109 protein-coding genes, 1 tRNA gene and 1 pseudogene (2 of these 111 running past the window's edge) are annotated in these 112,334 nt (G+C 64.4%); 40 read left to right on the top strand and 71 right to left on the bottom strand.

Annotated features, from left to right (window positions below):
• The 7 genes and pseudogenes from FJW07_RS04130 to FJW07_RS04095 all read left to right on the top strand — a co-directional run.
• Positions 1-802: the 3' portion of a replicative DNA helicase gene (locus tag FJW07_RS04130; protein WP_140644469.1), read on the top strand. 689 nt of this gene lie to the left of the window's left edge; only the last 802 of its 1,491 coding nucleotides appear in the window; the start codon falls outside the window, past its left edge; the stop codon is at positions 800-802.
• 224 nt (positions 803-1,026) lie between these two features.
• Positions 1,027-2,430 (top strand): DNA repair protein RadA, encoded by a 1,404-nt coding sequence (radA, locus tag FJW07_RS04120; protein WP_140644468.1) that lies wholly within the window; start codon positions 1,027-1,029, stop codon positions 2,428-2,430.
• A gap of 42 nt (positions 2,431-2,472) precedes the next feature.
• Complete coding sequence (locus FJW07_RS04115) at positions 2,473-3,153, top strand: CvpA family protein (protein ID WP_140644467.1); 681 nt, start codon at positions 2,473-2,475, stop codon at positions 3,151-3,153.
• A 100-nt stretch (positions 3,154-3,253) separates the two neighbouring features.
• On the top strand, positions 3,254-4,735 hold the full coding sequence (gene purF / locus FJW07_RS04110) for an amidophosphoribosyltransferase (RefSeq protein ID WP_140644466.1): 1,482 nt from the start codon (positions 3,254-3,256) through the stop codon (positions 4,733-4,735).
• Positions 4,736-4,762: 27 nt separating this feature from the next.
• Positions 4,763-5,506, top strand: coding sequence for an SDR family NAD(P)-dependent oxidoreductase (locus FJW07_RS04105; protein ID WP_140703142.1), 744 nt, complete (start codon positions 4,763-4,765; stop codon positions 5,504-5,506).
• A 110-nt stretch (positions 5,507-5,616) separates the two neighbouring features.
• Positions 5,617-5,930 (top strand): annotated as a pseudogene (locus FJW07_RS04100) (hypothetical protein); the annotation flags it as partial.
• A gap of 135 nt (positions 5,931-6,065) precedes the next feature.
• Positions 6,066-6,290: a hypothetical protein gene (locus FJW07_RS04095; RefSeq protein WP_027165524.1), complete on the top strand. Its 225-nt coding sequence runs from the start codon at positions 6,066-6,068 to the stop codon at positions 6,288-6,290.
• Positions 6,291-6,339: 49 nt separating this feature from the next.
• On the opposite strand, the gene FJW07_RS04090 is transcribed toward FJW07_RS04095, so the two are convergent.
• The gene (locus tag FJW07_RS04090) at positions 6,340-6,846 is read right to left on the bottom strand and encodes an OsmC family protein (protein WP_140854659.1); all 507 of its coding nucleotides are present in this window, start codon (positions 6,844-6,846) and stop codon (positions 6,340-6,342) included.
• Positions 6,847-7,144: 298 nt separating this feature from the next.
• Here FJW07_RS04090 and aguA point away from each other — a divergent pair, with 298 nt between their 5' ends.
• On the top strand, positions 7,145-8,251 hold the full coding sequence (aguA, locus tag FJW07_RS04085; protein WP_140854658.1) for an agmatine deiminase: 1,107 nt from the start codon (positions 7,145-7,147) through the stop codon (positions 8,249-8,251).
• A 90-nt stretch (positions 8,252-8,341) separates the two neighbouring features.
• Positions 8,342-9,442, top strand: coding sequence for a polyamine ABC transporter substrate-binding protein (locus FJW07_RS04080; protein ID WP_140854656.1), 1,101 nt, complete (start codon positions 8,342-8,344; stop codon positions 9,440-9,442).
• A gap of 15 nt (positions 9,443-9,457) precedes the next feature.
• On the opposite strand, the gene FJW07_RS04075 is transcribed toward FJW07_RS04080, so the two are convergent.
• Positions 9,458-10,213: a LuxR family transcriptional regulator gene (locus FJW07_RS04075; RefSeq protein WP_140854654.1), complete on the bottom strand. Its 756-nt coding sequence runs from the start codon at positions 10,211-10,213 to the stop codon at positions 9,458-9,460.
• A gap of 166 nt (positions 10,214-10,379) precedes the next feature.
• On the opposite strand from FJW07_RS04075, the gene FJW07_RS04070 reads away from it, so the two are divergent.
• The 3 genes from FJW07_RS04070 to FJW07_RS04060 all read left to right on the top strand — a co-directional run bounded on the left by FJW07_RS04070 (position 10,380) and on the right by FJW07_RS04060 (position 13,877).
• Complete coding sequence (locus FJW07_RS04070; RefSeq protein WP_140854652.1) at positions 10,380-11,885, top strand: peptidase S10; 1,506 nt, start codon at positions 10,380-10,382, stop codon at positions 11,883-11,885.
• 143 nt (positions 11,886-12,028) lie between these two features.
• Positions 12,029-12,922 (top strand): DMT family transporter, encoded by an 894-nt coding sequence (locus FJW07_RS04065; RefSeq protein ID WP_140854650.1) that lies wholly within the window; start codon positions 12,029-12,031, stop codon positions 12,920-12,922.
• 40 nt (positions 12,923-12,962) lie between these two features.
• On the top strand, positions 12,963-13,877 hold the full coding sequence (locus tag FJW07_RS04060) for a DMT family transporter (protein ID WP_246680649.1): 915 nt from the start codon (positions 12,963-12,965) through the stop codon (positions 13,875-13,877).
• 178 nt (positions 13,878-14,055) lie between these two features.
• On the opposite strand, the gene FJW07_RS04055 is transcribed toward FJW07_RS04060, so the two are convergent.
• Positions 14,056-14,907 (bottom strand): LysR substrate-binding domain-containing protein, encoded by an 852-nt coding sequence (locus tag FJW07_RS04055; RefSeq protein ID WP_140854648.1) that lies wholly within the window; start codon positions 14,905-14,907, stop codon positions 14,056-14,058.
• A 112-nt stretch (positions 14,908-15,019) separates the two neighbouring features.
• On the opposite strand from FJW07_RS04055, the gene FJW07_RS04050 reads away from it, so the two are divergent.
• Complete coding sequence (locus tag FJW07_RS04050; RefSeq protein WP_140854646.1) at positions 15,020-15,427, top strand: 4-oxalocrotonate tautomerase family protein; 408 nt, start codon at positions 15,020-15,022, stop codon at positions 15,425-15,427.
• Between the two features lie 34 nt (positions 15,428-15,461).
• Here FJW07_RS04050 and FJW07_RS04045 read toward each other — a convergent pair whose 3' ends face one another.
• Positions 15,462-15,968, bottom strand: coding sequence for an RES domain-containing protein (locus FJW07_RS04045; protein ID WP_140854644.1), 507 nt, complete (start codon positions 15,966-15,968; stop codon positions 15,462-15,464).
• Positions 15,965-16,450, bottom strand: a complete 486-nt coding sequence (locus FJW07_RS04040; RefSeq protein WP_140854642.1) for an antitoxin Xre/MbcA/ParS toxin-binding domain-containing protein — start codon at positions 16,448-16,450, stop codon at positions 15,965-15,967. The genes FJW07_RS04045 and FJW07_RS04040 overlap by 4 nt, the downstream gene beginning before the upstream one ends.
• Positions 16,451-16,620: 170 nt before the next feature.
• On the opposite strand from FJW07_RS04040, the gene FJW07_RS04035 reads away from it, so the two are divergent.
• Positions 16,621-18,843: an AMP-binding protein gene (locus FJW07_RS04035; protein ID WP_140854640.1), complete on the top strand. Its 2,223-nt coding sequence runs from the start codon at positions 16,621-16,623 to the stop codon at positions 18,841-18,843.
• Between the two features lie 28 nt (positions 18,844-18,871).
• Here FJW07_RS04035 and FJW07_RS04030 read toward each other — a convergent pair whose 3' ends face one another.
• Both FJW07_RS04030 and FJW07_RS04025 read right to left on the bottom strand, forming a co-directional pair.
• Positions 18,872-19,615: a phosphatidylcholine/phosphatidylserine synthase gene (locus tag FJW07_RS04030; protein WP_246672372.1), complete on the bottom strand. Its 744-nt coding sequence runs from the start codon at positions 19,613-19,615 to the stop codon at positions 18,872-18,874.
• 75 nt (positions 19,616-19,690) lie between these two features.
• Entirely contained in the window at positions 19,691-20,620 is a 930-nt protein-coding gene (locus tag FJW07_RS04025) for a phosphatidylserine decarboxylase (RefSeq protein ID WP_281405323.1), read from the bottom strand.
• Between FJW07_RS04025 and FJW07_RS04020 the strand changes: the two genes are divergently transcribed.
• Complete coding sequence (locus FJW07_RS04020) at positions 20,601-21,470, top strand: SMP-30/gluconolactonase/LRE family protein (protein WP_181182571.1); 870 nt, start codon at positions 20,601-20,603, stop codon at positions 21,468-21,470. The genes FJW07_RS04025 and FJW07_RS04020 overlap by 20 nt on opposite strands.
• Here FJW07_RS04020 and FJW07_RS04015 read toward each other — a convergent pair.
• The 4 genes from FJW07_RS04015 to FJW07_RS04000 form a co-directional block, all read right to left on the bottom strand.
• A complete protein-coding gene (locus tag FJW07_RS04015; RefSeq protein WP_140644452.1) occupies positions 21,446-21,787 on the bottom strand; it encodes an antibiotic biosynthesis monooxygenase in 342 nt (113 codons plus the stop codon). The two genes, FJW07_RS04020 and FJW07_RS04015, sit on opposite strands and share 25 nt — an antisense overlap.
• Positions 21,788-21,914: 127 nt before the next feature.
• Positions 21,915-23,798: an ABC transporter ATP-binding protein/permease gene (locus tag FJW07_RS04010; protein ID WP_140854636.1), complete on the bottom strand. Its 1,884-nt coding sequence runs from the start codon at positions 23,796-23,798 to the stop codon at positions 21,915-21,917.
• Positions 23,798-24,133 carry a metalloregulator ArsR/SmtB family transcription factor gene (locus FJW07_RS04005; protein ID WP_140854634.1) on the bottom strand — a complete coding sequence of 112 codons (336 nt, stop codon included), beginning with the start codon at positions 24,131-24,133 and terminating at the stop codon, positions 23,798-23,800. The genes FJW07_RS04010 and FJW07_RS04005 overlap by 1 nt, the downstream gene beginning before the upstream one ends.
• Before the next feature lie 132 nt (positions 24,134-24,265).
• A complete protein-coding gene (locus tag FJW07_RS04000) occupies positions 24,266-25,759 on the bottom strand; it encodes a LysM peptidoglycan-binding domain-containing protein (RefSeq protein WP_140854632.1) in 1,494 nt (497 codons plus the stop codon).
• 120 nt (positions 25,760-25,879) lie between these two features.
• On the opposite strand from FJW07_RS04000, the gene FJW07_RS03995 reads away from it, so the two are divergent.
• Entirely contained in the window at positions 25,880-26,491 is a 612-nt protein-coding gene (locus FJW07_RS03995; protein ID WP_140644448.1) for a TIGR00730 family Rossman fold protein, read from the top strand.
• A gap of 31 nt (positions 26,492-26,522) precedes the next feature.
• Here the strand turns inward: FJW07_RS03995 and FJW07_RS03990 are convergent, their stop codons facing one another.
• Positions 26,523-27,413 (bottom strand): LysR family transcriptional regulator, encoded by an 891-nt coding sequence (locus FJW07_RS03990; RefSeq protein ID WP_140854630.1) that lies wholly within the window; start codon positions 27,411-27,413, stop codon positions 26,523-26,525.
• A 117-nt stretch (positions 27,414-27,530) separates the two neighbouring features.
• Here FJW07_RS03990 and FJW07_RS03985 point away from each other — a divergent pair, with 117 nt between their 5' ends.
• Complete coding sequence (locus FJW07_RS03985; protein WP_140703091.1) at positions 27,531-27,821, top strand: muconolactone Delta-isomerase family protein; 291 nt, start codon at positions 27,531-27,533, stop codon at positions 27,819-27,821.
• 39 nt (positions 27,822-27,860) lie between these two features.
• On the opposite strand, the gene FJW07_RS03980 is transcribed toward FJW07_RS03985, so the two are convergent.
• Positions 27,861-28,235, bottom strand: a complete 375-nt coding sequence (locus FJW07_RS03980) for a hypothetical protein (RefSeq protein ID WP_140854628.1) — start codon at positions 28,233-28,235, stop codon at positions 27,861-27,863.
• Positions 28,236-28,416: 181 nt separating this feature from the next.
• Between FJW07_RS03980 and FJW07_RS03975 the strand changes: the two genes are divergently transcribed.
• Positions 28,417-29,187 (top strand): pyrroline-5-carboxylate reductase, encoded by a 771-nt coding sequence (locus FJW07_RS03975; protein WP_140854626.1) that lies wholly within the window; start codon positions 28,417-28,419, stop codon positions 29,185-29,187.
• A 6-nt stretch (positions 29,188-29,193) separates the two neighbouring features.
• On the opposite strand, the gene FJW07_RS03970 is transcribed toward FJW07_RS03975, so the two are convergent.
• The 5 genes from FJW07_RS03970 to FJW07_RS03950 form a co-directional block, all read right to left on the bottom strand.
• Complete coding sequence (locus tag FJW07_RS03970; protein WP_140854624.1) at positions 29,194-32,412, bottom strand: efflux RND transporter permease subunit; 3,219 nt, start codon at positions 32,410-32,412, stop codon at positions 29,194-29,196.
• Positions 32,409-35,510, bottom strand: a complete 3,102-nt coding sequence (locus FJW07_RS03965; RefSeq protein ID WP_140855143.1) for a multidrug efflux RND transporter permease subunit — start codon at positions 35,508-35,510, stop codon at positions 32,409-32,411. The genes FJW07_RS03970 and FJW07_RS03965 overlap by 4 nt, the downstream gene beginning before the upstream one ends.
• A gap of 29 nt (positions 35,511-35,539) precedes the next feature.
• Positions 35,540-37,057: an efflux RND transporter periplasmic adaptor subunit gene (locus FJW07_RS03960; protein ID WP_246680648.1), complete on the bottom strand. Its 1,518-nt coding sequence runs from the start codon at positions 37,055-37,057 to the stop codon at positions 35,540-35,542.
• Between the two features lie 615 nt (positions 37,058-37,672).
• Positions 37,673-39,091 (bottom strand): FAD-binding oxidoreductase, encoded by a 1,419-nt coding sequence (locus FJW07_RS03955; RefSeq protein WP_140854620.1) that lies wholly within the window; start codon positions 39,089-39,091, stop codon positions 37,673-37,675.
• Positions 39,092-39,103: 12 nt separating this feature from the next.
• The gene (locus FJW07_RS03950; RefSeq protein ID WP_140854618.1) at positions 39,104-39,457 is read right to left on the bottom strand and encodes a hypothetical protein; all 354 of its coding nucleotides are present in this window, start codon (positions 39,455-39,457) and stop codon (positions 39,104-39,106) included.
• A gap of 83 nt (positions 39,458-39,540) precedes the next feature.
• On the opposite strand from FJW07_RS03950, the gene FJW07_RS03945 reads away from it, so the two are divergent.
• The 3 genes from FJW07_RS03945 (at position 39,541) to FJW07_RS03935 (ending at position 43,133) form a co-directional block, all read left to right on the top strand.
• Positions 39,541-40,581, top strand: coding sequence for a 2OG-Fe(II) oxygenase family protein (locus FJW07_RS03945; protein ID WP_140854616.1), 1,041 nt, complete (start codon positions 39,541-39,543; stop codon positions 40,579-40,581).
• A 27-nt stretch (positions 40,582-40,608) separates the two neighbouring features.
• Positions 40,609-42,249 carry an ABC transporter substrate-binding protein gene (locus tag FJW07_RS03940; protein ID WP_140854614.1) on the top strand — a complete coding sequence of 547 codons (1,641 nt, stop codon included), beginning with the start codon at positions 40,609-40,611 and terminating at the stop codon, positions 42,247-42,249.
• A gap of 101 nt (positions 42,250-42,350) precedes the next feature.
• Positions 42,351-43,133, top strand: a complete 783-nt coding sequence (locus FJW07_RS03935; protein ID WP_140854612.1) for a glucose 1-dehydrogenase — start codon at positions 42,351-42,353, stop codon at positions 43,131-43,133.
• Between the two features lie 314 nt (positions 43,134-43,447).
• Here FJW07_RS03935 and FJW07_RS03930 read toward each other — a convergent pair whose 3' ends face one another.
• From FJW07_RS03930 to FJW07_RS03880, 11 genes are all read right to left on the bottom strand, one after another.
• A complete protein-coding gene (locus FJW07_RS03930) occupies positions 43,448-44,455 on the bottom strand; it encodes a sugar-binding protein (RefSeq protein WP_140854610.1) in 1,008 nt (335 codons plus the stop codon).
• Between the two features lie 74 nt (positions 44,456-44,529).
• Positions 44,530-45,534 carry an ABC transporter permease gene (locus FJW07_RS03925; RefSeq protein WP_140644435.1) on the bottom strand — a complete coding sequence of 335 codons (1,005 nt, stop codon included), beginning with the start codon at positions 45,532-45,534 and terminating at the stop codon, positions 44,530-44,532.
• Positions 45,535-45,554: 20 nt separating this feature from the next.
• Complete coding sequence (locus tag FJW07_RS03920; protein WP_140783733.1) at positions 45,555-46,295, bottom strand: ATP-binding cassette domain-containing protein; 741 nt, start codon at positions 46,293-46,295, stop codon at positions 45,555-45,557.
• Positions 46,292-47,251, bottom strand: coding sequence for an ROK family protein (locus tag FJW07_RS03915; RefSeq protein WP_140854608.1), 960 nt, complete (start codon positions 47,249-47,251; stop codon positions 46,292-46,294). Before FJW07_RS03915 ends, FJW07_RS03920 begins: the two co-directional genes overlap by 4 nt.
• Positions 47,248-48,066: an alpha/beta hydrolase gene (locus FJW07_RS03910; protein WP_140854606.1), complete on the bottom strand. Its 819-nt coding sequence runs from the start codon at positions 48,064-48,066 to the stop codon at positions 47,248-47,250. Before FJW07_RS03910 ends, FJW07_RS03915 begins: the two co-directional genes overlap by 4 nt.
• Positions 48,063-48,890 carry a sugar phosphate isomerase/epimerase gene (locus tag FJW07_RS03905; protein ID WP_140854604.1) on the bottom strand — a complete coding sequence of 276 codons (828 nt, stop codon included), beginning with the start codon at positions 48,888-48,890 and terminating at the stop codon, positions 48,063-48,065. Before FJW07_RS03905 ends, FJW07_RS03910 begins: the two co-directional genes overlap by 4 nt.
• Positions 48,890-49,969: a Gfo/Idh/MocA family oxidoreductase gene (locus tag FJW07_RS03900; protein ID WP_140854602.1), complete on the bottom strand. Its 1,080-nt coding sequence runs from the start codon at positions 49,967-49,969 to the stop codon at positions 48,890-48,892. The genes FJW07_RS03905 and FJW07_RS03900 overlap by 1 nt, the downstream gene beginning before the upstream one ends.
• 571 nt (positions 49,970-50,540) lie before the next feature.
• Positions 50,541-51,698, bottom strand: a complete 1,158-nt coding sequence (locus FJW07_RS03895; protein ID WP_140854600.1) for an ROK family transcriptional regulator — start codon at positions 51,696-51,698, stop codon at positions 50,541-50,543.
• Between the two features lie 73 nt (positions 51,699-51,771).
• Positions 51,772-52,254, bottom strand: coding sequence for a DoxX family protein (locus FJW07_RS03890; protein ID WP_140854598.1), 483 nt, complete (start codon positions 52,252-52,254; stop codon positions 51,772-51,774).
• 177 nt (positions 52,255-52,431) lie between these two features.
• Positions 52,432-52,893, bottom strand: a complete 462-nt coding sequence (locus tag FJW07_RS03885) for a tetratricopeptide repeat protein (RefSeq protein WP_140854596.1) — start codon at positions 52,891-52,893, stop codon at positions 52,432-52,434.
• 36 nt (positions 52,894-52,929) lie between these two features.
• Positions 52,930-53,901, bottom strand: coding sequence for an MBL fold metallo-hydrolase (locus FJW07_RS03880; protein WP_140854594.1), 972 nt, complete (start codon positions 53,899-53,901; stop codon positions 52,930-52,932).
• A gap of 839 nt (positions 53,902-54,740) precedes the next feature.
• On the opposite strand from FJW07_RS03880, the gene FJW07_RS03870 reads away from it, so the two are divergent.
• Together FJW07_RS03870 and FJW07_RS03865 are read left to right on the top strand one after the other, a co-directional pair.
• The gene (locus FJW07_RS03870; protein ID WP_246680647.1) at positions 54,741-57,368 is read left to right on the top strand and encodes an EAL domain-containing protein; all 2,628 of its coding nucleotides are present in this window, start codon (positions 54,741-54,743) and stop codon (positions 57,366-57,368) included.
• A gap of 200 nt (positions 57,369-57,568) precedes the next feature.
• Complete coding sequence (locus FJW07_RS03865) at positions 57,569-58,564, top strand: transporter (RefSeq protein ID WP_140783742.1); 996 nt, start codon at positions 57,569-57,571, stop codon at positions 58,562-58,564.
• 11 nt (positions 58,565-58,575) lie between these two features.
• Here the strand turns inward: FJW07_RS03865 and FJW07_RS03860 are convergent, their stop codons facing one another.
• The 10 genes from FJW07_RS03860 to cysS form a co-directional block, all read right to left on the bottom strand.
• Positions 58,576-59,262 carry a glutathione S-transferase gene (locus FJW07_RS03860; protein WP_140854590.1) on the bottom strand — a complete coding sequence of 229 codons (687 nt, stop codon included), beginning with the start codon at positions 59,260-59,262 and terminating at the stop codon, positions 58,576-58,578.
• A 60-nt stretch (positions 59,263-59,322) separates the two neighbouring features.
• Entirely contained in the window at positions 59,323-60,252 is a 930-nt protein-coding gene (gene rarD / locus FJW07_RS03855) for an EamA family transporter RarD (protein WP_140854588.1), read from the bottom strand.
• 123 nt (positions 60,253-60,375) lie between these two features.
• Positions 60,376-60,903 carry a hypothetical protein gene (locus tag FJW07_RS03850; RefSeq protein ID WP_140854586.1) on the bottom strand — a complete coding sequence of 176 codons (528 nt, stop codon included), beginning with the start codon at positions 60,901-60,903 and terminating at the stop codon, positions 60,376-60,378.
• A 4-nt stretch (positions 60,904-60,907) separates the two neighbouring features.
• The gene (gene cimA, locus FJW07_RS03845) at positions 60,908-62,524 is read right to left on the bottom strand and encodes a citramalate synthase (RefSeq protein ID WP_140854584.1); all 1,617 of its coding nucleotides are present in this window, start codon (positions 62,522-62,524) and stop codon (positions 60,908-60,910) included.
• Positions 62,525-62,573: 49 nt separating this feature from the next.
• The gene (gene pip / locus FJW07_RS03840; protein ID WP_140854582.1) at positions 62,574-63,542 is read right to left on the bottom strand and encodes a prolyl aminopeptidase; all 969 of its coding nucleotides are present in this window, start codon (positions 63,540-63,542) and stop codon (positions 62,574-62,576) included.
• On the bottom strand, positions 63,539-64,015 hold the full coding sequence (locus FJW07_RS03835) for a GFA family protein (protein ID WP_140651939.1): 477 nt from the start codon (positions 64,013-64,015) through the stop codon (positions 63,539-63,541). Before FJW07_RS03835 ends, pip begins: the two co-directional genes overlap by 4 nt.
• Entirely contained in the window at positions 64,015-64,503 is a 489-nt protein-coding gene (locus FJW07_RS03830; protein ID WP_140644419.1) for a GFA family protein, read from the bottom strand. Before FJW07_RS03830 ends, FJW07_RS03835 begins: the two co-directional genes overlap by 1 nt.
• Before the next feature lie 33 nt (positions 64,504-64,536).
• Positions 64,537-64,923: a VOC family protein gene (locus tag FJW07_RS03825; RefSeq protein WP_140644418.1), complete on the bottom strand. Its 387-nt coding sequence runs from the start codon at positions 64,921-64,923 to the stop codon at positions 64,537-64,539.
• Complete coding sequence (locus FJW07_RS03820) at positions 64,920-65,270, bottom strand: endonuclease domain-containing protein (protein ID WP_246680646.1); 351 nt, start codon at positions 65,268-65,270, stop codon at positions 64,920-64,922. Before FJW07_RS03820 ends, FJW07_RS03825 begins: the two co-directional genes overlap by 4 nt.
• Positions 65,271-65,520: 250 nt before the next feature.
• Positions 65,521-66,963: a cysteine--tRNA ligase gene (gene cysS / locus FJW07_RS03810; RefSeq protein WP_140854578.1), complete on the bottom strand. Its 1,443-nt coding sequence runs from the start codon at positions 66,961-66,963 to the stop codon at positions 65,521-65,523.
• A gap of 391 nt (positions 66,964-67,354) precedes the next feature.
• Between cysS and FJW07_RS03805 the strand changes: the two genes are divergently transcribed.
• Positions 67,355-67,510 carry a hypothetical protein gene (locus FJW07_RS03805; protein WP_140644414.1) on the top strand — a complete coding sequence of 52 codons (156 nt, stop codon included), beginning with the start codon at positions 67,355-67,357 and terminating at the stop codon, positions 67,508-67,510.
• Positions 67,511-67,623: 113 nt separating this feature from the next.
• Here FJW07_RS03805 and FJW07_RS03800 read toward each other — a convergent pair whose 3' ends face one another.
• Positions 67,624-68,385: an SOS response-associated peptidase gene (locus FJW07_RS03800; protein WP_140854576.1), complete on the bottom strand. Its 762-nt coding sequence runs from the start codon at positions 68,383-68,385 to the stop codon at positions 67,624-67,626.
• A 116-nt stretch (positions 68,386-68,501) separates the two neighbouring features.
• Here FJW07_RS03800 and FJW07_RS03795 point away from each other — a divergent pair, with 116 nt between their 5' ends.
• The 4 genes from FJW07_RS03795 to FJW07_RS03780 all read left to right on the top strand — a co-directional run bounded on the left by FJW07_RS03795 (position 68,502) and on the right by FJW07_RS03780 (position 70,902).
• Complete coding sequence (locus FJW07_RS03795; protein WP_140854574.1) at positions 68,502-68,921, top strand: NUDIX domain-containing protein; 420 nt, start codon at positions 68,502-68,504, stop codon at positions 68,919-68,921.
• Between the two features lie 75 nt (positions 68,922-68,996).
• Entirely contained in the window at positions 68,997-69,374 is a 378-nt protein-coding gene (locus tag FJW07_RS03790; RefSeq protein WP_140854572.1) for a TIGR02301 family protein, read from the top strand.
• A 353-nt stretch (positions 69,375-69,727) separates the two neighbouring features.
• The gene (locus FJW07_RS03785; RefSeq protein ID WP_040984202.1) at positions 69,728-69,985 is read left to right on the top strand and encodes a hypothetical protein; all 258 of its coding nucleotides are present in this window, start codon (positions 69,728-69,730) and stop codon (positions 69,983-69,985) included.
• A 131-nt stretch (positions 69,986-70,116) separates the two neighbouring features.
• Positions 70,117-70,902 (top strand): hypothetical protein, encoded by a 786-nt coding sequence (locus tag FJW07_RS03780; RefSeq protein WP_140854570.1) that lies wholly within the window; start codon positions 70,117-70,119, stop codon positions 70,900-70,902.
• 66 nt (positions 70,903-70,968) lie between these two features.
• Here FJW07_RS03780 and FJW07_RS03775 read toward each other — a convergent pair whose 3' ends face one another.
• Together FJW07_RS03775 and FJW07_RS03770 are read right to left on the bottom strand one after the other, a co-directional pair.
• Complete coding sequence (locus tag FJW07_RS03775; RefSeq protein ID WP_140854568.1) at positions 70,969-71,193, bottom strand: hypothetical protein; 225 nt, start codon at positions 71,191-71,193, stop codon at positions 70,969-70,971.
• A 53-nt stretch (positions 71,194-71,246) separates the two neighbouring features.
• Positions 71,247-72,578, bottom strand: coding sequence for a dihydroorotase (locus FJW07_RS03770; protein ID WP_140854566.1), 1,332 nt, complete (start codon positions 72,576-72,578; stop codon positions 71,247-71,249).
• Positions 72,579-72,662: 84 nt separating this feature from the next.
• Between FJW07_RS03770 and FJW07_RS03765 the strand changes: the two genes are divergently transcribed.
• The 3 genes from FJW07_RS03765 (at position 72,663) to FJW07_RS03755 (ending at position 76,365) form a co-directional block, all read left to right on the top strand.
• Positions 72,663-73,526 (top strand): folate-binding protein YgfZ, encoded by an 864-nt coding sequence (locus tag FJW07_RS03765; RefSeq protein ID WP_140854564.1) that lies wholly within the window; start codon positions 72,663-72,665, stop codon positions 73,524-73,526.
• The gene (locus FJW07_RS03760) at positions 73,526-74,164 is read left to right on the top strand and encodes an HD family hydrolase (protein WP_140703018.1); all 639 of its coding nucleotides are present in this window, start codon (positions 73,526-73,528) and stop codon (positions 74,162-74,164) included. The genes FJW07_RS03765 and FJW07_RS03760 overlap by 1 nt, the downstream gene beginning before the upstream one ends.
• 65 nt (positions 74,165-74,229) lie before the next feature.
• Positions 74,230-76,365, top strand: coding sequence for an EAL domain-containing protein (locus FJW07_RS03755; RefSeq protein WP_140854562.1), 2,136 nt, complete (start codon positions 74,230-74,232; stop codon positions 76,363-76,365).
• Positions 76,366-76,514: 149 nt separating this feature from the next.
• On the opposite strand, the gene FJW07_RS03750 is transcribed toward FJW07_RS03755, so the two are convergent.
• Positions 76,515-77,405 (bottom strand): fatty acid desaturase family protein, encoded by an 891-nt coding sequence (locus tag FJW07_RS03750; protein ID WP_140855138.1) that lies wholly within the window; start codon positions 77,403-77,405, stop codon positions 76,515-76,517.
• Positions 77,406-77,516: 111 nt separating this feature from the next.
• Here FJW07_RS03750 and FJW07_RS03745 point away from each other — a divergent pair, with 111 nt between their 5' ends.
• Complete coding sequence (locus FJW07_RS03745) at positions 77,517-78,440, top strand: LysR substrate-binding domain-containing protein (protein WP_140854560.1); 924 nt, start codon at positions 77,517-77,519, stop codon at positions 78,438-78,440.
• 19 nt (positions 78,441-78,459) lie between these two features.
• Here FJW07_RS03745 and FJW07_RS03740 read toward each other — a convergent pair whose 3' ends face one another.
• The 8 genes from FJW07_RS03740 to FJW07_RS03705 form a co-directional block, all read right to left on the bottom strand.
• On the bottom strand, positions 78,460-78,732 hold the full coding sequence (locus FJW07_RS03740; RefSeq protein ID WP_140854558.1) for a DUF3303 family protein: 273 nt from the start codon (positions 78,730-78,732) through the stop codon (positions 78,460-78,462).
• Positions 78,733-78,784: 52 nt separating this feature from the next.
• Positions 78,785-80,248, bottom strand: coding sequence for a RimK family protein (locus FJW07_RS03735; protein WP_140644402.1), 1,464 nt, complete (start codon positions 80,246-80,248; stop codon positions 78,785-78,787).
• A gap of 4 nt (positions 80,249-80,252) precedes the next feature.
• Entirely contained in the window at positions 80,253-81,350 is a 1,098-nt protein-coding gene (locus tag FJW07_RS03730) for a GNAT family N-acetyltransferase/peptidase C39 family protein (RefSeq protein WP_140651665.1), read from the bottom strand.
• Between the two features lie 208 nt (positions 81,351-81,558).
• On the bottom strand, positions 81,559-82,353 hold the full coding sequence (locus tag FJW07_RS03725) for an anti-sigma factor (protein ID WP_140854556.1): 795 nt from the start codon (positions 82,351-82,353) through the stop codon (positions 81,559-81,561).
• Positions 82,350-82,868 carry an RNA polymerase sigma factor gene (locus FJW07_RS03720; protein WP_140651661.1) on the bottom strand — a complete coding sequence of 173 codons (519 nt, stop codon included), beginning with the start codon at positions 82,866-82,868 and terminating at the stop codon, positions 82,350-82,352. Before FJW07_RS03720 ends, FJW07_RS03725 begins: the two co-directional genes overlap by 4 nt.
• A 157-nt stretch (positions 82,869-83,025) precedes the next feature.
• Positions 83,026-83,439, bottom strand: coding sequence for a type II toxin-antitoxin system VapC family toxin (locus FJW07_RS03715; RefSeq protein ID WP_140854554.1), 414 nt, complete (start codon positions 83,437-83,439; stop codon positions 83,026-83,028).
• Positions 83,439-83,681, bottom strand: a complete 243-nt coding sequence (locus FJW07_RS03710) for a type II toxin-antitoxin system VapB family antitoxin (protein ID WP_140854552.1) — start codon at positions 83,679-83,681, stop codon at positions 83,439-83,441. Before FJW07_RS03710 ends, FJW07_RS03715 begins: the two co-directional genes overlap by 1 nt.
• Positions 83,682-83,730: 49 nt before the next feature.
• Positions 83,731-86,514: a DUF2339 domain-containing protein gene (locus tag FJW07_RS03705; protein ID WP_140854550.1), complete on the bottom strand. Its 2,784-nt coding sequence runs from the start codon at positions 86,512-86,514 to the stop codon at positions 83,731-83,733.
• 299 nt (positions 86,515-86,813) lie between these two features.
• Here FJW07_RS03705 and FJW07_RS03700 point away from each other — a divergent pair, with 299 nt between their 5' ends.
• Complete coding sequence (locus tag FJW07_RS03700) at positions 86,814-87,278, top strand: NUDIX domain-containing protein (RefSeq protein WP_140854549.1); 465 nt, start codon at positions 86,814-86,816, stop codon at positions 87,276-87,278.
• Positions 87,279-87,291: 13 nt separating this feature from the next.
• Here FJW07_RS03700 and recO read toward each other — a convergent pair whose 3' ends face one another.
• From recO to FJW07_RS03670, 6 genes are all read right to left on the bottom strand, one after another.
• Complete coding sequence (recO, locus tag FJW07_RS03695) at positions 87,292-88,050, bottom strand: DNA repair protein RecO (protein ID WP_140644388.1); 759 nt, start codon at positions 88,048-88,050, stop codon at positions 87,292-87,294.
• 57 nt (positions 88,051-88,107) lie between these two features.
• Positions 88,108-89,040, bottom strand: a complete 933-nt coding sequence (gene era, locus FJW07_RS03690) for a GTPase Era (RefSeq protein WP_181182559.1) — start codon at positions 89,038-89,040, stop codon at positions 88,108-88,110.
• A complete protein-coding gene (rnc, locus tag FJW07_RS03685; RefSeq protein WP_140854545.1) occupies positions 89,025-89,741 on the bottom strand; it encodes a ribonuclease III in 717 nt (238 codons plus the stop codon). The genes era and rnc overlap by 16 nt, the downstream gene beginning before the upstream one ends.
• Before the next feature lie 4 nt (positions 89,742-89,745).
• Complete coding sequence (lepB, locus tag FJW07_RS03680; protein WP_140644382.1) at positions 89,746-90,495, bottom strand: signal peptidase I; 750 nt, start codon at positions 90,493-90,495, stop codon at positions 89,746-89,748.
• Positions 90,496-90,574: 79 nt separating this feature from the next.
• Complete coding sequence (gene acpS / locus FJW07_RS03675) at positions 90,575-90,988, bottom strand: holo-ACP synthase (protein WP_140644380.1); 414 nt, start codon at positions 90,986-90,988, stop codon at positions 90,575-90,577.
• Positions 90,985-91,572 (bottom strand): DUF2062 domain-containing protein, encoded by a 588-nt coding sequence (locus FJW07_RS03670; RefSeq protein WP_140644378.1) that lies wholly within the window; start codon positions 91,570-91,572, stop codon positions 90,985-90,987. Before FJW07_RS03670 ends, acpS begins: the two co-directional genes overlap by 4 nt.
• 216 nt (positions 91,573-91,788) lie before the next feature.
• On the opposite strand from FJW07_RS03670, the gene FJW07_RS03665 reads away from it, so the two are divergent.
• Positions 91,789-92,319: a GNAT family N-acetyltransferase gene (locus tag FJW07_RS03665; RefSeq protein WP_140854543.1), complete on the top strand. Its 531-nt coding sequence runs from the start codon at positions 91,789-91,791 to the stop codon at positions 92,317-92,319.
• On the opposite strand, the gene FJW07_RS03660 is transcribed toward FJW07_RS03665, so the two are convergent.
• The 4 genes from FJW07_RS03660 to rpoZ all read right to left on the bottom strand — a co-directional run bounded on the left by FJW07_RS03660 (position 92,297) and on the right by rpoZ (position 96,151).
• Entirely contained in the window at positions 92,297-92,680 is a 384-nt protein-coding gene (locus FJW07_RS03660; protein ID WP_140854541.1) for a VOC family protein, read from the bottom strand. The two genes, FJW07_RS03665 and FJW07_RS03660, sit on opposite strands and share 23 nt — an antisense overlap.
• Positions 92,681-92,755: 75 nt before the next feature.
• Positions 92,756-93,334, bottom strand: coding sequence for an orotate phosphoribosyltransferase (gene pyrE / locus FJW07_RS03655; RefSeq protein ID WP_140644371.1), 579 nt, complete (start codon positions 93,332-93,334; stop codon positions 92,756-92,758).
• A 59-nt stretch (positions 93,335-93,393) separates the two neighbouring features.
• Positions 93,394-95,625, bottom strand: coding sequence for a bifunctional (p)ppGpp synthetase/guanosine-3',5'-bis(diphosphate) 3'-pyrophosphohydrolase (locus tag FJW07_RS03650; RefSeq protein ID WP_140854539.1), 2,232 nt, complete (start codon positions 95,623-95,625; stop codon positions 93,394-93,396).
• A gap of 124 nt (positions 95,626-95,749) precedes the next feature.
• Complete coding sequence (gene rpoZ, locus FJW07_RS03645) at positions 95,750-96,151, bottom strand: DNA-directed RNA polymerase subunit omega (RefSeq protein ID WP_140644367.1); 402 nt, start codon at positions 96,149-96,151, stop codon at positions 95,750-95,752.
• Positions 96,152-96,454: 303 nt separating this feature from the next.
• Here rpoZ and FJW07_RS03640 point away from each other — a divergent pair, with 303 nt between their 5' ends.
• Both FJW07_RS03640 and FJW07_RS03635 read left to right on the top strand, forming a co-directional pair.
• Positions 96,455-97,036: an NYN domain-containing protein gene (locus FJW07_RS03640; protein WP_140644365.1), complete on the top strand. Its 582-nt coding sequence runs from the start codon at positions 96,455-96,457 to the stop codon at positions 97,034-97,036.
• Between the two features lie 12 nt (positions 97,037-97,048).
• On the top strand, positions 97,049-97,705 hold the full coding sequence (locus tag FJW07_RS03635; RefSeq protein WP_140854537.1) for a uracil-DNA glycosylase: 657 nt from the start codon (positions 97,049-97,051) through the stop codon (positions 97,703-97,705).
• Positions 97,706-97,737: 32 nt separating this feature from the next.
• Here FJW07_RS03635 and FJW07_RS03630 read toward each other — a convergent pair whose 3' ends face one another.
• Positions 97,738-98,211: an Lrp/AsnC ligand binding domain-containing protein gene (locus FJW07_RS03630; protein ID WP_140783772.1), complete on the bottom strand. Its 474-nt coding sequence runs from the start codon at positions 98,209-98,211 to the stop codon at positions 97,738-97,740.
• Between the two features lie 143 nt (positions 98,212-98,354).
• Here FJW07_RS03630 and FJW07_RS03625 point away from each other — a divergent pair, with 143 nt between their 5' ends.
• Positions 98,355-99,284: a DMT family transporter gene (locus FJW07_RS03625; RefSeq protein ID WP_140854535.1), complete on the top strand. Its 930-nt coding sequence runs from the start codon at positions 98,355-98,357 to the stop codon at positions 99,282-99,284.
• Positions 99,285-99,344: 60 nt separating this feature from the next.
• Here FJW07_RS03625 and FJW07_RS03620 read toward each other — a convergent pair whose 3' ends face one another.
• From FJW07_RS03620 to dapA, 3 genes are all read right to left on the bottom strand, one after another.
• Complete coding sequence (locus tag FJW07_RS03620) at positions 99,345-100,055, bottom strand: GH25 family lysozyme (RefSeq protein ID WP_140854533.1); 711 nt, start codon at positions 100,053-100,055, stop codon at positions 99,345-99,347.
• 152 nt (positions 100,056-100,207) lie between these two features.
• On the bottom strand, positions 100,208-100,687 hold the full coding sequence (gene smpB, locus FJW07_RS03615; RefSeq protein ID WP_041002108.1) for an SsrA-binding protein SmpB: 480 nt from the start codon (positions 100,685-100,687) through the stop codon (positions 100,208-100,210).
• A gap of 25 nt (positions 100,688-100,712) precedes the next feature.
• Positions 100,713-101,594, bottom strand: a complete 882-nt coding sequence (gene dapA / locus FJW07_RS03610; protein WP_140854531.1) for a 4-hydroxy-tetrahydrodipicolinate synthase — start codon at positions 101,592-101,594, stop codon at positions 100,713-100,715.
• Positions 101,595-102,060: 466 nt separating this feature from the next.
• Between dapA and FJW07_RS03605 the strand changes: the two genes are divergently transcribed.
• Positions 102,061-104,094 carry a lytic transglycosylase domain-containing protein gene (locus tag FJW07_RS03605; RefSeq protein WP_140854529.1) on the top strand — a complete coding sequence of 678 codons (2,034 nt, stop codon included), beginning with the start codon at positions 102,061-102,063 and terminating at the stop codon, positions 104,092-104,094.
• Between the two features lie 199 nt (positions 104,095-104,293).
• Positions 104,294-105,193 carry an alpha/beta hydrolase gene (locus tag FJW07_RS03600; RefSeq protein ID WP_140854527.1) on the top strand — a complete coding sequence of 300 codons (900 nt, stop codon included), beginning with the start codon at positions 104,294-104,296 and terminating at the stop codon, positions 105,191-105,193.
• A gap of 77 nt (positions 105,194-105,270) precedes the next feature.
• Here FJW07_RS03600 and FJW07_RS03595 read toward each other — a convergent pair whose 3' ends face one another.
• The 4 genes from FJW07_RS03595 to FJW07_RS03580 form a co-directional block, all read right to left on the bottom strand.
• Positions 105,271-106,347 (bottom strand): site-specific integrase, encoded by a 1,077-nt coding sequence (locus tag FJW07_RS03595; RefSeq protein WP_140855135.1) that lies wholly within the window; start codon positions 106,345-106,347, stop codon positions 105,271-105,273.
• Positions 106,348-106,589: 242 nt separating this feature from the next.
• Positions 106,590-107,732 carry a porin gene (locus FJW07_RS03590; RefSeq protein WP_140786348.1) on the bottom strand — a complete coding sequence of 381 codons (1,143 nt, stop codon included), beginning with the start codon at positions 107,730-107,732 and terminating at the stop codon, positions 106,590-106,592.
• A gap of 390 nt (positions 107,733-108,122) precedes the next feature.
• Positions 108,123-108,213, bottom strand: a tRNA-Ser gene (locus FJW07_RS03585).
• A complete protein-coding gene (locus tag FJW07_RS03580) occupies positions 108,175-108,387 on the bottom strand; it encodes a hypothetical protein (RefSeq protein ID WP_140854525.1) in 213 nt (70 codons plus the stop codon). Before FJW07_RS03580 ends, FJW07_RS03585 begins: the two co-directional genes overlap by 39 nt.
• Positions 108,388-108,549: 162 nt before the next feature.
• Between FJW07_RS03580 and FJW07_RS03575 the strand changes: the two genes are divergently transcribed.
• Positions 108,550-109,731 (top strand): porin, encoded by a 1,182-nt coding sequence (locus FJW07_RS03575; RefSeq protein WP_140854523.1) that lies wholly within the window; start codon positions 108,550-108,552, stop codon positions 109,729-109,731.
• A gap of 222 nt (positions 109,732-109,953) precedes the next feature.
• Here the strand turns inward: FJW07_RS03575 and FJW07_RS03570 are convergent, their stop codons facing one another.
• Together FJW07_RS03570 and FJW07_RS03565 are read right to left on the bottom strand one after the other, a co-directional pair.
• Positions 109,954-111,633, bottom strand: a complete 1,680-nt coding sequence (locus FJW07_RS03570; RefSeq protein WP_140854521.1) for a sulfotransferase — start codon at positions 111,631-111,633, stop codon at positions 109,954-109,956.
• Positions 111,634-111,698: 65 nt separating this feature from the next.
• A protein-coding gene (locus FJW07_RS03565; protein ID WP_140854519.1) for a sulfotransferase crosses the window boundary here: on the bottom strand, positions 111,699-112,334 show its 3' portion. The gene runs 1,047 nt beyond the window's last position; 636 of the gene's 1,683 nt are visible here — the last part of the coding sequence; its start codon lies off the right edge, out of view; its stop codon occupies positions 111,699-111,701.

Here is a 112,334-nt window from a genome sequence, read left to right as displayed (position 1 = left end):
CCTGGCCACCAACATCGCCTTCAACATCGCCGAGGCTTACGTTCCGGCGCAGCAGGCCGATGGCAGCTTCAAGGCCGCCAATGGCGGCGTCGTCGGCTTCTTCTCGCTCGAAATGTCGTCGGAGCAGCTCGCCACCCGCATCATCTCCGAGCAGACCGAGATCTCGTCGTCAAAAATCCGCCGCGGCGAGATCACCGAGATGGATTTCGAGAAGCTCGTCGCCTGCTCGCAGACGATGCAGAAGATCCCGCTGTTCATCGACCAGACCGGCGGTATCTCGATCGCGCAGCTTTCCGCCCGCGCACGGCGCCTGAAGCGCCAGCGCGGCCTCGACCTCATCGTCATCGATTATATCCAGCTGATGCAGGGTTCCTCCGCCCGCGCCTCGCAGAACCGCGTGCAGGAAATCACCGAGATCACCACGGGCCTGAAGGCTTTGGCCAAAGAGCTCGGCGTGCCGATCATCGCGCTGTCGCAGCTGTCGCGCCAGGTCGAAAGCCGCGACGACAAGCGCCCGCAGCTGTCGGACCTGCGCGAATCCGGCTCCATCGAGCAGGACGCCGACGTGGTGCTGTTCGTCTATCGCGAGGAATATTACCTCAAGAACCGCGAACCGAAGATCGGCACCGAGGAATACGTCAAGTGGGAAAACGAGATGAACGAGGCGCGCGGCAAGGCCGAATGCATCGTTGCCAAGCAGCGCCACGGACCGACCGGCACCGTCAGCCTCGCCTTCCACGGCGAGTTCACGCGGTTCTCGGATTTGGCCGAGGAGCACCATCTGCCGGAGAGGTTTGAGTAGCTCTTGAGAAAGGCCTCATTCCTTCACCCCCCTCTCTGTCCTGCCGGACATCTCCCCCTCAAGGGGGGAGATTGGATGTCGCGTCGCCTTTCGCCAATCGCCGACGCTGCAAGATGGGCGCCCTCGACCAAACTGCTGATCTCCCCCCTGGAGGGGGAGATGTCCGGCAGGACAGAGGGGGGCGCTGTCCCGCCGGCCTATCCAATTGTCGCGGGCCGCCCCTAATGGCCAAATCGCGCGTCCAGTTCATCTGCCAGAATTGCGGATCGGTGCATCAGCGCTGGGCGGGTAAATGCGATGCCTGCGGCGAGTGGAACACGCTCGTCGAGGAAGGCACGTCCGGCGGCATCGGCTCGGGGCCGGCCAACGCGCGCAACGCCCGCAAGGGCCGCGCCGTGGTGCTGACCAGCCTGTCGGGCGACATCGAGGACGCGCCGCGCATTGTTTCCGGCATCGGCGAGCTCGACCGCGCGACCGGCGGCGGCTTCGTGCGCGGCTCGGCGCTTCTGGTCGGCGGCGATCCCGGCATCGGCAAGTCGACGCTCTTGACGCAGGCGGCCGCGGCACTTGCCTCGAAGGGCCATCGCATCGTCTATGTCTCGGGCGAGGAAGCGGTGGCGCAGATCCGGCTGAGAGCGCAACGCCTCGGCGTCGCCTCGACACCGGTCGAGCTTGCCGCCGAAACCAATGTCGAGGACATCCTGGCGACCATCGCCGACGGCAAGCGGCCGGACCTCGTCATCCTCGATTCGATCCAGACGCTGTGGACGGACCTTGCCGATTCGGCACCGGGCACCGTCACCCAGGTGCGCGCCGCCGCCCAGGCGATGATCCGCTACGCGAAATCCACAGGCGCGGCGATCGTGCTCGTCGGCCATGTCACCAAGGAAGGCCAGATCGCGGGCCCTCGCGTCGTCGAGCACATGGTCGACGGCGTGCTCTATTTCGAGGGCGAGGGCAATCATCACTTCCGCATCCTGCGCACGGTGAAGAACCGCTTTGGGCCGACCGACGAGATCGGCGTGTTCGAAATGTCGGACAAGGGCCTGCGCGAGGTCTCCAATCCATCCGAGCTGTTTCTAGGCGAACGCCACTCGAAATCGCCGGGCGCCGCGGTTTTCGCCGGCATGGAGGGCACCAGGCCGGTGCTGGTCGAGATTCAGGCGCTGGTCGCGCCCTCCTCGCTCGGCACGCCGCGCCGCGCCGTTGTCGGCTGGGACGGCGCGCGGCTGTCGATGGTGCTCGCCGTGCTCGAGGCGCATTGCGGCGTCCGCTTCGGCCAGCACGACGTCTATCTCAACGTCGCCGGCGGCTACCGGATCTCGGAACCGGCGGCCGATCTCGCGGTCGCCGCCGCACTGGTTTCATCGCTCACCGGTCTTGCCCTTCCCGCCGATTGCGTCTATTTCGGCGAAATCAGCCTATCGGGCGCGGTGAGGCCGGTTGCGCATGCGCAGCAGCGCCTCAAGGAAGCCGAAAAGCTGGGTTTTGGAAGCGCGGTGCTGCCGCTCGGCAGCGAGGAACTTGCCGGGGGGATCGGGGCCGGCGCGTTTCAGCCCACCGAGCTTGCCGACCTTGTGGCGCGCATAGCCGGCTCACGGCGCGGCCGTGCCGACGACGCGGAGTGATGCGGCTCGTCGGGCCGTAAGACAGGAAGTGGGGCGAGAACCATGCCGATTACGCTGCTTGACGGAATCCTCGTCGGCTTCACCCTGGTCTCAGCAATGCTCGCCATGGTGCGCGGCTTCTCCCGCGAAGTGCTCTCCGTGGTTTCCTGGGCGGCGGCGGCGGCCGCGGCGTTCTTCTTCTACAAGCCTGTCCTGCCCTATGTTCAGCCCTATGTCGACAACGACAAGATCGCGATGGCGGCTTCGGCGGGCGTCGTCTTCCTCATCGCGCTGATCGTCGTCTCCGTCATCACCATGAAGCTCGCCGACTGGATCATCGATTCGCGCATCGGCGCGCTCGACCGCACCCTCGGCTTCCTCTACGGCGCGGCGCGCGGCATCCTGGTGGTCGCGGTGGCGCTGCTGTTCTTCAACTGGCTGGCCGGCGCCAAGGCGCCCGCCTGGATCGCCAACGCCAAGTCGCGGCCGCTGCTCGAGACGATCGGCGCCAAGCTCGAAAGCGTGCTGCCGGAAAACACCGAGGAACTGGTCAACAAATACACGCATAAGGGCACGCCGCAGGCCGGCGCGCCGGCCACTGGCGACCAGCCCGCCGCAGAACCGCCGGCGGCCGGTGACGACAACGCGCCGGCGCCCGACGACAGCGAAGGGGATGCCCCGGCCGACAACGAGCCGGCCAGCCCCGCGCCAGCCCCTGCCCCGGCTCCGGCGCCGGCAAACTGATCGCGAGCCGGCCTGTGCCGGTTGTGAATGCGAGAAAGCGTGCGTTGCGTTCGGCGAGCGATCGCCTTATATGGCGGCTTTAGCGGAGCTTGAGCACCAGATGGCAGACTCAACGGCAGATAGAGGCAAAGTCCTTTCCGCCGAGGCCGACGACCATTTCCACGACGAATGCGGCGTGTTCGGCATCTTCGGCCGGCAGGACGCGGCAGCCATCGTCACACTCGGGCTGCACGCCCTGCAGCACCGCGGCCAGGAAGCCGCCGGCATCGTCTCCTATGACGGCACGCAGTTCCATGTCGAACGCCATGTCGGCCTGATCGGCGATACCTTCACCAAACAGCGCGTCATCGACAGCCTGCAAGGCAACCGCGCCATCGGCCACACGCGCTACGCCACCACGGGCGGCGCCGGCCTGCGCAACATCCAGCCCTTCTTCGCCGAGCTTGCCGATGGCGGCTTTGCCGTCGCCCATAACGGCAATCTGACCAACGCCATGACCGTGCAGCGCGCGCTGCAGAAGCAAGGCGCTATCTTCTCCTCGACCTCCGACACCGAGACGCTGCTGCATCTGGTCGCCACCAGCAAGGAGCGCGACCTCAACTCGCGCTTCATCGATGCGGTGCGGCAGGTCGAAGGCGCCTTCTCGCTGGTGGCGATGACCGCCAAGAAGATGATCGGCTGCCGCGATCCGCTCGGCATCCGGCCGCTGGTGCTGGGCGACCTCGACGGCGCCTGGATCCTCGCCTCCGAAACCTGCGCGCTCGACATCATCGGCGCCCGCTTCGTGCGCGACATCAAGCCGGGCGAAATGGTGGTCATCACCGCCAAGGGCATCGAGAGCCTGTTCCCGTTCGAGCCGCAGAAGACCCGCTTCTGCATCTTCGAATATGTCTATTTCGCGCGGCCTGACTCCTCGGTCGAAGGCCGCAATGTCTACGAAGTGCGCAAGCGCATCGGGGCGGAACTGGCGCAGGAAAACCCGGTCGAGGCCGACATCGTCGTGCCGGTGCCGGATTCCGGCACGCCGGCCGCGATCGGCTTTTCCCAGGCCGCGGGCATTCCCTTCGAGCTCGGCATCATCCGCAACCATTATGTCGGGCGCACTTTCATCCAGCCGGGCGATTCCATCCGCCACATGGGCGTGAAGCTGAAGCACAACGCCAACCGCCGCATGATCGAGGGCAAGCGGGTGGTGCTCGTCGACGATTCCATCGTGCGCGGCACCACCAGCCAGAAGATCGTGCAGATGGTGCGCGATGCCGGCGCCAGGGAAGTGCATATGCGCATAGCCTCGCCGCCGACCAGCGCGTCCTGCTTTTATGGCGTCGACACGCCGGAGAAGTCGAAGCTCTTGGCATCGCGCATGTCGGTCGAGGAGATGGCCGAGTTCATCCGCGTCGATTCGCTCGGCTTCCTGTCGATCGACGGGCTCTACCGCGCCGTCGGCGAGGCCGGCCGCGACAACGAGCAACCGCAATTCTGCGACGCCTGCTTCACCGGACAATACCCCACCCGCCTGCTCGACTTCGAAGGCCACGACAATGTGCGCACGCTGTCGCTGCTGGCGAATAGCGGGGCGTAGGCCGCATCACCTTACGGAACTGCCTGCATGACCCTCGACCTTTCCGGCCGCGTCGCGGTCGTAACCGGCGCCTCGCGCGGTATCGGCTATTTCATCGCCAGGGAGTTGGCGGCAGCCGGCGCGCATGTGATCGCGGTGGCGCGCACGGTCGGCGGGCTGGAAGAGCTGGACGACCAGATCAAGGCCGATGGCCGCGGCCAGGCGACGCTGGTGCCGCTCGATCTTGCCGACATGGCCGGCATCGACCGTCTGGGCGGCGCCATCCACGAGCGCTGGGGCAAGCTGGATATCCTGGTTGCCAATGCCGGCGTGCTTGGCGTGATCTCGCCGATCGGCCATGTCGAAGCCAAGACCTTCGAGAAGGTGATGACCATCAACGTCACCTCGACCTGGCGGCTGATCCGTTCGGTCGACCCGCTGCTCAGGCTCTCCGATGCCGGCCGCGCCATCATTCTCTCCTCCAACACGGCGCATTCGGCGCGCGCCTTCTGGGCGCCCTATGCGGCTTCCAAGGCGGCGGTCGAAACGATGATGCGTTCCTGGGCGCATGAGACCGAGACCCTGGCACTGCGGGTGAACGCCGCCGATCCGGGCGCGACCCGGACCGCGATGCGTGCGCAGGCCATGCCCGGCGAGGATCCGGAGACACTGCCGCATCCGTCCGAGATCGCCAGGCGCATCGTGCCGCTGGCCAGCCCCGAACTGAAGGAAACCGGGCTGATCTTCCAGGCCAAGCACAACCGCTTCGTCGCCTACCGTCAGCCGGAATAACCTTGAGTGTTAGGCGGATGAAATAGCGCCGCGGCTACGTTCTTCGAATGTAGGACATTCGAAGCCGGAGGGCCGACATGCGCAGACTTCTTCTCGTTGCCGCCACCGCCGGCATCACCAAGCAGACGGCGCTGACTGAATAGGGCGAGACGATCAACGGCCGCGGCGACACGCCGAACCGCCACGGCATGCTGACCGGCTCCAAGCCAGACGGCGCCAGGATCGCAGACCAGACCTGCGGCGACTGGACGATGAGCGGCGCCAGGGCGCCGCCATGATGGGCCATCACGATCGCACCGGGCTCGACGATTCGGCGGCGGCGAAGTCGTGGAATTCCTCGCATGCCTCGCGCGGCGGCTGCAGCCAGGAGGCGCTCAAGGGCACCGGTGGCGACGGGCGGTTCTACTGCTTCGCGGTCGAGTGAGCCGGGTCGCGACCCTCTATTCACGGGTCTGTGACCGGGGCGGCGAAAGCGTGTGCCGCCGCCCCGCTTTCGCCGCCCCAAGGGAGTTGCTAGGATCGGTCCGACTCCGACATTTCAGCAAAGCGAGGAATTCCCATGGCTGCTACTCCCAGCGTAGCGTTGGTCTGGTATCTGGTGATTGCCGGCCCGCAAGGCGGCATGGTGGTGCTGCCCAGCACCTTCGACACCCGCGAACAGTGCACCAACGCCGTCACCGAATATCAGAAGCAGCCGACGCCTCAGGGCTGGGCCGTGCAATGCGTGCCGAGCGCCTCGCCTTTCACCGATGAAGGGGATGCGGAGACGCCGTCGGCTCAGTAGCGCGAGGCGTCGGCGCTGCTGATCTCCTCCCTTGGGGAGATTGGCAGTGTCAACGCCCTGCGCTCACCGTCAACGTCGGCTTGTTGTTGATCGTCTGGAACACCACGCAATAGCGCTCGGTGAGCTTCATGAGCGAATCGATGCGCTCCTGCGGCTCGTCGGTGTCGAGGTTGAATTTCAGCCTTATCTCGCGAAAACCGACCGGCGCGTCGCGGGCGACGCCGAGCGTGCCGCGGAAATCGAGGTCGCCCTCGGCCTCGACTGTGGCGTTGCCGAGCTTGAACTCCAGCGCTGTCGCCACAGCTTTCAACGTCACGCCGGCGCACGCGACCAGCGCTTCCAGAAGCATGTCGCCCGAGCATAGCTCGAGGCCCGAGCCGCCGGTGGCCGGATGAAGCCCGGCGACAGCGAGCGCCCTGCCCGTCTCCACCTTGCAGGCAATCGACTGATCGTCGAGCGTTCCGCGCGCCTTGAGCGTGATCAGCGCCCTGGCGGCGTCGTCGCGATAGGCTTCCTTCAGCGGAGCCTGCATGGCCTTGAGTGCGGTCGCGTCCATTGCCTGTCCTTTTCGTCGACTTGTTGCTGCATCGGCATTCGCCGTCCGATCGAGATTTGCCCCGATCGATCGGCAAGGCAATGCATTTATCCCTGCCGCCGTTGCGGCCCAGGTCTTCGCCATTGAAGGGAACGGCGGGCGGCCCTGCTTGCTTGGTCCGTGGCAATCCGCGAAAACATTCCCTCTGCTTGACTTGTTCCAGCCGGCACCCGGGTATCCCAAATGGGACATTGACGGACGACGCCCCGAAAAAGTCTGATCCGGGCGAGTGTCGTCCGCCATTTTCCGGTGCCCCCACATGCCACGTACCCTTTCGACGAAGCCGAAACAGGACGGATTTCGCGCACCCGGCGAGTTCGAGCCCAAATCAGGGTGTTGGCTGATCTGGCCGGAGCGGCCGGACACCTGGCGCCTCGGCGCCAAGCCGGCGCAGAAGCTGTTTGCCAATGTCGCAGCGGCGATCGCGCAAAGCGAGCCGGTGACGGTGGCGGCATCCAGCCGGCAGTGGCAGAACGCCAGGACCCGGTTGCCGGAGCATGTGCGCGTGGTGGAGATGTCCACCAACGATTCCTGGCTGCGCGACAGCGGCCCGAATTTCGTCGCCAACGATCAAGGCTCCGTGCGCGGCGTCGATTGGACCTTCAACGCCTATGGCGGTTTCGATGGCGGGCTCTACGCGCCATGGGACCTGGACGACCTGGCGGCGCAAAAGGTGCTCGAAATCGAGAGGATGGATCGTTATCGCGCGCCGCTGATCGCCGAGGGCGGAGGCCTGCAATGCGACGGACAGGGCACGCTCATCACGACGGAGCAATGCCTGCTCAATCGAAATCGCAACGCCCATCTCGGCAAGGCCGAGGTGGAACGGCAACTGGGCGACTATCTCGGCGTCGACACCATCATCTGGCTGCCCCGCGGCTTTGCGTTCGACGAGACGGACGGCCATGTCGACGATGTCTGCTGCTTCGTGCGCCCCGGCGTGGTCGCGTTGAGCTGGACCGACAATCGCGACGATCCGCAATATGAGATCGTGCGGGAAGCCGAGGAAGTGCTGCGCTCGGCCCGCGACGCGCGTGGCCATGCCCTCGAGGTGCATCGTCTGCCTCATCCCATGCCGATCGAGATGACGCCGGAAGAAAGCGAGAGCCTGGACCGGCTCGATTCGACCTGGGCGCGACCGGCCGGCAACCGGATCGCGGCGAGCTACATCAACTACTATCCGGGCAACAGCGTCGTGGTCGTGCCAGAGTTCGGCTCCGGCCTCGATGTGAAGGCAAAGGCAAAGCTGGCCGAGCTGTTCCCCGACCACAGAATAGTCGGCATCGAGGACTCCCGCGAGATTTTGCTGGGTGGCGGCAATGTCGCCTGCATCACCTTGCCGGTCTATGCCCCACAACGACGTTGAGCGAAGGCGAACGCCGGCTAACCGGCCGCGAAACGGAACTGAGGGCTGAGCGATCCATCGGTGCCAGCCCAGGCGAAAAGGAGGAGATTCATGCGCATCCTGATCCTGTCAACGCTGCTTGCCGGGCTCGCCTGCGGCATCGCCAGCACGGCTTCGGCGGACGAGGAAAAAGTCGTCAACGTCTACAACTGGTCGGACTACATCGCGCCGGACACCGCCGAGAAGTTCGAGAAGGAGACGGGCATCAAGGTTCGCTACGATGTCTATGACGGCAACGAGGTGCTCGAGACAAAGCTGCTCACCGGCGGCTCCGGATATGACGTGGTCTATCCTTCGGCCTATCCGTTCCTGAAGAACCAGGTGAAGGCGGGAGCCTTCCTGGAGCTCGACAGGTCCAAGCTCGCAAACCACGCGAAGATCGATCCGCAGGCTCTTTCGCTGATCGCCGGCGCGGACCCGCAAAACAAGCATGCCGTGCCCTATATGGCCGTCACCGACGGCATCGGCTACAAAGTCGCCGCGGTGAAGCAGCGGCTGCCCGACGCGCCGACAAATTCCTTCGCCATGGTCTTCGACGTCGACGTCGTCAAGAAGCTCTCCGATTGCGGCGTGGCGATGATCGACGCGCCGGCTGAAGTCATTCCGATGGCGCTGAATTATCTTCATATCGACCCGCGGTCGACCAGTCCCGACGACCTCGCCAAGGTCGAGGAACTGATGGCCAAGGTGCGGCCCTACATCCGCTATTTCCACTCCTCGAAATACATAAACGACCTGGCGAACGGCGACATCTGCGTCGTGCTTGGCTGGTCGGGCGACATACTTCAGGCAAGGACGCGTGCCGCCGAATCCACCAAGAAGCTGGAGATCGCCTATTCCATTCCGAAGGAAGGCACGCTCATCAACTTCGATACGATGGCGGTGCCGAAGGATGCGCCGCACCCCGACAACGCCATGGCCTGGATCAACTTCAACCTGCGGCCCGATATTGCCGCTGCCAACTCCAGCTATGTCTCCTATGCCAACGCGATACCGGATTCCCTGCCGCTGATGGACAAGGCGATAGCCAGCGACCCCGGTGTCTTTCCTCCCGACGACGTGAAGGCCAAGCTGTTCGTGGTCGACAACAGCGACGCGAAGCTGCTGCGGTCTCAAAATCGTATGTGGACGCGTGTGGTGACGGGGCAGTAGGGCCGGCGCGCAACATCAGTTGCGCGCGGCCTCGCGAACGGCTGCCAGCAACTCCACCTGGGAGTGCACACCGAGCTTGCGGTAGATCTGCTTGATGTGGTTGCGGGCCGTGCCCGGCGAAATGGAAAGGCTCCGCGCGATGGTCTTGGCGTTGCCGCCGTCGATCAGGTGCCGCGCGATCTCGCTCTCGCGCGCGCTGAGCAGGGACCGCGCGGCTTCGACTGCCCCGCCCTTGTCCCGGAGGCGGCACAAGTGAAACAATCTTTCCAGAACCAGCTTCGTTGCGCCGCACGCGGCGCAGGCGAGCGCCAGGTCCTGCTCGCCAAAGGGCGGCGCGCCGTTGCGCCGCAGAAAGGTGACATAACCGGCGGTCAGCCTGTCGAGATTGAACACGCCGGTTATCTCGTCGAAGCTGTCGGAGGGGCCATAGAATTCGCGGTAATAGGGCGAGCGCTGAAAATCGCCGCTGCGGAGAGCCGATAACGGCAACAGGAAATCCTGCCGGCTGCTGGCGAACCGCTGGAAGAAGGGGTCCAGCCGGTAGACGCGGGCGTCGTAGTCACGGTTCCAGCGATCGGGGCCGGCGTCATCGATCGTCAGGGAGGTGATGTCACGGCGATAGAAGCCGACATAGACGCGATCGGAGCCGAGCAGCACGCCCGCCGCCGCGGTGAAGCGGGCCGACAATTCCTCGGGCGTTGCAGCGCCGGCCGCGGCGGCGACGCCGCCGCTCCAGCTTGCAAATCGGTCCAGGGAAAAATTCGCGAGCATTCGCGCCTAGCCTAGCGCATGCCGCCGCAAGTTCAACCTGGCGAATGGCGGCAAGGCGGCCCGGTATGGCTGCCTCAGGCACAGTGACGGATTGCGAGAGCGAGTAGTTGCTTTGACTTCACAGACCCAGGCCATACCTATTGCGAAACCCCTTTGCGGAGGCATCATGAGGTCCAAGCTGAGACTCGTCCCCTTCATCCTGCTGGCGTTCGCCGCCTTCTCACAGCCGGGCGTCGCCGCCGAAGCACCCGAGCGCTCGGCGCCCGAGGGTGGTGTGCTTTCTCTCCTGCCGCCGCCTCAGGTGACCGAGCATTCGATCACGCTCGCCGGGCGCAAGCTGGATTACCAGGCCAAGGCCGGCACGCTGTCGCTCTTGTCCGGCAAGGGCGACGTCACGGCCGAGATTTTCTATGTCGCCTACACGCAGCAGTCGCCTGCGCCGGCGAAGGACCGGCCGATCACCTTCGTCTTCAACGGCGGACCGGGCGCGGCATCGGCTTACCTGCATCTCGGCGCGATCGGGCCGCGCATCGTCGAGACCGCCGCCGACGGCGAGTTCCTGCGGCCGCCGCAAAAGCTCATCGACAATCCCGACAGCTGGCTCGACATGAGCGATCTCGTCTTCGTCGATCCGGTCGGCACCGGCTACAGCCGCGAGGCGCCAGGGCATGAGCCGAAGGAATTCTGGAGCGTCGACGCCGACGCCAGCTCGGTCGGCGCCTTCATCCGCCTCTATCTGGCGCAGAACGGCCGCAGCGGATCGCCGCTGTTCCTCGCCGGCGAGAGCTATGGCGGTTTTCGCGCCGCGCTGCTCGCCCGCACACTGCAGGAGGATGTTGGGTTGAGCCCCAGCGGCGTCGTGCTGATCTCGCCAGCGCTGGAATTCATGCTGGTGCGCCCCGATCAGTTCGACCAGTTGCATTGGGCGCTGGAATTGCCTTCGCTGGCGGCGACACGCCTGAAGGGCGACGGCGTCAGCGGTGATGCGTTGCGCGACAGGCTGGCCGAGGTCGAGCACTACGCGCTCGGCGATTATCTGACGGCGCTGAACAGCGGGCTGGAGCAAGGCGGCAAGCTCGCCAGCGGTCGCGTTTCGGAGATCACCGGCTTGCCGCTCGAGCTCGTCCAACGCAATTTCGCCCGCATCCCCATCGGGCTTTTCGCCAAGGAATTCCAGCGCGCCACGGGCAAGGTGCTCAGCCCTTACGACGCCACCATCGGCACCGCCGACATCGCGCCGCAAAGCGCGCGTGACGTGGGCCCCGACCCGGTGCTCGACCGCAGCATTCCAGCGCTGACATCCGCCTTCGTCGCCTATGCCCGCGACGAGCTCAACTACCGCACCGATGTCAGCTACCGGCTGCTCAACGGCGAGATCAGCCGCAGTTGGGATTACGGCACATCGGGCCAGGGTTATGCCGGCGTGATGAACGACCTGCAGCGGGCGCGTTCGCTCAACCCTGCCCTCGGCGTCGTCATCGTCAACGGCTACACCGACCTCGTCACACCCTATCTCGCCTCGCGCTACCTGGTGAATCAGGTTCCCTCGCTCGCCGACGCCAAGCCGATCCGCCTCGACGTCGTCGAGGGCGGCCACATGATGTATCTGCGGCCGGATGGGCGACGCGCGCTGAAGGACGCGGCATCGGAGCTCTATCAGGCGACGCAGTAGTCCCCCGACCGGCCTTCGGCGAACGACCTGCGCCAACGCAAGTGCCGCGGTGGAGCAGCGCCGTGCAAGCTTTCGCCCTTATAGCTGGAGCAGCGGTCCCGACTGGAGCGGAACCGCTTTCCACGCAACCACGCTGAAACCGCATGGCCGATATCGTCGTCCTCGAAAGCCGCGAAAGGGTGCTGGCCGGCATCCTGTTCACGGCCGCCGCCTATTTCCTGTTTTCGGCGCAGGATGCCTCGATCAAGCTCCTGGTCGTCGGCATGACGGTCTGGCAGATCATGTTCGTCCGCTCGATCACGGTGCTCGTCGCCTGCGGCGCGATCGGCGGCAGGCGGCTGTTCGCCGAAACGATCGACTCGCCGATCGTCAAGCCGATGCTGGTGCGCAGCGCCTTCACGCTGGCCGCCTGGCTTTGCTATTACAACGCCGCGCGCTCGCTGCAGCTCGCCGAGCTCACCACCATCTATTACGCAGCACCGATCATCGTCACCGTGCTGTCGGTGCTGATCCTGGGCGAGACGGTGCCGCTGCTGCGCTGGCTGGCGGTGTTCATCGGTTTCGTCGGCGTCTTCATCGCCTGCGATCCAAGCCGGCTCGGCCTCTCGCTGCCGGTGCTCCTGGTGCTGGCGGCGGCCGTCCTTTGGGGGATCGCCGTCGTGCTGCTGCGCAAGACCGCCATGCAGGAGCGCACTATGATCCAGCTCGTGCTCAACAATTTCTATTTCCTGCTCTTTTCGGCCGTGCCGGCGCTGATCTGGTGGCATATGCCGGACGGAACGCAGTTCCTTTTGCTCATCAGCGTCGGCGCGCTCGGCGGCGTAGCGCAATACATGCTGTTCGAGGGCATGAAGCGCGCGCCGGTGTCGATCGTGGCGCCGTTCGAGTACACATCGCTGGTCTGGGCCTTCGCGCTGGGCTACGCCATCTGGGGCGACCTGCCGCGCACGGAAGTGTTCATGGGCGCGGCGCTGATCATCGGCGCCGGCCTGCTCATCGTCGGCAACGAGCGTTTCCGCAAACGGGAGCAGGCCTGATGACAGAAGGCTGTCAGGAGCAACGGGGTAAGCTGGCGCCATGACAGATACGCTCGACATGCCGGAAAAGCTTGTGCCTGTCGCCGACGTGGCCGCCGAGCGCACGCTCGGCATCATCCTGGTGTCGGCCTCGGCGATCGCCTTCGCGCTGACCGGCGTGCTGACCAAGTCGATCCATGCCGATCCGCTGACCATCACCTGCTGGCGTGGTTTTTTCGGCTCGATCCTGATCAGCTTCTACGTGCTGTGGCGCCGCCAGCGCTCGGGCGGACGCGAAAGCCTGAAACTCGGCTGGCGCGGCTGGCTGCTGGCGGTCGAAGGGGCAGCGGCCAGCATCGCCTTCATCTCGGCCTTCAAATTCACCTATGTCGCCAATGTCGCGGTCATCTACGCGACCTCGCCCTTCATCGCGGCGCTGCTCGCTTTCCTGTTGGTGCGGGAGAAATTCCGGCTGCAGACGATGCTGGCGGCGGCCGTATCGCTGTGCGGCGTCGCCATCATGGTGGGCGCCGGCCTCGGCAACGGGCACCTGTTCGGGGATGGGCTGGCGCTTTTGATGACCGCCGGCAGCGCGCTTTACATGATCATGGTGCGCGCTTTTCGCGATTCGCCGGTCGTCTGGGCGGGCGCTGTCTCGGCCTTCCTGCTTTTCGTGTTCGGCTGGTTCGTCACCGATCCGCTGGCCGTGTCCACCCGCGACATGGCGCTGCTCGCCACTTTCGGCTGCTCTTTCGCGCTGGCTTCGATCCTGTGGACGGAAGGGTCGCGGCTGATCCCGTCGGCGGAAGCCGGGCTGCTGGGCTCGGCCGAGGTGCCGTTCGCCATCCTTTTTGCCCTGCTTTTCCTCGGCGAAATCCCGCCGATGGCTAGCATCATCGGCGGCGCTATCGTGCTTTGCGCGGTTTTCGCGCATGCCGGCCGCGACTGGTTGAAGGCGAAATCGGCGCGCTCGTAAATTATTTTCGCAGTCATGGAACCATCATCCGAGTCAGGCATTGTTGGTTCGACGGGTCACCCCCCAAGTCCCCCCAAACCCCTCGACCCGTCCGACTAGAAGCCGACCCGCAAAAAGGTCGGCTTTTTCTTTGGGAATTGCTTCGGGAACTCCCGGGACATGGCGGCACGGTTTCCATTCAGGACAAGGCCAGGCCGCCGCCGAGAAGCTGCGCCAAATCCCGCGCCGGGCGAGGAGCCTCGCGGCCGAGCCGGATGGCGAAATCGGCAACCGGCAGCGGCGGGAGGTCGAGATCGGCGGATGCCTCGACGATGCCGGAATGGGCGAAACGCCGGGTGCGCGGCGTCAGCGCGATGCCGGCATTGACCGCGCTGCGCAGGCCGGCAAGGCTGGCGCTGCCGGCGGCGATGCGATAACGGCGGCCGGCCGCGTCGAGCGCATTGAGCGCCGCTTCCCTGAAGCCGCAATAGGGATCGAGCAGGGCCAGCGGCACCGTGTCCTGCCGCGCCGCCAGGCCTTTTTCCGAGCAGAGCCACAGCATCGGCTCGCTGATCACGGCCGTTTCATCCGGTGATGGGGCATGGCGCATGGTGATCGCGAGGTCCAACTGGCCCGCCTGCAGCGCCGATCCGAGTTCCAGCGAGCGGCCGACGCGCAGCTCGATCCTGACGCGCGGATGGCTGACGGCGAAGGACCGGAGCAGGTCCGGCAGCCCTTGATCGGCGAAATCCTGCGTCGTGCCGATGGCGATGCGGCCGCCGGCGCGCGCGCCTTTCAGCGCCAGCCAGGCCTCGGTATGCACGGCAAGGATGCGCCGCGCATGGCCGACGAGGTCCTCGCCGGCCGGGGTCAGCCCGCGTCCCCTGCCCTGCGGGGTGAGCAGCGGCTCGCCGACGATCTCTTCGAGCCTTTGCATCTGTGCGGTCACCGCCGACGGCGTGCGCCCGACAGTGGACGCGGCCCTGGCCAGCGAGCCGCCGTCGACGAAAGCGAGGAAGGTTTTCAGAAGATCGGGATCGAGCGTTTCCATACTTCGACAATATCGAAGTAATTATCAAAAACAATTCGATTTTATTGACGCATGGATACGCCCATATCTCTCCCATCGAAGGCGCGACGCGCGAAACCGAAGGAGAAAAGAAATGCCGATCATCAACATCAGCATCACCGGCAAGCCCGACGCCAAGCTGTCCGCGGCAATCGCCAAGGAGGCCACCGACATCACCGCCAGGGAGCTGGGCAAGGATCCGACGATCACCGCGGTCGCGGTCAACTACATCGACCCGCGGCACTGGTTCGCCGGCGGCAAGTCGCTGGCCGAGCACGGCGCCAACACGTTCTGGCTGGACATCAAGGTCGTCGACGGCACCAACACCAAGCTCGAGCTCGAAGCCTATCTGAAGGCGATCTTCGAGGCTTTCGGCCGGCTGCCTGGCGGTGTGCATGAGGAAAGCTATGCCTTCGTGCATGAGGTGCCGGCGGCGGCCTATGGCTATGGCGGCAAGAGCCAGGAGTTCCGGTTCATCAGCGGGAGGCTGAAGGCAGTATAGGGTGTTTCGCTCCGCCGCCTGTCTGCACGGTACGCTATCTCGCGGGAGGATGAAGCCTGGTATCCAGCGCGAAATCCTCCTGCAGGCGCGGCTTGTAGAGGCCGCTCGCGCGGCCGGGATCGAACACCAGGTTCCAGCTATGCTGGGACACGGCGCTCGGAATCAGAAATAAGGGGTGTTCCGCTAAGAGACCGTCGCCAAACTGTTGCTGCCCTGCGCTTGGAATGCCTGGCCGAAGCCAGCTTGCGTTTGGAATATCGCCGATTTCCACCACATGAATTTTTGAAGGATCGGCGATCTCGAATGCCGTCAGCACGTGGCGGACTGTATCGAGCGTGCGAAATCCCTTGTGGACCGCCACCTCGAGAATGGCGGTCGAAGGGTCAACGGACGCATATACGGCCCTGACGCCTTTGCTGTTCCACCTTCCCCCGAGTTTGAAGGCTCCCTCGCCGCTGTCCCAGCTTGCCTGGAAGCGTTTGTGATCAAGCCTCCAGCCGACGACATCGCCCGTTCCGAGAGAACCTGGCAAAGGCGTCACGCGTAGACACCGTAGTCGAGCCGTTCGAGAAATTCCTGCACAAGCAGGGTACCCGCCGCTGTGGCCAAGAGATCGATCGGCCGCCTGTTGTCCAACCCCATGGCGGGCTCAATCATCCATTTCTCGGCCGCTTCCTGGTTTCCGAAAACAGACGTGGCCTTGGTGAGAACCCTGGCGAAATTCCAGGTCCTTGAGCCTTGCTCCCGATTGAGCGACCGGGAGTGATCCGATTTGTGCCGCTGATATGTCCGCTCGCTCATGCCGAATGCCGCCTCGAAGGCATCTGCTTCAATGACGGTCAGTTGCCTGACGAGGCTTTCCAGAGCCTGGCTTGGAATTCCATGCAGGATCATTTCATGCGCCTCGAGCGGGCTGGATACCGAAGATCCAAGAACCTTCGGCCCGCCGAACAGGTCGATCAGCCGTTCGAACTCCGGCTCCATGTGTGGTGCTTCGGCAAACCCCGTCGGGAAACTGGCCATCTTTACTTCTCCGTCACGTGTCATTTTATTTACGACATGTGTCAGAGCCTTTCAAGTGGAGATCGAGGCACTGCTTCAGTCCGCATTGACCTTGCCCCCACTTCCGCTACCCTCTGCCGCCGAAGCGGCCGCCAAGAGCCGCGTCCTGGAGGAGACTGGGAGAGAGCGGCATGATCCTGACCCTGGCGCTGCTGGCGGGCCTTGTCTTTGCCTGGCTGCTGATCGCCGTGATCGAGCGGTTCCGGCTCGACCTGCGCTTCACCCAGGCGCTGCTCTATGTGCCGTTCAAGCTCGCCTATCGCATCGCCGACAACCGCATCCGCATTGCCCGCAGCGCGAAGACGCCGGTCATCTATGTGGTCTCGCACCAGTCGCGCATCGAGCCGGCGCTGATGCTGTCGCTGCTTCCCGACGACACGCTGCATATCCTGGACGAGGCCTCGGCGCGCTCGCCGTGGCTGGAGCCTTGGCGCGAGCTTGCCCGCACCATCGCCTTCAACGCCGAGCATCTCTTCGTCAGCCGGCGGCTGGTGCGCGTGCTGAAGGGCAAGGGGCGGCTCGCCGTCTACCTGCCCGACGATGTCGAGCCGGACGTCAAATCCTTCCGGCTGTTTCGCGCCATCACCCGCATCGCCATGCAGGCCGACGCACGCATCGTGCCGATCTTCGTCGCCGGCACACGCGACCTGCCGGTGTCGCTGACGCCGAAGGAGAAAGCGCCGCGCCACTGGTTCCCGCGGCTTTCGGTGAGCGTGCTGGAGCCGATGACCATCGCCGAGCTGGTGGCGCGCAACCCGGACATGGCCTCCAACACCAACGCGCTGTTCGACCGTTTCGCCGAAGCGCGGCTCTACGGCACCAATCTCGACCGCGGGCTGTTCCTTGCCATGCGCGATGCCGCCGATCGCGTCGGCCCCTCGCATCCGATCATCGAGGACGTGATTTCCGGCTCGCTCAGCTATCGCAAGCTGTTCATCGGCGCGCGCGTCCTCGGCCGCCATTTCGAGGTGGTGACAGCGCCCGGCGAAGCGGTCGGCGTGCTCCTACCCAACGCCAACGGCGTGGTGCTCACCTTCGTCGGCCTGATCTCGGCGGGCCGCGTCGCGGCGATGATCAACTACACCGCCGGCCCGGCGAGCGTGACCGCGGCGGTCCGCACCGCGGTGATCCGCACCGTGGTCTCATCCCGCGCCTTCATCGAAAAGGCCGCCATCGACGACATCGTCGCCGCGGTCGAAGCGGGCGGCGCCAAGATGCTGTGGCTGGAGGATGTGCGCGCCGGCGTGACGGCCCTGGACAAGGTCGCGGCCGCGCTTTTGTGGCGCCTGCCTTTGCAGCGGCAGCAGGCGGGCAAACCAGCTGTGATCCTGTTCACCTCCGGCTCGGAGGGCACGCCGAAGGCGGTGGTGCTGTCGAACCGCAACCTGCTTGCCAATGTCATGCAGGCCGAGGCACGCGTCTCCGTCTCGCCGGCCGACATTCTGCTCAACGTGCTGCCTGCGTTCCATTCCTTCGGGTTGACCGGCGGCACCATCCTGCCGCTGGTCCTGGGCGTAAAGCTGTTCCTCTACCCCTCGCCGCTGCACTACAAGATCATCCCCGAGATCGCCCGCAAGGTGAAGCCGACCGTGATGTTCGGCACCGACACTTTCCTCGCCAACTATGCCCGAACCGCCAAGGACGGCGACTTCTCCAGCCTGCGCTTCGTCGTGGCCGGCGCCGAAGCGGTGAAGCCGGAGACGCGGCGCACCTATCGCGACCGTTTCCAGGCCTCGATCGTCGAAGGTTTCGGGCTGACCGAGGCCGCGCCCGTGGTGGCGGTGAACACCGCCATCCACGGCCGCGACGGCACGGTCGGGCGGCCGCTGCCGGCGATCCGCATGAAACTGGAGCCGGTCGACGGCATCGCCGAAGGCGGCCGGCTGTGGCTCGACGGGCCGAACATGATGATGGGCTACATGACCGCCGACAGGCCGGGCGAATTGCAGCCGCTGGAAGGCTGGCACGACACCGGCGACATCGTCTCGATCGACCGCGAGGGCTTCATCGCCATTCGTGGCCGAGCCAAACGCTTCGCCAAGATCGCCGGCGAGATGGTGTCGCTGGGCGCCGTCGAGATGCTGGTGCAGTCGCTGTGGCCGGAAGAGCGCCACGCGGCGGTGGCCGTGCCCGACAAGAGGCGCGGCGAGCGCATCGTGCTGGTGACCACGGCCGACGACGCCAGCGCCGAGGAGTTGCGTCAGTTCGGCAAGAAGGCAGGCGCGGCCGAGCTGATGGTGCCGAACGACATCATCAAGGTCGACGAGATCCCGGTGCTGGGCTCGGGCAAGACGGATTACATATCGGCGCGCAAGCTTGCAATCGACCGGCTGGGGCTGAGCGCGGCTGCCTGATCTCCCCCTCAAGGGGGAAGATTACCAGCTACCCGATATCCGACGGCGGCACCTTCTCGCCTTCGCGCATGGCCCGCTTCGAATAGGCGCGCACCGAGAGTGGCAGGAAAAGCAGATAGCCGGCGACGGAAGCCGTCAGCGTGTACCAGGGATAGGCCATCAACAAGAGGATGTAGAGCACGACGCCGAGGATCACCGGCAGCACCCGATCGCCGGGTATCTTGACGCTCTTGCCCGAATAGACCGGCAGGCGGCTGACCAGCAGGAACGCCACCAATACGGTAAAGCCCGAGGCGACGAAGGCCGCCGGCCGGGTGGGCTCCAGCCCGAGCCGCAGGAAATAGAGATAGAGCGGCAGCATGACCAGCACAGCACCCGCCGGAGCCGGCACGCCGACGAAATATTCGGTCTGCCATGCAGGCTGGTCGGTGTCGTCGGCCAGCACGTTGAAACGGGCAAGCCGCATGCCGCAGGCGATGGTGAAGAGAAGTGCCGCGATCCACCCGGGCGAGCCGGCGCGATCGAGCAGGAAGGCGTAGAGCACCAGCGCCGGCGCCACCCCGAAATTGACGATATCGGCCAGCGAATCCATCTGCGCGCCGAATTTCGAGGTCGCCTTCAGCATGCGCGCCAGCCGCCCGTCGATGCCGTCGAGGAAGGCGGCAAGCAGCACCATGACCACCGCGATCTCGAAGCGGTTCTCGAAGGCGAAGCGGATGCCGGAAAGGCCGGCGCAGATGGCAAGCACCGTGACCAGGTTGGGCAGCACCATGCGCATCGGGATCTCGCGGATGCGCGGACCGCCGCTGGCATGGGCCTCGAATTTCTTGAACGGCGCGCCCAACGCTCAGGAAACCCTGACCAAGGGCGTGACCGCGGTGCCGCCGAATTCGGCAAGCACGGTCTCGCCGCCGACCGCCGTCTGGCCGACCGCGACGCGCGGCACGGCGCTCGACGGCAGGAAGACGTCGACGCGCGAGCCGAAGCGGATCAGGCCGAAACGCTCGCCGATCGCGATCGTACCGCCGGTCTCGGCCCAGCAGACGATGCGGCGCGCCACAAGGCCGGCGATCTGGACGGCGGCGATCGTGCCGTTCGGGCTGTCGATGACCAGGCCGTTGCGCTCGTTCTCGGCGCTTGCCTTGTCGAGCTCGGCATTGAGGAATTTCCCGGGCTTGTGCTCGATGCGCGTGATCCGGCCGCGCACCGGGGCGCGGTTGATGTGGCAGGAAAACACGTTCATGAACACCGAAATGCGGGTCATTTCGCCGGAGCCGAGGCCAAGCTCGCTCGGCGGCACGGCGGGCCCGACCGCCGAAATCACGCCATCGGCCGGGCTCACCACCAGCCGGTCGTCGACCGGCGTGACGCGCTCGGGATCGCGGTAGAAATAGACGCACCAGGCGGTGAGGATCAGCCCGATCCAGAACAGGATCGAGGAGAAATAGCCGAGAAACAGCGTCGCCGCGGCGAAGGCGGCGATAAAGGGATAGCCTTCGCGATGGATGGGAACGAACGTATTCTTGACCGAGTCGAGAAGCGTCATAGGGCTTGGGACGGTCCCTGTTTCAGGTTGCGCCTCAATAGCGGAAAGCCCCCCTCCCCGCAACGCAACAATGGAGGGAGGACAAGCCTGGACGGCAGCGCCGGCGCGCAAACCTGACTTTTGCTCCTGCTGTCGGAACTCGGCTCCGCCACGCGTCCTTGGCGAGAGGACACCCAAGGAGCCCGCAATGCCTTCGCCGAAATCGCCTGCAATGAGTGCCAAGATCGTCACAACAGGCCTCGCCTTCGGCGAGTCGCCGCGCTGGCATGATGGCCGGCTCTGGCTCTGCAACTGGGGCACCGGCGAGATCGTCGCTGTCGACGAGGATAGCCAGAGCGAAGTCATGCTCACCGTGCCGGTCATCCTGCCCTATTCGATCGACTGGTTGCCGGATGGCCGGCTGCTTATCGTCTCGGGCCGGGAAGGCCTGCTGCTCAGGCAGGAAGCAGACGGGACGCTCGTCACCCATGCCGATCTCAGACATCTGTCGAAGAACCCCTGGAACGAAATCGTCGTCGACGGGCGCGGCAACATCTACGTCAATGGAGGCGGTCCGGCGCCGGCGCCGGGCGAGCATTTCGGGCCGGGCACGATCGTGCTGGTCGCAGCGGACGGCAGCGTGCGGCAGGTCGCCGAGGACATCGCCTTCGCCAACGGCATGGCGGTGACGCCGGACAACAAGACACTGATCGTCGCCGAATCCCACGCCAACCGATTGACCGCCTTCGACATCGCCACCGATGGCGGCCTTTTCAACCGCCGCGTCTGGGCGCGCCTCGGGAACGATTATCCCGACGGCATTTGCATCGATGCGGAAGGCTGTGTCTGGTACGCTGATGTGCCCAACCGGCACTGCGTGCGTGTGCGCGAGGGGGGCGTGAAGCTCGACGGGATCGCGACCGATCGCGGCTGCTTTGCCTGCATGCTGGGCGGCGCCGACGGCAGGACGTTGTTCATCACCGCCGCCGAATGGCGCGGCTTCGAGCATATGGTCAGCGACGCCCGCACCGGCCAGGTGCTGAGCGCCGCTGTCTCCGTGTCCGGAGCCGGATGGCCTTACAGCTCCGGTACGCGCTGGTAGTTGGCGATGTCGGCCTTTACGCCGAGGCGCGCGATGGTTTCCTGCGCGCTGAAGGCGATGCGTTCATGCGCGGCCCTGACGATCGGCACCACCTTGTCGACGGCATCCTGGCTTTCCCACTCGACCATGGTGACGATGTTGAACTCGCCGGGGCCGGAGAACTGTTCGAGCAGGAAATCCTGCACGAAGCCATCCTGCTGGCGCAGCAGTTCGTGCGTCATGAAGACCTTGCCGAGGATTTCCGCGCGTGCCTCCGCCGGCACGACGAATTTGTCGACCCGGAACACGCTACCGGTGCGGTGATTTCTGGTGCTCATTTCGATCCATCTCCGTTTGGAAGGGTTGCTTGGCAGGAGGCTCGGAGACGGTTTGCAAGCTCAAGGTAAGTTGAGGTCAAGGGGAATTTGGCTCTTCCTTCTCACCCTGCAGGAGAAGGAAGAGGCCTCAGCCAACCTCCGAAGTCCTCCTGCGCACAATCACCCCAAGCTCGTCGCTCTCGCGGGCGATGCGCAGGCGCTCCTCGGCTTCGGTCGCTTCGCGCTGGCGGTCCCACATCGAGGCGTAGAGGCCGTGCTTGGCCAGCAGCGCCGCATGGGTGCCGCGCTCGGCGATCTGGCCGTCCTTGAGCACGATGATCTCGTCGGCCGAGACCACCGTCGACAGCCGGTGGGCAATGACGATGGTGGTGCGGCCCTTGCTGACCTGGTCCAACGCTGCCTGGATTTCCTGCTCGGTGTGACTGTCCAGCGCCGAGGTCGCCTCGTCCAGCATCAGGATCAGCGGCGCCTTGAGGATGGTGCGGGCGATCGCGACGCGCTGCTTCTCGCCGCCCGACAGTTTAAGCCCACGCTCGCCGACCATCGCGCGGTAGCCTTCGGGCAGCTTGTCGATGAACGGCCCGATCTGGGCGAGCTCGGCCGCCTTGCGCACTTCCTCCTCGCTGGCGCCGACGCGACCGTAGCGGATGTTGTAGGCGATGGTGTCGTTGAAGAGCACCGTGTCCTGCGGCACCATGCCGAGCACGGCGCGCAGGCTCTCCTGCGTGACGTCGCGGATGTCCTGGCCGTCGATCAGCACCTGACCGCCCTGCACGTCGTAGAAGCGGAATAGGAGCCTGGAAATGGTCGACTTACCGGCCCCGGACGGGCCGACGATCGCCACCGTCTTGCCGGCCGGCACGTCGAAGGAGACGCCCTTCAGGATCTTGCGGTTGGGATCATAGGAGAAATGCACGTCGCGGAACTCGACCTTGCCGGGCCCGACCTTCAAAGGCTTCGCATCCGGCTTGTCGACGATCTCCTGCGGCACGTCGAGCAGGTCGAACATGTGCTCGATGTCGGTCAACCCTTGCCGGATCTCGCGGTAGATGAAGCCGATGAAGTTGAGCGGCACCGAAAGCTGGATCAGCATGGCGTTGATGAAGACGAAATCGCCGACCGTCTGCCTGCCGGCCTGCACCTCCAGCGCCGACATGCACATGACGATGACGGTGCCCAGACCGAAGATGACGCCCTGGCCGAAGTTCAGCCAGCCGAGCGAGGTCCAGGTTTTCGTCGCGGCGATCTCGTAGCGCGCCATCGAGCGGTCGAAACGCTCGGCCTCCATGCGTTCATTGGTGAAATATTTGACCGTCTCGAAGTTAAGAAGCGAGTCGATCGCCTTGGTGTTGGCGTCGGTGTCGCTGTCGTTCATGTCGCGACGGATCGAGATGCGCCAGTCGCTGGCCTTGACGGTGAACCAGACATAGAGGCTGACGGTGAGCGCCACCACGGCCACATATTTCCAGCCGTAGGTGAAGGCGAAGATGCCGGCGGTCAGCGCGAATTCGAGGATCGTCGGCGCCGTGTTCAGCATGATGAAGCGCACGATCGTCTCGATGCCCTTGGTGCCGCGCTCGATGATGCGCGACAGGCCGCCGGTGCGGCGCTCGAGATGGAAGCGCAGCGACAGCTGGTGCATGTGGACGAAGGTGCGGAAGGCGAGCTGGCGCACCGCATACTGGCCGACCCGGGCAAAGAGCGCGTCGCGCAGCTGGTTGAAGCCGAGCTGGATCAGGCGCAGGACGTTGTACGCAATGACCAGCGCCACCGGCGCCAGCAAAAAGGACGGCAGCGGCGGCGGCGTCTTCGAGGCGTGGGCCAGCGCGTCGGTCGCCCATTTGAAGAAATAGGGGCCGGCGACCAGCGTCAGCTTAGCGACGACCAGAAGCAGCGTCGCCCAGGTGACGCGGGCTCGGAGATCGGCGCGCTCGGCCGGCCACATATAGGGCCACAGATTACGCAGCGTGGTGAGGGTGCCGGCTTCGGCGGATACGGTCTTTTCGGCCACTAGTCTTGCCTTTTGGGTAAACCGCTGGGGCAGCAGAAGTTGACGAGTCGGGTGAGCGAGGCCGAGACGCCCTCAAGCGCGGCGTGGTCGACGGCATAGCGCGAGCGCTGGCGGTCGGCCTCGAAACTGACGAGCCCGGCCTCGACCAGGATCTTAAGATGCTGCGAGACGGTCGACTGCGCGAGGTCGAGATGGTCGACCACCTCACGGCACGAGCAGCAGCGGCTGGCCGAAAGGCGCTTCAGGATCTCGATGCGCGCCGGATGCGAGAGCGCTGCCAGGCGGAGCGCCATGGCGTGGCTGTCGCTGCAGCGGATTTCGGAGGATTCGGGCATCGTCCATCGGCGATAGACGATGAGGGGGAATGGGGCAAGCTGGACGGATGGGCAGATTTGAAGTGCTGGCGGGACAGCACCCCCCTCTGCCCTGCCGGGCATCCCCCCGCAAGGGGGAGATCAGCTAATCGCCTACTCCGTCTTCGTCTGGGTGGTCATCTGCTCGCCCATGGCCTTCATGTCGGCGGCCTCGCCTTCCTTCGAAGTCGAAGGCACCTTGAACACCTGGCCCGGCCAGATGCGATCGGGATCGCGGATCTGGTCCTTGTTGGCCAGATAGATCGTCGAGAAGCGAGTGCCATGGCCGTAGACGCGGCGCGAGATGCGCCAGAGCGTGTCGTTGCGGCGGATGATGACGGAGCCGTCGGCATGTTCGAGCTTCGGCGCGACCGTTTCGGGCACGTCGGTCGAGGGCGTCGCCTCGGCAACCTTGGCAGCAGCCCCGGCGCCCGGGGCGGGCTTGGCCGCTTCGGCCGTTGCTGTCTCGGTCGTGGTTTCGGCGGTCTTGGTCTCGGCCGGCTTGGCCTGCGCCGGCTTTGTCTCGCTTGGGGCGACGGCGGCGACCGACTCGCCGGGCTCGCGCTCGAACGGGACGGCAGCGCGGGCGACGACCTTGACGCCATCATTGTCCAGGCCATCGACATGGATGGTGTAGCTGCCGACCGGAATGTCGCGCGTCGCTTCGATCAGGAAATGCCCGTCGGCCGAAGTCTTGGCGTCGCCGAGCAGGATGGCGTCGGCATAGGCGCGCACCTTGCGGCCGGGATCGGCCGTGCCGGCGACGAATATCTTGCTGCCGTCGATCTCGACCGCTTCGACGGCGATCTTGGGCTCCGCTGCGGCGGCCACAGCCGGCGCGGTCGCCGGAGCCTGGTCGGTGGCGGCGGGTGCGGTCGTCGGCGCCGTGCTGGACGCGGTCGGTGCCGGAGCCTGCTCCGTGGCCGCCGCCGCCTGATCGCTAGCGGCCGGCGCCGCCGGCTTGGTCTCGGCCTCAGGAACGGTGATCAACTGCGAGGCCTTGCCCGGCTCCTCGACCATGGCCAGCACCTGGCCGGTCGGGCTCTGCGGCACCGAGACGACGGCGGTCTGGGCCGAGGCGACGGTCGTGCCGCCAACCGTCTGGCGCAGGGTGATCGTATAGTCGCCGGGCTTCAGCGGATCGTCGAGCACGATGGCGAAGGCGCCGTCGGGCCCGGACTCGGTCGAGCCGAGCACCGTGCCCTCATTCAAAATCTCGACCTTGGCGTTGGGCGCTGCGCTGCCGGCGACGACGATCGAGCCATTGCCCTCGACGCGCACGACATCGAAGGTCGGCAGCGTCGGACCGGCGGCGGCGGGCGCCTGGGCGGCCGACGCCATGGCGTTGTTGGCCGGCGCAATCTTATTGGCGGGCGCCATCGTGTTCGCCGGAGCCATTGTGTTTGAAGGAGCCTGGGGCACACGCGCCTCTGTGCTCGTGCTCGAGGATTCAGCCGGTTTCGCAGCGGTCTGCGGCAGCGTCGCGACCTGCGCCGGCTTCTGGTTGTTGATATAAGGGTCGAGCGCGCCCGAGCCGTAGGCGACCGCCGCGACGGCGACAACGCCGCCCGCCGCGAACAAAAACGCCTTAGAAGGATTGATAGCCATAATTCCGTATTGCCCCCTTAGCCACCTAACGCCCGGTCTAGCCTGTTTTCCCGAGTCCGACAAGAAAAAGCCCGTCCGCGGGCTTGACCGCGCCAACCGTCCACATCACCAATCATCGCCATGAACACGATTCGATCCGTCTGCGTCTATTGCGGCTCGTCTCCGGGCCGCGACGAGGCCTATATCAAGGCCGGCCACACGCTCGGCCGCTCGCTTGCCAAATCCGGGTTGCGCCTGATCTATGGCGGCGGCACCAAGGGCATCATGGGCGCTGTCGCCGACGGCGCGCTCAAGGCCGGCGGCAAGGTCACCGGCATCATCCCGCGCTTCCTGATCAACAAGGAGGCGACCGAGACCGCGCTCGACAAGCTCGACGAACTCTTGATCACCGACAACATGCACGAGCGCAAGCACAGCATGTTCGAAAAATCCGACGCCTTTGTGGCGCTGCCGGGCGGCATCGGCACGGTGGAGGAGATCGTCGAGATCATGACCTGGGCGCAACTCGGCCATCACCGCAAGCCGATCGTCTTTGCCAACGTCAAGGGTTTCTGGGACCCGATGCTGGCGCTGATCGAGCACATGGCGGCCGAAGGCTTCATCCACACCGCGCAGCGGGTAAAACCGCTGGTCGTCGACGACCCGGAGGCGATCGTCGCCGCCATCATGGTGGCCGGATCGTCGGTCGACGCGCCGACGGAAGGCGTGCGGTCGTTGATAGACAAGATGTAGGCAGTAGGGAATAGGCAATAGGCAAGCATGCCTACTGCCTACTGCCTACTGCCCTCCTCAAATCCCCAATCACCGCCCGCCGGTCATTCCGCCGCCAGGCGAGGTGGATCGAAACGCTGCGTTTGAACCACGGCAGGTCGCGGAAGACGACGCCCTGGGGTGTCGCGCTTCGCAGGCTTTGCTGGACCGTGGCGAGGCCGAGGCCGGCGCTGACCAGGCCGAGCGAGGTCAAGGGATCGGCCGTCTCATAGGCGATATCGGGCATGAAGCCGGATTCCGCGCAGGCCGCCAGGAACTGCGCGCGGTTGGTGTCGCCAGGCTGGCGCACGACAGTGATCCAGACGCGGCCGTCGAGCTGGCTAGGTTGGATATCGGCGACATCGGCGAGCGGATCACCCTCCGGCATTGCCAGCACCAGCGGCTCGCGCCGCACCAGCATGCTTTCAAGATCGGGGTCGCCTTCCGGCGCTGGCGAATAGACGAAGCCGAGATCGAGCGCGCGCTGGCGCAGATCCTCGAACTGCGCCGCTGTCCGCCGGCTGCGCAAATGCAGATGGAAATCCGGCCGCTCTCTGCGAAAATCCCGCAGCATCGCGGCGACCAGCCCGGAATGCACCGCGCCCTCGACATAGCCGATGGCGAGGCTGCCGGTCGCGCCGCTGGCGAGGTTGCGGCCGAGCTCTTCCAGCCGCGCCGCATTGGCAAGCAAGGCGCGGGCCTCGGCAAGGAAGGCCCTGCCCTCGGCGTTGAGATGGACGCGCTGCTTCGCCCGCTCGAACAGGGTGACGCCGAGTTGCTCCTCGAGCTGGATGATCTGCCGGCTCAAGGGCGATTGCGAAATGTGCAATTGCGCGGCGGCGCGGCCGACATTGCCAGCCTCGGCGACGGCGACGAAGTATCTGATCTGGCGCAGGTCGAGCATTTTTCGCCTTCAACGGTCAAGACCTTTTCAGTCTCAACTATAGCCTAATCAGTCTTGGACAGTCTGGCCAGCCAGCGCGATACCTGCCGGCATCAACTTGCCACAAAGGAGACCGCCATGCAGTTCTTTGCCCTGCTCACCCGCAACACCGAAAAGTTCAGCGACGCCGATTTCGCGCCGCTGCTGCCGCCCGAATCCGAGCAACGCAAGACGCTCTACGCGCAAGGCGCCGTGCGCCAGATCTGGAACCGCGGCGACATTCCCGGCACCGGCATCATGTTCGAGGCGGCCGACGACGCCGAAGTGCGCGGCCACCTTGCCACGCTGCCGCTGATCGAGGCCGGCATGATGGACATCGCGGCCGTTGTGCCGCTCAACCCCTATCCGGGCTTTGGACCGAAGCGGTGAGCCGAGCCCGTCAATGAGGTTGCCGCAGTTGCGGCAGCCTCAAGGCCAGGCGTCCTTCATCGCGTTCACCGACAGCCACGCCATCGCGGGGAGTGCGACGAGCAGCCCCAGCCGCAGCCCCGCGGATCGCGCCTGATCGGGTTCCTGACGCTGAAGCCGGCGCCAGATCTGGAATGCCGCGGCGAGAACGAGCAGCGCATAAAAGCCGGCGAGCACCCACAGGGCTGTCTGACCGGATATCGCAATGCCGTTATTCTCGAGCACCTTGCCGAACAGCATGACCGGCGCGGCGACGAAGAAGGCAATGGCGATGCCGAACAGGAAGCCGATCAGGGCGCCCGGGAACGATGTCGCCGACAGTGCCACGAGCACCGCCATCAGGATGAGCAGAGTGATGAACGCGCGCTGGCTCACGGCCACATTCCCCGATCGAACGCGGCGGAATGTATCAGTCCGGCCTTAATCGCGGGTAACAGCCCAGGCCCATCTTCAAGGCGCGGTCCGGCCGCGGGCATGGCCGGAACGTCGCCTCCCCTTGCCGGCAACGGAACCGTCGCTATTGTCGGCGGCAATCCGAAACAGGACGAAAACTTCCATGAGACTTGGCTTTGTCGGCACGGGCGCGTTGAGCTCGGCCATCGTCACCGGGCTGAAATCGCTGCCGGGCGAGACGACGCCGGTGGTGGTTTCGCCGCGCAACGAAGAGATCGCCGCGGAGCTTGCCCGGCGCTTCCCGGATGTGCGCATCGCCGCCGACAACCAGGCCGTGCTCGACCAGTGCGACACCGTCATGCTTGCGGTGCGGCCGCAGATCGCGCATGAGGTGCTGAAGGAACTGCGGTTCCGGCCGGACCATCATGTCGTCAGCCTGATCGCCACGATATCGCGCGATGAGATCGCCGCGCTGGTGGCGCCGGCTGCGCATGCTGGCAAGGCGCTGCCGATGCCGATGATCGCCCGCCTGCAAGGCACGACGATCGTCTGTCCGCCGGACCCGGTCGTGGCGGCGTTCTTCGGCCGGCTGGGCGGCGTGATCGAAGTCGAGGACCAAAGCGAGTTCGATGCGCTGAGCGTCGTCACCGCGACCTATGCCAGCTATTTCAAATATCTCGACACGATCCACACCGGGGTGCGCGGCCAGGGTGTGCCGGGCGACAAGGCCCGCGACTACATCACCAGCATCTACAAGGCGCTGGCCAACGCGCCCGACACGGCGCCAGACGAAGATTTCATGCATCTTGCGCAGGACTATGCGACGCGCGGCGGCATCAACGAGCAGATGCTGCGCGAACTGACCGAGCGGGGCACGTTCGAGGCCTTCGCGGAGAGCCTCGGTCGCGTGCACCGGCGCATCACCGGCGAGTGATCGGGGTCACTCCGCCGGCGCGAGTCGCAGCGATGGCTTCCTCGCGTTGAGACGGTCGAGATAGAGATAGACGACCGGCGTCGTGTACAGTGTCAGCAACTGCGAGACGATGAGGCCGCCGACGATCGCCGCGCCGAGCGGCTGGCGCAGTTCCGCGCCCGTGCCGGTCTCGATCGCCAGCGGCAGCGCGCCGAGCAGCGCCGCGAAGGTCGTCATCATGATCGGCCGGAAGCGCTGGACGCTGGCCTTGTGGATGGCCTCGCGGGACGAGAGCCCTTCCTGGCGCTCGGCCTGCAAGGCCATGTCGATCATCATGATGGCGTTCTTCTTGACGATGCCGATCAACAGGATGATGCCGATCAGCGAGATCACGTCGAACTCCATGCCGGTGACGATGAGCGCGAGCAGCGCGCCGATGCCCGCCGAGGGCAGCGTCGACAGGATGGTGATCGGGTGGACATAGCTTTCATAGAGCACGCCGAGCACGACATAGATCGTGGCAAGCGCGGCTGCGATCAAAAGCAATTCGTTGAGCAGGTTGGCGCGGAAGGCGAGCGCGGTGCCGGCCAGTGAGCCATGGATCGTGACCGGCATCTTCAGCTCGGCCATGGCGCGGTCGATCGCGGCCGAGGCGTCGCCGAGCGTCGCGCCGTCGGCGAGATTGAACGAAATGGTCGTGGCGACGAAATGGCCCTGGTGGTTGACCGATAAAGGCATGGTCGCCGGTCCATAGGTGCTGAAGGCGGCCAACGGCACCATTTTTTCGGCGGAGGTGCTGACCGCCGCGCCGCTCGAGGCGCTGCCATGGCCGGTGACGGCGATGGCGTTGGTCGCCTGGTTCCGCAGCGAGCCCGTCAGGCTGCCGGCCAGCGCGTTGGTCTGCTGCGTGCCGCTGGCCGCGGCGCCCGAGGTGCTGACATAGATGCCGTTCAGCGCGCTCGGATCCTGCAGATAGCGCGGCGCCACCTCCATGACGACATGATACTGGTTGCGGGCGTTGAAGATGGTCGACACCTGGCGCTGGCCGAAGGCATCGTAGAGCGTGGCGTCGATACTGGCCGGGGTCAGGCCGAGACGCGCAGCGCTCTCGCGATCGACCGTGATGTTGGTTTCGAGCCCGGCCTCGTCGCGGTCGGAGTTGACGTCGGTGAGCTCCGGCGACTGCTTGAGGAGATTGACCAGCTTCGGCGTCCATTCGTCGAGATCGGCAGTGGTGTCGGCCTGCAGCGTGTACTGGTAGGTCGCAAGGCTCTGGCGCCCGCCGACCCTGATCTCCTGGCGCGGATTGAGGAAGAGCTGCGCGCCGGGCAATTGCCCGAGCTGCGCGCGCAGCCGGGTCAGCACCACCTGCAGCGGCGCCCGCTCGCCCTTCGGCTTCAGCGCGACCTGGACGAAGCCGGAATTGGTCTGCCGGCCGCCGATATATCCGACCACGCTCTCGACCGCCGGGTCGCTCTTGAGGATCGATTCCAGCCGCTCGAATTTCTGGCGCATCAGCTGGAAGGAGATAGCCTGGTCGGCGCGCAGGCCGCCCATCAGCTCGCCGGTGTCCTGCTGCGGGAAGAAGCCCTTCGGCACCACAGTATAGAGATAGACGTTGAAGACGATGGCCGCGAGAAGCACCACCAGCATGATTTCCGAATTGTCGAGCGACCAGGCCAGCGAACGGCCATAGAAGGCGCGGACGCGTTCGAAGACGCCTTCGCCGAAGCGGGCAAGGATCGAGCGTCCGGTCGACGGGCTCGCGCCCGGACGCAGAAAGTGCGCGCACATCATCGGCGTCACCGTCAGCGACAGGACGAGCGAAATCGCGATCGAGAGCGACAGCGTCAGGGCGAATTCCTGGAACAGGCGGCCGAGTATGCCGCCCATCAACAGGATCGGCAGGAAGACGGCGACCAGCGAGGCGCTCATCGACAGCACCGTGAAGCCGACTTCCCTGGCGCCGACCAGCGCCGCCCTGCCGCGCGGCATGCCGTCCTCGATGTGGCGCGTGATGTTTTCCAGCACCACGATGGCATCGTCGACGACAAAGCCGGTGGCGATGGTGAGCGCCATCAGCGACAGATTGTCGAGCGTGAAGCCGAGCAGGTACATGGCGCCGAAAGTGCCGAGGATCGAGACGACCAGCGCGACGCTCGGGATCAGCGCCGCGCGCCAGTCGCGCAGGAAGCAGAACACCACGAGGATGACGAGCAGCACCGCCAGCACCAGTGTCAGCTCGGTGTCGTGCAGCGAGCCGCGAATGGTGGTCGAGCCGTCGGTCGCGATGCCGAGCCGCGCGTCGGCCGGCACCGAGGCCTGCAGCGTCGGGATCAGGGCGCGGACGCGGTCGACGGTCTCGATGATGTTGGCGTTGGGCTCGCGGTAGAGCACCAGGAGCACCGCCGGCTCGCCATTGGCCAGACCGAGATTGCGCACGTCCTCGACGGAATCCTCGACATCGGCGATGTCGCGCAGCCTGACCGCCGCATTGTTGCGCCAGGCAATCACCAGATCGCGAAAGTCGGCGGCGTGGCTCGCTTGGTCGTTGGTGTAGAGCTGGTAGCGCAGCGCGCCGTCTTCCTCGAAACCTTTCGGGCTGCGCGCGTTGGCCGAGGCAAGGGCGGCGCGCACATCCTCCAGGCCGATGCCGTAGTGGAACAGCGCGCCGGGATTGAGCTCGACGCGCACCGCCGGCAGCGACGAGCCGCCGAGGTCGACATTGCCGATGCCCTCGACCTGCGACAGACGCTGCTGCAGCACGGTCGCGGCGGCATCGTAGAGCTGGCCGGGCGTCAACGTGCGCGAGGTCAGCGCCAGGATCATCACGGGCGAGTCGGCGGGATTGTATTTGCGATAGGTCGGGTTGCTGCGCAGGTCCGACGGCAGGTCGGCGCGCGCGGCGTTGATGGCGGCCTGGACGTCGCGCGCGGCCCCGTTGATGTCGCGGTCGAGGTCGAATTGCAGCACGACATTCGTCGAGCCTGTGCCCGAGCGCGAGGTCATCTCGGAGACGCCGGCGGTCTGGCCGAGATGGCGCTCCAGCGGCGCCGCGACATCGGTCGCCATCGTGTCGGGGCTGGCGCCCGCCATCGAGGCCTGCACCGAGATGGTGGGGAAATCGACCTTGGGCAAAGGTGCCACGGGCAAATTGAAATAGGCGATCAGGCCGGCGGCGGCGAGGCCGATCGCGAGCAGCGTCGTAGCGACCGGCCGCGCGATGAACGGGGCCGAGAGATTCACGGCGCGGACCCGCCGGCGGAGGCTTCGACGACGCCGGCGCCGCGCCGCGTCAGCCGGTCGAAGGCAAGATAGATGACCGGCGTGGTGAACAGCGTCAGCACCTGGCTGACGATCAGGCCGCCGACGATGGTGATGCCGAGCGGCTGGTGCAATTCCGAGCCGGCCAGGCCGCCGACCAGAAGCGGCAGCGCGCCGAAGAGGGCGGCGAACGTCGTCATCAGGATCGGGCGGAGCCTGAGCAGGCACGCCTCGTAGATCGCCTCGCGCGGATCGAGCCCCTGCAGCCGCTCTGCCTGCAGCGCGAAGTCGATCATCATGATGGCGTTCTTCTTGACGATGCCGACGAGCAGCACGATGCCGATGATGCCGATGACATCGAGGTCATGGCCGGCGAGCATCAGCGCGACCAGCGCGCCGACGGTTGCCGAGGGCAGCGTGGACAGAATGGTCAGCGGATGGATGAAGCTTTCGTAGAGCACGCCGAGCACGACATAGACCGTGGCGACCGCCGCCAGCACCAGAAGCAATTCGTTGGACAGCGAGCTCTGCAGCGCAAGGGCGGCGCCCTGGAAGCCGGTCGTCAGGCCGGCGGGCGGCCGCATGTCCTTCTCGGCGGCGGTGATCGCCGCGGTGGCATCACCGAGCGAGACGCCGGGGGCAAGGTTGAACGAAATGGTCGCGGCCGGGAATTGCGCCAGGTGGTTCACCAGCAGCGGCGCCTGCCGGACATTGATGCTGGCGATCGCCGACAGCGGCACCTGGCCGGCGCCCGAGGACGGCAAATAGATCGAGCCCAGCGAGGCCGGCGTCTGACCGACCGACGGATCGGCTTCGAGGATGACGCGGTATTCGTTCGACTGGGTGAAGATGGTGGAGATGATGCGCTGGCCGAAGGCGTCGTAAAGCGCATTGTCGACCGTTGCCGGCGTGATGCCGAAGCGCGCCGCCGTGGCGCGGTCGATGGTGACGTCGACGGCAAGCCCGCTCTGCTGGCTGTCGCTGGCGACATCGGCGAGTTCGGGAAGCGCCGTGAGCCTGTCGGTTAGCTTGGTCGTCCATGCCGCCAGCTCGACCGGATCGGAATCCTGCAGCACATACTGGTATTGCGAAGCGCTGATCGTGGAATCGACCGTCAGGTCCTGCACCGGCTGCATGTGCAGCGCTATCCCGGTGATTTGGGCCGTCTCCTGCATCAGCCGGCGGATGATGGCGCCGGCGTCGTCAGTGCGCTCGTCGCGCGGCTTCAGATTGATCAGCATGTGGCCGCTGTTGGCGGTCATGTTCTGGCCGTCGACGCCGATGAAGGACGACAGGCTGGCGACATCGGGATCCTTCAGGATGGCGTCGGCCAGCGCCTGCTGGTGCGCCGCCATGTCGGCATAGGAAGCCGAGCCCGCCGCTTCGGTGATGGCCGAGATGGCGCCGGTGTCCTGCACGGGGAAGAAGCCCTTCGGGATGGCGATGTAGAGATAGACGGTGAGCGCCAGCGTTGCGACCGCCACCAGCAATGTCAGCGCCTGGCGGTCGAGCACCCAGCGCAGCGCAGCGCCATAGCCATTGGCGACCGCGTGGAAGGCGCCCTCGCTCCAGCGCGACAGCGCGCCCGGCCTGCGCTCGGCCGGTGGCTTCAGGAGCCTGGCGCAGAGCATCGGCACCAAGGTCAGCGAGACGATGGCCGAAATGACGATGGCGATGGCTAGAGTGATGGCGAATTCGTGGAACAGGCGGCCGACGACGTCGCCCATGAACAGAAGCGGGATCAGCACCGCGATCAGCGAGACGGTGAGCGAGATGATGGTGAAGCCGATCTGGGCCGAGCCTTCGAGCGCGGCGGTCACCGGATCGTCGCCATGCTCGATGAAGCGCGAGATGTTCTCGATCATGACGATGGCGTCGTCGATGACGAATCCGGAAGCGATGGTGAGCGCCATCAAGGACAGATTGTCGAGACTGAAGCCCCACAGATACATGACCGCGAAAGTGCCCACGAGCGAGAGCGGCACCGACAGGCTGGGGATGATCGTCGCCGGGATGTTGCGCAGGAACAGGAAGGTGACGAGGACGACCAGCAGCGCCGCCATCGCCAGCTCGAACTCGACGTCGTCGACCGAGGCGCGGATGGTGGTGGTGCGGTCGGTCAGCGGCTCGACGCAGAGCGCCGCCGGCAGGCCGGCGCGCAATTGCGGCAGCAGCGCCTTCACGCCCTCGACGACGCGGATGACATTGGCGCCCGGCTGGCGCTGGATGTTGAGGATGATTGCCGGCGTGCGGTTTTCCCAGGCGCCCAGCCTGGAATTCTCGGGGCCTTCGATGATGTCGGCCACCTCGCCCAGCCGCACCGGCGCGCCGTTGCGATAGGCGATCACCATGTCGGCATAGGTCTTGGGATCGGCGACCTGGTCGTTGGCGTTGATGGTGTAGGAGCGCGCCGGCCCGTCGAAGCTGCCCTTGGGCGTGTTGACGTTGAGCGTGCCGATGGTGGTGCGCAGATCGTCGATATTGAGGCCCATGGCGGCCAGCGCCTTGAGCTTCACCTGCACGCGCACGGCCGGCCGCTCGCCGCCGGAGATGCTGACCAGGCCGACGCCGGGAAGCTGCGATATCTTCTGCGCCAGCCGGGTCTCGGCATAGTTCTCGACTTGCGTCAGCGGCAGCGTCTTCGAGGTGATCGCCAGCGTCAGGATCGGCGCGTCGGCCGGGTTGACCTTGGCGTAGATCGGCGGCGCCGGCAGGTCGGCGGGCAGAAGATTGCCCGACGCGTTGATCGCCGCCTGCACCTCCTGCTCGGCGATGTCGAGGCTGAGGTCGAGGCTGAAGCGCAGCGTGATGACCGAGGCGCCGGCGGAAGAGCCCGACGACATCTGCTCCAGCCCAGGCATCTGGCCGAACTGGCGCTCCAGCGGTGCCGTGACCGAGGTCGTCATCACCTCGGGGCTGGCGCCGGGATAGAAGGTCTGAACCTGGATCGTCGGATAGTCGACCTCGGGCAAAGCCGAGAGCGGCAGGAACATGTATGCGATCATGCCGACGATCAGGATGGTCGCCATGATCAGCGTGGTGGCCACCGGCCGCAGGATGAACGGCCGCGACGGGTTCAACCAGCCGGAGACGAGGCCGCTCGGCGTGCTCATTGGCCTTGGCCGCTGTCGCCGCCATTGCCGCCGCTGCCGGCATTGGCGCCGCCGTCGCGGCGATGGTGGCGGTGATGCTTACGGCCGGAAGCATCGCCCGATGCGTCCGCGCCCTCGCCTGCCCGGCCGCCCTGGCCATTGGTGGCCGCGGGGGCGTTGCCGGAATTGGCGGGCGTGTTGCCGGAGCTGGCCGGCGGCGTGCCGGCAGCCGGGCTGCTCGCCCCAGCTGCTTGCGGCTGCGCGGGCGCGGCGCCGGCGGCCGGCGCTGTTCCCGAGGCTGGCACGGCATTGTCGGGCACGGTGACCTTGGCCCCGTCCTTCAGCCGGTCGACGCCGTCGACCACGACCTTGGCACCCGGCGCCAGGCCGGAGAGCAGCTGCGTGACGGTGGCGTTGCCCGGGCCGAGCGTAACGGTCTTGACCGAGACGGTGCTGTCGTCGTTGAGCTGGTAGACGAAGGTGCCTGGCGCGCCGTGCTGGATGGCGGCGTTGGGCAGCACGCTGACGCCGGTCAAAGTGCGCACAAGCAGATGCACGTTGACGAACTGGTTGGGATAGAGCACGCCGTCGATGTTGGGGAAGACGGCGCGCAGCTTCACCGTGCCGGTGGTCGGATCGATCTGGTTGTCGATCGTCTGCAGCGTGCCTTCGGCGATCTCTTTGGTGTCGTTGCGGTCGAACAAGGTGGCCTTGAGCCCGGCATTGCCATGCGTCTGCTCCAGCACTTGCGCCAGGCTGTCCTCTGGCAGCGAGAACAGAACCGAGATCGGCTGCATCTGAGCGATCACCGCGATGCCGGTGGCGTCGCCCGGCGTGACATAGTTGCCCTGATCGACCAGGCGCAGGCCGATGCGGCCGTCGGCGGGCGCGGTGATATGGCTGTTGGCGATGTTGACCTGGACGGCCTCGATCTGCGCCTGGTCGGACATCACCGTCCCCTCGTCGGACTGCACCGTCGCGCGCTGCAGGTCGACCGCCTGCTGGGTGATGGCGTTGGAGGTGAGCTTCAAATCGCGATCGAGGTCGAGCTTGGCATCGGCAAGCAGCGCCTGGTCATGCTCCAGCTGGCCCTGCCATTGATGCAGCGAGGCGTTCAGCGTGCGGTCGTCGATCTGAGCGAGGAAATCGCCCGTCTTCACGTTCTGGCCCTCGGTGAAGCCGATCTGGGTGATCTGGCCGCTGACCTGCGCGCGAACCGTCACGGTCGAGAGCGGGGTGACGGTGCCCAGCGCCTCGAGCACGATCGGAATATCGGCCTGCGCCACGGGCGCAACGGCAACCGGCTGCGCAAGATCGCCGCCGCGGAAACGGCCGCCACGGTGGCCGCCTTGCTGCTGAACCTGAACAGGATGCAGCCAGAACGCGACCCCGGCCGCCGCAACGACCAAGAGCAGCGCGACGATCCAGCCGCGCCGCGAGCGGCGCGCGACCGGCGGCCGGACCTCGGCCAGCGGCTCGCTCGGGGGCGCGGGCACATTGCGGCGCTTGCGCCTGCTGACGACTTCGTCGTCCACTTCTCTCACCTGTCCTTGAGCCGCATCCAGGAAGGTCCGCCGCGCAGAGCCGCTCGTCGAACCGTCGCCGATCGCGCCGTCAGACATGCCCAAGGCAGGTACAATGGCGCGATCCTATTCGAAGCATAGGCGCGCGGATTTTATCGTGCAATTCCGGCAGACATTAAATTCCTGTAAGAAATTGAATGGGTTAGAGCCATAAATCAGCTTCGTCTCCGCGAGAAAAAGCGGCAATTTTCAAGGACGAAATTGGGGGCTTCTCATCGCCTTTAGACAAATGGCCACAAGGTCTTAGGGGGTCAGCACAAACGGCTAACGGCGGCGCGCTGCTGCGGCGTAGCGGCTTCACGACCAACTCCGGATCGCCGAGACGATTCTCGCGAAGGTGTGAATATCTGCCAGCCGCGAGCGTACGAAACGCGGGCGAGGAACCAAGATCGCGCATTAGCGTTGCCTCACATAGCAACATTTTGGAGATCGTCATGCTGCGAGGCGGATTGCTTTGGCTTATCGGGATACCTTTGCCCGTCATCCTTATTCTTTGGCTGCTCGGTTACTTGCACTAGCAGCGGAACCTGCCTGCGCGGCACAAGTCGCGCAGGCGCCAAAACCAGTCTATTTGCGATCCTTCATCCGCCGGCGAGGCAAGGCCTCGATCTCTTCGGCCGACAAATGCTTCACCTCGTTCCAGAAACGCGATTTCGCCGAGTTGAGCAGGCCGTCCGGGTCGAGCCGCTTCTTCCACGCCAGATGTTTGAAATCCGGCTTCATGCTGCCGCCTTCGACATAGGGAACATGCGGGTTTGAAGTGCCCAGTCCATGCGCTTCATAGATGGCTGTGATTTCCGTCAGGCGCGCGTCGTCGGTGTAGCGCAGGATCGGCAAGTCGAAGGCGACCAGCCGGTCGTCGAGCAGCGCGAATTCGTGATGCATCAGCACCTCGTCGCCGAAGATTTCCTGCAGCGGCTCTATCAGGCCGCTATCGAGCGGCGCAGGACAAGTCACCTGCAGGTTGGTGACAGTGCGATCCTGCTTCAACACCTGCAGCGTGGTGTGGTTGTAGGAAAATTCGGAGAGCGCCGGCAGGCCGGGGGCAGCGATGCCATCCGCGTCGAGGTCGATCTCGACCGTGCCGCAATGGTCGCGCAGCACGTCGCGAACCGCCGCCGCATCCGGCTCGGCGACGATGACGATGGCGAGGTCGCGCCGGCGCCTTGCGAGTTCCCCGAGCTTGGTTATCGAAGCCGCGATGCGGCCGTCTATCGTTGTCAGCAGCTTGAGGTTCAGCGAGCGCGCGTTGCCGAGCGCGATGCCGGCCTCGAAGGCCTGCCGATAAGTGTCGAACGAAGCGATGATGTTGCGCCAGCGCGGCGACGCGACGGTGCCGAGCGTCACCTCGGTGATGACGCCGTTCAGCCCCCAGGCATGATGGATGGCGAGGATTTCGGGGCCGGTGAAGACGTGGCGCCGCGGTAGCTTCTCCATCGACAGCACCGCGATCGCCTGGATGTTCTTGCCATCGCGCAGCATGCCGTGGCGGATCGAACCGATGCCACCGGAGCCGCCGGCGATGAAACCGCCAATGGTGGCGACCGCTTCGGTCGAGGGCACGATCGGCAGCTCGCGACCGTGGCGCCCGAGTGCGGCGTTGATATCGCCAATGCGGGCGCCGGCCTCGGCGCGCACCGTGTCGGTACCGATTTCCAGCACGCGCGAGATGCCGGTCATGTCGACGATCAGCCCGCCATCCACCGGCACCGCCTGGCCATAATTGCCGGTGCCTCCGCCCCGGATGACGACAGGCACCCGCCATTCGGCGGCCACCGCCAGGCAGCGCGCCAGTTCGTCCAGCGTAACCGGCGCGGCGACGAGATCGCCGAAACAGGACGACAATTCACGGCTGAGGATCGGGCTGTACCAGAAGAAATCGCGCGAGCGCTTCTTGACGATCGACGGCGTGTCGAAGGTTTCGATGCCATCGAGCGCCTTGGCGAAGGCCTGCCAGTCGATGTCGTTCTTGCCTGAGATGGACATGAACGCCCTCGCCTAACGTTGGTTCGCAGCGAAACGAACACGTGCCAACGCGCGTCCGCGAAAATCACAGTTGGTTGGATCGATACGGCTTTCGACGAGCATCTCGCTTCTCCGCTGGGTCGCGCTGCGACCTGTCGAATTGCGGCTCGTTCCCTTGAAAGCCCTGTGCCATGGGGTGGCGCGACTGTCGTTCAGGCCGGACGGTCTGTCAACCGCCAGCCCACGCTTGACAAAGCCGCCTGCCTGTTGGACGTTTCTTCCCACCATGGCACCGGGTTCGAGCCGCTTTTCTCCGACCGGCAAGGCGTCGGAACGAAACGGATCGCGATGCCAGGCAATCCAGAAATCCTTCCAGACAATGAGCAAGGGCCGCGCCTCATGGCGTGCTCGCGCCTGTCGGCGGATTCGACAGCGGCACATCCGGTCCCAAGCATCGCAAGGATCATGAGATGAGCGACGACACCACCGGGGGCATCCCCGCAATCGACATCGCGCCGCTGTTCGGCCCGCCGTCGCCTGCCCGCGACGAGTCAGACCGCCAGATCTTCACTGCTGCCTCCGGCATCGGCTTCATGACCGCGCGCGGCTTTCCGGGCGCGGAGCTTTTGACACGCGAGCGGCGCGGCGAGTTGCTGAAGATCTTCGACTTGCCGGACGCGGAAAAGCAGAAGCTGCTGCGCTGGAATTTCGATCCGTCGAAATCGAACTATTATCGCGGCTGGTTCCCGCTGCAGCCGACCGCGGTGTCCTACAAGGAAGGCATCGACATGGGGCCGGACATCGCGCATGCCGACGCCGAATTCGCGGCCGACGATCCGCTGCTCGAACGCACGCCGCTGCCGGCCGAGAACGATGCTCCAGGATGGAAGGCGGCGGCAGCGCATTACTACCGCTCGATGGAAAAGGTCGGCGCGGCGCTGATGGCCTCGATCGCGCGCAGCCTCGGGCTCGAGGACGACATTTTCGACGGCCATTTCCAGGGCGGCATCTCGACGCTCAGGCTGATCCGCTATCCGCTGCGCACCGAGGATGGCGCGGTCGACCTGTCAAAGCCTGAATATTCGGTCATGCACAGGGGCGAGCGGCGGCTGGTCATCGGCCGCGAGCATGCCGATTCCGGTTTCGTCACGCTGCTGGCGCAGGACGGCGTCGAAGGCCTGCAGGCCAGGAACCATGCCGGCGAGTGGATCGACGTGCCGCCCGCCGACGGCACGCTGGCGGTGAATTTTGGGCAGTTGCTGGAGCGCTGGACGGGCGGTGTGGTGCAGGCGACGCGCCACCGGGTGATCGCGCCGAAGACGGCGCGCTACTCCATCCCCTTCTTCTACGAGCCGCGCGTCGACGCCGAGATCGCGCCGCTGCCGATCAAGGGCGCCAGCGATTTCGCGCCATTCCTCTATGGCGACTATCTGTGGGAGTCGGCGACCAACTTCGTCGAGATGGCCGGCGTCAAGACTTTGCGGAAGCCAAGGCGGGCGGCGGCCGCCTGAGCGCACCAACCAACAGGGGACCAAACGATGAGCACCGAAACGCGCAAATTGCCATCCATCCTCGGCGGATGGGAGGCTGCGGTGAGACAAGGCAGGGTCGATCGTCGCGAGTTCCTGGCGGTGGCCAGCGCGCTCGGCGCCTCCACCACAGCGGCCTATGCGATGGCGGGCCTCGCCGCTCCGACCGAGGCACGAGCCGACGAGCCGAAGCGCGGCGGCGTGCTGAAAGTGGCGATGCTGGTGCCGGGGCTGAAGGATCCGCGCACGTTCGATTCCTCCGATCTCGGCAATATCGGCCGGCAGTTCCTCGAGCCACTGGTGCGCTACACGGAAACCTTCACCTTCAAGCCGATGCTTGCCGAGCGCTGGGAGGTGAATGACGACGCCACCCGCTACACGCTCCATCTGCGCAAGGACGCGACCTGGAACAATGGCGATGCCTTCAGCGCCGACGACGTGATCTTCAACTTCACCCGCTGGTGCGATACCGCGGCCGCCGGCAATTCGATGGCGCGGCGCTTTGCCGGCCTCACCGAGGGCGACAGCGGCAGGCTGCGCGCCGGCGCCATCGAGAAGGTCGACGACCATACGGTCGTGCTCAACCTCTCGGCGCCGGACGTGACGGTGATCCCCAATCTCGCCGATTATCCGGCGCTGCTCGTGCATCGCAATTTCGACGCCAGCGGCGGCGATCTCGCCAAGCATCCGATCGGCACCGGCGCCTTCGAATTGGTCTCGCTCGATGTCGGCCAGCGCGCGGTGTTCAAGCGCCGCGCCAACGGCAAATGGTGGGGCGGCGAAGCGCTGCTCGACGGCATCGAGATGATCGATTACGGCGTCGATCCCAACGCGCTGGTCAGCGCCTTCGAGGCCGGCGAGGTGCATACCAATCTCGACAGCAATGGCGACTTCATCTCGGTGTTCGACGGCATGGGCCTGACCAAGAGCGAGATCCTGTCGGCCTCGACGGTGGTCGCCCGCGCCAATGCGACGACCGCGCCCTATACGGACGAGCGCGTGCGGCGCGCATTGCAGCTTGCCGTCGACAATTCGGTGGTGCTGAAACTCGGCTTGGCCGGCGCCGGCGAAGTGGGCGAGAACCACCATGTCTGCCGCATCCATCCCGAATATGCCGAGCTGCCGCCGATCAAGCGCGATCTCGCCGAGGCCAGGCGCCTGATGACCGAGGCCGGCCAGATGGGCTACGAGCACGAGCTGTTCTCGATCGACGACGACTACCGCAAGAACACCGCCGACGCGATCGCTTCGCAGTTGCGCGAAGCCGGCTTCAAGGTGAAGCGCACGGTGCTGCCGGCCTCGACCTACTGGAACGGCTGGGCGAAATTCGCCTATTCGACCACCAACTGGGCGATGCGCCCGCTGGGCGTGCAGGTGCTGGCCCTCGCCTACCGCACGGGCGAGGCGTGGAACGAGAGCGGCTTCGCCTCGAAGGAATTCGACGCCAAGCTCGACGAGGCGCTGAAGACCGCCGATGTCGAGAAGCGCAAGGCGGTGATGAAGGACGTCGAGACGATCCTGCAGCAGTCCGGCGTGATCATCCAGCCCTATTGGATGAAGCTTTATTGCCACTCGGCCAAGCAGGTGATGAACCGCCACGCACATCCGACATACGAATTGGACTTCACTGACGTGTGGCTCGCCGCTTGAGGCAGGCCGCAAAGGCGTGACCATGCTGGCCGATGCCTTGCGCTTGCTTGAGCTGTTGGGCAGGGTGACAATGCCCGTCGAAACATCGATGAAGGTGCAAATTGCGTTCGACTGATTATCTCGGCCGTCTCTTCGGCCTCGAAGGCAGGCATGCCTTCATCACCGGCGCCAGCCGCGGGCTGGGCCTCGCCTTCGCGGAGGCGCTGGCCGCCGCCGGCGCGCGCGTCACCATAGGCGGCCGCAAGGCCGACGAGCTCAAAGCCGCCGGCGACAGGCTACGCGGCAACGGCTACACGGTCGCGGAGTCATTGATCGACGTCACCGACACGCAGTCGGTCGATGCGGCGATTGCGGCGAGCGAGGCCGGCACCGGTCCGATCGACATCCTGGTCAACAATGCCGGCATCCAGCGCCGCGCGCCGCTCGAGACTTTTTCCGATGCCGACTGGGACGCGCTGATGGCGACCAATCTCGACGGCGTCTTCAAGGTGAGCCGCGCCGCGGTGAAGGGTATGATCCAACGCCGCAAGGGCGTGATCATCAACGTCTCCTCGGTGCAGAGCGCGCTCGCCCGGCCCTCGATCGCGCCTTACGCGGCCAGCAAGGGGGCGATTACCATGCTGACCAAGTCGATGGCCGGCGAATGGGGCCAGCACGGCGTGCGCGTCAACGCCATCGCGCCGGGCTATTTCAAGACCGAGCTGAATGCCGCGCTCGTCGCCGACGAGAAATTCTCCACCTGGCTCACCGGCCGCACGCCGATGCGGCGCTGGGGCGATGTCGAGGAACTGGCGGGCGCCGCGGTGTTCCTGGCGTCGGACGCCGCGAGCTTCGTGACGGGGCAGACGCTGCTGGTGGATGGCGGGATCACCAGCGTGTTGTAGGGCCCCTCACCCCGACTCCCACGTCACATCCGCCGGCATGCTGTGCTCCAGCACGAGGTCGACATTGGGCATGTCGTTGCTGCGAACATTGGCCACCGCATATTCATCCGGGCAGTTCAGGTCCGTCCAGCGCTTCAGCAGCCTCGTTCAAGCTCGGCGCGCGGCGATCGCCGCCACCTCGACCCTGGCATCGCCGAGCAATGCGGGCAGATGGGCACGCCGCGCGATCATTCCGGTGCCGAGGACGGCAAGCCTGAGCTTCACCGCGCTATCCTGGAAAGGGCCGGCGGGATTCCCGCCGGCCCGTCTAAAGATCAGTTCTTGCCGCAGGTATCGGCCATGTCGGGCGTGCACTTGACGAAGCCGGTGTCGATATAGGGCGGCACCGTCTTGCCCTGCTTCAGGTCATGCAGGGCCTCGATCGACTTGTAGCCCATATTGTACGGGCTCTGGCCGACAAGGTAGTGGGCAAGCCCATCCTTGAGCAGCGGCAGCTGCGGCGCGAAGGCGTCGCCGAAGGAGATGACGAGGTCCTTGGAATCGACGCGGTCCTTCACCCGCTCGACCGCCTGCCTGTAGGCCGACGGCGCGTATTGCGCCCAGCCGCCGACGGCGACGAAAGCGTCGAGCTTGGGATTGGCGACCAGCACGTCGTTCATCTGCTGGGCGGCGAGGCTGATGTTGTCATTGTTGTAGATCGGGCAGCCGTCGACTTCGGTCCAGCCGTTCTCGCCGGCCAGGCGCTTCACCGGCTTGTCCTTGGAGACGTTGGCCAGGGTGTCGCGAATGCCCTGGACGCGCAGGTCGAGATTGAGCGAGCCGGCCGTGCCGGTCTGGATGCAGACCGTGCCGCCCTTCGGCTTGTATTCGACGACCTTCTTGGCCAGCTCGACGCCGAAATTGTAGTTGTCGGTGCCGATGAAGGTCGAGCGCAGGCCGGCGTCTTCCTGCAGCAGATCGCCGTCGAAGGTCACGATCGGGATGCCGGCCGCCTTTGCCTTTTCCAGCAGCCTGGCCACGGATTTCGGATTGGTCGCGGAGACTGCGATGCCGTCGACGCCCTTGGTCAGCACGTCGTTGATGACCTGAAGCTGCTGGGCCTCGTTCACCTCCGACGGACCGATATAGTAGCACTCGACGCCGAGGTCCTTGGCGGCCTTCTCGCAGCCGTCCTTGACCGGGGCGCTGAAGACGTCGTTCACGGTCTTGACGATCACCGCATAGGTCTCGGCCGAAGCCGGCGCCGCGTTGATGCCCGCGGCGAATGCCGCCGCGATCACGGTCGCGCCCATTCGGGCGGTCAGTCTGTCGATACTTCTCATGGTTTTCTCCTCTCTGATGTTATGTGCACGAAAGTGCGCGAACCTTCCGAACAGGCCACCTGTCCGGACAGGTTCTAGGCGCGGCTGGAGCGGAACCGTTCAAGCAGTACCGCGAACAGGATGAAGAGGCCGACGAAGGTGCCCTGCCAGAACGGGTTCACGCCGGCGAGCAACAGGGCGTTGCGGATCACTTCGATCAGCACCGAGCCGATGACGGCGCCGAAGGACGTGCCGAAGCCGCCGAGCAGGTTGGCGCCGCCGATGACGGTCGCGGCGATGACCTGCAGCTCCTGGCCCTGGCCGAGCGCGTTGGTGGCGGCGCCCATCCAGCCGACGAGGAAGATCGCCGTCATGCCAGTCATGGCGCCGAGCAGCGCGTAGGTCGAAACCTTGACGCGATCGACCGGGATGCCGGAAAGACGCGCGGCATTTTCATTGCCGCCGATGGCGCGCACATAGCGGCCCCATCTGGTCATCGACAGCAGCCACTGCATGACCACGGCCGAAACGATCACGGCCCACAGCACATTCGGCACGCCGAGGAAGGAGCCGCTGCCAAGCGCCAGCAGCGTGTTGCCGGCGCGGCCGAAATCGTAGACGACCTGGTTGTTGGTGACGACCAGCGTCTGCGAACGCACGAGGCTCATCATGCCGAGCGTGACGATGAAGGGCGGCAGCTTCAGGTACGAGACCAGCGCCCCATTGACGATGCCCACGAAGGCGCCGACGAGAAGCACCAACAACACGACGACGGCGAAAGGGTAGCCGCTGGCGCAGAACAGGCCGAGCAGCACGCCGGTCAGGCCCAGCGTGGAGCCGACGGAGATGTCGATGCCGCCGGTCATGATCACCGGCGTCATGCCGATCGCCATCAGCGCGGTGAAGCAGAAATTCTGCAGGATGTTGGCCATGTTGGCGCCGGTGAGGAAGCGCGGCGCGATCATGCCCACCACGGCGCCGATGATCAGCACCGCGATGACGATCCAGAATTCCTGGCTGCGCAGCATCTCGCCGAGCTTGCTGCGTTCCGACAGGTTGAAGACCGAATCCAGGTTGCTGGCGTCCGGAGACTTGTTCATTCCATCCTCCCCTGTTGCCCTTAGGCCGCGGCCTTGGCGCCGACGATTAAGGCGGTGATTTCCTCGGGCGAGCTGGTCGAAGCGAGCTTGTTGGCGACCAGATGGCCGCGCCGCAGCACCATGATGCGCTCGCACACGCCGAACACGTCGGGCATGCGGTGCGAGATCAGGATGACGGCGACGCCCCGCTCCTTGAGGCGCTTGATCAGCGCCAGCACCTCGGCGACCTGGCGCACCGAGATCGCGGCGGTCGGCTCGTCCATCAGCACCAGCTTGGCGTCGGCCAAGCGGGTGCGGGCGATCGCGACCGCCTGGCGCTGGCCGCCCGACATGCGCTTGACCACGTCGCGCGGCCGCGTCTCCGACTGCAGCTCGCGGAACAGCTCGGCGGCGCGCTCGCGCATCTTGCGATGGTCGAGGAATTTGAATGGACCGACCGAGCGCATGATCTCGCGGCCGAGGAAGACGTTGGCGGCGGCGCTCAGATTGTCGCAAAGCGCCAGGTCCTGGTAGACGATCTCGATGCCGGCGCGGCGGGCGTCGGACGGCTGGTTGAACTGCACCTCCTTGCCGTCGAACACCATCTTGCCGGACGAGGCTGGAAAGTTGCCGGCGATCATCTTGACCAGCGTCGACTTGCCGGCGCCGTTGTCGCCCATCAGGCCGACGATCTCGCCGGGCTCGATCTTGAACGATACGTCCTCGACGGCGTGGATAGCGCCGAACTGGCGCGAGATGGTCTTTAGCTCCAACAGGCTCATGGCAGGGACTCCCGTTCTTGCTTCGCTTCGGATGCAGGCATCGATCGAGCCGCGGCATAGTCGTCGGCGGCCTTGAGGCCGCCATAGAGGACGGCGCGCCAGCCGAGCCCGGCCCAGCGTAGGTCCATCGGGCGGCCCGTCTCGGCGAAGGGCGCCCGGAGCGCCACCAGTTCCTCCAATTGCCGGCGCGGAAATTCCTCGATCGCGCAGACCCCTCCTCCGAGCACGACCGTGGCCGGGGAAAACAGCGCCACCGCCGTGCCGATGGCGAGCGCCTGATCGCGCACGAACCGGTCGACGTCCGCACCAAGCCCGGGGATGCGCCGGGACTGGACAAAAACCTCGGTGACGGGAACGCCGTGCCTGGCGGCGATCACTTCCAGAGCGCGGCCGGAGACGTAGGTCTCCAGGCAGTCCGTGCGCAGTCCTTCCAGGGTCCTGCCCTCATTGCCGAAAGGCATATGGCCGATCTCCAGCGCCCAGCCGCCGCCGCGAAAAGCCTCGCCGCCCTGCAGGAAAGCGCCGCCGACACCGGTGCCGAAGAACAGGCCAAGCACGCTGTCGGCGCCTTTCGCAGCACCCGCGATCACCTCGCCCGCCAGCACAAGCACAGAGTCGCGTTCGATGATGACGGGGAAGCCAAGCAGCGCGCCAAGCTCGCTCGCCAGATGGTGGCCGTTGAGCTCGGGGACATTGCCGGCGAAGAGGACGCGGTCGCCGTCGGTATCGATGAAGCCGGGAACAGTCGAGACCATCAGGTCGGGGGTGAGGCCCGCCTCGGCGCAGAACTCCCTGACGAGCCTGGCGAAGCTGCCGACGGGATCGGCGTTGCGCATCAAGGCGGACGGGAAGAGCCGCTCGCCGGCCTGCGGAACCCGGTCGACGACCATGCCGCATTTGACCGAGGTACCGCCGACATCGACGACCAGGATCGAGCGGATCGAGGCGCGCGTCATCGGTCGCCTCCCCCGTCCGGAAGGAAGTCTGCCAAGGCGTTCCGAAACTCGGCGACATAGGCCGCGCGATCGACCGTCTTCGACGTGATCTCGGCCAGCCGGGCGCCCGGGATGAGACCGGCCAGCTCGCGCGCATAGGAAAGCGGGTGGACGTAATCCTGGTCGTTGCCGATGATCAGCACCGGCTGCCGGATGGCCTCTATCCGGGCGCGGCTCACGCCCGGCCAATCGAGCGGAATGCGCGTCAGAAGCGCGATCGTGGTATCGGGCCGCGGCCGCTTGAAGAAACCGATGAGCGAGGCCGCGTTGTCCGGCGAGGCCGCAAGGACCTCAATGAACTCCGGCGATACGCGAAAACGCTCCGCGCCTTCTTCGGCGCCGTATTTTTCGAGATATTGCGCCGCGACGTGATAGCCGTGCTGGCGCTCGATGGAAGGTGCGTCCACCCAGGCCGGCCGCGCCAGCGCCAGCTTTGCCACGCGCGGGGCATGAAAGCTTGCCAGCCGCAGCGCAATCGCCGCGCCCAGCGAGATGCCGCCGACCGCAGCCTGTTCGATGCCGAGATGGTCGAGCAGCGCCAGGGCATCGTCGGCGAACTGCGCAATCGAGAGGCGCGACGGATCGCCAAGCGCGGAGGCGCCGTGGCCCCGGCACATCAGCGTGACGCGTTGCAGACCGGTGTCTTCGGAAAACACCTCGACCGGCTGGTCGAGAGGCGCGCCGAGCCCGTGCTGCCAGAGCACCGGGTATCCTTTGCCCGCGACATCGAAGGCAAGCGCACAGCCGTCAGCGGTGGTGAAGGTGCCGGCGGTCACGACACGTCCTCAAGAAGCGTGCGCAGAGCCGCGCCCGACGCGGCCGCATCCTTATGCCCAAAGCCATGCGCGACGACCGCCTGGCCGTAGCCGCGGGAGCGCAGCAGCCGCAGGAACCGGTGGAGGTCGACGGCGCCGGCGCCGGTGGCCACAACCGTGCCGGCCCGGTCGATGTCCTTGGCATGCGCCAGGATGATGTGCTCGCCGAGCAGGTCCACCGCCTCTTCCATGACGCGAGCCTGATCGCTCAGTCTGTCGCCGACGAGATTGGCGGCGTCGAGGATGATGCCGAGGCGCGGGCTCCTGACCTCGTCGAGGATCCGCCGCGCGAGAACGGCGTCGGCGACGACATTGCCGGGCTCGGGCTCGATGCCGAGCCGCACATCGTGCTTCTCGGCAAGCTCGAGCGCCGCATCGAGCTCGGCGCGCAGATCAGCCCAGGCGGCCGGCGAGGCATTGTCGGGGTGGGCTGCCCACATGTCGCCGGCGTTGCGCGAGCCGGTGCACAGCGTCACGATCGGCGCGCCAAGCAGCGGCGCGGCGGCGACGACATTGGCGAAGCGGGCGCGGGCGGCACGGCGCACCGCCGCATCGGGATGAGCCATGTTGTATGTGCCGGAGAGGCCGGCAATCGCCAAGTCCTGCGCGCGGGCGGCTTCGGCGAAGGCCGAAAGCTCGGCGGCCGGAACGGTGTCCGGAAGGCTGGCCAATCCCAGGCATGACAGGTTGAACTGCATGCCCTCGTAGCCGTCTTGCCCGATCGCCCAGAGCAGCTGGTCGACGGGGCCGAGCGGATAGGTCCGGGCAAAGATTGCGGGATACATCAGACCGGCCCTGAGGCGTCCGCCAGATCGACGGGCTTGCCGCTGCGGACCGACTGGCCGATCGCCACCATGGCGCGGATGGAAGCGACGCCGTCCTCGACCGAAGCGCCGTTCATCGGCACGCCGGTGAGCACGACGTCGGCGAAGCCTTCGAGCTGGCGGCGATAGAAATGCCCGTCGGCGCCCAGTACGCGCTCGGAGGAAGCGCTGCTCTCGCGGAAGATGTCGACCTCGCTGGACTTGTAGTACCAGGGATTGAAGATCTTGCCGATGGCGCTGCCGTTCTCGCCATAGAGCTGGAAGCCTTCGTGCCAATCCATCCGGACCGGCAGCGTCAGATCGAGATGGCCGAGCGCGCCATTTTCGAATTCCGTGTCCACGAACCAGCAATGGGCGCCGAAGCGTTCGAGCAGACGTGCCTGCACCGACTTGATCGGCCCCGCCAGATAGCGCGCGAGATCGACGAGATGGCTGCCATGCGCCAGCATGAAATAGCGCTGGCGGTCGGCCTTCTGGTCGCCGGCCGGCTTCAGCGCCTTGGCGCCGGTCCTTGGCACCGGCTGCACCGCATCGGTCATGGTGTAGCGATGGGTGGAATCGCAGTACCAGGCCTTCAGCGCCAGCAGCAAGCCCATCTCCTTGGTGGCGAATTCGTGCGCTGCCTGGATGCCTGGATCGAAACGCAGCATATGGCCGATCTGCAGCACCAGGCCGGTGCGCTCGACATGGCCTCTCAGCTCCTCCGCCTCCTCGACCGACATGGCGATCGGCTTTTCGCAAAGAACGTGCTTGCCGGCCGCGAGAGCCTTGATCGCCGCCGGAACATGGAAGGCATCTGAAATGCCGATGACGATCGCCTCGACCTCGGGATCGGCGAGCATGCGGTCGTAGTCGTTGTAGATGCTTGTCGCGTCGTAGAAGGAGCCGAACCGCCGCGCCAGATCGACATCGGCGTCGCAGACGGCCTGCAGGACGACGTTCCTGCCCTTCTGCGCCGATTCCAGATGCGCGAATTGCGAAATCGGTCCGCAACCGAGGATACCGATGCGCAGACACCGGGCGTCTTTCTTGACGGGCACAGGCTCGCTCCCTGATATTTGTTTTTGTCTTATACAAAAACAAATATCACAAACCGCCCCGCGTCAAGGCGCTTGATTAGGATTTCTGCGATGGCTGTTGCGGGATGCGACGATGGATCGACTTCGCATGGCCGCGGTCGGCGCTAGTGCTTTGAGTTGGCTCCCCAAAATGGACTGTCGCGGCGCCCCGCTGTTCGCCAGTGCGTGCAAGAAAAAACCTTGGAAATGATAACCAGTTCCTCAGCACAGGGACTGGATTTTCACCGTCTATTTCCGTGGAATCAGCGCAAACGCTGGAGATTGGTGGAAGCCTCCCCAACGTCGTCATCCCTGGGCGGAGCAGCCGCGAAGCGGCGTCGTGGGGACCCTGGGATCCATTCGGTTACTTTGATCGAAGAACGTAGCGGAGCAGAATTCTGGACCGCAGCAGCGCTCATGAGTCACGGAATGGATCCTCGGGTCTGCGCGCGTCGCTACGCTCCTTGCTCCGCCCGTGGATGACGAGGCCGGACCGGTTCGGCCAATCTCCAAGGCATACCACCTGCCAACGCAGACATAGCCGACTGGGGAACTACAGCGTGCTGGCCTCGAGGTCCGGGAGAGCGAAAAGCGTGTCGCGGATGGTCGCCGCCGCGCCGATCGCGGCGCCGTCGGCGCCGAACTGCGCCACCCTGATCTCGGGCATCGCGAAGCCCGCCAGAAGCCGCCGCTTGATATCGGCCTGTATGCGCCGGCCGAGCTTGGGATAGAGGCCTGCCAGCGGGCCGCCAAGCACGATGCGCCCGGGATCGAGCAGATGGATGGCGTTGACGAGGCCCGCGGAAAGGCCGCTGACCCAAGCGTCGAGCACGGCGTCGACCGCCTTGTCGCCGACATTGGCAAGCAGCATCTGGACGCCGTCGGCCACAGGCTGGCCCTCTTCGAAAAGCCGCGTGAAATGCTTGGCGCCGGCCAGCATCTCGAACGTATCGACGCGGCCGCCGGCGGAAACGATGGTGTGACCGATTTCGCCGGAGTAACCGTGCCCGCCCATCACGACACGGCCGTCATCGATGATGGCGCCGCCGATGCCCTCGGCCAGGAGAACGACCAGCATGCTGCCGGCCTTCGCCGTGGCGGAGGCGGCAAGCTCGGCATTGGCGAAGGCGAAAGCGTCGTTGCAGACCATGACCGACCAGTCGGCCGGCGACTTGGCCGTCAGTTCCGCTTGCAGGGGATAGTTGCGCCATTCCAGGAACGGCGCATGCACCACGCTGCCGTCGCGGCCGACGAGGCCCGGCACCGAAATGCCGATGCCCTCCACCTTGTCCTGCAGAGCGGGATTTTCGTTGAGCAGCCTCTCGATCAGGGAGAGCAGCCTTGCCGATATATGCCCGGCGTCGCGGTAGCGCGGACCGGTCGGCTCGACGATGCGGCTGACGACATTCATCTGCAGGTCGAGCAGCACCCCGGTCAAGGAACGCGTGCCGACATCGGCGCCGACAAAATACGCCCCCGAAGGGTTGAGCGACACGCCCACGCCCGGACGACCCTTGCGCGATTCAGGGGACATTTCGGCGCTCTCGACGACAAGGCCGGCATCGAGCAGGACGCGCATGGCGTTGCCGATCGTGGCCCTTGTCAGGCCGAGCTGGCGGGCCATGTCGGCGCGGGAGAGCTGCCGGCCGTTTTGCAGCAGTCTCAGGCAACGCCTGGCGTTGATATGGCGCAGTAGGCTTGTCGTATTCAAGGCGACGTCTTCAGTTTGGGACCCGAGCAAATAGCATCCGGCGCCAGCAATCCAAAGAGGTTTCCGTGCCGCCTCAAACCGGCAGGCTCGTCTCCCCCACCGACAGATGCTGCTCGATAGGCGGATCGATCTTGGTGTCCTTCGCGAGCCCGGCCAACACCCTGTCCACCGACAGCCTGCCGGAACGGGAAAGCGCCAGGATGAACATGCCGCCGGCGATGGCGAGATCCTTCTCGAAATGCAGCAATTCGTTCTGGCTGGCGAAATTGGTGTGGAAGAGGCCGGCCGTCATCAGGCAGAACAGGCCGAGGCCGATCGCGCCCAGCCGCGCCAGGATGCCGAGCGCCACGGAGAGGCCGGCGCCGAGCTGCAGCGCGATGGTGGCCAAAAGCAGCGGCGTGCCGACGCCGAGCGCGGCCATCGCCTTCTGAGCGCCTTCGAAATGGGTCGCCAGTTCCAGTCCCTCATGCACGAAGATCAGGGACAGAAGCAGGCGACCGGCCAGCAGGACCGCGTCCCTGGCGTGACGTTTTTCGGCAAGTTCGATCGGTGTCATGGTCGGCTCCAATCTTTGGAAATAGGCATCTTGGAAAATGGACGGTCGCCCGCGTCCACGTGGATGCGCGCCAGAGGTTGAAAGGTCGGAGCCGGCGCGAGGGAGAGGAACGCCGGCTCCGGTTTTCGGGCGCTACCGCCGTGGCGCCCAAAAGGATGGCGAGGCCTTATGGGCCGCCTACTTTGTCACCTTGGTGTCGATGGCCTGCTTGAGGTCCGAAAGCTCCTCGCAGCCCGACGGGCAGAGTTTTTGCAGCGAGGCGAGCTGCTCGTTCGCCTTGGCCATGTCGCCGGTCTCGACATAGAGCTCGCCCAGATATTCATGCGCGGCCTTGTGGTCGGGCTGAAGTTCCAGCGCCTTGGTGTAGTAAGTGAGCGAGGTCTGGTAGTCGCCGGTCTTGCGCAGCGTGAAGCCGAGCAGGTTGTAGACGTCGGCCTGCTGGGTGTCCTGCGCAAGGTCGCGCAGGTCGGCCAGCGCGCCCTTGTAGTCCTTGGCCTCGATCTTGGCCTTGACGGCCGTCAGGTCCGGCGCGTCGGCGCCCTCGATATCGTCCACCGCATAGGCCGGAACGGCGATGGCGATGGGGGTCGCGGTCAGCACCGCAATGGCGCCGAGCACCGCGAAAAGTGCGTGTTTCATTGGAGTTGTCGCTTTCTGTTCAGGATCCGATTCTGATCAGATCTGGGTTGGGGTGAATGCGTAGGCGTTGCCGTCCCTGACGAAGCTGCCTGTGCCGGGGAACGGGAAGTGCGAACCGCAGATGCGGACATTGTCGGCGATCACCTGGTCGATGATCCGGTGGCGCGTGGTGATCGCCATCGGCCCGTCCTGGTCATAAGCGCCCTGCCATTCGGGATGCGGGGCAAGCAGCGCCGGCACGTACATGGTGTCGGCCGAGACGAGGAACTGCTCGGAGCCGGCATCGACATGGTAGACGGAATGGCCGGGCGTGTGGCCGGGCGCCGCCATGAGGCGGATGCCGGGCACCACTTCCGCGCCGTCGTCGACCAGCTTCCAGTTCTTCCATTTCGGAAAGTTCTCGGCGATGCGCTTGCCCGCCGGCTTGCGGCCCTCGGGCAGCTTGGCGAGGCGGCTCGGATCCGTCCACCAATTGTATTCGGTGGCGTTGACGATCAGCTCGGCATTCGGGAACACCGGATTGTTGGTGCCTTTCTCCATCAGGCCCCAGACATGGTCGGGATGGAAATGCGAGATCATGATGGTGTCGATCGCCTTGTAGTCGATGCCGGCGGCCTTCATGTTGGCCGGAAGATGCGTGGCGTTGGCCTGCCACTGGCCGACGCCTGAACCGGCGTCCATCATGATGGTGCGGCCGTTCATCTGAAGCACCACGACGGTGAGCGGGATCGGCATGAATTCGGTGGTCAGTCCGGCCTTGGCGAGTGCCGCCTTGGTGTCGTCGATCGACACATCCTTGATGAAGGCCGGGTCGTGCGGCTTGCGCCAGACGCCGTCATAGACGGCGGTGACCTCGAGCGAGCCGACCTTGTATTTGTAGAAGCCGACCAGCGGCTCGACCGGGGTTTCGGCGTAAGCCGCGGGCGCTAATTCCAGCTTGCCGGCAATGCCGAAGGCGGCCGCGGCGGCGGCGGAACCGAGCACCATGCGGCGTGTCATGTTGAACATCAGAAATCTCCTCTTGTGGCTTGGGCGTTTGCTTCAGGTTTCAGGCGGTATGAGAGAATGGCGGAGGGCCCGGTGCGACCCTCCGCCGGCTGCGGAACCGGAGCCGGCCGGTCCGACTGAAGACCGGCCGGCGCCGGGGAGATCGGGACGTCTGGTCGTTGACCCAGGGCGAGGCGTGCCTTCCTCACACCGGCATCAGGACCTTCGATTCCGCCTCCGGGGCGAGGACCTTTCGGTCCCGCCGGGGATCAGGACGTTTTGGTCCTGACTCCTGGGCGAGGGCCTTTCGGTCCTGACTCCTAGCTCAGCGACCCCAGGTGCCCTGGCCGGGCTCTTCCGCAGCAATCCTGGCCGCCGGCTTCATATCGGGCTTCGCGATGGAGGCGGTGGTGGTGGTGTCGACGACCGCGGCCTACTGGCCGCCATTCGTCCGGGGAAGCGGTCGCTGCCGGCAAAGGCGCTGCCGGTGGCAACGAGGATGGCGAGAGCGATGAAGACGGTTCTGTTCATACGCGTAGTCCTTCCGGGTTGGTTGATGCGTGCCTTGGGAGGACGGCCTCGCTACAGCCAAGACCCGGAAGGCCCGGGCTTTATTCCCGGACGCGGAAGATTTTTTTGGGAGCAACGGGAAATCGCGATTTTTGCGGGATGAACGGCCCAGTTGGCCGGCGTTAATCATGGCTTGAGTTTGTTGGCTCAAGGCAAGCCTCCAGGCCGCGAACGGCGCAATTTGAGGCTGGCATGGAAGTTCTAATTTAAGCACTTTCCTTTAACTCCGATCGATGGGGCGTCGTCCTCCGATCGATGGAGCGTCGTCTAGAAAAGCTATTCGGGTTGAATTGACCGGGAAAATTTTCAATATCGGCCGCATCAGGCAGGCCGTTTTCTCTTCCGCCAACGTGCCGGCGGCGATTGCTTTCGTCGTGCTCTTGATCTGCGCGATCTTCGTCGACCAGCAGAACAAAACGGTTTCCGATCAACTCACGCGCGCGGACGTCCTCTACAAGGTCAATATCATCCGCGCTAAGCTGGAAGGAAACATCAACGGCAATCTCCAGCTGGTTCAGGGCCTCGTCTCGGCCATCGTCACCGAGCCCTATATGGGGCAGCAGAGATTTGCCTCCCTCGCTGCCAATCTCTTCAAGCAGAAATCGCAGTTGCGCAACGTTGGTGGCGCGCCGGATCTCGTCATTTCGCTGATGTATCCGATGGAGGGCAACGAGAAGGCGATCGGGCTCGACTACCGCAAGAACGAGGCGCAACGCTTGGCGGCGCTTAGGGCCCGCGACCAGCGCATATCGGTCCTTGCCGGTCCCGTCGACCTCAGGCAGGGCGGGCGCGCCTTCATCGGCCGGATCCCTGTCTTCGTGCCGACAGCGGGGGGCGGCGATCGCTTCTGGGGCCTTGTCTCGGCGGCTATCGATATCGATCGGCTCTACGCCGCAAGCGGCCTCACCGACCCTGATCTCGACATAGATGTGGCGCTTATCGGAAAGGATGCGCTTGGCGGTGGCGGCCAGCGCTTCTTCGGTAGCGCCGACATCGTCAAGAACAATCCGGTGACGGCAGACGTGCAGCTGCCGTTCGGTTCCTGGCACATATCGGCAATTCCCAAGGGCGGTTGGCCGACCGTGCCGAAGAACGAGCGGGGCTTGCAGGCGCTCATGGCGCTCGCCGCTGTGCTGGTGGTGCTGCCCATCCTAGTGGCCGGACGGCTGTTCGGCGAAAGGCAGAAAAACTATGCTGAATTGAGGCGCCTGTCCGGGAGGCTGGAACTGGCGCTGGAGGCTTCAGGCATCGGCGTGTGGGAGCAAGACCTCTTCACCGACGAGCTGCTGTGGGACGATCGCGTCAATGAGATCTACAACAAGCCCGCCGACGGGAAGCCGCGCGGCTATGACGACTGGGCACTGGCGATCCACCCCGAGGATGTCGCGCGGGCACGGCGCGAGTTCGACCTTGCCGTGGGTGCAAAAGGTCCCTACTCATCGCAGTATCGACTGCTTCGCCCAGACGGCACCGTCCGCCATGTGCGCGCGCGCGCAAGCTACTTCCAGGACAGCGACGGCACGCCGAAGATGGTCGGGGCCGAATGGGACGTGACCAGCGACGTTCTGCTCAACGAGAATCTGGTGCGTGAACGGCAATTGTCGGAATCGAAGAATGCCGAGCTCAAGACCGCCAAGGCGCGCATCGAGCATGTCGCGCTGCACGATTCACTTACCGGCCTGCCCAATCGCCGTTACCTCGATGAGATGCTGGCCAACTCGCCCGAGGATCGCACTGCACTGCTGCATCTCGACCTCGACCGCTTCAAGCACATCAACGACACGCTCGGCCATGCGGCGGGCGACGCCATGCTCATGCATGCCTCGAAGGTCATCAAAGCCGACGCCCGGGCAGGCGACTTCGTGGCGCGCATCGGTGGGGACGAGTTCGTTGTGGTTTGCCAAGGGCGCGATGACAATGAACTCGCCGCGCTAGCGGATCGTATCATCGAAGAAATGCGCCAGCCCGTCGACTATAAAGGCCACCAATGCCGGTTTGGGGTCAGCATCGGGATTGCGGCGCTTAGCGGCGTCGATGCGAAGCAGTTGCTGGTCAACGCCGATCTCGCGCTCTATCGAGCCAAGAGCCGCGGTCGCAACCGCTATGAGTTCTTCAACGAAGAGCTGCAGAGCGAGATCGTCAGGACCAAGCAGACCGCTGACGAGATCCTCAGCGGGCTGGAGCGCAACGAGTTTATCGCCTACTATCAACCACAGTTCGATGCCAAGACGCTCGAGATCGTCGGCGTCGAGGCGCTGTCGCGCTGGCGCCATCCACGGCGCGGCATCCTCGCCCCCGACATCTTCCTCAAAGTGGCCGAGGAATTGAATGTGGTCTCGCTGATCGACCGCACGATCCTCGAACAAACGCTGGAGAATTTCCAGCGCTGGTCGCGCGACGGCCTCAACATCCCGCGCTTTTCCGTCAACGTCTCAGCACGAAGGCTGGAGGACAAAGACCTGATCAACGGCCTGCGCATGCTGGCGATCAAGGAGGGAACCGTCTCGTTCGAGCTCGTGGAATCCATTTTCCTGGACGAAAATGACGAGCTTGTCGCCTGGAACATCGAGCACATCAAGGAGCTCGGGATCGACATCGAGATCGACGATTTCGGCACGGGCCATGCATCCGTCGTCAGCCTGCTCAAACTGCAACCGCGCCGTCTCAAAATCGACCGGCAGCTCGTCACGCCGATAACGGGCTCGGCGGCGCAGCGGCGGCTGGTGTCGTCAATCATCGAGATCGGCAAATCGCTCGGCATCGGGGTCGTGGCGGAAGGCGTCGAGACGATGGAACATGCGCGCATCCTGAAAGAGCTTGGCTGCGACATCCTGCAAGGCTACGCTTTCGGGCGTCCGATGGACCCAAAATCCTTCAGGACCTTCGCGATGTCGCGCAAATGGCTGGCGACTGGATAGGCAGGCGAAGCGAGCTGCCGTTTGATCGCAACGCTACGGCTGCGCAGCCAGTTCGGCCAACGATAGGACGGCTCTGTCGAGAGTTACTGCAGCCGTAAAGACGGTCACCAAACTGTCACACTGGGCGGCAATCGCCATGGTAGGTTTGCCCTGGCCGCCCCCCGCGACCCCTGACCGTACTAACAGCCGGCGAAGCCGCCATGAACATCGCCCTCCCCGCCGAAGGCACCGACCTCTCGCCCTATCTGCCGGACGAGCACGGACTGTTCTTCATCTATCATTTCAAGGCCGACGGCTCCCGCACCAAGGATCCCGCCGAGGCGCATTGGAGCTGGCGCAGCTACCAGATCACCGACATGCGCGCCCGCCAGGAGATCGGCGCCGAGCAGGCCCTGCCGCAGCCGGTGCGCGATGCCTTCCTGTCGCCCAGCCATGGCTGCCAGATCGATTTCGAGGACGACTTCCTCTATGGCGACTTGCCCGACCTCAGGCATGACTTCGCCGAGGCGCGCGGGCTCACGCATTTCCGTTTCGCCTTCAACGACAAGATGCTGGTCGGCGCCCGCAAGCAGCCGCTGGAATCGGTCGACAAGATCCGCAAGCTGGTGGAGGGCGGCACGCGAAAATTCCGCACGCCGGCCGAGCTGATCGAGGCGGTGATGGGCCAGTCGCTCGACGGCATGGCGGCCGAGCTCGACAAGATGGGCGATACGCTGGACGGCATCGAGGACCGGATCGTCGTCGATGCATGGCACAGCGAGCGCCAGGCGCTGGTCGATGCGCGCCGGCAGCTGGTTCTGATCCACCGGCAGATGGCGACGCTCACCAACCTCTTCCGCCACCTCGACCATTCGCATCGCAACGAGCTGCCGGACCCGATCAACGACATGGCGACGCGGCTATCGCACCGAGCGCACACGCTGCATCACGACGGCGAGCAGTTGCAGGCGCGCACCCGCCTGTTGCAGGACGAACTGATGGCCAAGCTCACTGAGCAGTCGAACCAGTTGCTCTATATCCTCTCCGTCATGACGGCGGTGCTCCTGCCGATGACGATCATCTCCGGCCTGTTCGGCATGAATGTCGGCGGACTGCCGCTGGTCGACACGCCGCTGGGATTCTGGGTGGTGACGGCGATCTCGGTCGTCATCGCCGGCATCGTCTATATGATCGTGCGGCGGCTGGGGCGGGTCTGAAGCAATCGGGACTACGCGGTTGCCCGCAGATCCTCGACGATGGCGCCGGCGGCGGCGACTTCGGCTTCGTGGTCGGGTTCGCGCCACGTCTCGACAAGTCCGGCCGCGTACCATTCGCGCATGGCCGGCAGGTCGAGCAGCCGCGACGGATAGGCGGCGGCTGCGCCTTCGAATGCCAGGCCATAGGACTGCGCCCTGAATGCGATGGGGGCGAAGAAGGCATCGACGGCACCAAAACGGTCGCCGGCCAGGAAAGGTCCGCCGAAACGCGCAAAGCCATCGTTCCACAAGTCTCCCATGCGGAAGATGTCGTGCTTCAGCGCGCCGGACATGGGCGAAAGCTTTACCCGCACGCCGCAGCTCATCGGGCAGTCTTTGCGCAGCGCGGTGAAGCTCGAATGCATCTCGGCGGCGGCCGAGCGCGCCCAGGCGCGCGCTTTGACGTCCCCCGGCCAGACGCCCGGGTGGCGTTCGGCAAGGTATTCGACGATCGAGAACGAATCCCAGACGGCCCAGCCATCATCGACAAGACAGGGCACGCGTCCATTTGGCGAGAACTGCCGGTAGAGGCCGAAACTCGATCCGGTCGGGAACGGCGTCAGCCGCTCCTCGAAGGAAATACCGAGGACACGCATCAGCAGCCACGGGCGCAGCGACCAGGACGAATAGTTCTTGTTGCCGATATGCAGAACGTACATCGGGCGCCCTCTGCTTCTTGTTTACGCAATTCCAGACGGAGAACCGTCTCGCACTTTTGCTTATCTCGTCGCGGGAGCCGGCGGGCGGACCTCGCGCCCCCTGAACATCGACCAGCTATACATGGCCAGAGCCGCCCAGATCAGCGCAAAGGCGACAGCCTGGGTGCCGCCGAACGGCTCGTCGAAGATCAGCACGGCGATCAAGAATACCATGGTCGGCGCGATATATTGCATGATGCCGATGGTGGACAGGCGCAGCAGCCTGGCGCCGAAGGCAAAGAGCAGCAGCGGCACCGCGGTGACCGGGCCGCAGCCGATCAGCAATGCGGTGTCGGCGCCTGTGCCGGAAATCAGATGATCCTGGCCGGCGGCGATCAGGTAGACGATGTAGCAGAGCGCCGGCACGGACAGCAAAAGCACTTCGAGCAAGAACCCCTGGCTCGGGCCGATCGGCAGCGTCTTGCGGAAGAAGCCGTAGGCGGCGAAGGAGAAGGCGAGCGCCAGCGACACCCAGGGCAATTTGCCGGCCTCGATTGTGAGCACCATCACCGCGACCGCGGCCAGCGCCACCGCGGCGATCTGCAACCGGTCGAGCCGCTCGCCGAGCAGCACCGCACCGACAACGACGACCACCAGCGGGTTGATGTAATAGCCGAGCGCGGTCTCGACGGTGCGGTCGACCGCGATCGCCCATACATAGATGCCCCAGTTGATCGAGATCAGCACCGCCGTCAGCGCCGCCATGGCAAGGCTCTTCGGCGAGCGGATCGCCGCCTTGAAGTCGGCGGTGCGGCCAGCCCAGATGAGCACCGCCGCCGCGATCGGCACCGACCAGACGACGCGGTTGGCGATCACCTCGGCAAGCGGCAGATGCGCCACCGCCTTCATGTAGAAGGGCAGCAGTCCCCAGAGGAAATAGGCGCCGAGCGCCAGGAGGAAACCGCGGCGGGCCTTGGCATCCTGATCGAGATCGGCTGTAGCGGTGACCATGGCCTGACGCTATGGCCCAGCGGATCGCCCAAGACCATCACAAAATTATGATGGATCAACGGACTTTTCGTGATGGTTCAAACAGTTGACTACGCTCCAAGACGCCTAAACAGCGAAGGCTGCTCATTGCTGGGCGGGTTTTTCGACAAGCTCGAAGAAGGCCCTATCGGGTACTCCCTCATCATGCCTGAAGCCAGTCAACTCCGCCGCCAAATCGAGGGGAATGTCGAAGGCATAATCGACATCACTTTCGTTGTCCTGCTTTGAAAATGCCTGCTGCCTCAAGGATTCAAAGGAGGCTGGAAGATCGCCCGTGGTATGGAGATCCCTGACGTGTTTGTCGCCGCTATGCCAGACCCTCCAGATATTCTTTCCGGCGCTCCATAGCTCGGCGCGAGCAAACATCGTGTGTTCTTCTATGTGCACGATGACCATTTCCCTGCCTTGCGAAAACGCAGACAAGTAACTGTCGGGAGGATTGGGATAGCTGCAGTAGCCGAGGATGACGATCGCCCAGTTCTTCTCGCTGCGATAAGCATTCACCGGCGCATCGAAATCCTCCGATGTGTCGCCGACTTCCCTGCCAAACAAGGCAGCGGCTTCCTTGATCCCGTAACCCCGAAGGCCAAACCAGCTTATCGAAAAGCCCACGCGTCTACTCCGCCGCCACCAGCCCCGCCATGTCGCGGTTCTTCATCAGCTTGTAGACGATCGAATCCATCAACGCCTGGAAGGAGGCGTCGATGATGTTTTCCGACACGCCGACGGTCCACCAGCGGGCACCGGTGGAATCGTGCGATTCGATCAGAACGCGGGTGATCGCCTCGGTGCCGCCGTTGAGGATACGCACCTTGAAGTCCGCGAGCTCGAGATCGGCGATCTCGCTCTGATATTTGCCGAGGTCCTTGCGCAGCGCGATGTCGAGCGCGTTGACCGGGCCGTGGCCTTCGGCGACCGACATCTTCTCCTCGCCGTCGACCTCGACCTTCACGATCGCCTCGGAGACGGTCTTCAGATTGCCGTTGGCGTCGAAGCGGCGCTCGACCATGCAGCGGAACGAGGTGACGTTGAAGAACTCCGGCAGGCCGTGCAGCATCTTGCGGGCCAACAATTCGAACGAGGCGTCGGCGCCTTCATAGGCATAGCCTTCGGCCTCGCGCTCCTTGACCACGGCGATCAGCGCGTCGAGCCGGTGATCGTCCTTCGGCACGTCGATGCCGCGCCGCTTCAGCTCGGCGAGGAAATTGGCCTTGCCGCCCTGGTCGGAGACCATGACGCGGCGGCGGTTGCCCACGGCTTCCGGCGGGACATGCTCATAGGTCGCCGGCTCCTTGGCCAAAGCCGAGGCATGGATGCCGGCCTTGGTGGCAAATGCCGATGAGCCGACATAGGGCGCCTGCGCTTCCGGCGCGCGGTTGAGCAATTCATCGAACGCACGGGAAAGCCTCGATATTCCGGTCAGCGCCTCGGCCGAAATGCCGGTCTCAAAACGATCGGCGAAGGCGGGCTTCAGCGCCAGCGTCGGGATGATGGAGATGAGATTGGCGTTGCCGCAGCGCTCACCGATGCCGTTCAGCGTGCCCTGGATCTGGCGCACGCCGGCCTCGACCGCGGCAAGGGAATTCGCCACCGCCTGGCCGGTATCATCATGGGCATGGATGCCGAGATGATCGCCCGGGATGCCGTGCGCGATCACCTTGCCGACGATTTCGCGCACTTCCGAAGGCTGCGTGCCGCCATTGGTGTCGCACAGCACCACCCAGCGCGCGCCGGCTTCATAGGCCGTCCTGGCGCAGGCCAGCGCATAGTCCGGATTGGCCTTGAAGCCGTCGAAGAAATGCTCGCAGTCGACCATCGTCTCCTTGCCGGCCGCGACAGCGGTTTCCACCGAGGTCTTGGTCGACTCCAGGTTCTCCTCGTTGGTGCAGCCGAGCGCGACGCGCACGTGATAGTCCCAGCTCTTGGCGACGAAGCAGATGGCGTCGGACCTCGACTGCACCAGCGCCGCCAACCCCGGGTCGTTGGAAGCCGAGATCCCTGCCCGCTTGGTCATTCCGAAGGCGACGAATTTCGCGCGCTCAGTCCGCTTCTTCTGAAAGAAAGCTGTGTCGGTCGGATTGGCGCCCGGATAACCGCCCTCGACATAGTCGATGCCGAAGTCGTCCAGCATTTTGGCGATGGCGATCTTGTCCTCGACGGAAAAGTCGATGCCCGGCGTCTGCTGGCCATCGCGAAGCGTCGTGTCGAAGAGATAAAGGCGTTGCTTTGTCATGGCTGCGTGGGTGCTTCAGCACCCTCCTCTGGCCTTGCGGCCGGTAATATCATTTCTTGCCGGCGAACCCATCCGTCGCCCGGATCAGCCGATCCAGTATCCCCGGCTCCGAATAGGCATGGCCGGCGCCTTCGACCAGGTGGAAATCCGCCTTCGGCCAGGCCTTGTGCAGCGCCCATGCATATTTCGCCGGACACGGCATGTCGTAGCGGCCGTGGACGATGGTGCCGGGGATGTCCTTCAGCTTCCAGGCGTCGCGCAGCAACTGCCCTTCCCCCAGCCAGCCGGCATGGACGAAGTAATGGTTCTCGATGCGGGCGAAGGCTACCGCGTAGTCGTCCTGGCCGAACGGCGTGCTGGTTTCCGGCTCAGGAAGCAGCGTGATCGTCTCGCCTTCCCAGAGGCTCCAGGCAAGGGCTGCCTGAACTTGAGCCTTGCGGTCGGACCCGACCAGCCGCTTGCGATAGGCGGCCATCATGTCGCCGCGCTCGGCCTCGGGGATCGGCGCCAGAAAACGCTCCCATTTGTCGGGAAACATTTCCGAGACGCCGAACTGATAATACCATTCGAGTTCGGCGCGGGTCAGCGTATAGATGCCGCGCACGACCAATTCGCTGACGCGGTCCGGATGCGTCTCGGCGTAGGCGAGCGCCAGCGTCGAGCCCCAGGAGCCGCCGAAGACAAGCCATTTGTCGAAGCCCGCCATTTCGCGCAGGCGCTCGATATCGGCGACGAGATGCCAGGTGGTGTTGGCCTCGAGCGAAGCGTTGGGCGTCGACTTGCCGCAACCGCGCTGGTCGAACAGGATAACGTCGTAGAGCCTCGGGTCGAACAGACGCCGGTGTTTCGGCGAGATGGTGCCGCCGGGGCCGCCATGCAGGAACACGGCGGGCTTGGCGCCCTTGGTGCCGCAGCGCTCCCAATAGATGGTGTGGCCGTCGCCGACATCGAGCATACCTGACTCGAACGGCTCGATCTCCGGATAGAGCGTACGCAACGAACTGCCGTGGATCGTCATAGTTTCAAGCCCTGCTGCGGCCAGTTGGCCGTCTCGTGGTCGGGATGCTGGAAGGAGATGATCTGCTCCTGCCGCCGATAGAAGTCGGGATCGTCGAGGATCGGCGCCTCGAAGATCTTCTCCACCCAGGGCAGCCGAACCGCGTAGTTGACCTGGATCTGCGGCGCGAGGTCGGAGCGGTCGTCGAAGGCGCCGATCGCGATCTCCAGCGCGCCAGGCTGGCGATAGGTCAGCGGCGTGCCGCAGCGGGCGCAGAAACCGCGGTCGATGTTGACCGAGGACTGGAAATAGCTCGGCTCCTCATGGGTCCATTCGACGCCGTCCTTCGGCACCGTCACCAGCGCGCCGAAGAAATTGCCGAACTGTTTCTGGCACATGCGGCAATGGCAGATGGAGGGGCGCCCGAGCTTGCCCTTGATGCGGAAGCGCACGGCACCGCACTGGCAGCCACCGGTTCGAACGTTTTCTGTCATCATCTTTCCTCCGGTGGCCATTGGTCGGTGTCGTGATCGGGATGCTGGTAGGAGACGAGCTCGGCGAGGTAAGGCGCCGAGGCGATATCGGCCATCGTGTCCTCGGACGGCAGCTTGGGGATGCCGTCGACATAGGGAAGTTTTGCCTCCGTCCCCCACTGGATGGTGGGCGCGATGCCGGTCGGGTCATCGAAGGCGGCGATCGCAAGCGCCACGCCGTCGGGGGCCTCGAAGGTCAGCGGCGTGCCGCATTCGGCGCAGAAGCCGCGCCAGGCGGCATTGGACGAGCGGAAGCGTTTGGGCTCGCCGCGCGTCCAGTCGAGCGTGGCGCCGCGCACCGAGACCAGCGGCAGGTAGAAGTTCCCGCTCGCCTTCTGGCACATGCGGCAATGGCAGACAGAGGCTTCGCCCAGCGCCCCTTCGACGCGGAAACGCACGGCGCCGCACTGGCAGCCGCCGGTGTAGACAGGCCGGTTGTCAAGGCTCATGACACACTCCCGATCATGGGCTGCTTTTGGCGCTCACTCCGGATCATGGCAGACCGCCTCGACATTGTTGCCGTCGGGATCGAAGACGAAGGCGCCGTAATAGTTGGGGTGGTAATGCGGGCGCAGACCCGGTCCGCCATTGTCCTTGCCGCCGGCGGCAAGTGCCGCCGCGTGGAAAGCGTCGACCTCGGCGCGGCTGCGCGCGGTGAAGGCGACATGCTGGGCGGATTTCGGCTTGTCCGTGCTGTCGCTCAGCCAGAACACCGGCCGGTCGCGGCCATAGCCGCCTACCTTGGCGCCGCCGGTATATTCCTGAGGCACCATGTAGAGCAGCGATGCCCCCAGCGGCGCCATCGCCTTGTCGTAGAAGGTCTTGGATGCGTCGAAATCGGATACGTTGATGCCGAGATGGTCGATCACGAGACGAGCTCCTCCGTTGGTGGCGCGGGCGCGACGGCCAGGCCGGCCACGATGACGATGTGCTGGCAGACGTTGTCGATATCGCGGATCACGTCGTCGTTCCAGAAGCGCAGGATGGTCCAGCCCAGGGCTTCAAGATTCGCGGTTCGCGCGGCGTCGGAAGCAGATATCTCCGGCGAAGCATGTTGCGATCCGTCCAGCTCGACGATCAGCTTCTTGTTGGGGCAGGCAAAATCAACGATGTAGCCAGCTATCGGCATCTGACGCCTGAACACCATTCCCATCAGCCTATCAGCACGCACCTCATTCCAAAGCTTCAGCTCGGCATCGGTCATCGCCTTGCGCATCTTGCGCGCATTGCCGCGATTGGCGGGAGATACCCGATGATGGGTCATCGCGAGGCCCCCCTCTCTGTCCTGCCGGACATCTCCCCCTCGAGGGGGGAGATCAGCAGCTTCGCCGACGGCGCCCCGTCTTCAACGTCGGCGATTGGGGAAAGCCCGCGTGACATCCAATCCCCCCCCTCGAGGGGGAGATGTCCGGCAGGACAGAGAGGGGGGCCTCGCTCAAACCTCTCCACTATGAGAGCATCCACCCTCACCGCTTGATCTCCCACGTCGTCACGCGCTCGCCGGTGGCGGGGTCCTTGCCGTCCTTCAACTGCACGCCTTGCGCCAGCAACTCATCACGCAGGCGGTCGGCTTCGGCCCAGTTCTTGGCGGCGATCAGCGCGAGCCGATCGGCTATCGCCTTGGCGATCGCTTCCTCGTCCACCTTGGCCGTGCCGACGTCGAAGCCCAGGAAAGCCAGCGCCGCCTTCAAGGACCCGGCGGCTTTCTCGCCTCCGGCATCGCCCGCCTCGCCGGCAAGCTGCGTCAGCCGCTGGAAGGCCGTATAGGTGGCGAGGTCGTCGCACAGCGCTTCCACCACCTCGGCGGGAAGCTCCTTTGCCGCCGCCGGCGCAAGGTCCGCCGCGCGCTTCCATTTGCGCAATGTGTTTTCCGCCTCCTCCAGCTTGCGCACGGAAAAGTCGATCGGTTCGCGATAGTGCGTCATCAGCATCGCCAGCCTGAGCACCTCGCCAGGCCAGGTGCGGCCGCCGAAAGTGTCCGTCTCCAGGAGCTCGTGGATCGAATAGAAGTTGCCGAGGCTCTTCGACATCTTCTGGCCTTCGACCTGCAGGAAGCCGTTATGCATCCAGACATTGGCCATGACCTTGGTTCCGTGGGCGCAGCGCGACTGGGCGATCTCGTTCTCGTGGTGCGGGAAGATCAGGTCCAGCCCGCCGCCATGGATGTCGAAGACCTCGCCGAGATAGGCGGCGGACATCGCCGAGCATTCGATGTGCCAGCCGGGCCGGCCCCTGCCCCATGGGCTCTCCCAGCCGGGTTCCTCGGGCGAAGACAGCTTCCACAGCACGAAATCGCCGGGGTTCTTCTTGTGCGCGTCGACGGCGATGCGCGCGCCCGCCTGCTGCTCGTCGAGATTGCGCTTCGACAACTCGCCATAGTCGGGCATCGAAGCGGTGTCGAACAGCACCTCGCCGCCGGCGACATAGGCGTGGCCGCGCTCGATCAGCTGCGAAATCAGCGACAGCATGTCGGCCTTGCCGTCGGCCCGGGGCGCGACGAATTCGGTCGCTCGCGGCTCGTAGGTCGGCTGCAGGCAGCCAAGTGCGGCGACATCCTTGTGATACTGGTCGGCGGTCTTTTCGGTGACCTTGCGGATCGCATCGTTGAGCGAGAGCCTGCCGGCCGCGATCGCCTCGCCGAAGTCGCGCAGCGCGCGAGCGTTTATCTTGTCGTCGACATCCGTGATGTTGCGCACATACGTGACATGCGTTTGGCCATAGACTTGGCGCAACAGACGGAAAAGCACGTCGAAGACGATCGCCGGACGTGCATTGCCGATATGGGCAAAGTCGTAGACGGTCGGGCCGCAGACATACATGCGCACGTTCAACGGATCGATCGGGATGAACCGCTCCTTCGTCCGCGTTAGCGTGTTGTAGAGGTTGAGGCCCTTCGATGCGTCAGACATGCGGTCCCGGTCCTTAGTTTGTGTTTGCCGGAACCAACTTCGCGCCGAAGGCACAAATCAGGCTCCAGCCTGCTGGCCGGGGCGTTTTTCCGATCTGGGGAAAGATGAGGCGAAAACGTCCGGACCAGCGCGAGGCTAGCCAATAATGCAAATGCCACAAATGGCGAAAGACGTTTTCATGGGCGGCTTTATCGCGCTGGCAGGTGTTGCCGTCAAGTCGCTCCGCTCAGGAAAGATGTGGCTGAATCACAGGTAAAGACAGGACGAAACATTTTATTAAACATGTCGGCACAGTGATGAAACATTCGCCGGCTAGACCGTCAGATGTCACGATTTGGTCGGAATCGGCCGCCAAACGCTGGACACGAAACCGTTACCAGGGAAGAGAATCATGGCTCGCACCAAGCAGGAACAGAACCGACAAACGCAGCCCGCACTGGCCAGCCACTACCGCGCGATCGGCCCGGCAGCAATCGTCGCAGCCCTCCTCCACACCGCAAAGAAGAAGAAGCCCGCGCAGAAGATCGTTTCGCCGCGCGTTGCCTGAAAGGGCACGACCGGCACGGTCCCCGACAATGGGGACGCCGGCGATGAGGGCGCCAGAGAGCGCCCTGGAGATGAAGGCCTCCGGAAGCAGCCTCGCAAGGCTGATAACCTTCGCTAGAACAAGCTCATCTGGTTTTCGTCCGGGCCAGGCTTCTGGCGCCCGGGTTTTTCGGCCTGCGGCGAAACGATGCCGCGCTCCTGAATCTCTGGCCCGGTGTTGGCGACCTTGTTGACCAGGTCGGAAACCGGAATCGCCTCGAAGAAATCGGGTTCGGCGGGCTTCAGCAGATCAAGCACGTCGCGCGGCTCCTGCGTGCGGCAATCCAGCCAGCGGGCGAAGTCGCGTTCCTCGATCACCACCGGCATGCGGTCGTGGATATGGGCGATGCCGGCATTGGCCTCGATCGTGACGATCGCTCCGGTATCCATCTCCGAGCCGCCGGGCTCGGAAAAAGTTTCGATCAGGCCGGCGAAGGCGACCACGCCGCCGCGTCGCGGGCGGATCCAGTAAGGTTGGCCCTTGCCGCTGCCCGACTGCTGCCACTCGTAGAAACCCGATGCCGGCACAAGAGCGCGGCGGTGACGCATCGCGGTCTTGAAAGAAGCCTTTTGCAGCACACCCTCGGAGCGGGCGTTGATGAGCAGCGGAAACGTCTTGGTGTCCTCGACCCAGGCCGGAATCAGGCCCCAGCGCACCAGCATCGCCTGGCGGTCCGGCAGGTTGGAGCCAGGTTCCCGTTGCGGGCCGGCAAGCGCCATCAGCACCGGCTGCGTCGGCGCGATGTTGTAGCGCGCCGGAAATTCCTCCAGCTCGGCCAGGCCGAGGAAGGCGGCGGTCTGGTCCGGCGTGGCGGTCAGGGCAAAGCGTCCGCACATGGATCTGGCTCTTCGATTGACGTGCAATGAAAGTGGCGATGGAACCGCCACGCCGCAACGGCTAAAGCTTGTTTCGCCCAATCGGTCCACAAAAGGCTGCGGAAAGATCGACACGCATGGAACAGCGCAAGCTCATACCGGCCGTTTCCGTCGCCGTCGTGCGCGGCGAGACGGTGCTTCTGGTCAAGCGCGCGCGGGCGCCATCGCAGGGGCTCTACGCCTATCCCGGCGGCAAGGTCGAGGCGGGCGAGACGCTGGCCCAAGCCGCGGCGCGCGAGTTGCAGGAAGAGACCGGGCTCGAAGCGACAGGTTACCGGCCGCTGCGCGACATCCATATAGACGGCAGCAGTGAAAACCACGCGGTCGACTATCTGCTGACGGTGTTCGGCGCGGCCTATGCCGGCGGCGAGCCCGTGGCCAGCGACGATGCCGAGACGGCGGCGTTTTACACGCTGGCGCAAATGACGCAGATGCCGCTGGCGGGCGACGTGTTCTCGGTCGCCGAGGAATTGCTAGGGGCCGCTGCGGGCGATTAGACACCCATAAAAATCGCCTTGCGGGCGACAAAATGTTTCGCCACAAAGCTCTAGCTCCCTCACGCCAAGGCTTTGATGACCCGCGCTTCTGCTCTTCTCGCCGCGTGCCTCGCTGTCAACATGGCCGTTGCCGCGCGGCCGGCGATTGCCGCCGAGGCGCCGTTCGAGCCCGGCCTGATGCGGCTGGCGGAAGTGCTCGGATCGCTGCATTTCCTGCGCAACCTGTGCGGCGAGAAAGGCGACCAGTGGCGGGCCGAGATGGAAAAGCTGCTCGAATCGGAAAATCCCGATCCCGACCGGCGCGCCCGCTTCATCGCATCGTTTAACCGCGGCTACCGCTCCTTCAGCGGCACCTACACCCAATGCACGCCGTCGGCGACCGAGGCCATCGCCCGATACATGAAGGAAGGCGAGACGTTGTCGCGCGACATCGCTTCCCGCTACGGGAATTGAGGCCGGCTCGGCCGCTGCGCTTTTTGCGCAGATTTTTTACGGGGCTATCGGCGCCAATGTGACGTGCCTTATTGTGTCCTGTCCCGCTCTGGTGCAATCATGTGTTGCACTTGCGCAACAGCGTTAATGAAACGTTAGCGCGCGATCGTGGAATTAACTCAAACTGAAGGTTTTGATGCCCCAAGCCGGTCTAATCGGCTAAGCTCGGCATCGATTGAGCGCAGTCCCGATCGGAATGTAGATTGCGACCGTAAAAATGTCGTATTTACAAAGACTTAAATGAGGCTGCGGACGAACTGACAGACCAAGCCTGATCCCTCGTCGGATCGATGCTTGCAGAAGTGGACATCGCAATGGAACATGGCGTCAGCGACATCGACGCGTTGGTCAGGGAAGAAAAGCGGCTGACCGCCGTGGAGAGTCACAGTGAAGCGTGGGCCGAAGGCCTGTCGGCCGGCATCGAGCCGGAAATCATCGCCGAGGCAGCGCTGGAGACCGCTTTCGGCGAGATGTTGCGCGCCAATGGCGAGACCTCTGCGCTCGCGCTCCTCGACCGCATGCGGGAAAAGGTGATCGCCGGCGCCTTCGAGCCGGAACGGCTGAAGCACTAGCCACCTGTTTTGACAGCGACTTTTTGACCACGAGTTTTTGACGGCGACACGCCATTTGGGCATCATGCCATGCGCCTGGACGCTCGGAGCGCCGGCCGGGGCCGAACCCGGGAACCATGGAGAGGCAAGCGGTGAGATTTTCGATGTCAGGCCGGCCGCGCGGGCTGGCCCTCAGCATCCTGATCGCCGCTTCCTGCCTGACGCTGCCCCTGTGCCTCACGAGTACGCCTTCCTACGCGCTGAGCGAAATCCAGCGCGAGGACCTGCCTTCGCCGGGCACCCCGCCCGCAACTGGCGACAGCGCCGCGCCCGGCGCCACCGTGCCGATGCCGGAGGCGCCCGCTACCAAGCCCTCGGACCAACCTGCCGACGATACGGACAAGTCGGAGCCGGAGACGCCGCCCGCCAATGGCGGCATCACCAGCCCGCGCACCGATCCGGACGCTCCGCCGCCTGCGGTCGTCTACGACCTCAACACGCTACCCGAACCGGTCAAGCGCATGCATGGGCTGATCATCGAAGCCTGCCGGACCGGTGACATCGAGAAGCTGAGATCGCTGATCGGCAAGGGCGATTCCATGACGCAATTGTCGCTTGGCGACATCGACGGCGACCCGATCACCTTCCTTAAGAGCCTCTCGGGCGACGGCGACGGCCAGGAAATCCTCGCCATCCTGGAAGAGGTGCTTTCGGCCGGCTATGTCCATGTCGACACCGGCACGCCGCAGGAACTCTATGTCTGGCCGTATTTCTTCGCGCTGCCGCTCGACAAGCTCGATCCCAGGCAGCGTGTCGAGTTGTTCAAGCTGGTCACGGCCAGCGATTATGACGACATGAAGCAGTTCGGCGCCTACATCTTCTACCGCGTCGGCATCACGCCGACCGGACAGTGGCTGTTCTTCGTCGCCGGGGATTGAGACGCAACAGGTACGGCAATGTTGGCGGGACAGCGCAACGACAGCGGCTGGGATTGTCGCTACGGCTCAGGCCGTGGTCAGAAGGATACCGTGGCCAAATTCGTCGGCCAATTTCATGATAAGCAGCTTCTCACGCGCCGTAAGGTGCTTTTGGTCGACAAAGCGCCAGTTGCGTTCGTAAAGCGCAAAGGCCTCTTTAGCGGGGATAGGACACGTGACATCGCGGTTCCAGGCGAGCGCCTGGAGTTCAGGAAACTCCGCAGGAATGATCGGCGCAATATTCGCGGTCATGGTGCATCCAAGATAATGCAGAGCGCTTAACAAATCCAATTCTTGGCAAGGGCTTAGGCCGGCAGCGCCTCGGAAAACTCCACCGCCCTGCCCTGGCCGGGCGTGACGATCTCGCCTTCCCACATGACGCGCCTGCCGCGCACGACCGTGCCGACCGGCCAGCCGGTGACCTCCCTGCCGTCATAGGGCGTCCAGCCGGCCTTGGAGCCGGCCTGGGCGTTGGTGATGGTCTCGCGGCGCTTCAGGTCGACGACCGTAAAATCGGCATCGTAGCCGGCGGCGATGCGGCCTTTCCTGGCCATGCCGAATATGCGCTGCGGACCATGGCTGGAAAGGTCGACGAAGCGCTGCAAAGTGAGCCGGCCTGCGTTCACATGATCGAGCATGATCGGCACCAGGGTCTGCACGCCGGTCATGCCCGACGGCGAGGCCGGATAGGGCTTTGCCTTTTCTGCCAGCGTGTGCGGCGCGTGGTCGGAGCCCAGCACATCGACGATGCCTTGCGAAATGCCATGCCAGACACCGTCGCGGTGGCGAGCGGCGCGCACCGGCGGGTTCATCTGGATCAGCGTACCCAGCCGCGCATAGTCGTCGGCGCTCAGCGTCAGATGGTGGGGCGTCGCCTCGCAGCTCGCGACATCCTTGTGCTGTTCGAGGAAGACGATCTCCTCGGCTGTCGAGATGTGCAGCACATGGATGCGCGCGCGCGTCTGCCTGGCGATGCGCACCAGCCGCTCGGTGCAGCGCAGCGCCGCGATCTCGTCGCGCCAGACGGGATGGGACGACGGATCGCCCTCGACGCGCTCGCCGAGCCGCTCGCGCAGGCGGAACTCGTCCTCGGAATGGAAGGCGGAGCGGCGGCGGGTGTTGCGCAGGATCGAGGCGACGCCTTCGTCGTCCTCGACCAGCAGGTCGCCGGTGGACGAACCCATGAACACTTTTATGCCGGCCGCTCCCGGCAGCCGTTCCAGTTCGCCGACATCGCCGGCATTGTCGCGCGTGCCGCCGACCCAGAAGGCGAAGTCGCAATGCATGCGCCCGGTGGCGCGGCGCACCTTGTCGGCAAGTGCTGCCTCGCTGGTGGTCAGCGGATTGGTGTTGGGCATTTCGAAGACGGCGGTGACGCCGCCCAGCACCGCGGCGCGGGAGCCGGTCTCCAGATCCTCCTTGTGCTCCAGCCCCGGTTCGCGGAAATGCACCTGGCTGTCGACGACGCCCGGCAGGATGTGCAGGCCCGTGCAGTCGATGGTTTCGCCGGCAGAAGCCTGGCCGAGATCGCCTATCCGCGCGATGCGTCCGGCCTTCACGCCGATGTCGCGCCGGCCCTCGCCGTCATGGTTGACCACGGTGCCGCCTGTCAGGATGAGGTCGAAGGTGGTTGCCATGGCAGGTCCAATCTCTTGCGGGGGGAGTGCGGCCGGCTTACGTAATGACCGGACGTTTTGCAAGATCAGGCCGATTTTACGCTCATGCCCTTTGCCCAGCTCAAAGACCGCGCGCTCATTTCCGTGTCAGGCCCCGATGCCGAGCATTTTTTGCAGAACATCCTCACCACCGACCTCGACGCGCTTCGGCCCGGTGAAGCCAAACCCGGCGCGTTGCTTTCGCCGCAGGGCAAGGTCCTGTTCGATTTTCTGATCTCGCGCGCCGGTGACAATGGTTTTCGCCTCGAATGCCGCACCGATATCGCCGACGATTTCGTGCGCCGGCTGATGCTTTACCGGCTAAGGGCGAAGGCCGATATTGCCAAACAGGATCAGGCGCTTGTCACGGTCGCGTGGGGCGATGATTCAACCGCCTCACCTTCCGATTCAACGGCGCTTGCCGACACGCGCTTCCGCGATGTGTCGGTGAGGCGCGCTTACGAAGGCGAGGCAAAGGACGGCGGCGACTCAAATGCCTGGCTGGTGCTGCGCATCGGCAACGGCATCACGGAGAGCGGTTCCGACTACCAGCTCGGCGATGCCTTTCCGCATGACGTGCTGCTCGACGAAACTGGCGGCGTCGGATTCAAGAAGGGCTGCTATATCGGCCAGGAAGTGGTCTCGCGCATGCAGCATCGCGGCACCGCGCGGCGCCGTGTGCTGATCGCGTCGGCCGATGGTCCCCTGCCCGCTGCCGGGACCGAACTCACGGTCGCCGGGCGGCCGGTGGGCACGCTCGGGTCTGTCGACGGCCGGACCGGTCTTGCCGTTGCCCGCATCGACCGTGTCAAGGCGGCGGTCGACGCCGGCGAGGCGATCATGGCGGATGAGGTTCCGGTAGCGCTCGCCATTCCCGCCTGGGCGAAGTTCACCTTCCCCGAAGGTGCGGTCAGCGCGGAGGAGGCCTGATGGCGGCCGACCGGGCCGGCGCGCCGCCGCGCGCCTGGCAACGCATGCTGTCCGGCCGGCGGCTCGATCTGCTCGATCCCTCGCCGCTCGACATCGAGATCGCCGATATCGCTCATGGACTCGCGCGTGTCGCGCGCTGGAACGGCCAGACCAGCGGCGACCATGCCTTCTCGGTGGCACAGCATTCGCTGCTGGTCGAAGCTCTCTACGGTGAACTGGTGCCTGCCGCTCCGGCCGAAGCACGGCTTGCGGCGCTGCTGCACGACGCGCCCGAATACGTCATCGGCGACATGATCTCACCGTTCAAATCGGTGATGGGCGGTTCCTACAAGGATTGCGAATTGCGCCTGCAGCGCGCCATCCATCTGCGTTTCTCGCTGCCGGCGGAGCTCGCCGCCTCCTTGCGCAACGACATCAAACGCGCCGACCAGATCGCCGCCTATTACGAAGCGACGCTGCTGGCCGGCTTTTCGACCGCTGAGGCGACCGAGTATTTCGGGCGGCCGCGCGGCTTCTCCGCCGACCGCTTCGACTTCACGCCAAAATCCGTGACCTGGGCGCAAACGGCTTTTCTCAAGCGTTTCAAGACGCTGGAAGCCAAGCGCCAGTCTTCGCTTGCCGTGAATACAACCCCATAAAAGAACGCTAAATTAACCCGCGACCGCGACAGTATTGCGTTCGGTCACGGTCCGAAGGCGTGCTCATGCCCGGCGCACATGTCAAGACTGCTTCCACCGCCGGCAAGCGAAGAACGGCCGCCATTGGTCCGGCGCGGCGGATCGCGGAAGAATTGCGGGCCCAGAACGAGCGCTTCGCGGCGGCTGTCGAGAACATGTCGCATGGCCTGTGCATGTTCGACGCCGATGAGCGGATGATCATCTGCAACCACAACTACCTTGACATCTTCAGCCTGGACGCCAAGGTGGTGAAGCCCGGCATTCCTTTCTTCGACATCCTGCAGCACAGCGTCGACATCGGCATCGCCTCGCAGAGCGCGAGCGAGCTTTATGCCATACGCAAGCCTTACATCGACGGAGCCAAGGCCTCGACCTATGAGGAAGTCTTGTCGGACGGGCGCATCGTCGTCATTTCGCACCGGCCGATCGCCGTCGGCGGCTGGGTGTCGATCTACGAGGATGTGACCGAGGAGCGGCGCGCCGAGGCGGAGCTGAAGGAGCAGCACCGCCGCTTCGACGCCGCGTTGGCCAACATGTCGCAAGGCCTGCTGATGTACAGCGCCAAGGGCCGGCTCATCGTGCGCAACCAGCGCTTTCTGGACCTGTGCCACGCCAAGGCGTCGGATTTCGCGCTGGGCATGACGCATCGCCAGATGCTGGACAAACTCATTCGCCTCGGCATCTTCGCGCCGCTGGAAATCGACGTCGAGGTCGGGAAGACGAGGGCCAGCCTGGATGCCGGCCAGTCGCGCTCCAGCTATCGCGAACTGGTCGACGGCCGAACGCTCTTCGTCTTGCGGCGGCCGCTGGCCGGCGGCGGCTGGGTGGCGACTTTCGAGGACGTCACCGAGCGCCGACGCACCGAAGAGCGCATGACGCATCTTGCGCATCACGACACGCTGACCAACCTGCCCAACCGCTCGATGTTTCGCGATCGCCTGGACCAGGCGCTTGGCGAGGCCAAGCCGCTGGCGATCCTCTCGCTCGACCTCGACCGCTTCAAGGCCGTCAACGACACGTTCGGCCACCCGGCCGGAGACTGGCTGCTGCAATGCGTCGCCAAGCGGCTGCAGCATTCGGTGCGCAGCAGCAAGGACGTGGTGGCGCGGTTCGGCGGCGACGAGTTCGCCATCATCCAGTTCGGCATCAGGAGCGTCGCCGACGCCGAAAAGCTCGCCAAGCGCATCGTCGAGATCGTCGGCAAGCCTTATCGCGACAAGGGGCGCGAAATGCATGTGGGCGTGAGCCTCGGCATCGCGCTCTATCCCGGCGACGGGCACGACGCCGACACACTGCTCACCAACGCCGACATGGCGCTCTACCGGGGCAAGAGCGAAGGACGCAATGTCTATCGCTTCTTCGAGCCGGGCATGGATGCGCTTATGCGCGAGCGCCGGGCGCTCGAGGCCGATCTCGAGGCGGCGCTCTCCAGGCGCGAATTCGAACTCGATTTCCAGCCGATCCTCGACATCGGCTCCGGCAGGATTGTCGGCGCGGAAGCCCTGATGCGCTGGCGCTCGCCGTCGCGCGGCCTGGTGTCGCCGGAGAACTTCATCCCCGTCGCCGAGGAAACCGGATTGATCGTGCAACTCGGCGACTGGGCGCTGCGCAAGGCCTGCAACGTGGCGGCGAACTGGCCGCCGGACATGCGCATGGCCGTCAACGTCTCGGCCGCGCAGATCAAGAGCGGCGGCTTCGCCCGCAGCGTGATCGCGGCGCTTGCCTTCTCCGGCCTGCCGGCCAACCGACTGGAGCTCGAAATCACCGAAACGGTGATGATGGACGAGAGCGACGCCGTGCTGAAGACGCTAAGCCAGTTGCGCGGTCTCGGCGTGCGCATCGCGCTCGACGATTTCGGCACCGGCTATTCCTCGCTCGGCTACCTCCGGCGTTTCCCCGTCGACAAGATCAAGATCGACCGCTCCTTCACCAGCGATCTCGACAAGCGCGACACGGCGGCTATCGTGCGCACGGTGATCGGGCTCGGCGCCGAGCTCGGCATCACCGTCACCGCCGAAGGTGTGGAGACCGAGGCGCAGCTGGACATGCTTCGCAAGGCCGGCTGCGGCGAGGCGCAAGGCTATCTGATCGGCGTGCCGGCCAAGGCCGCCGAGGTGAACCGGCTGCTGCGTGCGCAGGCGCTGCTGCGCCAATCGGGCTGATTTCCCGAGCACGTGTTGAGATTCGGGTTAGGCCGCGCCGAAAATGGCGGATTCCGAGAACCGGAGCGGAGCGTACTTGAAGTACGTGAGCACCGGAAGCGCAGGAAGCCGGCATTTGCAGGCCGGCATCACCTGAATATCAATACGCGCTAGCGCAGCGTCTCGATGTACTTCTCATGGAAGCTGACATAGCCGGGCTCGACCACCTTGAGGTGCCGCTCGATCAGCCGGTGGAATTGCGGCAACTGGTGGAACGGCACGCCGGGATAGGCGTGGTGCTCGGCATGGTAAGGCATGTTCCAGGCGAGCTTGCGCACGAACCAGTTGGTCAGCGTCGTACGGGTGTTTTCCAGCATGTTGGCGACGAAGGGACAGCGGCCGTGCTCGGCCAGCAGATAGAGCCTGAGGAACGGCTGGCCGAGCAGCGCCGGCACGATCCAGACATAAAGCAGCACCGATGCCTTGAACCAGACCGCAAGCGCCAGCAGGACGACATAGAAGGCGATCATCGCCCGCGCCTCGGCCTTCACCTTCGGCAAGCCCTTTGGCGGCACGTAGCTGTCGCGGCAGCGCCCCATTGCATTGGTGTAGAGCGTCTTGAAATGGCCCCACCATACCGGAAGACCGGAGACGTGAACGATGTATTGCCGCATCGTCTCGGGCTTCGGAAAGGCCAGTTCCGGATCGTTCTCGGGGTCCTGGGTGAAGCGGTGATGGGCGAAGTGGAAATAGCGGAACCAGTCGGCCGGCAGCGCGATCGCCAGGCTGCAGAAGCGCGCGACCATATCATTCAGCCACTGTGTTTCGAACGCCGTCCTGTGGACCGTTTCATGCAGCAGCGTGAACAGGAACACGATCAGGACGCCCTGCGGCAGCATCAGGATCGGCCAGAACGGCACCTTGGCCGCGATCAGCGCGGCGAGGAGGATGATCGCGCCGAGATGGAGCGCGAACTGGGCAAGGCCCGGCCCATCCGATTTTGCGGTCAGCCGGCTGCGCTCCTCATTCGTCAGCGAGGCTATCACGGAGCGATGGTCGATGGCTGCGTCGTGGTCGATTGCGTTCATGAGGTTACGATACCCAGAAAGAAACCTTTCGAAAAACGAGGATTTCTGCGAAATAGATAAGGCAGACTTATCTTTCGGATCGCCATGGTCGCTCTTCCCTCCTTGCGCGGACTTCAGTCCTTCGAAGCGGCGGCGCGCACGGGCAGCTTCGCGGCCGCGGCGGAGGAACTGTCGATTTCAGCGGCGGCCGTCAGCCAGCTTATCCGCACCGTCGAGGAACAGATGGGGCGCAAGCTGTTCCACCGGGTCAACCGGCGCGCCGTGCTGACCGAAGCCGGGGTGGAGATGCTGCCGAGGCTCAGCATGGCCTTCCGCGAAATCGGCAGCGTCGCACGCGATGTCGGCGGCGATGCATTCCGGCCGAGGCTCGTCGTTTCGGTGCCGCCCTCCATGGCGATGGGCTGGCTTTCCGAGCGCATCGCCGGCTTTGTCGCATCGCATGGCGCCGCCGACATATCGCTGAGAGGCGACGACGATCCGGTGCCGTTCGATCATGAACTGATCGACATCCGTCTCTCCTACGGTCCGCATTATCGCGAGCATCCGACCGAGGAGATCGTCAGGGATGCCGTCTATCCCGTCCGCGCGCCGACGCTGGCCGGCGCGACCAGATCCGACGGCCTTGCCGGCCTGCCGCTCATTCACACCGACTGGGGACCGACGGGGGCATCCTTTCCATCCTGGCGCAACTGGTTCGACGCGGCGGGAAGCGAGCCCGGCCGCGCGGCACAGCGCGGTCTCTCCGCGAACTCGTCTCGGGCAGCGCTCGATCTCGCCATTTCAGGACTGGGCGTGGCGCTGGCGCAAGGCATCTATTGCGCCCAGGCGCTGGAGGAAGGCAAGCTGGTGCGGGCCGCCGCACAATCCCTGGAACTGCGCCAGCCCTATTGCCTGACGATCCCCGAACGCAGCGCGAGGCGCGATGCCGTGGCGGCGTTCCGGGAATGGCTGATCGGGGAATGCATGCGCGCGGTCGGCTCTCCGGCGCTGGTCACGCCGTCAATCTGACGGCCCGCGAAACATGCGTTCACAGATGCCCGGCCAATGCCGCTACCATATCCTTGCTGTTGGCCACCGGAACGATCTCGAATTCGACCAAATCCGCCCATTCGATGACCCAGCGCTGCAGCACCGTCGCATCGTCGGCTTCCACCAGCATGAAGCAGCGGCTCATGTCGCCCGCGATCCAGCTGTGATGCACGACGAGCTCGTCGGGCTTCAGCCGGCCTTTGTCGCGGAAGCGGCGGTAGATCTCCTTGCGGTCCGAGCCGTGGAAATCCTCGGTCACGAAAAACAGCATTTTGTTCCCTCAAATCAGGCGGTTGGTTCTCCGGCCGCTATTTGTCCGGCCGCTACTTATCCGGCCTCTCCAGGCGCTCCAGGAACCATTGCGTCAGCCGCACCCACAGCTCGTCCTTCTCGCCCGAATCCTCCCAGCCATGGTCGAGATTGGGATTGTCGTTGACCTCTATGACGAAGACGCCGTCCTTGGTCTCCTTGAGGTCGACGCCGTAGAGCCCGTCGCCGATGCATTTTGCGGCCTTGACCGCCGTCTCGACGACATGAGGCGGCGTCTGCTTCAGCGTGAATGTCTTGATCCCGCCCTGGTCGGGCTTGCCGCTGGCCTTGTGGTTCACGATCTGCCAGTGCTTCTTCGCCATCAGATAGTGCACGGCAAAGAGCGGCTGGCCGCCGAGCACGCCGACGCGCCAGTCATATTCGGTCGGAATGAATTTCTGCGCGATCAAGAGATCGGAATCGTCCAGCCATTCGGTCGCGAGCTTGGTCAACTCGGCCATGTTCTCGCATTTCTTGACGCCGCGCGAGAAAGACGAATCCGGGATCTTCAGCACCAGAGGGAAGCCGAGCGTCTGCGCCGCCACTTCGAAGTCAGACGTGCCGGCGATCATCACCGTCGGCGGCACCGGCACCTTGTTGTAGGTCATCAGTTCGTTGAGATAGACCTTGTTGGTGCAGCGGATCATCGACAGCGGATCGTCGATCACCGGCATGCCTTCCTGCTGGGCGCGGCGCGCGAAGCGGTAGGTGTGGTTGGAGATCGAGGTGGTCTCGCGGATGAACAGCGCGTCGTAGTTGGCGAGCTTGGCCAAGTCCTTCCTGGTGATCGGCTCGACTTCGACGCCCATCTTCTCGGCAATCCTCGCCCAATAGCGCAGCGAGGAGATTTCCGACGGCGGCAGTTCCTCATGCGGATCGACCAGCGTGGCGAAAGTATAGCGCGCCGGCGTGCGGCCCTTGGTGTCGCGCCACTCGCGGTTGGTGTAGGTGTCCAGGCATTGCAGGAAGAATTCTTCCTCATCCTCGGTCATGCGGGCGAGCGGCAGGAAGCCGATCTTGCGGATCGAGGCCCATTCGGCGCTGTCCTTGATGTGGACCTCGAGCGCCGGCGCGCGGAACCAGTCGAACAAAAGCTTGGCGAAACGGTCCCAGACCTTCGACGGGCCGATGCCGAAGAAGATCGCGACCTTGGCCGGGAAAGTCCCGCCGAGATCCTTCCTGCATTTGTTCAAGGCAAGCTCTAGTTCCGGCAACGCGTGCTCGTAAAGCTTGCGCTCCGACAGGTCGATCATGGTCTCGACGGTCGGGATCACCCGGTGGCCGCGCGAGCCGGCCAGCAGCGAGGCGTAGTAGCCGCGGCTCTGGTAGCCGTAGTTGTTCGACAGGTTGATCACCTTCGGCCGTTGGCCGCGGAACAGCGCCGGATGCGCGAGATAGTCGCGGTTGGTGATGATCTTGTGGGGTGTGGCCACCTGATCGATGTCGTTCTGCCTGCCTGTGAGGATAACCCAGGTCATTGTCTCAGCGTTTTCCCAGAGTGATGGCGGCCCGCAAACCGTCGCGGCCGAACTGCGCCATGTTCATGAAAATGTCGTAGGGCACCGGAATGTTCGCGGCGTCGAGGATCGTTTCCTGCCTTTCATCCTCCACCCATGGGTCGTGGATCAAGATATGATCGCCGTCGTCGCCGATGGCCAGCACCCAATGCGGCACCTTCTTGCCGAACATCAGGAAACCGCTGACCAGCACCACCACCAGCTTGCCCTCGGCCAGGGCGTCGCGGATGTCGCCGATGCCGAACGGACGGTAATTGACGGGAATGCCGTAGAGTTCGGCGCGGCGGCGGAAATCGACCTGGGCGAGCTCCATCACCCGGCGCTTGTCCTCGCTCCTCACCGACTGCAGGAACAACGCGCCGTAGAAGGAGACGAATATCTCGGCCGCGAGCCCGCTCTCGTAGCCGGCGACCGCCAGGCCGAAAGGCTCGCAGCCGCCAGGGCCGGACATCATGAAGACCGTGGTCGCCTCGCGCCACAGGCGGATTTCCATGACCGGGTCGGGCACGAAGCCACGGTCGAAATTGGCCATCGCCATCATCAGGCAGCACGGGCCGCAGCTGAACTCGCAGGTCTGTTGGTAGAACGGCACCTTGGTCGCGGTCGGGGTGTCGCCGCGCAGCGTCTTTTCATAGCGCAGCGCCGTCGCGCCATCCTCGTAATAGTCGGGCTCGCGGCCCAGTCTTCGATAGCCGGCCTGCTCGTAGATACGGATGGCGCGGTCGTTGTCCTCGCGCACTTCGAGACGAAGCAGCAGCCGATCGTGCTCGAAGGCCGCTTCCTCGGCGGCCGCCAACAGAAGGCGACCGATGCCGAGCCGGCCGAAGAAGGGGCCGACGGCGATGGAATAGAGCCGCGCGACTCCGCTGCCCTTGCGAAACAGCACCACGGCATAGCCGGCGACTCGGCCCTCGTTCTCGGCCACCAGCATCTCAGCGGTTTCACGTTCGATGAACTGGCGGAAAGAGCGGCGCGAGAGCCTGTCGCCCGGAAAAACGGCCTTCTCGATGGCGGCGAGGTCATCGACGTCTGACGCGCGGGCCTTGCGGATCTCGGCAGGCATGCGGGCTTGGGAGAACCTCGATTGGGTTTAAGAAAACGGCCCCGGTGGATGCGTCGCGAACACTGGCCGAAGCGCCAGCATTCATCAAGCGCTATCGCTCCTTGATTAGGGCCGAATTGTGACAGTTTCCGCCACGGCAGGAAAGGGCCAGGCGCTTGAACGGAATTGCCGTTCGACGGGTTGCCGGCCGCCGAAAAACGCAGCCGGTTCAGCTCGATATGCCGGCCACGAGCTGGCCATAGGCGCTCTTTGCGACATCCGACAATCGCTCAGGCGGCAACGAGCCGACGACGGCGCAGGCATAGCCCTTGTCCAGCCAGTAGACCGCCTCCGGACCGCCCGCCTCGGCCGTATAGGTGCCCTTCGATGTTTGAGCCGATTCGGCGGTGACGAAGAGCGAGATGCGCTCGCCCTTGGCGTCCTCGTAGAGCAGCATTGCCGCCTTGCCTTGCTCACCGGCCGGCAGCAGCCGGCCGCCGATCAATTCGAAGCCCTCGGCCGTCAGGTCGGGCGCAACCAGCTTCAGCCCGACGCGGTTCGACAGCCAGGTCTGGAGATGATCCTTGTCGCTCGCCGGAACCTCGACGGCATGACGCTTCTCGGCCGCGTAGACGACATGGGCGGCGATCGCCTGCTCGGCGAGCTGGTCGTCGCCGTCGCCGCCACGGGCGATGCCGTCGATGCCGGCGATATAGCCGCCAAACCCACCGACGGCGAGCACCACGGCAGCCGCGGCCGAGAGCCACCAGCGCGAGCGCCAGGCCGATGCCTTTGTAGGGGCCTGGCCGAGCAATGCCTGCCGCAGCCTCGCCGGCACCGGCTCGTCCATCACGCCAGCGAAAGCAGCGCGCATGGCGGCGCGATCGGCGATGTAGCGCGCGGACTTCGCCTTCATCTCGGGATTGGCCTCGAGCCAGGCGTCATAGGCCATGCGTTCGTCGCCCGGCAGCTCGCCGTCGAGGGCCATGTGGATATCGCGTTCGGAAAAATCACGACGGGTCATTTCTCGACGATCCTCAGCGAGCGGCGGCGCAATGTGTCGTCGAGCAATCCTCGCAATTCCTCGCGGCCGCGCGCGATGCGCGACATCAGCGTGCCGGCCGGCACGCCAAGGATGTTGGCTGCCTCGGCATAGGAAAAGCCCTCGATGGCGACCATCACCAAGGCCGCGCGGCGATCGGGGCTGATCGCCTGCAAGGCATCCATGATCTCGCGCGAAGCGATGGTCTCGACCTGATCGGCGGGCGCGGACTGGGCCTCACCGGCTTCGAGAGGCAATATCGCCGCCTCGCCGCGCCGGTTGACCTTGCGCATCTGGTCGATGAACAAGTGATGCATGATCGTAAACAGCCACCTCCGGGGGCTCTCTCCAGTCTGCCAGTTGTCGAGCCGCACAAGCGCCCGCTCCAGGCAATCCTGGACGAGATCGTCGGCGGAATCGCGGTCGCGCAGCAGCGAGCGCGCATAGCGCCGCAACCGCGGTATTTCGCTCAGGATCGCTGCCTTCTTGTCGTCCATGACCGCTGTTTCGAGGTCGCTTTCCATCCCGATAGAACGCGCCTTCCAGGCGCGGTGCAAGCAGTCAGCGCGAAGCGGCCGAACCGCTGCGATTACCCAAGCAAGAGAATAACGCCAGGGCCGGGGATTTATTCCCGCCAATCAACGAGAAAGCCAATTATTTCAAATCAGTCAGCAGGAAATCGTTACCCTTATAGAGCAGGGGAACACCGAGCGCCTTGGCGCAAGCATAGGCAAAGCAGTCGCCGAGGTTCAGATCAGCCTGGTGACCGACGGCCTTGCCGTAACGAGCGCTGGCGTCGATGGCACGCGAACCGATCTCGTCGCCGATCGGCAGACTTTCTGCGCCGATTTCCGCGATCAGCTGATCCACCAGATCGCGAGCCTTGAGGAGAGCTTCGGCCGTCGGTTTGCGGGAACCCGCGCCGGCTCGTGCCAGAGCCTGGGTCGCTTCAAAACGAACCATCGCGGAGACGTAGAACTCGACAGGTCCGGAGAGCTGTTTGGACAATTCCTCCCAGCCGGGTTCCTGGTTGAGGATGGCGACGATCGCCGAAGCGTCGACAAACATCAATCTTCCCACATCTCATCGGTGAACTTCTTCATGTCGAAATCGGGATTGGGCAGACCGATCTTCTTCGCCTCCTCTTGCAGCCTGACGATCCGGTCGCGCAGCGGCACCTTGGCGCGATGGCGTTCCAGCTCGTGCAGAAGGGCTGTCCGCACCGCTTCCGTCTTGCTCTGCGCATTCGTCTCGCGCTGCAATTTTGCGGCCAGCGCATCAACTTTATCGTCACGTATGTAGAGCGGCATTTGAATATCCTCCTATGGATATTCTATATATACGGTATCGAATATCCATTCAAGAAACCTCCCTGCTCTCCCTCGCCGCCCGCGTCAGCAGCCGCTGGTAGAACAGGCCGATGCCGATCAGCACCGCGCCGAGGCCGATGAAGGAGAGCGCGCGCAGCACGCCTTCCAGCTCCGACATATCGAACAGGAAGACTTTCAGCACCGCGACCGCGATCAGCACCGCGGAAGCGATGCGCAGCACTTGCGACTTCAGCCAGACGCCGGCGGTGAGCAACGCAACGCCTATGACCAGCCAGAGCGCCGAGTAGGTGTAGGTCTCGAGCTGGCCAAGCCCGCTCCACAAGGCGATGAACTCGCCTTTGAACAGGCGGCGCACCGAAAGCGTGGCATAGGCGAAGGCAAGCAGCGAGGCGATCAGCGCCAGCATCGCCGCATACCATCTCGGACGCTTGTCGCGGACATAGAGCGCCAGCGCGCCCGCTGCGATCGCCGGCAGCAGATAGGCGAGGAACAAAAGGTTGAAGATAGGAACCGTGCCGGTCGACTCGTCCGTCAGCAGCGGGTTCAGCACCACGAAATGCTGCACGGCGATCAGGCCCGCCGAGATCACGCCGGCGGCCATCGAGCCGTAGCGCAGCACCGAGCTTGGCGAGCGCATGTCGATGGCGACCAGCATGGCGCCGGCGCCGAGCGCGATCAGCGTGTAGATCGCCTGTTCGGCAAGGGTCACGGTGCCGGTGTCGATGACGCCGCCATGCATGGCGTGGCGCACCAGCATGGCGATGGTGAGCAGCGCGAAAAGCGCCGAGGCTGCCTCCATGGCAAGGCGCGGCCGGCCATTGGTGGTGCGGGCGAGTTGCCAGGCGGCGAAGCCGAAGGCGAGCGCCGGCACGCCGTAGCCAGGCAGCAGCCAGTTGAAGACCGGCGTCCTGGACAGAAACGCCGCGCCGACGATGGTCGGATCGAAGGCGACACGGGCGAGCACGGCGACCGCCGCGCCCACCGCGACCCAGCCCAGCACGGGGTAGGACCGCCAGCGCGTGGCCAGCGCCGGCACGACAGCGGCCGCGCCCAGGAGCACTGTCGTCCAGCCGGAACCGAAGGCCATGTGCAGCATCAACAGGCCGGCGACGCCGGCGCCGCCAAGCGCGAAGGACGCAGCCGGGCCGCCGGTCAACGGCGGCTCCTCGGCGCGCGCGATCCATTCACCGCCGGCGGCGAAGGCGAGCACCAGCAACAACGCCGGCAACGCGTAGCCGAGGTCGCGGTCGATATCGCCGAAGGTAAGCCACAGCGCGGTGAGCACCGTCAGCGGAGCAATGACGCCCCAGGCGGCCCAGCAGGCCGCGCGCAGCGAAGCGGTGGCGGCAAAGCGGCGCGCCGCCCAGAAACCGGCCGCGAGGAAGATCAGGCCAAGCGCGATGCCGATGCGGAAAGTAAGCGTGTCGGACGACGCCAGGGGCTGAGCGTCCAGCCCGACATCGAGCGCATTGGCGCCGATCGTGGCGGGCGGGATGATGCCGAGATAGATCAGCACTGTCGCGATGCCGGCGGCGAAGACCAGCGGCATCGCGCGCGGCCGGTAGAGCGCCACCGCGACCAGCGCCGCCAAAAGGACCGCGCCGTGCAAGGCATCGCCGGCGCTGGCAAAGGCCGGATCGACGGACAGGCCAAGCGCGCTCAAGGCGATGAAGAAGCCGGGCACGATCGACGGCCAGTCGAAGCCGCGCGCCGCATCGTCGCGGCCAGTAACCAAGAAAAGGCCGAGCCAGACGAAAGCCAGCACGGCGAGCGTCGCCAGGCTGATGAACAGGACGGCGGCAAGATTCACGTCCGGCGCGTCGACCATGTAAAGAATGGTCCAGATGCCGGTGCCGGCGAAAGCGGCGGCAACCAATGCCCTCCAGCCGCGGATGCGGGCGATTGCCGCCGTGGCGGCGAGCACGATCGCCAGATAGACGAACAGCGCCCAGGGATTGGGCGCCTGCGAGGCGACCAGCGCCGGCGTGACCATGGCGCCGACGAGGCCGATGCCGGCCAGCGCCAGGCCATGCAGGAGCGATGCGCCAATGGTCGCGACGCCGACGGCGCCAAGCAGCAGGAAGGCCGTCGCCGGACCGATGAAGCCATAGATGCCGTGCGCGGCGTAGACCGTGCCGAACAGGATGAAGGCGCCCGCGCCGGTCAGGATCGCGGGGATGTAGGCGCCGGCGGCGCCTTGCACCGGCACCTTGAAGCCGGTGCGGCGGATGAATTCGGCGCCGCCAATCAGCACCAGGCCGAGGATGCCGGCCATCGTCAGGCGCACGCCGGGGCCGAAGATGCCGGCCTCGATGGTATAGCGGATCAGGAACAGGCCGCCCAGCGCCAGTGCGATGCCGCCGACCCAGACCGCCCAACGCGTGCCCAGCGCCGTCTCGACATCGCTCTGGCGCGCCGCCTTCGCGGGCGCGGGCGGTTCTGCTCCGGGCGTCTCGGTGGCGGAGACAGGTTGCGCCGGTTCGGACGACCCGGCGGATTGCGCCGCGGCCGCCTGGGCCTTCGTCCAAGGTCCTGCCGCTGCCGCCTCTTCGGCCGCCTCGGACTTCGCGGCGATCTCTTCGGCCGCGCCGTCCGCCGACCGCGCGGCAGACGCCACGGCTGCCTTGGCCTCCTCGGGAAGACCCTCCCGCGTGGCGTCCGCCGCCTTGGGCGCGGACAGCGAAGCGCCCGACTGCACCAGGCCGCGCAGCACGCCGAGCTCGCGCTCGACCAGCGCGATGCGGTTCTGCTGGCGTGAAACGATGACGAAAAGAGCTATAACGGCGGCAATGGCGATCAGACTGAAAAACATGGCGGTTTCCCTCAAAACCAGACCAGTCGTGGCCAACAAATGCGGCGATGAGACGGCTGGTCGAAATCAGCGTCTTGCCGGCTAACAAGATCGGGCCGACTAATAAGATCGGGCCGACTGACAAGATCGGGCCGACTGACAAGATCGAGCATGTTTCGTCGCCGATTGCCAGCAACTTGCCGGTTCATCCCATGCCGAGCCGCCGGGGCTGACGGCATTGCCGAAGGGATTGCGTGACCTCAGCAGCGAAATACTCGTGCTATTCTCGCGCCGGCGAAGAAGATGCCGCGAGGTGACCGATGCCGCAGAAAAGCGCGGGCCTGCTGATCCACAGGCGCATTGCCGGTGTGTTCGAATTCCTGCTCGTCCATCCGGGCGGGCCGTTCTGGGCAAGAAAGGATGAAGGCGCGTGGTCCATCCCGAAAGGACTGATCGGCGACAATGAGGATGAGCTGGAGGCCGCCAAACGCGAGGCCGAAGAGGAGCTCGGCGTCGCCGTCGCCGGCGATTTCCGGCCGCTCGGCGGCTACGAGCAGCCGGGCGGCAAGATCGTCATCGCGTGGAGCGTCGAGGCCGACATCGATACTGATGCCATCAGGAGCAACATGTTCACCATGGAATGGCCGCCAAAATCGGGACGCATGAAGGAATTCCCGGAAGTGGATCGAGCCGGCTGGTTTCCATTGCCCGAAGCCGGGCTCAGGATCCTGAAGGGCCAGCGCGCCATGCTCGACGATTTCCTGGAGCGGCGGGGAGCCTATTAGACGCTCGCCTCAGCTATCCTGCCCCGCCCGCAATCGCCTTCACCGCCGTATGATGCCGGCGCAGCGCGGCCAGGAAGCCGGCGCGGGCGTCGGGCGGCTCGACGCCGCGCGGCTCGTAAACATGGCGGGTGAAGAAGAAGCCGGTCAGCCGGAAAGCGTCTTCCAGTGCTGCCGCATCGGCGCGCAGGCCGGAACCGCGCTGCAGGAAGGCGGGCAGCGCCAGCATCTTGTCATGCCAGGCAGCACCGGCTTCGCGCGACACGGCGCGTCCGGATCTCGGCGAGACATAGGCGAGATCCTGTCTGGAGCCGGTCGCCGCGCATTGGCTGAGGTCGAGGCCGAAGCCCAATTCATCGAGGATGAGCAGCTCGAAGCGCGCCACCAGCTCGCCCGCCGCATCGGCATCGCCCAGATGCGAGATCATCACGGCAAGCGCCTCGTAAAGGCCGCCATGGGCATCGCGCTCGGGCAGGAGCCTGAGATGCGCGGCCATGGTCAGCAGGCCGTAGACGGCGACCGCACTGTCCATCAAACGCGCGGCGTTCATCTCGATCGCCTCGGCCTGGAAGGTGCCCAGATGCTCGTCGAGCCGCGCCCGCCACAGAAGGTCGACGCGGTTGCCGGGCTGCAGCACCGGCTGCTGCTTGCGCGAGCGCCCTCCCCGCACCAGGCCGAGATGGCGGCCATGCGCGCGCGTCATCACCTCGAGGATGGCGCTGGTTTCGCCATGCTTGCGAGTGCCGAGAACGATTCCCTCGTCGCGCCATTCCATGAGCCGAGCTTTTCACCTGTTGCGCGGCGAAATCAAGTTGGAGCGACGCAAACCGGCTTACCCCGGAAATTCCAGCCCCATCTCGCGGTAGCGCTCGGGGTCGTCGCCCCAGTTCTCGCGCACCTTCACGAACAGGAAGAGATGCACCTTCTGCTCGAGGATGCCGGCGATTTCCATCCGCGCGGCCTGGCCGATGGCGCGGATCGTCTCGCCCTTGTGGCCGAGCACGATCTTCTTCTGGCTGTCGCGCTCGACATAGATGACCTGCTCGATGCGCACCGAGCCGTCCTTCTTCTCTTCCCATTTCTCGGTTTCGATGTGCGAGGAATAGGGAAGCTCCTGATGGAGCCTGAGATAAAGCTTTTCTCGGGTGATTTCGGCCGCGAGCTGGCGCATCGGCAGGTCGGATATCTGGTCCTCTGGATAATACCAGGGGCCGGCTGGAAGCGTCTCGGCGAGATAGTCGAGCAGGTCCTTGCAGCCGGAGCCGGTGAGCGCGGAGACCATGAAGGTGCGCTTGAACGGAACGCGTTCGTTCGCTGTCGCGGCCAGCGCAAGAAGCGTTTCCGGCTTGACGCGGTCGACCTTGTTGAGGACCAGAAGCATCGGCTGCCGGACGTCCTTCAGCCGGTCGAGGATGGCATCGGCGTCACCCTTTATGCCGCGCTCGGCGTCGATCAACAGCACTACGACATCGGCATCCTTGGCGCCGCCCCAGGCGGTGGTCACCATCGCGGTGTCCAGCCGCCGCTTCGGCTTGAAGATGCCGGGCGTGTCGACAAAGACTATCTGCGCGTTGTCATGCGTGGCGATGCCGCGCACGATGGCGCGGGTGGTCTGCACCTTGTGGGTGACGATCGACACCTTGGCGCCGACAAGCTGGTTGACCAGCGTCGACTTGCCGGCATTGGGCGCGCCGATCAGCGCGACGAAGCCGGAGCGGGTGTTGGGGGTCTCGGGGGATTGGTTTGCGGTCATGCCGCGCTCCATACGCCCTCGCGCAGCAAAAGAGTAGCCGCCGCCGCCTGCTCGGCTTCGCGCTTGGACCGGCCGCTGCCGGTCGCGGGAGCAAAAGAGCCGACCTCGACGCTTACCGTGAACAGCGGATCGTGGTCCGGTCCCTCGCGGCCGTCGATGCGGTAGGCCGGCACGGCGCCGGCGGCCGCCTGGTGCGCCCACTCCTGCAATTCGGTCTTGGCGTCGCGCCGCGCGGCCCCTGTCGCTTGTGAGCGCGGCCGCCAATAGCGGTGGATGAACGCACGCGCCGCGTCCAGCCCGCCGTCGAGGTAGAGCACGGCTATCAGCGATTCCAGCGCATCGGCGCGCAGATTGGTGCGCTTGCGTCCCTCGAGATTGCGCACATCGGAACCGGCGCGCACGAGTTCCGGCAGGCCGATCTGTTCGGAGATTTCCGAGAGCGCCTCGGCATTGACCAGCGCGTTGAGACGCAGCGAAAGCTCGCCCTCGGCGGCATCGGGAAAGGCCGCGAGCAGCATGTCGGCCACGACAAGGCCGAGAACGCGGTCACCCAGGAATTCGAAACGCTCGTAGTCGACGCCGGCATAGGTCGAACGGGCGCTGGCATGGGTCAGCGCCCGCTGCAGGCGCTGAGGGTCGGCGAAGACATGGCCGGTGCGCTCGACAAGCGCTTCGGCGAGGGCATCGGCGGTCAAACGCTTGCTGGCCGCCATCGCTCTAGTGGACGAAATGGAACAGGCGCCCGGCGCGCATCAGCGACGGCCACTTCCAGATCTCGAGCGGGCTCGCCTTGCCGGCGATCGAGAAGAAGATGACGTTGGCGCGGCCGACAAGGTTCTCGGCCGGCACATAGCCTACGGCAAAGCGGCTGTCGGAAGAATTGTCGCGATTGTCGCCCATCATGAAATAGTGCCCGGCCGGCACGACGAATTCGCGCGTGTTGTCGCCGATCGAATCGGAATTGATGTCGAGCGTGTCGTAGCTGACGCCGTTCGGCAGCGTTTCACGATAGACATCGATCGGCCGGTTTTCCTCGGTGACATCGGGATTGTCGATCTGGCCGGTCTTTACGCGCGGCACGCCGACGTCATTGATGAAAAGCTGGCCGTCCTTCACCTGGATCTTGTCGCCGGGCAGGCCGACGACGCGCTTGATGTAGTCGACCGACGGATCCGGCGGGAACTTGAACACCACCACGTCGCCGCGCTTGGGCTCGGCGCCCCAGATACGACCCGAGAAAAGATCTGGGCCGAAAGGCAGCGAGTAACGCGAATAGCCATAGGCCCATTTGGTGACAAAGAGATAGTCGCCTTCGAGCAGCGTCGGGCGCATCGAGCCCGACGGAATGGAGAAAGGCTGGAAGAGCAGCGTGCGGATGACGAGCGCGAGCAGCAGAGCCTGGATGATGACGGAGAAGGTTTCACCAAGCCCGCCGGATTTCTTCTGCGATTTTTCAGCCACGCTCATGTCGTCCTCGATTGTGCGATGTTGGTATAGAGTCTCGGCGGGCGCTGAGCAACGTCATGCCGCTCGTGGTCAAATGGAATCAATGTGGCGCTTGTTCGGCGGGCACCGCCTCGATGATCACAAAGGCTTGAGCAAGCGGGAAATCGTCGGTGATGGTGAGATGGATCAGCGCACAGTGGCCTTTCGGCAGGATTTTCTCCAGCCTGGCCGCGGCGCCGCCGGTCAGCGCCATGGTCGGCGCGCCGCTCGGCAGGTTGACCACGCCCATGTCGCGCCAGAACACGCCCTCGGCCATGCCGGTGCCCAACGCCTTGGCGCAAGCCTCCTTGGCGGCGAAGCGCTTGGCATAGGAGGCAGCGCGGGCGGCGCGCTTTTCCGACTTGGCCTGTTCGACCTCGGTATAGATGCGCTGGACGAAGCGCCGGCCGTGCCGCTCCAGCGATTTTTCGATGCGTCTGATGTCGATCAGGTCGCTGCCGATGCCGATGATCATTCCGCCGGCACTTCCCGTCCGCCCTGCCGCGCTTTCTTCTCGGCGCGCTCGACCATGCGCTTCCTGCGCTGCTCGCGAAACACGGTCATGCCCCAGCGCGTGATGGCGTAGAACACGAGTCCGAAGACGAGGCCAAGCGGCACCGCGCCAATGAGCATCGGCTCCAGAACGGGGTGCCAGAGCTTCGCGAAGGAGAGCTTGTGCATCATTTCGCCCAGATGCTCGGGCGGGCCGTGCTTCGGCAGGTGCTCATGCAGGAGCAGTTTGCCGGTTTCCCAGGACGCGCCCCACAAAAGCGGGAAGGTCAACGGATTGCCGAAGAACACGGCGCCGAGCGCCGCCGCGACCAGATTGCCGGCGATGATCCAGCACAAAACGGCAGCGACGATGAAGTGGAAGCCAAGCGGGAAGAAGGAAGCGAAAACGCCCGCGGCAACGCCGGCAGCGACGGAATGCGGCGTCGCCTTCAGCCGCAGGATGCGTTTGGAGAAATATTGCACGGAACGCGAGAACGAGCGGCGCGGCCAAAGATAAGTACGCACCCGCTCAAGGAGGCCATCAGGCTCTCGGCGTCGAAAAAGCACTCTGTTCCAGTTCCCGGTCCAACATGCGCTGCCCCTGCCACCACCGGGTCGCGCCAAACATATCTTGCGCTTCGATGGCGCAGAAAGGCAACAAGTCTTTGATATAGCGACGGCCAGGCCGCGTAACAACGAAACGCCGCCGCGATGGTCTGCCGCAGGCTGTAACAACGGCTTCATTCTGGCGAAACTGAGGAGAAGAACCAGGATACGGAGCCGATGATCACCATTCGACCGGCGCGGGCCGAGGACGCCGAGGCATTGCCGCCTATCGAACAATCGGCCGGGGAAGCGTTCCGCGCCATTCCGGAACTGGCGTGGCTTGCCGACGGAGACAATGTCAGCCCGGAGCGGCACCGCGCGCTGATCGCCGGTGGCGCATGCTGGGTGGCCGCAGACGAGAAGGACCGGCCGGTCGGCTTCCTGAGCGCCGGGATGGAGGGCGATGCGCTGCATATCTGGGAGCTGGACGTGCGCCTCGACCGGCAGGGCCAGGGCATCGGCCGGGCTTTGCTTGAACGGGCGCTTGGGGACGCCAGGCAGCGCGGCCTGGCCGCGATGACCCTGACCACGTTTCGCGACGTCGCCTGGAATGCGCCCTTCTATCAGCGGTGCGGATTTCGCATCCTGGAAGGCGCTGAGGTCGACAGACGGCTGGCCGATCTGCTCAGCGACGAGGCCGATCATGGTATGGCTTTGGACCAGCGCTGCGCCATGCGGCTCGATCTCAGTCGAGCTGGTACTCGCTGACCTCGACCAGATTGCCGTCCGGATCGCGGAAATAGACCGACATCATCGGGCCGCGCGCGCCGGTGCGCCCGACCGGGCCGACTTCGATCGCCACGCCATTGGCTTCGAGGCTGGCCTGGACTTCGGCAAGCGGCACCGCCGCCACGAGGCAGAAATCGCCGGAACCGGGCGTCGGCGTCTTGGCCTTCGGCTCGAACGTGCGGCCGACCTCATGCAGGTTGATCTTCTGCGCGCCGAACAGAAGCGCGGTCGGCCGGTTCGGTTCATCCAGGCGCCGCATGCCGAGCACACGCTCGTAGAACTCGCAGCTCGCTTTCACCGAGCGGACCGTCAGCACGAAATGGTCGATGCCCGCGATCATTGCGGCCTCGGCGCGCGTCGCTGCGAAAGAGATTCAAGCGATGCGCTCAAGTGGTTGGTTTCATACATTGGGGAGTCAGATGTTGCGGCTTCCCGGCTTAACGGCGGGAATGGCGGCGAGTTCCGGCGGCAGGCGGTCGGCGGGATAGGCCGGCACCTCATATTCGGCAAGCGCGATCAGCGGCACGCCGACATCGGTCTTACCGGCCGAGCGGTCGATGATACAGGCGGCCGCCACCACTTCCGCGCCGATCTCGCGCAGGCAATCGATGGTCTCGCGGATCGACAGGCCTGTTGTGACGATGTCCTCGACGATGACGACGCGCGAGCCTTCGGCAATCTCGAAGCGGCGGAGCCTGAATTCGCCCCCTTCCCGCTCGACCCAAATCGCCGGCGCGCCGAGATGACGGGAGGTCTCATAGGCCGGGATCAGGCCGCCGATCGCCGGGCCGACGACATAGTCGATCCTGCCCGGCACCGCTTTCCGAATTTTCTCGGCCAGCGCCTTGCACAGGCGCTCGGTCTTGTCGGCATGCATGAAGACCCGCGCCTTCTGCAGGAAGACCGGACTGCGCAGGCCGGACGTCAGGATGAAATGACCTTCGAGAACGGCGCCGGCCTCGCGGAAAATGCCCAGCACTTCGTCGGTGTTCATTTTTTATCCCCCATTCAATCCCTGACCCGTTCCACTTTTCGCGGTCAGGGTCCAGTCATTTAGCCGTTAACACGCCGCGCATCGCTGACGCTCGAATTGTCCTTCAGCTGCGACAGCAGCCGATTGAGATGCTTGAGGTCCCAGACCTCGAGATCGATCAGCATCTCGGTGAAATCGGGCGCCGTGCGTATCATCGACAGCGTGTGGATGTTGGCGTCGTTGGACGCCACCACCTGGGCGATGTCGGCCAGCGAACCCGGCGCATTGATGGCAGTGACCGAGATGCGCGCCGGGAAACGTTCCTTGGTGCGTTCGTCGATGTCCCAGCGCACGTCGATCCAGCGCTCGGGCTGGTCGTCGAAGGCCTGCAGCGCCGGCGACTGGATCGGATAGATGGTAATGCCGGTTCCGGGCTGGATGATGCCGACGATGCGGTCGCCGGGCACCGCCCCTTCCGGGGCGAAGCGCACCGGCAGGTCGCCGCGCACGCCACGGATCGGCACCGCGCCATCGCGCGGCTGGTCCTTGTCCTTCTTCGCGGCGCGGGTGCCGGGCATCTGGAACAGCATGCCAGCGGCGTTGCGGATCTTCGACCAGCCTTCCTCGCGCTGCTTGGGCGGCGCGACGGTGACGCGCTCGTCCTTATAGTCGGGGAAGACCGCTTTCATGACATCGGTGGAGCTCAGCTCGCCGCGGCCGACCGAGGCCAGCACGTCCTCGATGTCCTTGCGCGCCAGCCGGTGCAGAACCGGCTTCAGGCTCTCCTTGGTGAAGGTCTTGCCGGCGCGCTCGAAGGCGCGCTCGAGAATGCGGGCGCCGAGACCGGAATATTGCTTGCGTATCGCATTCTTGGTGGCGCGGCGGATGGCGGCCCGCGCCTTGCCGGTGACCACGACCGATTCCCAGGCGGCGGGCGGCACCTGCGCCTTGGAGCGGATGATCTCGACCTCGTCGCCGTTCTTGAGCTCCGTCATCAACGGCATGATACGGCCATTGACCTTGGCGCCGACGCAGGTATCGCCGACATCGGTATGGACGGCGTAGGCGAAGTCGATCGGGGTGGCGCCGCGCGGCAGCGCGATCAGCATGCCCTTGGGCGTGAAGCAGAACACCTGGTCTTGGAACAGTTCCAGCTTGGTGTTTTCGAGGAAGTCCTCCGGATTGTCGCCTTCGGCCAATTGCTCGATGGTGCGCCGCAGCCAGGCATAGGCGTTGGTCTCCCTGGAGATCGCGTGGCCGGCGCCGTTCGTCTTGCCGCCGCTGTCCTTGTAGATCGAATGCGCGGCGACGCCATATTCGGCGATTTTGTTCATCTCCTTGGTGCGGATCTGCAATTCGACGCGCTGGCGCGACGGGCCGACGATGGTGGTGTGGATGGAACGGTAGTCGTTCTGCTTCGGCGTCGAGATGTAGTCCTTGAAGCGGCCGGGCACCATCGACCAGGTGGTGTGGATGGCGCCAAGCGCGCGGTAGCAGTCATCGACGGAATCGACCACGACGCGGAAACCGAAAATGTCGGAGAGCTGCTCGAAGGAAAGCGCCTTGGCCTCCATCTTGCGGAACACCGACCACGGCTTCTTCTGCCGGCTCTTCACGCTCGCCTTGATGGCGTGCTTCTCGAACAGGCCCGATAGCGCCGTCTCGATCTCCTGCAGGACGCCCTTGTTGCGCTCGAAAATCTCGGCAAGCCTTGCGGTGACGGCGCGGTAGGCCTCCGGATTGATGTAGCGGAAGGCGATTTCTTCCAGTTCCTCGCGCATGCCCTGCATGCCCATGCGCCCGGCCAAGGGCGCATAGATGTCCATCGTCTCCTCGGCGATGCGCAGGCGCTTGGACTCGGGCATATGGTCGAGCGTGCGCATGTTGTGCAGGCGGTCGGCGAGCTTGACCAGAAGAACGCGAATATCCTCGGAGATCGCGAGCAGGAGCTTGCGCAAATTCTCCGCCTGCTCGGCCTTCTTCGAGACCAGGTCGAGCTTCTTCAGCTTGGTGAGGCCTTCGACCAGCTTGCCCATTTCCGGACCGAACAGCTCGTCGATCTCGGCTCTTGTCGCCGTCGTGTCCTCGATCGTGTCGTGCAGCAAGGCAACGGCGATCGTCGCCTCGTCCATATGCATGTCGGTGAGGATGGCGGCGACTTCGAGCGGATGCGAGAAATAGGGATCGCCCGAGGCGCGCTTCTGGTGGCCATGCTTCTGCATGGCATAGACATAGGCCTTGTTGAGCAGCGCCTCGTTGACGTCAGGCTTGTAGCGCTGGACGCGCTCGACAAGCTCATACTGACGCATCATGGGCGGGATCTCGCGGTGCTGAAATGATTGATGCGCCGCACTGGCGTGCGACGCACCTCATAGATAGCCACGAAACCTAAGATACGGAAGTCCTGGATGGTTGATCCAACCCGGACAAAAGCTCTTAGTAGTCGTCGCTCTTTTCCGGCGGCACCAGACCTTCGATGCCGGCGAGCAGATCTTCCTCGCTCATGCGGTCGAACGTAACGTTCTCCTCGGCGTCGTCGGTGTCGGCAGCAGCGACGGTCGCGCCGGTCTCGTCGGTGATCGCCTCGCCCTCGGCTTCCGGCTCGTCGACCTCGACATGCTTCTGCAGCGAGTGGATCAGGTCTTCCTTGAGGTCGTCGGGCGACAGCGTCTCGTCGGCGATCTCGCGCAGCGCGATGACCGGGTTCTTGTCATTGTCGCGCGGAACGGTGATCTGCGCGCCCTGGCTGATCTGGCGGGCGCGGTGGCCGGCGAGCAGCACGAGTTCAAAACGGTTGTCGACCTTGTCGATGCAATCTTCAACGGTTACGCGGGCCATGGACTGCCCCTTTCATGCGATGGATTTGATGGAAAGCTGGCGCGCTCCATAACGCGGGCGCGGCCGAAATACAAGCTTCATGGCGTCGACGTCAGCTTTGCGGGTCGTTGCCTGGCTCATCACCGCGGTACGCCATGAAGCTGCCCATATAGTGGCGATCACAATTGCTTGCAATGCAGGGGCCTGCCCTTGGATATCCACAAATTGCGCGTTATCTCGGTTGTGACGGCACCGAGGCCCATTTGTCGGACCTATTCGTCAAACGCTTTAGACGACAGAAATTTTCGAAAGGAATGTTTTTCAATGTTCGATCCCCGTGAAAAGATCGCTCTTTTCATCGACGGCGCCAATCTCTATGCCACGTCCCGGGCGCTGGGCTTCGACATCGATTACCGCAAGCTCCTGTCGAGCTTCCAGAAGCGCGGCTACCTGCTGCGCGCCTACTATTACACCGCGCTGGTCGAGGATCAGGAATATTCATCGATCCGGCCGCTGATCGACTGGCTAGACTATAACGGCTTCAAGGTGGTGACGAAGCCCGCCAAGGAATTCACCGACTCGACCGGCCGCCGCAAGATCAAGGGCAACATGGACATCGAGCTGACCGTCGATGCGCTGGAGCTCGCCGATGTCGTCGATCACTATGTGATCTTCTCCGGCGACGGCGACTTCCGCACGCTGGTCGAAGCGCTGCAGCGGCGCGGCCGCAAGGTGTCGATCATCTCGACCATGGCTTCGCAGCCGCCGATGATCTCCGACGACCTGCGCCGCCAGGCCGATCATTTCATCGACCTGATGTCGCTGAAGAGCGAAGTCGGCCGCGACCCGTCCGAGCGGCCCGCGCGCCGGCCGGAACCTGCCGAAGTCGACGAGGACGATTATTGACGGGCGGTGGCGTTGAGCGCCGCGCCCTCCCCCGAACCCGACCGTGACTGCCCGCTTTGCCCGCGGCTGCATGATTTCATCGCGGCTTGGCGCGAGCGCGAGCCCGGCTGGTTCAACGCGCCGGTGCCGACTTTCCTGCCGCCGGAGGGCGAAGATTCAGTTCGCCTGCTGATCGTCGGGCTGGCGCCCGGCCTGCGCGGCGCCAACCGCACAGGACGCCCCTTCACCGGCGACTATGCCGGTGACCTGCTCTACGGCACGATGATCGCGCATGGCCTGGCGCGCGGCGAATTCAAGGCGCGGCCGGATGATGGGCTCCAGCTTGTCGGCACGGCGATCACCAATGCGGTGCGCTGCGTGCCGCCGGAGAACAAGCCGGTTGGCGCCGAGATCGCCACCTGCCGGATCTTTCTGAAGCCGACCATCGCGCGCTTTCCCAATCTCAGCGCCATACTGACGCTGGGCTCGATCGCGCATCAGTCGACGGTACGGGCATTGGGCGAGCGCGTGGCGGCCATTCCGTTCCGCCATGGCGGCCGGCAGCAGGCCGGCGGCATCGCGTTGTTTTCCAGCTATCACTGCTCGCGCTACAACACCAATACGGGCGTGCTGACACAGGAGATGTTCGTCAATGTGTTCAAGGAGATTGCGGCGTTCCTGAAGACCTAGATTCAGGCGCCCTGGAGTAATCCCGCGCCCGTTCATACCGGCAGCAGCGCATCCGGCTTCACCGCGCCGATCGAGGCGTAGGTGTGCGTCTCCTTCACTCCGGGCAACGGTAGGATGACCCGGGTCAGAAAATCCTGATAGGCGGCCATTTCCGAGATACGCGCCTTTACCAGATAGTCGAAGCCGCCCACGACCATATGGCATTCCAGCACCTCAGGCGCCTTGATCACCGCTTCGGCGAAACGTTCGAAGATATGAGGCGCCGTGTGATCGAGGCGTACCTCGATGAAGACGAGTGTGCCACGGCCGATCTTGGCGGGATCGAGCACGGCCCTGACCGCGATGATGTAGCCTTCCCGAAACAGCCGCTTCACCCGCTGGCTCGTGCCGGTCGGCGACAGGCCGACACGCGCCGCCAGATCAAGCGTGGTGCGACGCCCATCCTCCTGCAGCAGCCGAAGGAGATTGCGGTCGACGCCGTCGAGATCGCTTGCTTCTTGATTCACTTTAAAACTGCCTTTTTGATGTGAATTCCGCTATCATTTTGGAAAAACAGCGTATTTCAACACAGAGACCTGAACAATAGTCTGCGCTTTCGCCGCAGCGGTGGAGACAGTCTTCACCTCCGACGACCTATGGGTGGCAAGTCGTGGCAGACGCAGATGACGCAGGGAACGCGAGACTGGCGATTATCGCCGGCCTCACCATGATCGGCATCTACGCTATCCAATTCGTCGCCGCTCGCTTCAGCCTCCGAGAACACCTGACGGCGACAGATTTGGCCGTTTTGCGCTTTGGCGGCGCGGGGGTGGTCTTTCTGCCGATCGTCTGGCGCAGCGGCTTCGCCCCCATGAGGGCGCTGGGCTGGCGACGGGCTCTGGCGTTGGCGGCATTGGCAGGTTTGCCTTATCCGCTGATCATCAATTGGGGCCTGACCTATGCGCCTGCCGCCCACGCGGCCGCGCTCTGTCCCGCCTCTATCGTCTTCTTTTCGTCCCTGCTGTCGCGCGTCTTCTTCGACGACGGCGGTTCGCAACGACGGACAATCGGCGTCGGCGCGATCATCGCCGGGCTGTTGCTGTTCATCGCCGCGGCGCGTGGCGGCACCGGCGGCGCCCTGATCGGCGACGTGCTGTTCATCGGATCGGGCCTCATGTTTTCGACTTATGCCGTTCTCGTGAGGCTATGGCGTGCCGATCCGGTCACGGCAACGGCCGCGGTGGTGCTCCTGTCGTGCCTGCCGTTGCCGGTTCTCTATCTCTTGGCGCCAAGCCATATCCACGCCGCGTCGGCTACGGAGATCGTCAGCCAGATCGTGATCCAAGGGATTCTGGCCGGCGCGGCGGCCATGTTCCTCTACACCTACATCGTCCGGCAAATGGGGCCGCAGGCGGCGTCCCTGTTCCTGCCCGGCATACCGATCGCGACGGTGATTGTCGGCATGGCGGTGCTCGGCGAAACGCCGATGACGATCCAGTTGGCAGCCATCGCGATCATGGCCGCGGGAATGGCCTTCTCGGCGACCGGGAGACCTAGTGCCAGCGCAAGCCTGAATGTACCGGCGTCACGCGGATCATGAGACTTTTCAGCGATATACGCAAAACGCCGCAGAAACAGATTCGAGGCTGCCGCCGGGCACTCACGGCGTCGGCGAAAACAACTCCGCCATCGTCCCGCGGCTGCCCTTCAAAACGTTGAGATCGACATCGCCTTCGATGCCGTCGACGCGGCCCATATTGTGATACTGCCAGTAGATCCAGTCGTTCCCGCGCGGCCTGATCGCCAGTGACCGCAGCCAGTGCTGGCGGTTGAGGATGGTGTTGGAATAGGCGTCGGCCGCCTCGTCGGTCAGATAGAAAATCGCCTGCTTGCCGAACGCCGTCTCGACCGGGCCGAGGAAAGCGGCGAGCTCGGCGTTCAACTGTTCCGGAGACGGACGCTGCGGGCAGTTGCCGCCGAACTCGATGTCGACCACCGGCGGCAGAAGCGGCTCGCCGCGCGGCACCACCGCAATGAAGTTCCTCGCCTGATCGGCGCCAGGGCGGCAGAAGGTGAAGAAATGATAGGCGCCGACCGCCAGGCCGGCCGCGCGGGCCTCGCGCAGGTTGGTTGCGAATTGGGTATCGACATGGGTGCCGCCTTCGGTTGCCTTGATGATCGCGAAGGCGACATCGTCTGCCGCGACGCGTTGCCAGTCGATCTTGCCCTGATGGTGGGAGACGTCGATGCCTCGGATCGGGAACTCCGCGCGGTCCGGCGAAAAGCCACGGAACCACAAATAGGCGCCTGCCACGACGGCGCAGGCGACAACCACGCCGGCAAGGCCCCAGAAAACAATCCGCTTCCCCAAGACCCGTCCCCGTCGGAAGGTGAGAATTGCGCCGGACCAGAGAGCCGGCCGGTGGCTTTTTTCAGGCGGTCTGTTTCCGCCGGCGGCGAAAGCTCTTTTGTTTTGACGCAATTCCGAACGGAAAACCGCTATGCACTTTTCCTGGAATTGCTTTAGCCGCGTTCTTTCAGCAGCCGGCCCTTTTCGCGCGACCAGTCGCGCTGCTTTTCGGTCTCGCGCTTGTCGTGCAATTTCTTGCCCCGGGCGATCGCCAGCAGCAGCTTGGCACGGCCGCGGTCGTTGAAATAGATTTTCAGCGGCACCAGCGTCATGCCCTCGCGCTCGACGCTTTGCGAGAGCTTGGCCATCTCGCGCTTCGAGACCAGCAGTTTGCGGCGGCGGCGCGGCTCGTGGTTGAAGCGGTTGGCCTGCAGATATTCCGGCAGATAGGAGTTGATCAGCCAGATCTCCCCGCCTTCGGCCGAGGCATAGCTCTCCTGGATGTTGGCCTGGCCCTGGCGCAGCGACTTAACCTCGGTGCCGGTCAGCACCAAGCCGGTCTCGATCGTATCGAGCACCTCATAGGAAAAGCGCGCCTTGCGGTTTTCGGCGACCGTCCTGTTGTTGGGGTCGGCTTTCTTGACTTGATTCATAATGCGGAGAGGTGGCGCCTCATTCCTAATTAATCAAGCCGGCGTGCTTGAGCGCCGCGTCGATCTTTTGCGCGGTCGAAGCCTCGACCGTCACCAGCGGCGAGCGCACCACGTTCTCGATCCTGCCCAGCTTCGAGAGCGCGTATTTCGACCCGGAAACGCCGGGCTCCATGAAGATCGCCTCGTGGAGCGGCAGTAGCCGATCCTGCAGGTCGAGCGCCTTGGCGCTGTCGCCGGAGAGTGTCGCTTCCTGGAATTCGGCGCAGAGCCGTGGCGCGACATTCGAGGTGACCGAAATGCAGCCGACACCGCCATGGGCATTGAAGCCGAGCGCGGATGCATCCTCGCCGGAGAGCTGGATGAAATCCTTGCCGCAGTGCATGCGCTGATAGGAGACGCGCTCGACCTTGCCGGTCGCGTCCTTGACGCCGGCGATGTTCTTGAAGTCGTGGCGCAGCCGGCCCATCGTCTCCGGCGTCATGTCGATCACCGAACGCGGTGGGATGTTGTAGATGATGATCGGCAGCCTGGTCGCCTTGGCGACAGCGGCGAAATGCTCATAGAGTCCGCGCTGCGTGGGCTTGTTGTAATAGGGCGTGACCACCAGCGCTGCATCGGCGCCGGCCTTTTCGGCGTATTGAACCAGCCCGACCGCTTCCTCGGTGTTGTTGGAGCCCGCGCCAGCCACGACGGGCACCCTGCCCTTGGCCACCTCGATGCAGACCTTGACGACCTGACGGTGCTCCTCATGCGACAGCGTCGGCGACTCGCCGGTGGTGCCGACGGGAACGAGACCCTTGGTGCCCTCGGCGATCTGCCATTCGACAAATGAGCGAAAGGCTTTCTCGTCGAAGCGCCCGCTCTTTTCGAACGGTGTCACGAGCGCAGTCAGCGAGCCTCTCAGCATGTCGTCCAAACTCCTTGGAACTTTGTCGGTTTATGCGTGTCGTCGTCCCAAAACCGGTTCCCACTTTTGGGCGACATGCATCGGTGTTCATTAGATCGGTTGGTTGCGCGCCTTCTACCCGAAAGCGAAGCCGCGCACCATAGTCTCGACATGGTTCAGCGGCAAGCATCGGCGTAGTGCCAGTGTCGTGGTTTTCGATGTTCGCCAGACGTTGATATCAGGCTCGGGGCGAACATCGAAAACCAAAACGACACTGGATTCGACAGTTGGCTGGTGTCCCTGCGATTCTGAAATTCGCGCCGCGCCCGATATCAAGGTCATGCGAATTTCAGAATCGGGACACCAGCAAGCGCAATTCGAACGGCCTCGATAACCTTTTGTTTACGAGCCCTTCACGACCTAAGTTTAGGCTTCGCATCGGGTTCTCAAATGCTCGCGCCTGCTGACGATGTGCTAGGATCGTAAAATGCCGACGAGGCGGCCCCATCTTTTCGCGCTTTTGGGCGCGATCGTCGCGCTGATGCCCACCGTGGCGATCGGCGGCAGCGTCGATGTGCGCGCGACGGCCTCGATTCCGGCGCCCGACGCGCCGCAGGCGCCGGGCCAGATGTCGACCGCCACCGACATAGCGCAACTGAAGAGCGGGCTCGATGCGCTCGCCGCCAACAACATCGCCGGCGCGCGCAATGCGCGCGACACGCTGCCCGCCACCTCGCTCGACCGGCACATCCTTGCCTGGGCGATCGCGCTTTACGGCGGCGACCAGGTGCCGAGCGGCGAGATCGCCGACGCGGCCAAGATGCTGCCGGGATGGCCCGGCACGATCGCGTTGCGCAAGAACAGCGAGCGCGCGCTCTATCGCGAGAACCCGCCGCCGCAAGTGGTGGTGCAGGCCTTCGGCCGCAGCCAGCCGCTGACGCCCGAGGGTGTGATCATTCTTGCCCGCTCGCAGATGGCGCTGGGCAACCAGGCCGCGGCGCGCGCGGTGCTGGTGCCGTTCTGGCGCACCGAGAAGCTGGAAGCAAAGGACGAGGCGACCGTCATCAAGGAGTTCGGCGCGCTGATCCCGGCGGCCGACCATCGCTACCGCATGGAGCGCATGTTCTATGCCGACCGGCCGTCCTCGGCGCTGAGGGTCGCTGGCCTCGCCGGCGCACAGCCCCTGGCGGATGCCTGGGCGGCTGCCGACAAGGGCGACAAGAACGCCGCCAAGCTGTTGAAGGCGGTACCCGCGGCGCAGCGCTCGGCCGGCTATTTCTTCGCCGAGGCGGAATATCTGCGCAAGCAGCAGAAATTCGCCGATGCCGCTGCTGTCGTGATGAAGGCGCCGACCGATCGCGATTCGCTGGTCGACCCCGATGGCTGGTGGGTCGAACGCCGCGTGCTGTCGCGTGAACTGGTCGACCAGGGCGACATGAAGACCGCCTACAAGATCGTCTCCATGCACGCCGCCGAGAGCCCGCTGAACGCCGCCGAAGCCGAATTCCATGCCGGCTGGTATGCATTGCGCGGCCTCAACGACCCAGCGACCGCCGCCGGGCATTTCACGCGCATCACCGAATTCGCCCAGGGACCGGTGTCGCTGTCGCGCGCCTATTACTGGCTCGGCCGCGCGGCGGAAGTCGGCGGCCCAGGCAACGCCAAGGATTATTTCACGCGTGCGGCCGGCTACGGCACGACCTTCTACGGCCAGCTCGCGGGCGAGCGCGTGGGCTTGAGAACGCTCAACATCGTCTATCCGAAACCGAGTGCCGCCGACCGACAGAGCTTTGACAACCGAGAAGCAGTCGGCGCGATCAAGCGGCTGCAGGAAGCAGGCTACGACCGCTACGCCGAGACGCTCTACCGCGACCTTGCCGGGCAGCTGACCAGTCCGGGCGAACTGGCGCTGCTTGCGGTGCTGGCCGAAAAGCAGGGCAACCATTTCATGGCGCTGAAGGTCGGCAAGATCGCCGCCCAGCGCGGCATCGATGTCGGCGCGCTGTCGCATCCGCTGGGTGTCATTCCCGATTCGGCCAACATTTCGGGGTCCGGCAAGGCGCTCGCCTATGCCATCGCCCGCCAGGAAAGCGAGTTCAATATCGGCGCCGTTTCGAGCGCCGGCGCGCGCGGCCTGCTGCAGTTGATGCCGGGCACCGCCAAGCAATTGGCGAAGAAGGCCGGCATGACCTTCTCGCAGGCGCGGCTGACGACCGATGCCGGCTACAACGCGACGCTGGGCTCGGCCTTCCTCGGCGAACAGCTCGACCGCTTCGGCGGCTCCTACGTGCTGACCTTCGCCGGCTACAATGCCGGCCCGAACCGCGCCGCCCAATGGGCGGCGAAATACGGCGATCCGCGCGGCAAGGACATTGATGCGGTCGTCGACTGGATCGAGCGGATTCCCTACACGGAAACAAGAAGTTACGTGCAGCGCGTGATGGAGAATTATGAGGTTTATAAGATGCGTATTTCAGGGAAATACGACATCGTGGGCGACCTCGTGAACGGGCGCAGCTGAAGTCTTTCCTTCTCCCCTTGTGGGCCTGTTGCGTTCCAGCAAACGCCGACGTCTCACTCCGCTGGAACACCCCTCATCCGTCTCGGCGCTGACGCGCCGATCCACCTTCTCCCGCATGGGGAGAAGGGAAGAACTCCCTATTTGACGATCCCTGCCCTCGCCTGTAGCTGTCGATCACCCAGCGAGGAGCGGCATTGCGATGGCGAGCGACGAAGGTTTCTCCGACTTCTTTTATCCCGCGCCCGACGGCCTAAAGCTTCATGCGCGGATCTATGGCGAACCGAATGCCAAGGGCTGCCCGGTAGTCTGCCTGCCCGGCCTCACCCGCAATGCGCGCGACTTTCATGAACTCGCGATCCATCTTTCCAGGAAAACGGAGAGCCCCCGGAAAGTCATTGCCTTCGACTACCGCGGCCGCGGGCAATCCGGCCACGATCCCGATATCGGCCACTATAATGTCGGGGTCGAAGCCGGCGACGTGCTTGCCGGGCTGTCTGCGCTCGGCATCGAACAGGCCGCCTTCGTCGGCACGTCGCGCGGCGGCCTGATCATTCATGTGCTCGGCGCGTTGAAGCCGGCCGTACTAAGGGCCGTCGTCCTGAACGACATCGGCCCGGTGATCGAGGCGGAAGGCCTCGCCCATATCCGCTCCTATCTCGACCGTGCGCCGAAACCGAAGACCTTCGCCGAGGCGGTGGATGCCCAGCGGCGCGTGCACGGCGCCGATTTCCCGGCGCTCACCGACGCCGACTGGGCGCGGATGGTCCGGGCAATCTGCCGCGAAACGGAGGCCGGCTGGGTGCCGGATTTCGATCCGGCCCTGGTCGACACGCTGGCCGGCATCGATTTCAGCAAGCCACTGCCGGATCTGTGGCCGCAGTTCGACGCGCTCGCCGCCATTCCGCTGCTCGCCATTCGCGGCGCAAACTCAAAACTGCTTTCCACGGCGACACTTCAAGCGATGCAGGAGCGGCACCCCGGCATGGAACAGATCACCGTCGAAGGCCAGGGCCACGCGCCCTTCCTCGAAACCGGCGACTTGCCTGGGGAGATTGCCGCATTCCTCGATCAGACCGAATATCGAGTAGAAATGAAATAAAGCCCGAGACTATGTCAGTCCCGGGCTTACCATCCAAATATAGATTTGCGCATGCCGGCGGAAGCGATCCGCTCGGTCTACTCGCCTTTCGAGCGCTTGCGGGTCGCCTTGGCCGGTTCCTGCCGTTTCGCTTTCCGAGACGGCGGGGCAGAGGTCGGCGTCGTGAGGGGCGAAGCGAAGACGGAGGCTTCGGCCGAGCGGGACGACGCTTCGTCGCCGCGCGGCTTCTCGAGAACGACGACACAGCCATCGAGATCGTTGGTGGCCAGATGCGCGTAACGCATGGTCATCGACAAAGTCTGATGGCCCAGCCACATCTGGACGCGCCTTATGTCGATACCGCCCTGGACGAGACGTGAAGCGCAAGTGTGACGCAGGATGTGCGGCACCACCTGTTCGTCGGCACCGAGACCGACTTCCGTCTTCGCCTCGTTCCAGATCGCGCGGTACTGCGCCTGTGTCAGCTTGGTGAACGGGCCTTTCGGCCGGCGTCCTTCCGTGTTCGGCGGCAGCTTGATGACTTCCTTGACGCGCTCGGTCATCGGAATGGTGCGGCTGCGGCCGGATTTGGTGATCCAGAAGGAGACCCGGTGCTCCTGGATGTCGTTCCAGATCAGGCCGAGCGCCTCGCCGAGGCGGCAGCCGGTATCGACCAGGAAGACGGAAAGCCTGTAGGCATCCTCGCTGCGGCTCCTGATCGCCGCGAACAGCCTCGCTTCTTCGTCCCTTTCGAGGAAACGAATCCGTCCCGCCCGCTCCTTCTGGCGGCGGAACTCGGGCAGGCTGTGGATATCTCCCATCTTATGCGCCTTACGCAGCAATTTGCTGAGGGCAGCCATCTTGCGATTGATGGTTGCGTTGCTGTTGCCGCGCTGGCGCAATGTACCGATAAGATTGTCCAGGGTGTTCTGGTCGAAGGTGCTGAAACGCTCTCCCAGAAGGATCTCGTCTATTTCACCGATGAACGAGCTGACATTGTATTTATGCCGCCCATCATCCCAGAGTATATCTCGATAAGCTGCGAAAAGCTCTCCGATCCTATACGACTTTACTTCTCGGATCTTGTTGTAGGTGTATCGAAAGTTCGAATTCTGAGAAGAAAATACCGCAAAATGACCAGAGGGCTCACCCTCTTGAACCGCTTCGTTCGACATTTTAGCCACACCCCCTGTGGTTAAGGGACCAGCCCTAACCGCTTGAGAGTGTCCTTTCAAGAGTTTTCGAATCTTATCGACGATCTCATCCGCCAGCGCGGAACCCACAAGATCGCCAGACAGACCCGATCAGCTTACCGTTTCACCCCCATCCTTTCGTTTGAATTGCCGCAGTCGCGGAAACAAAGACGGCCCGGGCGTGGAAGCGCCCGGGCCGGATTTCACCTGTAGAGTTCCAGCCCTTAGAAGTCGCGCTGGAAGCGGACGAAACCACCGAGGGCGTTCTTCTTGCCGTCAGGAATTTCGGTCCAGTTGAAGCCGTTGTTGTCGTGGTCGTTGTGGGCCCAGTCAAGTTCGGTGATGACCGAGAAGCCGGGAACGATCGTGTAGGCGACGTTCGCCGCAAGACCGAATTCCTTGGCTTCGTCATACGAAACCTGGAGGTTGAACGAGGTCTTCTCGTTGAACTTGTAGGTGCCACCGCCCCACACTGCCCAATTGCCGCCCCACGGCTTGTAGAAGTTGCGGTCGGAGTTCTTATCCGTGCCGTAGCCGCCGATGACGAACAGCGAGAAGGCGTCGTTGACGTTCACATCCAAGCGAACCTTGCCGGCCCACTCTTCCCAGTTGCTGTTGTAAGCGACGACGCCGCTGATGCCGCCCCAGCCCTGCGTCCACTTCACGCCGCCGACGATATGCGGCACGTAGCTGTCGATGAGCTCGCTGCCCGCATCAGGACGGCCGCCATCAATGGTGCGAAGGGTGCGATCGGCGTAGTGATAGCCACCGTAGGAATTGCCCTCTTCAAACGAGACAATGGCCGAGAAGCCGTTGCCAGCATCGAAGGTGTAGCTGATCAGGTTGGTGTCGAAGCCGCCGTAGGGAACGATCGTATCGTTGATGACCGATCCGGCATAGCCCTGGAAGGTGTCGAAGGCCGATTCATCAGCGCCGATGCGCAGGCCGCCGAGCTGAACCCAAGCAAAGTGAGAATTGACAGACGTCGCACCATCCGAGAAGTCGAAACGGGTCTCGGTATAGGTCTTCAAGGTGCCGAGTTCGGTTTCCTGGCCGGTCCACGTCTTCAGCGCGAAGCGGGCGTTCTTGTGCCAAGAACGCTGATCGTCGCCATTCAAGACGTCGGTGGTGCCGCGGCCCGTGAACGAGCCCTCTTCACCAGCCGAGGCGTCATAACGGATATAACCGCCAACGCGCAGGCAGGTTTCGGTGCCCGGGATGTAGAAGTAGCCGGCGCCGTACACGTCGCAGATCTTGACGTATTCGGCCGGTTCCGGCTCGGCGACGGTCACTGCGTCCGCGGCGCGAGCACCGGAAACTGCGACCAGAGCCGCAGCTGAGCCGAGAAGAAGGCTCTTGATGTTCATTTTCTGACCTCCAGTCAAAAGTTAAAAAACGGGTCTGGGTATTTTTTGCTGAAGGACAGCGTTCCCTGCCCCATCCCCACTACCGAAAAAGATGCGCACCGCGCCGCTCCTTCGAAGCTGACATTACCCATGAGCCGGCGCCGTTCAACCAGGATCGTACCGCCGCAAGCGCTGTCCGGGCGCTATCCCCCGGGGTTGTTGCACAAATGACACGATTTGGCCTCACTCCGAAAGCTCTCGTTAACCATCGCGGTCCGCGCGGCCTTCGAATCCCGCCGATTCCGGCGATCAGCTGGCTGCATTACGGCGGCCTGGCGAGTCGCCATGCCGGGTTGTTGCCGCAGAATCGCCTTGCGAGGGAAGGTTTGTCGCGCGCTGCGCGAGGGAAGATGGCGGAGAGGATGGGATTCGAACCCACGAGAAGCTTTTGACCTCTACTCCCTTAGCAGGGGAGCGCCTTCGACCACTCGGCCACCTCTCCGTCGCGCCGCTGGATAAAGAAAAGCGCGGGCACAATCAACAAGCCGGCGCCATATTCGCCGAAAAATTCTTTGGCCGGCAGCTGCGGACGGAGGGCGCCGTCCCGGCATGACATCGAATCATGAGCGGCGGATCGGGACTTGCGTAGCCTTTCGAGCGGGCCCGACGACTTCATTCCAATTCCGTCGCATGTCCGGCAACCGGACCCGCAATCGCTCGGGCAAATAGCTCTGGCTTCTCTGTTTAAGGTGAAAAATATAGCAATAACAAAATCTTGACGGTGATTTCAGCCGAGGGCGCCTATCGCTTCCGTCCGATTCTGACTGGAGGTCAGAAAATGAACATCAAGAGCCTTCTTCTCGGCTCAGCTGCGGCTCTGGTCGCAGTTTCCGGTGCTCGCGCCGCCGACGCGGTGACCGTCGCCGAGCCGGAACCGGCCGAATACGTCAAGATCTGCGACGTGTACGGCTCCGGCTACTTCTACATCCCGGGCACCGAGACCTGCCTGCGCATCGGCGGCTATGTCCGTTATGACGCCGGCTTCGGCGACGTTGGCACGTTCACCGGCGCACGCGCCGACGATGTCGTCACCGGCAAGAACCAGGGCACCTGGTACAAAGACGCCCGCTTCACGCTGAAGACCTGGACCGGCCAGGAAACGGAACTCGGCACGTTGAAGACCTACACCGAAACGCGGATGAATTTCCAAAATCACCCGTTCAACAACTACGGGGATAATGCTGCTGAAAACAGCTTTGACATGCACTTCGCCTGGATTCAGCTTGGCGGCTTGCGTGTAGGCTTGGACGAATCGGCATTCGATACGTTCGTCGGCTACGCCGGTAACGTCGTCAACGACACCATCGTTCCCTATGGCGGGTTCAAGACCGGTGTCGTTCAGTACTACTTCGACGCTGGCAACGGTTTCTCGGCGATGGCCTCTCTCGAAGAAGGTTCGGGCGGCGGTGCACAGACCCCCAATGTTACGGGAGGTTATGGCTATGGCGTCGGCACGATCGACAGCTACGTTCCGCACATCGTCGGTGGCTTGAAGTACACGCAGGGCTGGGGTGACGTCGTCGGCGTCGTCGCCTATGACAGCAACTACGAATATGTGTCCGGCAAGGTTCGCCTGGACGTGAACGTGACCAACGAACTGTCGCTGTTCGGCATGTTCGGCTACGCCAGCGAGGGCAAGCTTAACGACACGACCGCATTGGACTTCGCGAACGGTCGCGGCTTCTACAAGCCTTGGGGCGGCAACTGGGCCTTCTGGGCTGGCGGCACCTACAAGTTCAGCGACAAGGCCTCGTTCAACCTTCAGGTGTCTGGTGATCAGTGGAAGGATTACGCGATCGCGGCCAATATTGCCTACACCGTCGTCCCTGGCCTGACGGTCACGCCCGAAGTTGACTACCAGCACGTTGGTTCGGATGCTTTCGACCACGGCAACGTTTGGGCTGGCGCCACGAAGAAGAACGCCGTCGGCGCGATCATCCGCTTCCAGCGCGATTTCTAAGACCAGATATTTCGGGGAGACAGGAGAACCCGGCGGGCAACCGCCGGGTTTTCTTTTTTGTTTGATGGGTATCGAGATCCAAGAACCGCTGCGCAGTTCGGATGTTGCACCAGCCGTGTATCCGAGGCGCCGTTTGGCGTTCGACCTGATTGCGCCGCAGCGCGGTGGAAAGCTTTAAAAATTCCGGGGAGACGGCGGGGCAGCCGCACCCCGTGATCGAAGTCAAACGTCGGCGAGGTCGCCCAACGCTTCGATCAAAGGCTGGATCTGACTTTCATAATTCTTCCAGCGCTTCACCGACGATTTGTAGATCGGCTGACGAACCTGCCAGCGGCTGGGCGTGGTGACCGCCCCTTCCCTGTCGAAGAAGCGCAGGCACGCGTCATCCCAAGGCAGGCCGAGATGATCGATGAGCCGGCGCGACTGTGCCTCTTGATCCTCTACGAGCGTCTCATAGCGGTTTTCAAAGATACGGCCTGGGAAAACCTCGTTCCAGTGACGCATCAAGCGGTCATATTCCCGATAGTACAGGCCGAGTGCCCGCAGGTCTGCATTGTAGCTATGTGCCGAGTTGAAGGGGAGGACATAGCATGACACGCAATTGTCGATGGCGTCGCGGCGGCAGTGAATGATGCCCGCATTGGGAAACAGAAGGGCGATAAGACCGATCAGCTCAAAATTGTGCGGCTCCTTGTCGACGACTCGGAGCGCAGCAGGCGCCCGTTCTCTGAGGTAGGACAGATGCTCTTCGGCCAGCGTCCTGGTCAGTTCCGGCGTAAGGGAATTGACGGGCTTGCTCAGATCTTCTGCCGACGATTTGAGATCGATTGCGTTTGCTACCCGTCTTAGTTTTTCAAGTTCTCCCGCGCCATGAACTCCGGGATGACTGGCCAGGATCTGTTCCGTCAGTGTCGTTCCGGAACGGGGCATGCCAACCACGAACACAGGGAGATCGGAAGGATCGCCAAGGCCGGACGCGGCGGCAAACAGGCCAGGCGTGAAGATTTCAATCATCGAGTCCACGAAACGACGATACTGATCGATGTCGAACCTGTAGCCGGCGACCTGCTTGGCCTTGTTGAAATGGTCGAATGCTTCCGCATAGCGCTTGAGGTCGTTCTGCACTTTGCCGGCGGCGTAATGAAGGCTCTGCGCCGCCTCCGCGTTAAGCCCCGGACTGTCGAGTTCGCGAACGATCGATCGAAGTTCCGGAGGCTCTTCGGTAAACTTCCGGCTCTGCACGAGCTCGTAGTAAGCAGCCGCTGCGTCGACGCGGCGTTCGATCGCCTCTTTGAGATAGGCGCCGGCCTCGTCCATACGCCCAAGACCAGTGAGCGCAGCAGCCATTCCGGTCCGTGCCTTGGGGTGATCGCGGTTGATCTTCAGCGCCTTCTCACAAAGCGCCAATGCCAGGTCAGGTTTGTCGAACTGGGTATAAACACGCCCCAAGGCGCACAGGGCCTCCACAAGATCGGGCTTTATTTCCAAGGCATGCTGGATGTATTTGATCGCGGCCGAGAATTCACTCAGCTTCGCATAGGTCTCGCCGAAGCTAAGATGGTAGTATGGGTTTCCAGGCTCCTCTGCGACCGCACGCGCGAAATAGCGCAGAGCCGCCTCATCGTCATAGCCCAGACAAAGCGTGCCCATGATGTACAGGGCCAACGGATGGTTTGGCGTCCGCGCCAGCACTTCAAGGCATAAGTCCTGTGCTTCACCAAGCCGTTTGGCTTGTTGATGCTCATAGGCTTTCTTCAGCAGCGCGTCATCGGCCTGTGCACGTGCGAACGAATTTGTCTTCGGTGGAGCCGGCCGCGGCGGACTTGCCTGGGGCCATCTGGCCTTCGGCGTGGCGCCGGATTTGAGGTGTTTGGACCAAGCGGGCGGCAGACGATTGTTCATCGCATCTGCTAGCAATAAGTACCGGTGGAATCCAGTCAAAGCTCAGTGAGCAGCGAGCCTCTCGTTCAAATGTCCGCGAGGTCGCCAAGCGCCTCTATCAGCGGCCGAATTTCATTTTCATAATTCTTCCAGCGCTTGACGGAAGACTTGTAGATCGGCTGCCGGACCTGCCAGCGGCTCGGCGTGGAGACTGCCGCTTCCCTGTCGAAAAAGCGCAGACACGCATCGTCCCAGGGCAACCCGATACAGCCGATGAGACGACGCGATTGTGCCTCCTGGTCCTCAACGAGCGTTTCGTAGCGATTTTCGAAGATGCGGCCCGGAAGAACCTCGTTCCAATGGCGCATCAAGCGGTCGTATTCGCGATAGTAGAGGCCGAGGCTTCTCAAGTCGTCGCTGTAGCTGTGATGACCGTTGAAGGGCAGAACGAAGCAGGAGACACAATTGTCAATGGCATCGCGGCGGCAGTGAATGATACGCGCCTTGGGAAAGAGCAGGCTGATAAGGCCGATCAGCTCAAAATTGTGCGGCATCTTGTCGACGATACGCAGCGCCGTGCCTGACCGTTCCGCGAGATAGGACAGATGCTCCCTGGCCAGCGTTTTCGACAGTTCTAGCGTGATCGAATCGACAATCCCATTCAACTTTCCAGCAAATGAGGGCTTGAGGCCGATGGCATTCGCAACCCGCCCCAATTTGGC

The organism is Mesorhizobium sp. B3-1-9, assembly GCF_006439595.1.
Classification (GTDB): domain Bacteria; phylum Pseudomonadota; class Alphaproteobacteria; order Rhizobiales; family Rhizobiaceae; genus Mesorhizobium.
Note: the sequence above shows the minus strand (reverse complement) of the source record. Positions and strands in the feature narration are given on the sequence as shown.

Excerpts from the sequence above, each read along its gene's own strand:
- FJW07_RS04055 (WP_140854648.1), bottom strand. The coding sequence starts at position 14,907 with ATGGAAACGCTCGATCCCGATCTTCTGAAAACCTTCCTCGCTTTCGTC.
- FJW07_RS03800 (WP_140854576.1), bottom strand. The coding sequence starts at position 68,385 with ATGTGCGGACGCTTTGCCCTGACCGCCACGCCGGACCAGACCGCCGCC.
- FJW07_RS03700 (WP_140854549.1), top strand. The coding sequence starts at position 86,814 with ATGCCGCAGAAAAGCGCGGGCCTGCTGATCCACAGGCGCATTGCCGGT.
- FJW07_RS03790 (WP_140854572.1), top strand. The coding sequence starts at position 68,997 with ATGACCCGCGCTTCTGCTCTTCTCGCCGCGTGCCTCGCTGTCAACATG.
- FJW07_RS03930 (WP_140854610.1), bottom strand. The coding sequence starts at position 44,455 with ATGAGAAGTATCGACAGACTGACCGCCCGAATGGGCGCGACCGTGATC.
- FJW07_RS04080 (WP_140854656.1), top strand. The coding sequence starts at position 8,342 with ATGCGCATCCTGATCCTGTCAACGCTGCTTGCCGGGCTCGCCTGCGGC.
- FJW07_RS03605 (WP_140854529.1), top strand. The coding sequence starts at position 102,061 with ATGCCGACGAGGCGGCCCCATCTTTTCGCGCTTTTGGGCGCGATCGTC.
- FJW07_RS03740 (WP_140854558.1), bottom strand. The coding sequence starts at position 78,732 with ATGCTGTTTTTCGTGACCGAGGATTTCCACGGCTCGGACCGCAAGGAG.
- FJW07_RS03885 (WP_140854596.1), bottom strand. The coding sequence starts at position 52,893 with ATGAAACACGCACTTTTCGCGGTGCTCGGCGCCATTGCGGTGCTGACC.
- FJW07_RS03720 (WP_140651661.1), bottom strand. The coding sequence starts at position 82,868 with ATGGACGACAAGAAGGCAGCGATCCTGAGCGAAATACCGCGGTTGCGG.
- FJW07_RS03820 (WP_246680646.1), bottom strand. The coding sequence starts at position 65,270 with ATGCGCAAGGCGATGACCGATGCCGAGCTGAAGCTTTGGAATGAGGTG.
- FJW07_RS04005 (WP_140854634.1), bottom strand. The coding sequence starts at position 24,133 with ATGCCCGAATCCTCCGAAATCCGCTGCAGCGACAGCCACGCCATGGCG.
- pyrE (WP_140644371.1), bottom strand. The coding sequence starts at position 93,334 with ATGAACACCGACGAAGTGCTGGGCATTTTCCGCGAGGCCGGCGCCGTT.
- recO (WP_140644388.1), bottom strand. The coding sequence starts at position 88,050 with ATGGAATGGCGCGACGAGGGAATCGTTCTCGGCACTCGCAAGCATGGC.
- FJW07_RS04000 (WP_140854632.1), bottom strand. The coding sequence starts at position 25,759 with ATGGCTATCAATCCTTCTAAGGCGTTTTTGTTCGCGGCGGGCGGCGTT.
- FJW07_RS04065 (WP_140854650.1), top strand. The coding sequence starts at position 12,029 with ATGGCCGATATCGTCGTCCTCGAAAGCCGCGAAAGGGTGCTGGCCGGC.
- FJW07_RS04070 (WP_140854652.1), top strand. The coding sequence starts at position 10,380 with ATGAGGTCCAAGCTGAGACTCGTCCCCTTCATCCTGCTGGCGTTCGCC.
- FJW07_RS03795 (WP_140854574.1), top strand. The coding sequence starts at position 68,502 with ATGGAACAGCGCAAGCTCATACCGGCCGTTTCCGTCGCCGTCGTGCGC.
- FJW07_RS03920 (WP_140783733.1), bottom strand. The coding sequence starts at position 46,295 with ATGAGCCTGTTGGAGCTAAAGACCATCTCGCGCCAGTTCGGCGCTATC.
- FJW07_RS03775 (WP_140854568.1), bottom strand. The coding sequence starts at position 71,193 with ATGACCGCGAATATTGCGCCGATCATTCCTGCGGAGTTTCCTGAACTC.
- FJW07_RS03905 (WP_140854604.1), bottom strand. The coding sequence starts at position 48,890 with ATGTATCCCGCAATCTTTGCCCGGACCTATCCGCTCGGCCCCGTCGAC.
- FJW07_RS03590 (WP_140786348.1), bottom strand. The coding sequence starts at position 107,732 with ATGAACATCAAGAGCCTTCTTCTCGGCTCAGCTGCGGCTCTGGTCGCA.
- FJW07_RS04095 (WP_027165524.1), top strand. The coding sequence starts at position 6,066 with ATGGCTGCTACTCCCAGCGTAGCGTTGGTCTGGTATCTGGTGATTGCC.
- radA (WP_140644468.1), top strand. The coding sequence starts at position 1,027 with ATGGCCAAATCGCGCGTCCAGTTCATCTGCCAGAATTGCGGATCGGTG.
- FJW07_RS03880 (WP_140854594.1), bottom strand. The coding sequence starts at position 53,901 with ATGTTCAACATGACACGCCGCATGGTGCTCGGTTCCGCCGCCGCCGCG.
- FJW07_RS03975 (WP_140854626.1), top strand. The coding sequence starts at position 28,417 with ATGAGACTTGGCTTTGTCGGCACGGGCGCGTTGAGCTCGGCCATCGTC.
- lepB (WP_140644382.1), bottom strand. The coding sequence starts at position 90,495 with ATGAGCGTGGCTGAAAAATCGCAGAAGAAATCCGGCGGGCTTGGTGAA.
- cysS (WP_140854578.1), bottom strand. The coding sequence starts at position 66,963 with ATGTCTGACGCATCGAAGGGCCTCAACCTCTACAACACGCTAACGCGG.
- FJW07_RS03715 (WP_140854554.1), bottom strand. The coding sequence starts at position 83,439 with ATGTTTGTCGACGCTTCGGCGATCGTCGCCATCCTCAACCAGGAACCC.
- FJW07_RS03890 (WP_140854598.1), bottom strand. The coding sequence starts at position 52,254 with ATGACACCGATCGAACTTGCCGAAAAACGTCACGCCAGGGACGCGGTC.
- FJW07_RS03865 (WP_140783742.1), top strand. The coding sequence starts at position 57,569 with ATGAACATCGCCCTCCCCGCCGAAGGCACCGACCTCTCGCCCTATCTG.
- FJW07_RS03755 (WP_140854562.1), top strand. The coding sequence starts at position 74,230 with ATGCCCGGCGCACATGTCAAGACTGCTTCCACCGCCGGCAAGCGAAGA.
- acpS (WP_140644380.1), bottom strand. The coding sequence starts at position 90,988 with ATGATCATCGGCATCGGCAGCGACCTGATCGACATCAGACGCATCGAA.
- FJW07_RS03745 (WP_140854560.1), top strand. The coding sequence starts at position 77,517 with ATGGTCGCTCTTCCCTCCTTGCGCGGACTTCAGTCCTTCGAAGCGGCG.
- FJW07_RS04115 (WP_140644467.1), top strand. The coding sequence starts at position 2,473 with ATGCCGATTACGCTGCTTGACGGAATCCTCGTCGGCTTCACCCTGGTC.
- FJW07_RS04035 (WP_140854640.1), top strand. The coding sequence starts at position 16,621 with ATGATCCTGACCCTGGCGCTGCTGGCGGGCCTTGTCTTTGCCTGGCTG.
- rpoZ (WP_140644367.1), bottom strand. The coding sequence starts at position 96,151 with ATGGCCCGCGTAACCGTTGAAGATTGCATCGACAAGGTCGACAACCGT.
- FJW07_RS03570 (WP_140854521.1), bottom strand. The coding sequence starts at position 111,633 with ATGAACAATCGTCTGCCGCCCGCTTGGTCCAAACACCTCAAATCCGGC.
- FJW07_RS03805 (WP_140644414.1), top strand. The coding sequence starts at position 67,355 with ATGGCTCGCACCAAGCAGGAACAGAACCGACAAACGCAGCCCGCACTG.
- FJW07_RS03945 (WP_140854616.1), top strand. The coding sequence starts at position 39,541 with ATGAGCGACGACACCACCGGGGGCATCCCCGCAATCGACATCGCGCCG.
- FJW07_RS03580 (WP_140854525.1), bottom strand. The coding sequence starts at position 108,387 with ATGAAGTCGTCGGGCCCGCTCGAAAGGCTACGCAAGTCCCGATCCGCC.
- FJW07_RS03595 (WP_140855135.1), bottom strand. The coding sequence starts at position 106,347 with ATGTCGAACGAAGCGGTTCAAGAGGGTGAGCCCTCTGGTCATTTTGCG.
- FJW07_RS04040 (WP_140854642.1), bottom strand. The coding sequence starts at position 16,450 with ATGGCCAGTTTCCCGACGGGGTTTGCCGAAGCACCACACATGGAGCCG.
- aguA (WP_140854658.1), top strand. The coding sequence starts at position 7,145 with ATGCCACGTACCCTTTCGACGAAGCCGAAACAGGACGGATTTCGCGCA.
- FJW07_RS03925 (WP_140644435.1), bottom strand. The coding sequence starts at position 45,534 with ATGAACAAGTCTCCGGACGCCAGCAACCTGGATTCGGTCTTCAACCTG.
- FJW07_RS03760 (WP_140703018.1), top strand. The coding sequence starts at position 73,526 with ATGGCGGCCGACCGGGCCGGCGCGCCGCCGCGCGCCTGGCAACGCATG.
- FJW07_RS03640 (WP_140644365.1), top strand. The coding sequence starts at position 96,455 with ATGTTCGATCCCCGTGAAAAGATCGCTCTTTTCATCGACGGCGCCAAT.
- FJW07_RS03705 (WP_140854550.1), bottom strand. The coding sequence starts at position 86,514 with ATGTTTTTCAGTCTGATCGCCATTGCCGCCGTTATAGCTCTTTTCGTC.
- FJW07_RS03990 (WP_140854630.1), bottom strand. The coding sequence starts at position 27,413 with ATGCTCGACCTGCGCCAGATCAGATACTTCGTCGCCGTCGCCGAGGCT.
- FJW07_RS03575 (WP_140854523.1), top strand. The coding sequence starts at position 108,550 with ATGAACATCAAGAGCCTTCTTCTCGGCTCAGCTGCGGCTCTGGTCGCA.
- rarD (WP_140854588.1), bottom strand. The coding sequence starts at position 60,252 with ATGGTCACCGCTACAGCCGATCTCGATCAGGATGCCAAGGCCCGCCGC.
- FJW07_RS03725 (WP_140854556.1), bottom strand. The coding sequence starts at position 82,353 with ATGACCCGTCGTGATTTTTCCGAACGCGATATCCACATGGCCCTCGAC.
- FJW07_RS03600 (WP_140854527.1), top strand. The coding sequence starts at position 104,294 with ATGGCGAGCGACGAAGGTTTCTCCGACTTCTTTTATCCCGCGCCCGAC.
- FJW07_RS03730 (WP_140651665.1), bottom strand. The coding sequence starts at position 81,350 with ATGCCTGCCGAGATCCGCAAGGCCCGCGCGTCAGACGTCGATGACCTC.
- pip (WP_140854582.1), bottom strand. The coding sequence starts at position 63,542 with ATGACGATCCACGGCAGTTCGTTGCGTACGCTCTATCCGGAGATCGAG.
- FJW07_RS04030 (WP_246672372.1), bottom strand. The coding sequence starts at position 19,615 with ATGGTGCTGCCCAACCTGGTCACGGTGCTTGCCATCTGCGCCGGCCTT.
- FJW07_RS04060 (WP_246680649.1), top strand. The coding sequence starts at position 12,963 with ATGACAGATACGCTCGACATGCCGGAAAAGCTTGTGCCTGTCGCCGAC.
- FJW07_RS03765 (WP_140854564.1), top strand. The coding sequence starts at position 72,663 with ATGCCCTTTGCCCAGCTCAAAGACCGCGCGCTCATTTCCGTGTCAGGC.
- FJW07_RS03860 (WP_140854590.1), bottom strand. The coding sequence starts at position 59,262 with ATGTACGTTCTGCATATCGGCAACAAGAACTATTCGTCCTGGTCGCTG.
- FJW07_RS03915 (WP_140854608.1), bottom strand. The coding sequence starts at position 47,251 with ATGACGCGCGCCTCGATCCGCTCGATCCTGGTCGTCGATGTCGGCGGT.
- FJW07_RS03660 (WP_140854541.1), bottom strand. The coding sequence starts at position 92,680 with ATGATCGCGGGCATCGACCATTTCGTGCTGACGGTCCGCTCGGTGAAA.
- FJW07_RS03985 (WP_140703091.1), top strand. The coding sequence starts at position 27,531 with ATGCAGTTCTTTGCCCTGCTCACCCGCAACACCGAAAAGTTCAGCGAC.
- FJW07_RS04020 (WP_181182571.1), top strand. The coding sequence starts at position 20,601 with ATGAGTGCCAAGATCGTCACAACAGGCCTCGCCTTCGGCGAGTCGCCG.
- FJW07_RS03830 (WP_140644419.1), bottom strand. The coding sequence starts at position 64,503 with ATGAGCCTTGACAACCGGCCTGTCTACACCGGCGGCTGCCAGTGCGGC.
- FJW07_RS04015 (WP_140644452.1), bottom strand. The coding sequence starts at position 21,787 with ATGAGCACCAGAAATCACCGCACCGGTAGCGTGTTCCGGGTCGACAAA.
- FJW07_RS04075 (WP_140854654.1), bottom strand. The coding sequence starts at position 10,213 with ATGCTCGCGAATTTTTCCCTGGACCGATTTGCAAGCTGGAGCGGCGGC.
- FJW07_RS03735 (WP_140644402.1), bottom strand. The coding sequence starts at position 80,248 with ATGACCTGGGTTATCCTCACAGGCAGGCAGAACGACATCGATCAGGTG.
- FJW07_RS03650 (WP_140854539.1), bottom strand. The coding sequence starts at position 95,625 with ATGATGCGTCAGTATGAGCTTGTCGAGCGCGTCCAGCGCTACAAGCCT.
- FJW07_RS03955 (WP_140854620.1), bottom strand. The coding sequence starts at position 39,091 with ATGTCCATCTCAGGCAAGAACGACATCGACTGGCAGGCCTTCGCCAAG.
- FJW07_RS04050 (WP_140854646.1), top strand. The coding sequence starts at position 15,020 with ATGCCGATCATCAACATCAGCATCACCGGCAAGCCCGACGCCAAGCTG.
- FJW07_RS03835 (WP_140651939.1), bottom strand. The coding sequence starts at position 64,015 with ATGACAGAAAACGTTCGAACCGGTGGCTGCCAGTGCGGTGCCGTGCGC.
- FJW07_RS03770 (WP_140854566.1), bottom strand. The coding sequence starts at position 72,578 with ATGGCAACCACCTTCGACCTCATCCTGACAGGCGGCACCGTGGTCAAC.
- FJW07_RS04090 (WP_140854659.1), bottom strand. The coding sequence starts at position 6,846 with ATGGACGCGACCGCACTCAAGGCCATGCAGGCTCCGCTGAAGGAAGCC.
- dapA (WP_140854531.1), bottom strand. The coding sequence starts at position 101,594 with ATGCTGAGAGGCTCGCTGACTGCGCTCGTGACACCGTTCGAAAAGAGC.
- era (WP_181182559.1), bottom strand. The coding sequence starts at position 89,040 with ATGGAGCGCGGCATGACCGCAAACCAATCCCCCGAGACCCCCAACACC.
- FJW07_RS03940 (WP_140854614.1), top strand. The coding sequence starts at position 40,609 with ATGAGCACCGAAACGCGCAAATTGCCATCCATCCTCGGCGGATGGGAG.
- FJW07_RS04105 (WP_140703142.1), top strand. The coding sequence starts at position 4,763 with ATGACCCTCGACCTTTCCGGCCGCGTCGCGGTCGTAACCGGCGCCTCG.
- smpB (WP_041002108.1), bottom strand. The coding sequence starts at position 100,687 with ATGAATCAAGTCAAGAAAGCCGACCCCAACAACAGGACGGTCGCCGAA.
- FJW07_RS03665 (WP_140854543.1), top strand. The coding sequence starts at position 91,789 with ATGATCACCATTCGACCGGCGCGGGCCGAGGACGCCGAGGCATTGCCG.
- cimA (WP_140854584.1), bottom strand. The coding sequence starts at position 62,524 with ATGACAAAGCAACGCCTTTATCTCTTCGACACGACGCTTCGCGATGGC.
- FJW07_RS03785 (WP_040984202.1), top strand. The coding sequence starts at position 69,728 with ATGGAACATGGCGTCAGCGACATCGACGCGTTGGTCAGGGAAGAAAAG.
- rnc (WP_140854545.1), bottom strand. The coding sequence starts at position 89,741 with ATGGCGGCCAGCAAGCGTTTGACCGCCGATGCCCTCGCCGAAGCGCTT.
- FJW07_RS03710 (WP_140854552.1), bottom strand. The coding sequence starts at position 83,681 with ATGCCGCTCTACATACGTGACGATAAAGTTGATGCGCTGGCCGCAAAA.
- purF (WP_140644466.1), top strand. The coding sequence starts at position 3,254 with ATGGCAGACTCAACGGCAGATAGAGGCAAAGTCCTTTCCGCCGAGGCC.
- FJW07_RS03995 (WP_140644448.1), top strand. The coding sequence starts at position 25,880 with ATGAACACGATTCGATCCGTCTGCGTCTATTGCGGCTCGTCTCCGGGC.